The organism is Streptomyces sp. NBC_01092 (assembly GCF_045039535.1).
Classification (GTDB): Bacteria; Actinomycetota; Actinomycetes; order Streptomycetales; family Streptomycetaceae; genus Streptomyces.
Map to the genome: position 1 here is coordinate 7,859,501 of NZ_CP108659.1, position 114,005 is coordinate 7,973,505.

Annotated in this window: 106 protein-coding genes, 2 pseudogenes and 1 riboswitch (2 of these 109 running past the window's edge); of the genes and pseudogenes, 68 read left to right on the forward strand and 40 right to left on the reverse strand. The window is 70.5% G+C overall.

What is annotated here, in order from left to right; all coding sequences use genetic code 11:
- The 4 genes from OG254_RS35705 to OG254_RS35720 form a co-directional block, all read right to left on the reverse strand.
- A protein-coding gene (locus OG254_RS35705) for an ATP-binding protein (protein ID WP_405590142.1) crosses the window boundary here: on the reverse strand, positions 1-306 show its 5' portion. The gene continues 1,371 nt to the left of window position 1, outside the view; only the first 306 of its 1,677 coding nucleotides appear in the window; its start codon is at positions 304-306; its stop codon lies beyond the left edge, outside the window.
- A 127-nt stretch (positions 307-433) separates the two neighbouring features.
- Entirely contained in the window at positions 434-1,378 is a 945-nt protein-coding gene (locus tag OG254_RS35710) for a sucrase ferredoxin (RefSeq protein WP_405590145.1), read from the reverse strand.
- Between the two features lie 232 nt (positions 1,379-1,610).
- Entirely contained in the window at positions 1,611-1,847 is a 237-nt protein-coding gene (locus OG254_RS35715) for a hypothetical protein (RefSeq protein WP_405590148.1), read from the reverse strand.
- Positions 1,848-1,990: 143 nt separating this feature from the next.
- The gene (locus OG254_RS35720) at positions 1,991-2,542 is read right to left on the reverse strand and encodes a DUF6082 family protein (protein WP_405590151.1); all 552 of its coding nucleotides are present in this window, start codon (positions 2,540-2,542) and stop codon (positions 1,991-1,993) included.
- A gap of 323 nt (positions 2,543-2,865) precedes the next feature.
- Here OG254_RS35720 and OG254_RS35725 point away from each other — a divergent pair, with 323 nt between their 5' ends.
- Positions 2,866-3,939 carry a CobW family GTP-binding protein gene (locus tag OG254_RS35725; protein WP_405590154.1) on the forward strand — a complete coding sequence of 358 codons (1,074 nt, stop codon included), beginning with the start codon at positions 2,866-2,868 and terminating at the stop codon, positions 3,937-3,939.
- Here OG254_RS35725 and OG254_RS35730 read toward each other — a convergent pair.
- Complete coding sequence (locus tag OG254_RS35730; protein ID WP_405590156.1) at positions 3,936-6,392, reverse strand: DNA topoisomerase (ATP-hydrolyzing) subunit A; 2,457 nt, start codon at positions 6,390-6,392, stop codon at positions 3,936-3,938. The two genes, OG254_RS35725 and OG254_RS35730, sit on opposite strands and share 4 nt — an antisense overlap.
- Positions 6,393-7,306: 914 nt before the next feature.
- Here OG254_RS35730 and OG254_RS35735 point away from each other — a divergent pair.
- The 4 genes from OG254_RS35735 to OG254_RS35750 all read left to right on the forward strand — a co-directional run bounded on the left by OG254_RS35735 (position 7,307) and on the right by OG254_RS35750 (position 12,124).
- Positions 7,307-8,668, forward strand: a complete 1,362-nt coding sequence (locus tag OG254_RS35735) for a M16 family metallopeptidase (RefSeq protein ID WP_405590159.1) — start codon at positions 7,307-7,309, stop codon at positions 8,666-8,668.
- The gene (locus OG254_RS35740; RefSeq protein WP_351186784.1) at positions 8,665-10,053 is read left to right on the forward strand and encodes a pitrilysin family protein; all 1,389 of its coding nucleotides are present in this window, start codon (positions 8,665-8,667) and stop codon (positions 10,051-10,053) included. The genes OG254_RS35735 and OG254_RS35740 overlap by 4 nt, the downstream gene beginning before the upstream one ends.
- Positions 10,054-10,279: 226 nt before the next feature.
- Positions 10,280-10,441, forward strand: a riboswitch (cyclic di-AMP (ydaO/yuaA leader).
- Positions 10,442-10,454: 13 nt separating this feature from the next.
- Positions 10,455-11,240: a M23 family metallopeptidase gene (locus OG254_RS35745; protein ID WP_405590162.1), complete on the forward strand. Its 786-nt coding sequence runs from the start codon at positions 10,455-10,457 to the stop codon at positions 11,238-11,240.
- 188 nt (positions 11,241-11,428) lie between these two features.
- Complete coding sequence (locus OG254_RS35750; RefSeq protein WP_351186780.1) at positions 11,429-12,124, forward strand: GntR family transcriptional regulator; 696 nt, start codon at positions 11,429-11,431, stop codon at positions 12,122-12,124.
- A gap of 179 nt (positions 12,125-12,303) precedes the next feature.
- On the opposite strand, the gene OG254_RS35755 is transcribed toward OG254_RS35750, so the two are convergent.
- Positions 12,304-12,585, reverse strand: coding sequence for an HPr family phosphocarrier protein (locus OG254_RS35755; protein ID WP_351186778.1), 282 nt, complete (start codon positions 12,583-12,585; stop codon positions 12,304-12,306).
- Between the two features lie 189 nt (positions 12,586-12,774).
- Here OG254_RS35755 and OG254_RS35760 point away from each other — a divergent pair, with 189 nt between their 5' ends.
- The 4 genes from OG254_RS35760 to OG254_RS35775 are packed head-to-tail and all read left to right on the forward strand — an operon-like array spanning position 12,775 to position 18,147.
- Positions 12,775-15,621 carry a GNAT family N-acetyltransferase gene (locus OG254_RS35760; protein WP_405590166.1) on the forward strand — a complete coding sequence of 949 codons (2,847 nt, stop codon included), beginning with the start codon at positions 12,775-12,777 and terminating at the stop codon, positions 15,619-15,621.
- 43 nt (positions 15,622-15,664) lie between these two features.
- Complete coding sequence (locus OG254_RS35765) at positions 15,665-16,261, forward strand: DUF5998 family protein (protein ID WP_405590169.1); 597 nt, start codon at positions 15,665-15,667, stop codon at positions 16,259-16,261.
- Positions 16,261-17,454: an alkaline phosphatase family protein gene (locus OG254_RS35770; RefSeq protein ID WP_405590172.1), complete on the forward strand. Its 1,194-nt coding sequence runs from the start codon at positions 16,261-16,263 to the stop codon at positions 17,452-17,454. The genes OG254_RS35765 and OG254_RS35770 overlap by 1 nt, the downstream gene beginning before the upstream one ends.
- Before the next feature lie 45 nt (positions 17,455-17,499).
- Entirely contained in the window at positions 17,500-18,147 is a 648-nt protein-coding gene (locus OG254_RS35775; RefSeq protein WP_147994201.1) for a thymidine kinase, read from the forward strand.
- Positions 18,148-18,176: 29 nt separating this feature from the next.
- Here OG254_RS35775 and OG254_RS35780 read toward each other — a convergent pair whose 3' ends face one another.
- Entirely contained in the window at positions 18,177-18,980 is an 804-nt protein-coding gene (locus OG254_RS35780) for a VOC family protein (RefSeq protein ID WP_351186770.1), read from the reverse strand.
- 296 nt (positions 18,981-19,276) lie between these two features.
- On the opposite strand from OG254_RS35780, the gene OG254_RS35785 reads away from it, so the two are divergent.
- Entirely contained in the window at positions 19,277-20,125 is an 849-nt protein-coding gene (locus OG254_RS35785) for a sulfurtransferase (protein WP_405590176.1), read from the forward strand.
- Positions 20,126-20,639: 514 nt separating this feature from the next.
- Here OG254_RS35785 and sepH read toward each other — a convergent pair.
- The 3 genes from sepH to OG254_RS35800 all read right to left on the reverse strand — a co-directional run bounded on the left by sepH (position 20,640) and on the right by OG254_RS35800 (position 24,653).
- Positions 20,640-21,674, reverse strand: a complete 1,035-nt coding sequence (gene sepH, locus OG254_RS35790; protein WP_147994204.1) for a septation protein SepH — start codon at positions 21,672-21,674, stop codon at positions 20,640-20,642.
- A 461-nt stretch (positions 21,675-22,135) separates the two neighbouring features.
- Positions 22,136-23,455, reverse strand: a complete 1,320-nt coding sequence (locus OG254_RS35795) for a D-arabinono-1,4-lactone oxidase (protein ID WP_405590178.1) — start codon at positions 23,453-23,455, stop codon at positions 22,136-22,138.
- A complete protein-coding gene (locus OG254_RS35800) occupies positions 23,415-24,653 on the reverse strand; it encodes an MFS transporter (protein ID WP_405590180.1) in 1,239 nt (412 codons plus the stop codon). The genes OG254_RS35795 and OG254_RS35800 overlap by 41 nt, the downstream gene beginning before the upstream one ends.
- 195 nt (positions 24,654-24,848) lie before the next feature.
- Between OG254_RS35800 and OG254_RS35805 the strand changes: the two genes are divergently transcribed.
- Both OG254_RS35805 and OG254_RS35810 read left to right on the forward strand, forming a co-directional pair.
- Positions 24,849-25,976 (forward strand): ferrochelatase, encoded by a 1,128-nt coding sequence (locus tag OG254_RS35805; protein ID WP_405590182.1) that lies wholly within the window; start codon positions 24,849-24,851, stop codon positions 25,974-25,976.
- A gap of 8 nt (positions 25,977-25,984) precedes the next feature.
- The gene (locus tag OG254_RS35810) at positions 25,985-26,800 is read left to right on the forward strand and encodes an inositol monophosphatase family protein (protein ID WP_351186760.1); all 816 of its coding nucleotides are present in this window, start codon (positions 25,985-25,987) and stop codon (positions 26,798-26,800) included.
- A gap of 78 nt (positions 26,801-26,878) precedes the next feature.
- Here OG254_RS35810 and OG254_RS35815 read toward each other — a convergent pair whose 3' ends face one another.
- On the reverse strand, positions 26,879-27,052 hold the full coding sequence (locus OG254_RS35815; RefSeq protein ID WP_351186758.1) for a hypothetical protein: 174 nt from the start codon (positions 27,050-27,052) through the stop codon (positions 26,879-26,881).
- 417 nt (positions 27,053-27,469) lie between these two features.
- Here OG254_RS35815 and OG254_RS35820 point away from each other — a divergent pair, with 417 nt between their 5' ends.
- The 4 genes from OG254_RS35820 (at position 27,470) to OG254_RS35835 (ending at position 31,016) form a co-directional block, all read left to right on the forward strand.
- A complete protein-coding gene (locus OG254_RS35820) occupies positions 27,470-28,123 on the forward strand; it encodes a response regulator transcription factor (RefSeq protein WP_405590185.1) in 654 nt (217 codons plus the stop codon).
- A gap of 6 nt (positions 28,124-28,129) precedes the next feature.
- On the forward strand, positions 28,130-29,377 hold the full coding sequence (locus OG254_RS35825; protein ID WP_405590187.1) for a sensor histidine kinase: 1,248 nt from the start codon (positions 28,130-28,132) through the stop codon (positions 29,375-29,377).
- 405 nt (positions 29,378-29,782) lie between these two features.
- A complete protein-coding gene (locus OG254_RS35830; RefSeq protein ID WP_005481602.1) occupies positions 29,783-30,079 on the forward strand; it encodes a DUF4193 domain-containing protein in 297 nt (98 codons plus the stop codon).
- Between the two features lie 13 nt (positions 30,080-30,092).
- Positions 30,093-31,016: a hypothetical protein gene (locus OG254_RS35835; RefSeq protein ID WP_405590189.1), complete on the forward strand. Its 924-nt coding sequence runs from the start codon at positions 30,093-30,095 to the stop codon at positions 31,014-31,016.
- A 720-nt stretch (positions 31,017-31,736) separates the two neighbouring features.
- On the opposite strand, the gene OG254_RS35840 is transcribed toward OG254_RS35835, so the two are convergent.
- Positions 31,737-32,198, reverse strand: a complete 462-nt coding sequence (locus tag OG254_RS35840) for a DUF3093 domain-containing protein (protein ID WP_351186751.1) — start codon at positions 32,196-32,198, stop codon at positions 31,737-31,739.
- A 95-nt stretch (positions 32,199-32,293) separates the two neighbouring features.
- Here OG254_RS35840 and OG254_RS35845 point away from each other — a divergent pair, with 95 nt between their 5' ends.
- The 8 genes from OG254_RS35845 (at position 32,294) to OG254_RS35880 (ending at position 40,220) form a co-directional block, all read left to right on the forward strand.
- Complete coding sequence (locus tag OG254_RS35845; RefSeq protein WP_351186749.1) at positions 32,294-32,878, forward strand: PaaI family thioesterase; 585 nt, start codon at positions 32,294-32,296, stop codon at positions 32,876-32,878.
- Positions 32,875-33,435, forward strand: coding sequence for a dUTP diphosphatase (dut, locus tag OG254_RS35850; protein ID WP_405590191.1), 561 nt, complete (start codon positions 32,875-32,877; stop codon positions 33,433-33,435). Before OG254_RS35845 ends, dut begins: the two co-directional genes overlap by 4 nt.
- A gap of 1 nt (position 33,436) precedes the next feature.
- A complete protein-coding gene (locus tag OG254_RS35855) occupies positions 33,437-34,195 on the forward strand; it encodes a DUF3710 domain-containing protein (protein ID WP_147994213.1) in 759 nt (252 codons plus the stop codon).
- Between the two features lie 158 nt (positions 34,196-34,353).
- Entirely contained in the window at positions 34,354-35,568 is a 1,215-nt protein-coding gene (locus OG254_RS35860) for an alginate lyase family protein (protein WP_405590195.1), read from the forward strand.
- Positions 35,569-35,704: 136 nt separating this feature from the next.
- A complete protein-coding gene (locus OG254_RS35865) occupies positions 35,705-38,329 on the forward strand; it encodes a DUF4118 domain-containing protein (RefSeq protein WP_405590198.1) in 2,625 nt (874 codons plus the stop codon).
- A complete protein-coding gene (locus tag OG254_RS35870) occupies positions 38,326-39,009 on the forward strand; it encodes a response regulator (protein WP_351186740.1) in 684 nt (227 codons plus the stop codon). The genes OG254_RS35865 and OG254_RS35870 overlap by 4 nt, the downstream gene beginning before the upstream one ends.
- Before the next feature lie 77 nt (positions 39,010-39,086).
- Positions 39,087-39,485 carry an OB-fold nucleic acid binding domain-containing protein gene (locus OG254_RS35875; RefSeq protein WP_147994217.1) on the forward strand — a complete coding sequence of 133 codons (399 nt, stop codon included), beginning with the start codon at positions 39,087-39,089 and terminating at the stop codon, positions 39,483-39,485.
- A gap of 3 nt (positions 39,486-39,488) precedes the next feature.
- On the forward strand, positions 39,489-40,220 hold the full coding sequence (locus tag OG254_RS35880; RefSeq protein WP_351186736.1) for a DUF3159 domain-containing protein: 732 nt from the start codon (positions 39,489-39,491) through the stop codon (positions 40,218-40,220).
- A 110-nt stretch (positions 40,221-40,330) separates the two neighbouring features.
- Here OG254_RS35880 and OG254_RS35885 read toward each other — a convergent pair whose 3' ends face one another.
- Both OG254_RS35885 and OG254_RS35890 read right to left on the reverse strand, forming a co-directional pair.
- Entirely contained in the window at positions 40,331-41,008 is a 678-nt protein-coding gene (locus tag OG254_RS35885) for a TrkA family potassium uptake protein (protein WP_147994219.1), read from the reverse strand.
- Positions 41,008-41,679 carry a potassium channel family protein gene (locus OG254_RS35890; RefSeq protein ID WP_393456678.1) on the reverse strand — a complete coding sequence of 224 codons (672 nt, stop codon included), beginning with the start codon at positions 41,677-41,679 and terminating at the stop codon, positions 41,008-41,010. The genes OG254_RS35885 and OG254_RS35890 overlap by 1 nt, the downstream gene beginning before the upstream one ends.
- A 496-nt stretch (positions 41,680-42,175) precedes the next feature.
- Between OG254_RS35890 and OG254_RS35895 the strand changes: the two genes are divergently transcribed.
- Positions 42,176-44,224 carry an APC family permease gene (locus tag OG254_RS35895; RefSeq protein ID WP_405590204.1) on the forward strand — a complete coding sequence of 683 codons (2,049 nt, stop codon included), beginning with the start codon at positions 42,176-42,178 and terminating at the stop codon, positions 44,222-44,224.
- A 196-nt stretch (positions 44,225-44,420) separates the two neighbouring features.
- A complete protein-coding gene (locus OG254_RS35900) occupies positions 44,421-45,761 on the forward strand; it encodes a class I SAM-dependent RNA methyltransferase (protein ID WP_405590207.1) in 1,341 nt (446 codons plus the stop codon).
- Between the two features lie 231 nt (positions 45,762-45,992).
- Here OG254_RS35900 and OG254_RS35905 read toward each other — a convergent pair whose 3' ends face one another.
- The 3 genes from OG254_RS35905 to OG254_RS35915 are packed head-to-tail and all read right to left on the reverse strand — an operon-like array spanning position 45,993 to position 49,057.
- The gene (locus OG254_RS35905; RefSeq protein ID WP_405590210.1) at positions 45,993-46,886 is read right to left on the reverse strand and encodes an NADP-dependent oxidoreductase; all 894 of its coding nucleotides are present in this window, start codon (positions 46,884-46,886) and stop codon (positions 45,993-45,995) included.
- A 12-nt stretch (positions 46,887-46,898) separates the two neighbouring features.
- Complete coding sequence (locus OG254_RS35910; RefSeq protein WP_405590213.1) at positions 46,899-47,291, reverse strand: putative quinol monooxygenase; 393 nt, start codon at positions 47,289-47,291, stop codon at positions 46,899-46,901.
- Complete coding sequence (locus OG254_RS35915) at positions 47,288-49,057, reverse strand: CocE/NonD family hydrolase (RefSeq protein ID WP_405590216.1); 1,770 nt, start codon at positions 49,055-49,057, stop codon at positions 47,288-47,290. The genes OG254_RS35910 and OG254_RS35915 overlap by 4 nt, the downstream gene beginning before the upstream one ends.
- 103 nt (positions 49,058-49,160) lie before the next feature.
- On the opposite strand from OG254_RS35915, the gene OG254_RS35920 reads away from it, so the two are divergent.
- From OG254_RS35920 to OG254_RS35935, 4 genes are all read left to right on the forward strand, one after another.
- A complete protein-coding gene (locus tag OG254_RS35920) occupies positions 49,161-49,751 on the forward strand; it encodes a TetR/AcrR family transcriptional regulator (RefSeq protein WP_405590219.1) in 591 nt (196 codons plus the stop codon).
- 796 nt (positions 49,752-50,547) lie between these two features.
- Complete coding sequence (locus OG254_RS35925) at positions 50,548-50,979, forward strand: hypothetical protein (protein WP_405590222.1); 432 nt, start codon at positions 50,548-50,550, stop codon at positions 50,977-50,979.
- 143 nt (positions 50,980-51,122) lie between these two features.
- Positions 51,123-52,310 (forward strand): PLP-dependent cysteine synthase family protein, encoded by a 1,188-nt coding sequence (locus tag OG254_RS35930; RefSeq protein WP_405590225.1) that lies wholly within the window; start codon positions 51,123-51,125, stop codon positions 52,308-52,310.
- The gene (locus OG254_RS35935) at positions 52,307-53,605 is read left to right on the forward strand and encodes an MFS transporter (RefSeq protein ID WP_405590227.1); all 1,299 of its coding nucleotides are present in this window, start codon (positions 52,307-52,309) and stop codon (positions 53,603-53,605) included. Before OG254_RS35930 ends, OG254_RS35935 begins: the two co-directional genes overlap by 4 nt.
- Before the next feature lie 70 nt (positions 53,606-53,675).
- On the opposite strand, the gene OG254_RS35940 is transcribed toward OG254_RS35935, so the two are convergent.
- The 5 genes from OG254_RS35940 to OG254_RS35960 form a co-directional block, all read right to left on the reverse strand.
- Entirely contained in the window at positions 53,676-54,845 is a 1,170-nt protein-coding gene (locus OG254_RS35940) for a GTP-binding protein (RefSeq protein WP_405590230.1), read from the reverse strand.
- Positions 54,846-54,850: 5 nt separating this feature from the next.
- Positions 54,851-55,021, reverse strand: coding sequence for a 50S ribosomal protein L32 (gene rpmF, locus OG254_RS35945; RefSeq protein WP_147995515.1), 171 nt, complete (start codon positions 55,019-55,021; stop codon positions 54,851-54,853).
- Positions 55,022-55,112: 91 nt separating this feature from the next.
- Entirely contained in the window at positions 55,113-55,598 is a 486-nt protein-coding gene (locus OG254_RS35950) for a DUF5990 family protein (RefSeq protein WP_405590233.1), read from the reverse strand.
- 39 nt (positions 55,599-55,637) lie between these two features.
- Entirely contained in the window at positions 55,638-56,612 is a 975-nt protein-coding gene (locus OG254_RS35955; protein WP_405590236.1) for an alkylmercury lyase family protein, read from the reverse strand.
- A gap of 14 nt (positions 56,613-56,626) precedes the next feature.
- Positions 56,627-56,998 (reverse strand): ArsR/SmtB family transcription factor, encoded by a 372-nt coding sequence (locus OG254_RS35960; RefSeq protein ID WP_405590239.1) that lies wholly within the window; start codon positions 56,996-56,998, stop codon positions 56,627-56,629.
- A gap of 231 nt (positions 56,999-57,229) precedes the next feature.
- Between OG254_RS35960 and OG254_RS35965 the strand changes: the two genes are divergently transcribed.
- The 3 genes from OG254_RS35965 to OG254_RS35975 are packed head-to-tail and all read left to right on the forward strand — an operon-like array spanning position 57,230 to position 59,449.
- Positions 57,230-58,330: a magnesium and cobalt transport protein CorA gene (locus tag OG254_RS35965; RefSeq protein WP_405590242.1), complete on the forward strand. Its 1,101-nt coding sequence runs from the start codon at positions 57,230-57,232 to the stop codon at positions 58,328-58,330.
- Positions 58,331-58,388: 58 nt separating this feature from the next.
- On the forward strand, positions 58,389-58,724 hold the full coding sequence (locus OG254_RS35970; RefSeq protein WP_405590244.1) for an ArsR/SmtB family transcription factor: 336 nt from the start codon (positions 58,389-58,391) through the stop codon (positions 58,722-58,724).
- A complete protein-coding gene (locus OG254_RS35975) occupies positions 58,724-59,449 on the forward strand; it encodes a cation transporter (protein ID WP_405590247.1) in 726 nt (241 codons plus the stop codon). The genes OG254_RS35970 and OG254_RS35975 overlap by 1 nt, the downstream gene beginning before the upstream one ends.
- Positions 59,450-59,459: 10 nt before the next feature.
- On the opposite strand, the gene OG254_RS35980 is transcribed toward OG254_RS35975, so the two are convergent.
- Together OG254_RS35980 and OG254_RS35985 are read right to left on the reverse strand one after the other, a co-directional pair.
- Positions 59,460-60,311, reverse strand: coding sequence for a KUP/HAK/KT family potassium transporter (locus OG254_RS35980; protein ID WP_405590250.1), 852 nt, complete (start codon positions 60,309-60,311; stop codon positions 59,460-59,462).
- Positions 60,312-60,420: 109 nt separating this feature from the next.
- A pseudogene (locus tag OG254_RS35985) lies at positions 60,421-61,800 on the reverse strand (KUP/HAK/KT family potassium transporter); the annotation flags it as partial.
- 235 nt (positions 61,801-62,035) lie between these two features.
- Here OG254_RS35985 and OG254_RS35990 point away from each other — a divergent pair.
- The gene (locus tag OG254_RS35990) at positions 62,036-63,046 is read left to right on the forward strand and encodes a polyprenyl synthetase family protein (RefSeq protein WP_405590253.1); all 1,011 of its coding nucleotides are present in this window, start codon (positions 62,036-62,038) and stop codon (positions 63,044-63,046) included.
- A 69-nt stretch (positions 63,047-63,115) separates the two neighbouring features.
- Positions 63,116-64,186, forward strand: a complete 1,071-nt coding sequence (locus OG254_RS35995; protein WP_405590256.1) for a polyprenyl synthetase family protein — start codon at positions 63,116-63,118, stop codon at positions 64,184-64,186.
- Here the strand turns inward: OG254_RS35995 and OG254_RS36000 are convergent.
- From OG254_RS36000 to OG254_RS36030, 7 genes are all read right to left on the reverse strand, one after another.
- Entirely contained in the window at positions 64,137-65,519 is a 1,383-nt protein-coding gene (locus tag OG254_RS36000) for a hypothetical protein (protein WP_405590259.1), read from the reverse strand. The genes OG254_RS35995 and OG254_RS36000 overlap by 50 nt on opposite strands.
- 5 nt (positions 65,520-65,524) lie before the next feature.
- On the reverse strand, positions 65,525-66,106 hold the full coding sequence (locus OG254_RS36005) for a hypothetical protein (protein ID WP_405590262.1): 582 nt from the start codon (positions 66,104-66,106) through the stop codon (positions 65,525-65,527).
- Between the two features lie 166 nt (positions 66,107-66,272).
- The gene (locus tag OG254_RS36010; RefSeq protein WP_405590265.1) at positions 66,273-67,106 is read right to left on the reverse strand and encodes an ABC transporter permease; all 834 of its coding nucleotides are present in this window, start codon (positions 67,104-67,106) and stop codon (positions 66,273-66,275) included.
- A complete protein-coding gene (locus OG254_RS36015; RefSeq protein WP_405590268.1) occupies positions 67,103-67,768 on the reverse strand; it encodes an ABC transporter ATP-binding protein in 666 nt (221 codons plus the stop codon). Before OG254_RS36015 ends, OG254_RS36010 begins: the two co-directional genes overlap by 4 nt.
- A gap of 231 nt (positions 67,769-67,999) precedes the next feature.
- Positions 68,000-68,473, reverse strand: coding sequence for a protease inhibitor I42 family protein (locus OG254_RS36020; protein WP_405590271.1), 474 nt, complete (start codon positions 68,471-68,473; stop codon positions 68,000-68,002).
- Positions 68,474-68,482: 9 nt separating this feature from the next.
- Positions 68,483-68,692, reverse strand: coding sequence for a hypothetical protein (locus OG254_RS36025; RefSeq protein ID WP_405590273.1), 210 nt, complete (start codon positions 68,690-68,692; stop codon positions 68,483-68,485).
- Positions 68,693-68,714: 22 nt separating this feature from the next.
- Entirely contained in the window at positions 68,715-70,481 is a 1,767-nt protein-coding gene (locus OG254_RS36030; protein ID WP_405590276.1) for a SpoIIE family protein phosphatase, read from the reverse strand.
- A 380-nt stretch (positions 70,482-70,861) separates the two neighbouring features.
- On the opposite strand from OG254_RS36030, the gene OG254_RS36035 reads away from it, so the two are divergent.
- Together OG254_RS36035 and OG254_RS36040 are read left to right on the forward strand one after the other, a co-directional pair.
- Positions 70,862-71,863, forward strand: coding sequence for an acyl-CoA desaturase (locus OG254_RS36035; RefSeq protein WP_405590278.1), 1,002 nt, complete (start codon positions 70,862-70,864; stop codon positions 71,861-71,863).
- An 84-nt stretch (positions 71,864-71,947) separates the two neighbouring features.
- Positions 71,948-72,346: a DUF5994 family protein gene (locus OG254_RS36040; protein ID WP_351186619.1), complete on the forward strand. Its 399-nt coding sequence runs from the start codon at positions 71,948-71,950 to the stop codon at positions 72,344-72,346.
- A 47-nt stretch (positions 72,347-72,393) separates the two neighbouring features.
- Here OG254_RS36040 and OG254_RS36045 read toward each other — a convergent pair whose 3' ends face one another.
- Positions 72,394-72,951, reverse strand: coding sequence for a DUF5994 family protein (locus OG254_RS36045; protein ID WP_405590281.1), 558 nt, complete (start codon positions 72,949-72,951; stop codon positions 72,394-72,396).
- A gap of 372 nt (positions 72,952-73,323) precedes the next feature.
- Between OG254_RS36045 and OG254_RS36050 the strand changes: the two genes are divergently transcribed.
- The 5 genes from OG254_RS36050 to OG254_RS36070 all read left to right on the forward strand — a co-directional run bounded on the left by OG254_RS36050 (position 73,324) and on the right by OG254_RS36070 (position 75,871).
- The gene (locus OG254_RS36050; protein ID WP_405590283.1) at positions 73,324-73,935 is read left to right on the forward strand and encodes a DUF5994 family protein; all 612 of its coding nucleotides are present in this window, start codon (positions 73,324-73,326) and stop codon (positions 73,933-73,935) included.
- A gap of 5 nt (positions 73,936-73,940) precedes the next feature.
- Positions 73,941-74,180, forward strand: coding sequence for a hypothetical protein (locus tag OG254_RS36055; protein WP_405590286.1), 240 nt, complete (start codon positions 73,941-73,943; stop codon positions 74,178-74,180).
- Between the two features lie 128 nt (positions 74,181-74,308).
- A complete protein-coding gene (locus OG254_RS36060) occupies positions 74,309-74,680 on the forward strand; it encodes an STAS domain-containing protein (protein WP_405590288.1) in 372 nt (123 codons plus the stop codon).
- Complete coding sequence (locus tag OG254_RS36065; RefSeq protein WP_405590291.1) at positions 74,677-75,357, forward strand: hypothetical protein; 681 nt, start codon at positions 74,677-74,679, stop codon at positions 75,355-75,357. The genes OG254_RS36060 and OG254_RS36065 overlap by 4 nt, the downstream gene beginning before the upstream one ends.
- A 136-nt stretch (positions 75,358-75,493) precedes the next feature.
- Positions 75,494-75,871 carry a VOC family protein gene (locus tag OG254_RS36070; protein WP_405590293.1) on the forward strand — a complete coding sequence of 126 codons (378 nt, stop codon included), beginning with the start codon at positions 75,494-75,496 and terminating at the stop codon, positions 75,869-75,871.
- A 43-nt stretch (positions 75,872-75,914) separates the two neighbouring features.
- Here the strand turns inward: OG254_RS36070 and OG254_RS36075 are convergent, their stop codons facing one another.
- The gene (locus OG254_RS36075; protein ID WP_405590295.1) at positions 75,915-76,310 is read right to left on the reverse strand and encodes a winged helix-turn-helix transcriptional regulator; all 396 of its coding nucleotides are present in this window, start codon (positions 76,308-76,310) and stop codon (positions 75,915-75,917) included.
- Positions 76,311-76,457: 147 nt separating this feature from the next.
- Here OG254_RS36075 and OG254_RS36080 point away from each other — a divergent pair, with 147 nt between their 5' ends.
- Together OG254_RS36080 and OG254_RS36085 are read left to right on the forward strand one after the other, a co-directional pair.
- Complete coding sequence (locus tag OG254_RS36080) at positions 76,458-77,411, forward strand: NADP-dependent oxidoreductase (protein WP_405595382.1); 954 nt, start codon at positions 76,458-76,460, stop codon at positions 77,409-77,411.
- A 47-nt stretch (positions 77,412-77,458) separates the two neighbouring features.
- Positions 77,459-77,779: an NIPSNAP family protein gene (locus OG254_RS36085; protein WP_405590298.1), complete on the forward strand. Its 321-nt coding sequence runs from the start codon at positions 77,459-77,461 to the stop codon at positions 77,777-77,779.
- A gap of 126 nt (positions 77,780-77,905) precedes the next feature.
- Here the strand turns inward: OG254_RS36085 and OG254_RS36090 are convergent, their stop codons facing one another.
- Positions 77,906-81,157, reverse strand: a complete 3,252-nt coding sequence (locus OG254_RS36090) for a BTAD domain-containing putative transcriptional regulator (protein WP_405590300.1) — start codon at positions 81,155-81,157, stop codon at positions 77,906-77,908.
- A 238-nt stretch (positions 81,158-81,395) separates the two neighbouring features.
- On the opposite strand from OG254_RS36090, the gene OG254_RS36095 reads away from it, so the two are divergent.
- From OG254_RS36095 to OG254_RS36110, 4 genes are all read left to right on the forward strand, one after another.
- On the forward strand, positions 81,396-82,292 hold the full coding sequence (locus OG254_RS36095) for an NAD(P)-dependent oxidoreductase (RefSeq protein ID WP_405590302.1): 897 nt from the start codon (positions 81,396-81,398) through the stop codon (positions 82,290-82,292).
- A 199-nt stretch (positions 82,293-82,491) separates the two neighbouring features.
- Positions 82,492-83,694 (forward strand): cytochrome P450, encoded by a 1,203-nt coding sequence (locus tag OG254_RS36100; RefSeq protein ID WP_405590304.1) that lies wholly within the window; start codon positions 82,492-82,494, stop codon positions 83,692-83,694.
- Entirely contained in the window at positions 83,691-83,915 is a 225-nt protein-coding gene (locus OG254_RS36105; RefSeq protein ID WP_405590307.1) for a ferredoxin, read from the forward strand. The genes OG254_RS36100 and OG254_RS36105 overlap by 4 nt, the downstream gene beginning before the upstream one ends.
- A gap of 166 nt (positions 83,916-84,081) precedes the next feature.
- The gene (locus tag OG254_RS36110) at positions 84,082-84,780 is read left to right on the forward strand and encodes an SDR family oxidoreductase (protein ID WP_405590309.1); all 699 of its coding nucleotides are present in this window, start codon (positions 84,082-84,084) and stop codon (positions 84,778-84,780) included.
- Positions 84,781-84,919: 139 nt separating this feature from the next.
- On the opposite strand, the gene OG254_RS36115 is transcribed toward OG254_RS36110, so the two are convergent.
- The gene (locus tag OG254_RS36115; protein ID WP_405590311.1) at positions 84,920-85,771 is read right to left on the reverse strand and encodes a LuxR C-terminal-related transcriptional regulator; all 852 of its coding nucleotides are present in this window, start codon (positions 85,769-85,771) and stop codon (positions 84,920-84,922) included.
- A gap of 214 nt (positions 85,772-85,985) precedes the next feature.
- Between OG254_RS36115 and OG254_RS36120 the strand changes: the two genes are divergently transcribed.
- The 12 genes from OG254_RS36120 to OG254_RS36175 all read left to right on the forward strand — a co-directional run bounded on the left by OG254_RS36120 (position 85,986) and on the right by OG254_RS36175 (position 98,458).
- A complete protein-coding gene (locus tag OG254_RS36120) occupies positions 85,986-86,174 on the forward strand; it encodes a hypothetical protein (protein WP_405590313.1) in 189 nt (62 codons plus the stop codon).
- 180 nt (positions 86,175-86,354) lie between these two features.
- Positions 86,355-87,599 carry an ATP-grasp domain-containing protein gene (locus OG254_RS36125; protein WP_405590315.1) on the forward strand — a complete coding sequence of 415 codons (1,245 nt, stop codon included), beginning with the start codon at positions 86,355-86,357 and terminating at the stop codon, positions 87,597-87,599.
- Between the two features lie 19 nt (positions 87,600-87,618).
- Entirely contained in the window at positions 87,619-88,677 is a 1,059-nt protein-coding gene (locus OG254_RS36130; RefSeq protein ID WP_351186582.1) for an LLM class flavin-dependent oxidoreductase, read from the forward strand.
- Entirely contained in the window at positions 88,674-89,897 is a 1,224-nt protein-coding gene (locus tag OG254_RS36135) for an ATP-grasp domain-containing protein (RefSeq protein ID WP_405590319.1), read from the forward strand. The genes OG254_RS36130 and OG254_RS36135 overlap by 4 nt, the downstream gene beginning before the upstream one ends.
- Positions 89,898-89,900: 3 nt before the next feature.
- Positions 89,901-91,145 carry an acetyl-CoA carboxylase biotin carboxylase subunit family protein gene (locus tag OG254_RS36140; RefSeq protein WP_405590322.1) on the forward strand — a complete coding sequence of 415 codons (1,245 nt, stop codon included), beginning with the start codon at positions 89,901-89,903 and terminating at the stop codon, positions 91,143-91,145.
- 52 nt (positions 91,146-91,197) lie between these two features.
- The gene (locus OG254_RS36145; RefSeq protein WP_405590325.1) at positions 91,198-92,442 is read left to right on the forward strand and encodes an MFS transporter; all 1,245 of its coding nucleotides are present in this window, start codon (positions 91,198-91,200) and stop codon (positions 92,440-92,442) included.
- Between the two features lie 12 nt (positions 92,443-92,454).
- On the forward strand, positions 92,455-92,976 hold the full coding sequence (locus OG254_RS36150) for a flavin reductase family protein (RefSeq protein ID WP_405590328.1): 522 nt from the start codon (positions 92,455-92,457) through the stop codon (positions 92,974-92,976).
- A 43-nt stretch (positions 92,977-93,019) separates the two neighbouring features.
- Entirely contained in the window at positions 93,020-94,084 is a 1,065-nt protein-coding gene (gene hppD, locus OG254_RS36155; RefSeq protein ID WP_405590331.1) for a 4-hydroxyphenylpyruvate dioxygenase, read from the forward strand.
- Positions 94,085-94,136: 52 nt separating this feature from the next.
- Complete coding sequence (locus tag OG254_RS36160; protein WP_351186573.1) at positions 94,137-95,054, forward strand: phytanoyl-CoA dioxygenase family protein; 918 nt, start codon at positions 94,137-94,139, stop codon at positions 95,052-95,054.
- Positions 95,054-95,965, forward strand: a complete 912-nt coding sequence (locus OG254_RS36165; protein ID WP_147997737.1) for a prephenate dehydrogenase — start codon at positions 95,054-95,056, stop codon at positions 95,963-95,965. Before OG254_RS36160 ends, OG254_RS36165 begins: the two co-directional genes overlap by 1 nt.
- A 3-nt stretch (positions 95,966-95,968) precedes the next feature.
- Complete coding sequence (locus tag OG254_RS36170; protein ID WP_405590335.1) at positions 95,969-97,294, forward strand: PLP-dependent aminotransferase family protein; 1,326 nt, start codon at positions 95,969-95,971, stop codon at positions 97,292-97,294.
- Positions 97,295-97,366: 72 nt separating this feature from the next.
- Positions 97,367-98,458, forward strand: coding sequence for an alpha-hydroxy acid oxidase (locus OG254_RS36175; protein WP_405590338.1), 1,092 nt, complete (start codon positions 97,367-97,369; stop codon positions 98,456-98,458).
- A gap of 1 nt (position 98,459) precedes the next feature.
- On the opposite strand, the gene OG254_RS36180 is transcribed toward OG254_RS36175, so the two are convergent.
- Positions 98,460-99,443, reverse strand: a complete 984-nt coding sequence (locus tag OG254_RS36180; protein WP_405590341.1) for an amidohydrolase family protein — start codon at positions 99,441-99,443, stop codon at positions 98,460-98,462.
- Between the two features lie 214 nt (positions 99,444-99,657).
- On the opposite strand from OG254_RS36180, the gene OG254_RS36185 reads away from it, so the two are divergent.
- The 5 genes from OG254_RS36185 (at position 99,658) to OG254_RS36205 (ending at position 105,790) form a co-directional block, all read left to right on the forward strand.
- A complete protein-coding gene (locus tag OG254_RS36185) occupies positions 99,658-99,945 on the forward strand; it encodes a hypothetical protein (RefSeq protein ID WP_351186563.1) in 288 nt (95 codons plus the stop codon).
- Between the two features lie 231 nt (positions 99,946-100,176).
- Positions 100,177-102,054: an exo-alpha-sialidase gene (locus OG254_RS36190; RefSeq protein ID WP_405590344.1), complete on the forward strand. Its 1,878-nt coding sequence runs from the start codon at positions 100,177-100,179 to the stop codon at positions 102,052-102,054.
- Between the two features lie 27 nt (positions 102,055-102,081).
- Positions 102,082-102,804: a hypothetical protein gene (locus OG254_RS36195; RefSeq protein ID WP_405590347.1), complete on the forward strand. Its 723-nt coding sequence runs from the start codon at positions 102,082-102,084 to the stop codon at positions 102,802-102,804.
- Between the two features lie 317 nt (positions 102,805-103,121).
- Positions 103,122-104,786 (forward strand): hypothetical protein, encoded by a 1,665-nt coding sequence (locus tag OG254_RS36200; protein ID WP_405590349.1) that lies wholly within the window; start codon positions 103,122-103,124, stop codon positions 104,784-104,786.
- Positions 104,783-105,790: an RNA polymerase sigma factor gene (locus OG254_RS36205; RefSeq protein WP_405590352.1), complete on the forward strand. Its 1,008-nt coding sequence runs from the start codon at positions 104,783-104,785 to the stop codon at positions 105,788-105,790. The genes OG254_RS36200 and OG254_RS36205 overlap by 4 nt, the downstream gene beginning before the upstream one ends.
- Before the next feature lie 18 nt (positions 105,791-105,808).
- Here OG254_RS36205 and OG254_RS36210 read toward each other — a convergent pair whose 3' ends face one another.
- Both OG254_RS36210 and OG254_RS36215 read right to left on the reverse strand, forming a co-directional pair.
- Entirely contained in the window at positions 105,809-106,267 is a 459-nt protein-coding gene (locus tag OG254_RS36210; RefSeq protein WP_405590354.1) for a DUF6174 domain-containing protein, read from the reverse strand.
- A gap of 86 nt (positions 106,268-106,353) precedes the next feature.
- Positions 106,354-106,848, reverse strand: a complete 495-nt coding sequence (locus tag OG254_RS36215; protein ID WP_405590357.1) for a MarR family winged helix-turn-helix transcriptional regulator — start codon at positions 106,846-106,848, stop codon at positions 106,354-106,356.
- A 125-nt stretch (positions 106,849-106,973) separates the two neighbouring features.
- Between OG254_RS36215 and OG254_RS36220 the strand changes: the two genes are divergently transcribed.
- Entirely contained in the window at positions 106,974-107,492 is a 519-nt protein-coding gene (locus tag OG254_RS36220; protein WP_405590360.1) for a YceI family protein, read from the forward strand.
- On the opposite strand, the pseudogene OG254_RS36225 reads toward OG254_RS36220, so the two are convergent.
- Positions 107,470-109,167: pseudogene (locus OG254_RS36225) on the reverse strand (hypothetical protein). The gene OG254_RS36220 and the pseudogene OG254_RS36225 overlap by 23 nt on opposite strands.
- A 19-nt stretch (positions 109,168-109,186) precedes the next feature.
- On the reverse strand, positions 109,187-113,218 hold the full coding sequence (locus tag OG254_RS36230; RefSeq protein WP_405590363.1) for a molybdopterin-dependent oxidoreductase: 4,032 nt from the start codon (positions 113,216-113,218) through the stop codon (positions 109,187-109,189).
- A gap of 255 nt (positions 113,219-113,473) precedes the next feature.
- Between OG254_RS36230 and OG254_RS36235 the strand changes: the two genes are divergently transcribed.
- Together OG254_RS36235 and OG254_RS36240 are read left to right on the forward strand one after the other, a co-directional pair.
- Positions 113,474-113,863, forward strand: coding sequence for a cell division protein SepF (locus OG254_RS36235; RefSeq protein ID WP_187284589.1), 390 nt, complete (start codon positions 113,474-113,476; stop codon positions 113,861-113,863).
- Positions 113,864-113,949: 86 nt separating this feature from the next.
- Positions 113,950-114,005 carry the 5' portion of an AAA family ATPase gene (locus OG254_RS36240; RefSeq protein WP_405590367.1) on the forward strand. It continues 1,189 nt past the right edge of the window, so only the first 56 of its 1,245 coding nucleotides appear in the window; the start codon lies at positions 113,950-113,952; its stop codon lies off the right edge, out of view.

A 114,005-nucleotide genomic window follows, 5' to 3' on the forward strand; every position in this document is an offset into this window, starting at 1 on the left:
GACGATGTACTCGGCCTCGGTCGCCTCACGGATCCGCTCCGCCTCCCGCTGCACCGGGCCGCCGGCCGTCGCGGGCGTGCTCGTCAGGTCCTCGGCGATCTGCGGCTGGGCGGCGGTGGTCTGCGCGATCGACAGCGCGCGGCGCATCGCCTGGTCGTCGAGCTGGTCGCTGAGCGGAGCGAGGAACAGTCCGGTCGCGAGCACCGCGACTCCCGCGGCGATCGCCACCTGCATCAGCAGCACCTGCGCAAACATCCGCCGGGGCAGGCCCAGGCGCAGGCGACGGGTGGGGGGAGTGGGGCTCATACCCATGACGGTACGTGGGGGTACGGGGAGGGCCGTAGAGGGGTGTGGCGGGGATCTCCTGATCGACGCGGGGCATCGGGCGGGCCTCGGGAGTGCCGGTCGGTCGACCGGCGTGTACGTTCCCCGATCAGCTCGCGAGCGCCGTCGTCACCCTGAGTTCGCGTACCGCCACCACGTCCATCCGCGCGGGCGAGCCCAGCGCCGACGCCCCGCAGCTCTCCGGACGGGGCGGCAGGGAGGCGCCCTGGGCCACGCTGACCCGCCACGTGCGCCCGTCCGCGTGCGCGACGGTCACCTCCCACCTCGGGGCCGTGCCGTCCGTCCGTACGACCGTCAGCGCCTCCGCGGCGTCCTCGCCCGTGGCCCGGCGCACGGCCAGCTCCGCCGCCTGGCCCGGCCGCTCCCAGGCCGAGTTCCCGCGGCAGCCGTCGACGACGATCCGGCCCTCCTGGACGCTGTGCAGGACGTCCTTGACGGCATGGGCCTGCGCCCTGCCGTACGCGTAGCCGTACGGCAGCACGAGCAGTGTCGGGGAGAAGCGATGCCCGCCCAGATGGGTGACCTCCCAGACGCCGTCCACGCCGGAGGCCGCCAGCTCGGCCGCGAGCGGGCGGCCCAGGAGTGCGCAGCAGCGGTCCCGCTTGCCGTTGGTGCAGACGAGCGCGAGGGGGTTGCCGGTGTGGGGCCGCCCTTGGAGGACGGCGTCGAAGGTGTGGTGGTCGCCCATACCGAGGGCGGCGAAGTCCAGGTCGAGCAGCTGCTGGGGGTCGCTGATCGTGGCGGTGCGCAGCCAGACGTTTCCGGGCACGGTGTGGGCCACGTAGACCTGGCGTTCGGAGGGCCCGCCGCAGTCGGCGTGCCGGCCCGGGCGGCGGATCAGCGCGATGCGTACGCCCGTGCCCTGCGCGGCCGCCTCCAGGGCACGGCCCAGCGCGGGATCCAGGTGGCTCTGGGTGAGCGCCTTGGCACCCCACGGGCCGGGCTGCTCCAGCAGCAGCCAGGTCGTCGCGGTCGCCGCGGTCCCCGCGATGGGCTCAGCGAGGTCCTGCGAGACGGTTGAGCACGTACTCACAGAGGTGAGCCTAACCTGACTTGAGTCGACGTGGCAGCTGCGCTGCTCAAGCGGCCCCAGACACGCGTGTGGCCTGGTGCCGTTCTGGCGCCAGGCCTCATCGGTGAGGATCGAGCAGTGACGGGGTGCCGGCTGCTCGCGAGGTCGGGTGGCCCGGTTCGCGGGGCGGTTGCTCGCAGCCGGGGAGTGTGACGGTACGGGTCTGGGGTGGACGCGTGCTCGTGCGGTGGCTTCAGGCGTCGGGGATGTCGGCCTTGGCGCGGATCAGAGTCTCCCGGCTGACGATGACGATGCGTTCGTAGTCGGCGCGCGCGGCATCGGCGGGCAGTTCCGGGTCAAGCGCCTGGGTGGCCTCGGTGCCGATGACAGCGAAGTTACCGTCGCTGAGTTCGAACACGTCCGGGCAGGTGGCTCCTGAATTACTGCCACGGGCGCTTGGAGGCACACCGATGCGGCGCACGATCTTCAACAGTGGTCCTTAGGGCTGGGCATAATGGTGGGGAGCAGGTTACTGGTGTTTCTCGACTCACCAGGTCTTGATCGCGAAAACTCACCCAGTCGCGCTCCAGTCGCTGCTCTGTTGACCACCACGGTGTCTCGCGCCGGGCCCGGTCAGTCGGTCGGCGGATCGCCGACGACCCACCACTCGTCGGTATCGGCTTCGTCGAGGTCTCTGACGAGACCGTCGACCATGTGCCCCAGCTGAGCCTCCTCGGACGCCTCGTTCAGGGAGGCACGCATGTGCTGCGACGCCTCCCAGTACTCGCGGAAGATCGGGCTCTGGAAGAACTCACGCAGATGCCGGTACAGCTCCTCACGGTCGAGAATTCCCGCCCGGTGGAGGTGGAACAGGTGGACGTACCAGGCGTTGGCGTAGAAGAACTGGCGGCGCCTCTCCACCGGGATGTTCTTGTCGTAGGTGTCGATCACCGAGGCGAGCGAAGGATCGTCGATCGCCCTGGCCAGCAGTTCCCACTGCATGCGCTGCTGGTGTGCCACGGCCTTGCGGTGGATCGCCAACTCCTCGAGTTCCAACTGCTTCTCGCGCAGACGTGTTTCCTCCGACCGTCGTAGATGTGCGGCCACCGTCGCGGTCGCGGTGGCGACCAGGAGGGCGAGCGCGGCGGAGCGCAGCCTCCCCGCGAGGTGTTTCTGTGTGGTCATGTCAACTACCCCCGATCAGGCGGCCGTCCGCCGGTCGTCGGGATGTGGGTCGACTGGAGGGGACCGGCGAGCGGTGGGCGGCGCTTGCCGTCTCCCAGAGTGCCGAGCGGCTCTGATCGGCGGGGAGGCGGAGAGGAGGCGCACGGAGGGAAGCGAGGGTCGCACACTCCGGCGCCATGCCCAACGTCTGCCCGGCAAGTGCTGCTAACAATCGTTCACTTCGCGGGGATTCTTCCGGCTCGTATCCTGGGGCGGCATTCAAAACCTCGTATGCGCGCCGGGCCGCGAGCCGGTGCACCCGTCGGCGTGAGAAAGGTCGCACGTTGAGCAAGCCGACCCCCGGCCCGCAGCAGATTCCGGTCGTCGTTCTCGCCGGATTCCTCGGTTCCGGCAAGACGACTCTGCTCAATCACCTCCTCCACCGCAGCGGAGGCACCCGCATCGGAGCCATCGTCAACGACTTCGGGTCCATCGAGATCGACGCCATGGCCGTCGCCGGCGCGCTCGGCGACTCGACGGTCTCCCTCGGCAACGGCTGTCTGTGCTGCGCGGTCGACGCCAGTGAGCTGGATGTCTATCTGGAGCGCCTCGCACGGCCGTCCACCGGCATCGACGTCATCGTCATCGAGGCCAGCGGGCTCGCCGAACCCCAGGAACTCGTGCGCATGCTGCTCGCCAGCGAGCACCCGGGCATCGTGTACGGCGGGCTCGTCGAGGTCGTCGACGCCGCCGAGTTCGGCGACACCCGCGCGAAGCACCCCGAGATCGACCGGCACCTCGCCCTCGCCGACCTGGCGGTCGTCAACAAGCTCGACCGGGCCACCGACGGGGAACGCGTCCTCGGGATCGTCCGTCAGCTCGCCGACCGCGCCGCCGTCGTCCCCGCCACCTACGGGTGCATCGACCCCGCGTTCCTCTTCGACTGCCGGCCCAGCGAGGAGCGCATCGGGCAGCTGTCCTTCGACGACCTCCACCAGCACGGCGAGCACCACACCGACCACGCCGACCACAGCGGTCATCTGCACAGCGCCTACGACAGCCTGTCCTTCGTGTCCGACATCCCTGTCGATCCACGGCGGTTGATGGGGTTCCTGGACGGCAGGTCGGAGGGGCTGTACCGGATCAAGGGGTACGTCGACTTCGGGCCGTACGACGCCGCGAACCGCTACGCCGTGCACGCCGTCGGGCGGTTCCTGCGCTTCTACCCGGAACCGTGGCCCGACGCCGAGGCACGCCTCACCCAGCTCGTCCTCATCGGCTCCGGCATCGACACCGCCGCCCTGACCAAGGAACTCGAGGCGTGCAAGAGCGACGCCCCACACGCCGACGAGCAGGGCATGTGGGGCGTTCTGCGCTACGTACAGGACCCGGAGGAAGCGGCCTTCGAGGAGCCTTAGACCGGGCCCGCCACCACCGACACCGTCTTCGGCAGCGAGACACCCGAGCCGTCACGGCGCGGGTCCATCTCCGGGAGCTCGACCGGAGTGCCGTTCTTCTGCGCGGCCCGCGCCGGGACGGCGCCCGCCCAGCCCAGGGACAGGCAGTCCTCACCCTTCAGGAACCGCTGGCAGCGCACGCCACCCGTGGCGCGGCCCTTGCGGGGGTACTGGTCGAACGGGGTCAGCTTGGCCGTCGTCTGGACCGAGTCGTCCAGGGTGCCGCGCGAGCCCGCGACCGTGAACACCACCGCGTCGGCCGCCGGATCCACCGCCGTGAAGGAGATGACCTTCGCGCCCTCGGTGAGCTTGATGCCCGCCATGCCGCCGGCGGCGCGGCCCTGCGGGCGGACCTGCGCGGCCTGGTAGCGCAGCAGCTGGGCGTCGTCCGTGATGAAGACCAGGTCCTCCTCACCGGTGCGCAGCTCGATCGCGCCGACGATCCGGTCGCCGTCCTTCAGGGTGATGACCTCCAACTCGTCCTTGTTGGACGGGTAGTCGGGCACCACGCGCTTCACGACGCCCTGTTCCGTGCCGAGCGCGAGGCCCGGGGAGGACTCGTCGAGGGTCGTCAGGCAGACCACAGTCTCGCCGTCGTCCAGCGAGACGAACTCCGACAGCGGCGCGCCGCCCGCGAGGTTCGGTCTCGACGCCGTCTCCGGCAGCTGCGGCAGATCGATGACGTTGATCCGCAGCAGCCGGCCCGTGGACGTCACCGCGCCCACCTCGCCGCGCGCCGTGGCCGGCACCGCCGAGACGATCACGTCGTGCTTCGAGCGCCTCGCGTCGTCGTCCTCCGCGAACGGGTCGCCGTTCGCCGTACGGGCCAGCAGGTCCGTCGAGGACAGCAGCACCCGGCACGGGTCGTCGGCCACCTGGAGCGGCACGGCGGAGACCTGGGTGCCCGCCGACTCCAGCAGGACCGTACGCCGCTCGGTGCCGAACTTCTTGACCACCGAGGCCAGTTCGGCGGAGACCAGCTTGCGCAGCTCGGCGTCCGAGTCGAGGATCCGGGTCAGCTCGGCGATCTCCGCGCCCAGCCGCTCCTTCTCCGCCTCCAGCTCGATGCGGTCGAACTTGGTGAGGCGGCGCAGCGGCGTGTCGAGGATGTACTGGGTCTGGACCTCGGACAGGGAGAAGCGCTGCATCAGGCGTTCCTTCGCCTGTGCGCTGTTCTCGCTGGACCGGATCAGCCGGATGACCTCGTCGATGTCCACCAGCGCGGTGAGCAGGCCCTCGACCAGGTGCAGGCGGTCGCGGCGCTTGCCGCGGCGGAACTCGCTGCGGCGCCGGACTACCTCGAAACGGTGGTCGAGGTAGACCTCCAGGAGCTCCTTGAGGCCCAGGGTGAGGGGCTGGCCGTCGACCAGTGCGACGTTGTTGATGCCGAAGGACTCCTCCATCGGCGTCAGCTTGTACAGCTGCTCCAGGACCGCCTCCGGCACGAAGCCGTTCTTGATCTCGATGACCAGGCGCAGGCCGTGCTGGCGGTCGGTGAGGTCCTTGACGTCGGCGATGCCCTGGATCTTCTTGGAGCCGACCAGGTCCTTGATCTTGGCGATGACCTTCTCCGGGCCGACCGTGAAGGGCAGCTCGGTGACGACCAGGCCCTTGCGGCGGGCGGTCACGGTCTCGACCTCGACCGTGGCGCGGATCTTGAAGGTGCCGCGGCCCGTCTCGTAGGCGTCCCGGATGCCGGCCAGGCCGACGATCCGGCCGCCCGTGGGCAGGTCGGGGCCCGGGACGTACTTCATCAGGGTTTCCAGATCCGCGTTCGGGTGGCGGATCAGGTGGCGGGCGGCCGCGACGACCTCGCCGAGGTTGTGCGGCGGCATGTTCGTGGCCATACCGACGGCGATGCCGGACGCGCCGTTGACCAGGAGGTTCGGGAAGGCGGCGGGCAGCGCCACCGGCTCCCGTTCCTGGCCGTCGTAGTTGGGGGTGAAGTCGACCGTGTCCTCGTCGATCGACTCGGTCATCAGACTCGTCGCCTGGGCCTGCCGGCACTCGGTGTACCGCATGGCGGCCGGCGGGTCGTCGTTGCCCAGCGAGCCGAAGTTGCCGTGGCCGTCGACCAGCGGGACGCGCATCGAGAAGGGCTGGGCCATGCGCACCAGGGCGTCGTAGATCGACGCGTCGCCGTGCGGGTGCAACTTACCCATGACCTCGCCGATGACGCGGGCGCACTTCACATAGCCGCGGTCGGGGCGCAGGCCCATCTCGTTCATCTGGTACACGATGCGGCGATGCACCGGCTTGAGGCCGTCGCGGGCGTCCGGCAGGGCTCGGGAGTAGATGACCGAGTACGCGTACTCGAGGAAGGAGCCCTGCATCTCGTCGACGACGTCGATGTCGAGGATCCTCTCCTCGTACGAGTCGTCGGGCGGCGGGGTCTTCGTGCTGCGGCGGGCCATCGCTGCCGGCTCCTTGCTGAGGCGTGGACGGATCTGACGCGGACCATTGTGGACCGCGGCACTGACAACCACCGACCAGGACCCGATGTTGGGCTCCAGCCCGGCGCGTGAGAAGTGTCGCCGACGCCGGGCCCCACCTGCGACCCACGGGGCGACAAGGCACCAACGGCACTGGAGCATCGGGGGCTTGCGGGCGGCGGCGCGACGGGTCGGCGGTGGGGTAGGAGGGCCGACCGTAGGCCAATGTGCGAGCCGTAGGCCAATGTCACGGCCGTAGGCCAATGTGCCGGCCGTGGCCAATGTGACGGCCTTGGGGCAATGTGACGGCCTTGGGGCAATGCGCCGGCCGAGCCGAGCTGAGCCGAGCCCCGCCGACTCCCGATGCACCCCCGGACCGAGCGCCGTCCCCCAGCCGCGACCGCCCGGACCAGCCCACACAGCCGCGCCCACAGCCGCGCCCACCACGGCGGCAAGCGCGCGCCGCGAGACCGTTCACTCGCCGGAGTGATCGAAGGCCGGCGGTGGGAGCCCGACGAGCGAGCGCGCGGAGCGGAACGCGGTGTCGTCCGTGCCGCGGGCCAGGACCGATGGCCGCCGCCCGCCGCCCGGCACGCGCGCGTGGGAGGGGCCCCATCGCGCCCCCTGACCGATACCGCAGGCCAGGCAGCGTGCGCGGACCGCTCGCCACGGAAGCCCCCGCAGGGACCGCGCTCCCCGCCCCCGCACACGACCACCCCGATCCGTATGCCGAGGCCCACACTGACGAGCCGTCCCGACTCCCGTCCCACCCGCTCCACACGAACCGTTCTGACCGGGAACTTCGCCGACCCTTCGGACGCTGCATACAGTGGCAGGAACTTAAGCCGAACTGCTCGGCACAACGCAGTGCACGCGACCGGAAGGACACCTTGCCCATGGGTCACACGGCCACACCGGAGGCACAATCCGGCGGCCTCACCGCGACGGAGCACCGCCTGGCCAACGGCCTGCGTGTGGTGCTCTCCGAGGACCACCTCACGCCGGTCGCCGCCGTCTGCCTCTGGTACGACGTCGGCTCCCGCCACGAGGTCAAGGGCCGTACCGGACTCGCCCACCTCTTCGAGCACCTGATGTTCCAGGGCTCGGGAAGCGTCAAGGGCACGGGGCACTTCGAGCTCGTCCAGGGCGCGGGCGGCTCGCCGAACGGCACCACCAGCTTCGAGCGCACCAACTACTTCGAGACCATGCCCGCCCACCAGCTGGAGCTCGCGCTGTGGCTGGAGGCCGACCGCATGGGCAGCCTCCTGGTGGCGCTCGACGAGGAGGGCCTGGAGAACCAGCGGGACGTCGTCAAGAACGAGCGCCGCCAGCGCTACGACAACGTCCCCTACGGCACGGCCTTCGAGAAGCTGACCGCGCTGTCGTACCCCGACGGACACCCGTACCACCACACGCCGATCGGCTCGATGGCCGACCTGGACGCGGCCAGCCTGGAGGACGCCCGCGCGTTCTTCCGCACGTACTACGCGCCCAACAACGCCGTGCTGTCGATCGTCGGCGACATCGACCCGGAGCAGACGCTCGCCTGGGTGGAGAAGTACTTCGGCACCATCCCGGCCCATGACGGCAAGCCCGCGCCGCGCGACGGCTCGCTGCCCGAGGTCATCGGCGAGCAGCTGCGCGAGGTCGTCGAGGAGCACGTCCCCGCGCGCGCGATGATGGCCGCCTACCGCCTCCCGGCGGACGGCACGCGCGAGTGCGACGCGGCCGACCTGGCGCTGACCGTCCTCGGCGGCGGCGAGTCCTCCCGCCTCTTCAACCGGCTCGTGCGGCACGACCGTACGGCCGTGGCGGCCGGCTTCGGCCTGCTGCGTCTGGCCGGTGCGCCCTCCCTGGGCTGGCTGGACGTGAAGACCTCCGGCGACGTCGAGGTGCCGGTCATCGAGTCGGCCGTCGACGAGGAGCTCGCCCGCTTCGCGCAGGAGGGCCCCACCGCGGAGGAGATGGAGCGCGCGCAGGCCCAGCTGGAGCGCGAGTGGCTGGACCGGCTCGGCACCGTCGCGGGCCGCGCCGACGAACTGTGCCGGTACGCCGTGCTGTTCGGCGACCCGCAGCTGGCGTTCACCGCCGTACAGCGCGTCCTCGACGTCACCGCCGAGGAGGTCAAGGCGGTGGCCCAGGCCCGGCTGCGTCCCGACAACCGCGCGGTGCTCGTGTACGAGCCGACCGGCGCCGAGGATCCCGACGCCGCCGCGACCGACGAGACCACCGACGAGAACGAGGAGTCGGCGCAGTGACCGAGCTCGCCAGCATGGAGTTCCACCCGCAGCCCCAGGCCGGCCCGGCCCGGCCCTGGGCGTTCCCGGCGCCCGAGCGCGGCAAGCTGGACAACGGCCTCACCGTCCTGCGCTGCCACCGCCCCGGCCAGCAGGTCGTCGCCGTCGAGGTGCTCCTGGAGTCGCCCCTGGAGGCCGAGCCGAAGGGCCTGGACGGCATCGCCACGATCATGGCGCGCGCCCTGTCCGAGGGCACCGACAAGCACACCGCCGAGGAGTTCGCCGCCGAGCTGGAGCGCTGCGGTGCCACGCTCGACGCCTACGCCGACCACCCCGGCGTCCGCGTCAGCCTGGAAGTGCCCGTCTCCCGCCTGCCGAAGGCGCTCGGCCTGCTCGCCGACGCCCTCAGGGCGCCCGCGTTCGACGACGCCGAGGTGGAGCGCCTGGTGCGCAACCGGCTCGACGAGATCCCGCACGAGCTGGCCAACCCCTCGCGTCGCGCCGCCAAGGAGCTCGCCAAGGAGCTGTTCCCGGCGACCTCGCGCATGTCCCGCCCACGCCAAGGCACCGAGGACACCGTCGCCGGCATCGACTCCGCGTCCGTACGCGCCTTCTACGAGCGGCACGTACGCCCCGCGACCTCCACCGTCGTGGTCGTCGGCGACCTCACCGGCGTCGAGCTCGACGCCCTGCTCGGCGACACCTTGGGCGCCTGGACCGGCTCACTGGCCGAGCCGCGGCCCGTCCCGCCGGTGACCGCGAACGACACCGGGCGCGTCGTCATCGTCGACCGCCCCGGCGCGGTCCAGACGCAGCTGCTGATCGGCCGGGTCGGCCCCGACCGGCACGACCGCGTGTGGCCCGCGCAGGTGCTCGGCACCTACTGCCTCGGCGGCACCCTCACCTCCCGGCTGGACAAGGTCCTGCGCGAGGAGAAGGGCTACACCTACGGTGTGCGGGCCTTCGGCCAGGTCCTGCGCTCCGCCCCGGACGGCACGGGCGCGGCGATGCTCGCCATCAGCGGCTCCGTCGACACCCCGAACACCGGCCCGGCGCTCCAGGACCTGTGGACGGTGCTGCGCGGCGTGGCCGCCGGGGGTCTCACCGACGCCGAGCGGGACTTCGCCGTGCAGAACCTCGTCGGGGTGGCGCCGCTGAAGTACGAGACCGCGGCGTCCGTGGCGAACACGCTGGCCGACCAGGTCGAGCAGCACCTGCCCGACGACTACCAGGCGACGCTGTACCAGCAGCTGGCCGCGACCGGCACGGTCGAGGCCACCGCGGCGGCCGTCAGCGCCTTCCCGGTGGACCGTCTGGTGACGATCCTGGTCGGCGACGCGGCCGAGATCCGGGAGCCCGTCGAGGCCCTCGGCATCGGCGAAGTCACCGTCGTCGCCGCCGAGTAGCCGAGCCGAGTAGAGGACGCACCGGCGCCGGGAGACACCACGCGCGCGTAGGGGCCCTGGTGACGTAAGAGTCACCAGGGCTCCCTTATGCCCGAATTGAGGGGGAGGTTGCCTGTCTGACCTGTGGGATGCACTACAAAAGCCGTGATCCGTTTGGGGATTGAAAGATGTCCCGTTTAGCGTCTTCCGGGCTGTCCGTCAGGCACTGCGCCGCGCCCGCGGCACCGGACAGCCATCGCCGAGTCCCCGTACGGCGCGAGCCAGGGGAGCCGGGGACCCACGAAGTCCCTGGGGTGAATCGGACGCCCGCGCGCAGGCGAGGGGGCCCGTAGGAGACCTTCCTGCTCCGAACCCGTCAGCTAACCCGGTAGGCGAGAAGGAAGGAAAGGACCAGCCACTACATGGCGTTCACCTGCGCCACCGGGAAGAACCGCCCCACCGGCAAGCATCGCCGGCCCAGCCGGTTCGAGCGCACCACCGCCCGCGCGGCCGGCGTCGCCGCGCTCACCGCCACCGGCGTGATCGGCACCCTGGCCGCCCCGGCGCTCGCCGCCGAACCCGCCACGGAGCAGACCGGCCTCATCCCCGTCGTCACCGTCGAGAACTCGATCGCGGACCAGATCGACGCCCAGGCCATCGCCCAGGAGCGGGCGGCCAAGGAGGCCGCCGCCGCGAAGAAGGCCGCCGAGGAGGCCGCGCGCGAGAAGGCGGCCGCGAAGGCCGCCCAGGAGCGCGAGGCCAAGGAGCGCGCCGCCCGCGAGGCCGAGCGCAAGCGCCTGCTGTCCTACGTGTCCCCGATCGCCGGCTCGTACGTCTCCACGGGCTACAAGGCCGGCGGCGCCGTCTGGTCCTCCGGCAGCCACACCGGCATCGACTTCCACGCCTCCAGCGGCACCTCCGTCCACGCGGTCGCCTCCGGCACCGTCGTCGAGGCCGGCTGGGGCGGGGCGTACGGCAACAACATCGTGATCAAGATGAACGACGGCACGTACACCCAGTACGGCCACCTGTCGTCCATCGGCGTCTCGGTGGGCCAGACCGTCACCCCCGGCCAGCAGATAGGCCTGTCCGGCGCCACCGGCAACGTCACCGGGCCGCACCTGCACTTCGAGGCCCGCACGACGTCGGAGTACGGCTCGGACATCGACCCCGTCGCCTACCTGCGCTCGCACGGCGTGAACATCTGACGCCACCACCGCGTCCACCGAAGCCCCGGCTCCCCGAGCCGGGGCTTTCGATGTTTCCCGGCCGGGGTGCCTGACCAAAAAATATCCATGGATTCCGGCCCCCCGTCGGAAATTCCGGCCGGTTGCAATAGAGTCACTGCGAACACGTCATTCTCGACGTTTCACGGGGATTAAAGCGGAGGTCGGTCATGCGTATTCCGGCGCATTCGGTATGCACGGCGATCCGGGACGACATCGTCGCCGGTGTCTACGAGCGTGGCAGCCGGCTCACCGAGGAACTGCTCGCACGCCGCTACGGCGTCTCCCGCGTCCCCGTGCGGGAGGCCCTGCGCACCCTGGAGGCGGAGGGCTTCGTCGTGACCCGGCGGCACGCGGGCGCGTGCGTCGCCGAACCGACCGAGCAGGAGGCCGCCGACCTGCTGGAGATGCGCGGCCTCCTGGAACCCCTGGGCGCCTCCCGGGCCGCCCAGCGGCGCACCGAGGCCCATCTGAAGGTGCTGCGCGGCCTGGTGAGGCTGGGGCAGGAGCGGGCCCGGCGGGGAAACAGCGAGGACCTGCGCTCCCTGGGTGCCTGGTTCCACGAGACGCTGGCCCAGGCCTGCGGCAGCCCCGCCCTCACCTCGATGCTGACCCAGCTGCGCCACAAGATCGCCTGGATGTATGCCGTGGAGGCACCGGCCGAACCGGTGGAGTACTGGACCGAGCACGGCGCGATCGTGGACGCGGTGGCGCGTGGCGACGGTGAACGCGCCCGCGCGATCACGGCCCTGCACACCGAGCGCTCGCTCTCGGCGCACCGCCTTCGGTTCGGCTCCGGCGGCGAGCGCACGGAGCGTGTGAGGAATTCGCAACATCCCGTAAACATGCCGAGCCTGCGGCATTAACACGGGCGCCGTATACAAAGAGGAGATATTCGGCGGCAGGGAATTTCTGCTGCCCTTTTTCGGATATGCCGCCACCGTATCGTGAATTCCATGGACGGCTGCCGGAAAACCGTGAAGCCGCGTCCGCCGGAAAGGCGGACGCGGCTTCACCGTTCGCTACGGATACCCGTTCAGGTCACTCAGACCGTCTCGGGCAGCTCCTCGAGACCCTCGGAGACCAGCTTCGCCAGCCGGTCGAGGGCGGCGTCCGCACCCTCGGCGTCGGAGGCGAGGACGATCTCCTCGCCGCCCTGGGCGCCCAGGCCCAGGACGGCCAGCATGGAGGCCGCGTTGACGGGGTTGCCGTCAGCCTTGGCGATCGTCATCGGGACGCCTGTGGCCGTGGCGGCTCGGACGAAGATGGAGGCGGGGCGGGCGTGGAGGCCCTCGGCCCAGCCGACGTTGACGCGGCGCTCAGCCATGTGATGCTGCCCTTCGGTTTTCAGGGTTGTCTAGACCAGTTTCCCACACCACTGAAGCATGCCGGAACCGGACGAACGTATGACGCACGTCCCTTCCTCGGTGACCGTCGGGTCGCGGCCTCGACCCCACGTGACGTCCTCCACAGACTGCCTCGCGCCGTTGTCGTACGCGAGCCGTAATCTGGGCCCATGCAGAGCGCCTCGGACAGGCACGAGTACCCCGCCCACTGGGAAGCCGACGTGGTGCTGCGCGACGGCGGCACCGCGCGCATCCGCCCCATCACCGTTGATGACGCCGAGCGCCTGGTCAGCTTCTACGAGCAGGTGTCGGACGAGTCGAAGTACTACCGCTTCTTCGCGCCCTACCCGCGACTGTCCGCGAAGGACGTCCACCGCTTCACGCACCACGACTTTGTGGACCGGGTGGGACTCGCGGCCACGGTGGGCGGCGAGTTCATCGCCACCGTACGCTACGACCGGATCGGCGCCGACGGAATGCCCGCGTCGGCCCCCGCCGACGAGGCCGAGGTCGCCTTCCTCGTCCAGGACGCCCACCAGGGGCGCGGCGTCGCCTCCGCCCTCCTCGAACACATCGGCGCGGTCGCCCGCGAGCGCGACATCCGCCGCTTCGCCGCCGAGGTACTGCCCGCCAACAACAAGATGATCAAGGTGTTCACGGACGCCGGGTACACCCAGAAGCGCAGCTTCGAGGACGGCGTCGTCCGCCTGGAGTTCGACCTGGAGCCGACTGACCGCTCGCTCGCTGTGCAGTACGCGCGCGAGCAGCGCGCCGAGGCCCATTCCGTACGGCGGCTGCTGGTGCCCGGCTCCGTCGCCGTCATCGGCGCCGGCCGCAGCCCCGGCGGGGTCGGCCGCGGCGTCCTCGGCAACATCAGGGACGCCGGGTTCACAGGCCGGCTGTACGCCGTGAACAAGGCGTTCCCGCAGGACCTCAAGGAGCTCGACGGGGTTCTCGCGCACCGCTCCGTGCGGGACATCGAGGAGCAGGTCGACCTCGCGGTGGTCGCCGTACCGGCCGACCACGTCCTCGACGTCGTCACCGAGTGCGGCGAGCACGGCGTGCAGGGACTGGTCGTGCTCTCCGCCGGGTACGCCGAGAGCGGCCCCGACGGGCGCGAGCGCCAGCGCGAACTCGTCCGGCACGCGCGCACGTACGGCATGCGCATCATCGGCCCTAACGCCTTCGGGATCATCAACACCGCCGCCGACGTCCGGCTGAACGCCTCACTGGCCCCCGAGATGCCGAGGCCGGGCAGGATCGGGCTCTTCGCACAGTCCGGCGCCATCGGCATCGCCCTGCTGTCCCGGCTGCACCGGCGCGGCGGCGGGGTCACCGGCGACACCGGCGTCTCGACCTTCGTGTCGTCCGGCAACCGGGCCGACGTCTCCGGCAACGACGTCCTGCAGTACTGGTACGACGACCCGGACACCGACGTCGTCCTCATGTACCTGGAGTCCATCGGCAACCCGCGCAAGTTCACCCGCCTCGCCCGGCGTACGGCGGCCGCGAAGCCGCTGGTCGTCGTGCAGGGCGCACGGCACGGGGGAGCGGCGCCGCAGGGCCACACCGTCCGGGTCACGCGGTTGCCGCACACCACGGTGTCCGCGCTGCTGCGGCAGGCCGGGGTGATCCGGGTCGACACCATCACCGAACTGGTGGACACGGGTCTGCTGCTCGCGCGCCAGCCCCTGCCGGCCGGCCCGCGGGTGGCGATCCTGGGGAACTCCGAGTCACTGGGACTGCTGACCTACGACGCCTGCCTGTCCGAGGGACTGCGGCCGTTGCCGCCGCTGGACCTGACGACCGCGGCGTCGGCGGCCGACTTCCACGAGGCGCTGGCGCGCGCGCTCGCCGACGAGACGTGCGACGCGGTCGTCGTCACCGCGATACCGGCGATCGGGGACGCGACGACCGGGGACGCCGAGCTCGCGCAGGCCCTGAGCTCGGCGGCCGAGCGGGTGCCGGGGAAGCCGGTGCTGGTGGTGCACGTGGAGCTCGGCGGTCTCGCGGAGGCCCTGTCGGCCGCCGCGAGCACCGCGCCACAGGCGGACAGGGCGGCGCCCCGCACCGCGGGCCGCGCCCACCCCTTCCGCCCGCTGGACTTCCCGGCCGACCCGCTGCCCGAACCGTCGGACACCGCAGCGGGCACCCCCCGCCTCATCCCCGCCTACCCGGCGGCCGAGCGCGCGGTCCGTGCCCTCGGCGAAGCCGTCAAGTACTCCCAGTGGCGCCGCGAGGCGGCCGAGCCCGGCAAGGTGCCCGAGTACGAGGACATCGACGAGAGGGGCGCCGCCCAGCTGATCGACGGTCTGCTCGCGCGCGGGCAGGGGCTCACGCTCGGCACGGACGAGACCTGCGACCTGCTCGGCAAATACGGCATCCAGGTCCACCGAGCCCTGCACGCCCCCACCCCCGACGCGGCCGCCGAGGCCGCCCGCACCCTCGGCTACCCCGTCGCACTCAAGGCCACCGCCCCGCACCTGCGGCACCGCGCCGACCTCGGCGGCGTCCGGCTGGACCTCGCGGACGAGGAGCAACTGCGGCGGGCGTACACCGAGTTGACCGAGCTGTTCGGCAGACCGGAGGAGCTGCGCCCGGTCGTGCAGAGCATGGCACCGCGCGGCGTCGACACCGTCGTACGGGCCGTGATCGACCCGGCGGCCGGTGCCGTGCTGTCCTTCGGGCTCGCCGGAGCCGCATCACAGCTGCTCGGCGACATGGCACACCGGCTGATCCCGGTCACCGACCGCGAGGCGACCTCGATCGTCCGCTCGATCCGGACGGCACCGCTGCTGTTCGGCTGGCGCGGCTCCGAACCCGTCGACACACCTGCCCTGGAGGAGCTGCTGCTGCGGGTGTCGAGGCTGGTCGACGACCACCCGGAGGTCGTGGCGGTCACCCTGGAGCCGGTCGTCGTCGCCAAACACGGCCTGAGCGTCCTCGGCGCCTCCGTGCGCCTGGCGCTGCCGCCCGCCCGCGACGACCTCGGACCGAGGACCCTGCCGACGTACTGAGACCCCCGCGAGCGGTGCCTCGCAGTCAGTGCACCCCCGTAGGATGGGCGTCATGGCCAAGACCAGTACGACGACCCAGGGGCTGCGAGCGGCGATCGAGCGCAGCGGCTACTACCCGGCCCTCGTGGCCGAGGCGGTGGAGGCCGCCGTGGGCGGCGAGCCCATCCGGTCGTACCTGGTCCATCAGGAGACGACGTTCGACCAGAACGAGGTGCGGCGGCATGTGACCGTCCTCGTCCTCACCGGCAACCGTTTCATCGTCAGCCACACCGACGAGCAGGCCGCGGACACCACCTCCCCGACGCCGTACGCCACGACCTCGACGGAGTCGGTCAAGATCGGCCGGATCTCGTCGGTCGTGCTCAGCCGCGTCGTCGCCAACCCGGAGCAGTACACGGTGGGCACATTGCCCCGCGAGGTCGTCCTCACCATCGGCTGGGGCGCCGTCGCCCGCATCGATCTGGAGCCCGCGGCCTGCGGTGACCCCAACTGCGAGGCGGACCACGGCTACACGGGCAGCTCGACGGCGGACGACCTCAGCCTGCGCGTCAGCGAGGCCGGTGACGGCCCGGAGACGGTGCGCCAGGCGCTCGCCTTCGCGCAGTCGCTCTCCGAGGCGACCGCGGACCTCACGCGCTGATGGCACAGTCCACCGCCTGGGACCCCCATCCGGAACCCCTCGCCGTCACCTCCGCGCCGACCCCCGAGTACGGCCGCGGCTCTCTCGCCGACCTGCTGCCCACCCTGGCCGCCGGTATGGCCGTACCGGGCATGACCGCCACGATCGGCGAGCTGACCCCCGCCGACCGCGCGTGCGTGTTCCTGATCGACGGCCTCGGCTGGGAGCAGCTCAAGGCGCACCCCGAGGAAGCGCCCTTCATGACCGCGCTGCTCGGCAGCTCGCGCGGCGGCACCGGACGCCCGATCACCACCGGCTACCCGGCGACCACCGCGACCTCCCTCGCCTCCGTCGGCACCGGCCTGCCGCCGGGCGCGCACGGCCTGCCCGGCTACACCGTGCGCAACCCCGGCACCGGCGAGCTGATGAACCAGCTGCGCTGGCAGCCGTGGACATCACCGCGCGTCTGGCAGCCGTACCCGACGGTCTTCCAGCTCGCCCACGACGCGGGCGTGCACGCGGCCCAGGTGTCGTCGCCCACCTTCCAGAACACCCCGCTGACCAAGGTCGCGCTCAGTGGCGGTACGTTCCTCGGGCGCCTGACCGGCGAGGAGCGCATGGACCTCGCGGCCGAGCAACTGGCCGCGGGCGACCGCTCCCTCGTCTACACGTACTACGCCGAACTCGACGGCGCCGGCCACCGCTACGGCGTCGACTCCGACACCTGGCGCGGCCAGCTCATGTACGTCGACCGGCTCGTCCAGCGCCTGGCCGAGCAGCTCCCGCCGCGCACCGCGCTCTACGTCACCGCCGACCACGGCATGATCGACGTGCCTTTCGACGAGGAACACCGCATCGACTTCGACGAGGACTGGGAGCTGCGCGCCGGCGTCGCCCTGCTCGGCGGCGAAGGCCGGGCGCGGCACGTGTACGCGGTGCCGGGCGCCGCGAACGACGTCCTGACCTGCTGGCGCGAGGTGCTCGGCGAGCAGTTCTGGGTGGCCTCGCGGGACGAGGCGATCGAGGCGGGCTGGTTCGGGCCGCAGATCGACGAGCGCGTCCACGACCGCATCGGTGACGTGATCGCGGCCGCGCGGGACGACGTCCTGATCATCGCCTCCGAGCGGGAGCCGAAGGAGTCGGCGATGGTCGGCAACCACGGTTCGATGACCCCCGCCGAGCAGCTGGTCCCCCTGCTCGAAGTACGCTCCTGAAACTCCTCCCAGACCGCCGCGTTGCCGAAAGGTGCTCAACTCCACATGTCCGAGCTGGTGTTCTTCTCCGGAACGATGGACTGCGGGAAGTCGACACTGGCTCTCCAGATCGAGCACAACCGTTCGGCGCGTGGCCTCGCGGGCATGATCTTCACGCGTGACGACCGCGAGGGTGAGGGCAAGCTCTCCTCGCGGCTCGGCCTGGTCACCGACGCGGTGGAGGTCGAGGACGGCATGGACCTCTACGGCTACATCGTCGACCACCTCTCCCGGGGCGGCCGCGCGGACTACGTCATCGCCGACGAGGCCCAGTTCCTCGCCCCGGTCCAGATCGACCAACTCGCGCGCGTGGTCGACGACCTGGGGCTCGACGTCTACGCCTTCGGCATCACGACCGACTTCCGCAGCAAGCTGTTCCCCGGCTCGCAGCGCCTGGTGGAACTGGCCGACCGGGTCGAGGTGCTCCAGGTCGAGGCCCTGTGCTGGTGCGGTGCCCGCGCCACGCACAACGCCCGCACGATAGGCGGCGAGATGGTCGTCGAGGGCGCCCAGGTGGTCGTCGGCGACGTCAACCAGGCGGACGCCGTGGGCTACGAGGTGCTGTGCCGCCGCCACCACCGCCGCCGGATGACGGCGGCCAGCGCGCGGGCGGCGGCGCTGTCCCCGGACGTGCTGCCGGTACACCAGGCCTGAGCCGCGGCTCGGCCCCCTCGGGGCAGCCGTCAGCTCGGGTTCTGGATGACGGAGAACCGGGCGCCCTCGGGGTCCGCCACCGTCGCCACGCGGCCATGGTCGCTGTCGTGGGCCGGCCGCAGGACATGACCGCCGAGACCGACGATCCGCTCCAGCGCCTCGTCCGTGTCGGCGACTTCGAAGTACGTCATCCAGTGCGGGCCCCGGTCGCGGGGCAGGGCGTTGCCGACGCCGTGGATGCCGGCGACCGGGCGGCCGTCGATGTGCAGGGTGACGTAGTCGAAGTCGGCGGAGACCACCGCCTCCTCCTCGTAGGCGAACACCGTCTCGTAGAACTTGGCGACGTTCACGGACTCGAGGGTCACCAGCTCGTTCCAGGCCGGGGTGCCGGGCACGCCCGTGATGGCCGTGCCGAGGTGGGCCGCCGTCTGCCAGATGCCGAAGACGGCGCCGGAGGGGTCCGAGCAGATCGCCATCCGGCCGGCCTCGGCGGCGTCCAGCGGTCCCACGCCGACGGTGCCGCCGCACAGCCGTACCGTGTCGGCGGTCAGGTCCACGTCGTTCGAGGCGAGGTAGGGCGTCCAGGCGATGGGGAGGTGACGGTCGGGCGGCAGCTGGCCGATGCCGGCCACCTCACGGCCGTCGAGCAGGGCCCGCACATAGGGGCCGAGCTGCTGGGGGCCGGGGCGGAACTCCCAGCCGAACAGCGCTCCGTAGAACTCCTGGGTCGCGGCCATCCCGTGCACCATCAGGCTCACCCAGCAGGGCGTGCCGGGCGCGTGCCGAGCGTGCGTCGCGCCGTTCGGGCCGGCCGACCCCCGTGCCTCGGTCATCGTCACTCTCTCCTCGGCCCCTCGCGGTGGCCGCGTCTCATCCGCTGTCCCGCCCCCCGTGCCGATGCTCGCACCACCCGTGGTCACGCGCGCTCCGGGCGCGCCGCCGCACGAGGGCCGGTGACCGGAGGATGCCCGGTGTGCGATGTACCGCCCGTTTCCGTGCGATTGCCGACGGATGTCGATCGGCTGCACAGCATGTGCCCGATCCCGTACGCCTCGTGATCGGGCCTGTCCGGCGGGCAGAGTATCCGGAGCCGGACGATGCGGCCACCCCGTGCGCAAGGATGGTGGCCATGAACGTCATCATCTCCGCATCCGAACTCGCGAGCGCGCTGACGGGGCAGAACCCGCCCGTGCTGCTCGACGTCCGCTGGCAGTTGAGCCTGGCCAAGACCCCCGGCGAGCCTCCGTTCGACGGCCGGAAGGAGTACGGGTCCGGCCACGTCCCCGGCGCGGTCTACGTCGATCTGGACCGGGAACTGGCCTCCGCGCCCGGTTCGCGCGGCCGTCATCCGCTGCCCGACTTGGCCGAATTCGGTACGTCGATGCGGCGGGCGGGGGTGTCCTCCGGGACGCCGGTGGTCGTGTACGACGGCGGACAGGGCTGGGCGGCGGCCCGCGCCTGGTGGCTGCTGCGCTGGACGGGGCACCCCGACGTACGGGTCCTCGACGGCGGGTTGCCGGCCTGGCAGGGCCCGCTGGAGACGTCGGTGCCGACGTCGGCGGAGGGCGACTTCGAGCCGGTGCCGGGAGCCGGGCTCCTCGACGCCGACGGCGCTGCGGCACTCGCCCGGTCGGGGGTACTGCTGGACGCACGAGCGGGGGAGCGCTACCGCGGCGAGGTCGAGCCGATCGACCCCGTCGGCGGCCACATCCCCGGCGCCGTCTCCGCCCCCACCAACGAGAACGTCACCCCGGACGGCCGCTTCCTCCCCGCCGAGGAACTCGCGGCCCGCTTCAAGTCCCTGGGCGCGTCCGAGGACACCCGGGTCGGCGTGTACTGCGGCTCGGGCGTCTCCGCCGCCCACGAGGCCCTGGCCCTGGCGGTCGCGGGCATTCCGGCGGACCTGTACGTCGGCTCATGGTCGGAGTGGTCGTCGGACCCGTCCCGGCCGGTGGCCGTGGGGCCGGATCCGCAGTAACGGCAGGAGGCCGGGCGCTCGCCGACCCTGGCGGGCGCTCCCCAGGTCGGTTCGGATGCCGCCCTCTGGCGCCACGGCTCGCGGGCGTCGCAGCTCGCGTCCGGAGCTCGGCCTTCCGAGCGCGATGGCGCGCACGTTGCCCGGCGGGAGGTCTACGTCCCTGCGCCTGCCTGCAGTCCGACTTCGGCGCTCGGCCGTCCAAGCGAGAGGGCGCGCATCAGTACGTCCGGTGGAATGCTCACGTCGCTGCGCCCGAGCCCTGCACGGCCCGAGGCCGCGTCGGTTGCAGCGCGGCCCTCATCCAGGTCGGGTCGGATGCCCTACGGCACGACGCTCTCGGGTACGCATAGGTGCCCCCCAGCCCGCATCCGGCGCTCGGCCGTCCAAGCGAGAGGGCGCGCACCAGTACGCCCAGCGGAACGTCCTGGTACCCGTGCCCGCACAGCCCGAGGGCCGCGTTGCGGTCAACGCGGCCCTCGTCTTCGTACGGCCGCACGGGCGGTCGTACGAACGGCTACTCCTGCTTCTTCCTGCGCGTGCCGAACACGATCTCGTCCCAGCTCGGGACGGCGGCCCGGCGGCCCGGGCGGACGCCGTCCGCCTCGGCCTGACGGTCGGTGGCGCCGATCAGCCGGTCGCGGTGGCTGCCGACGGAGCGGGGCATGAGGACGTCCGCGTAGGCGGAGCCGGCCGAGGCGGCGGGAGCGGGCGGCTCCTCCGCGGCCGGTTCGGCGGGAGGCTCCTCCACTTCCGGCTCCGCGGGCGGGCGCTCCGGGACCACCATGTCACCGCGGAAGCTTGGCACCGCCTCCAGCAGGCTGGTCAGCGAGTCCCGCTCCTCCGTGACCTCCTCGGCCGGCTCCGAGGCCTGCGCGGGCAGGCTCGGCCGGTCGAGAGCGCGGTCCAGCGGGCGGTCGCGCGGCAGCCGTGCGATGCGCGGCACGAACGGGAAGCTGGGCTCGGGTGCGGCGAGGTCCTCGGACTCGCCGATCAGCGAGCGCGCCTCCTCGTCGACGGCCTGGACGAGCCGCCGGGGCGGGTCGTACGTCCAGCTCGCCGAGTGCGGTTCGCCCGCCACCCGGTAGACCAGCAGCACCTCCCACGTGCCGTCGTCGCGACGCCACGAGTCCCACTGCGCCGTGTCCTTCTCGGCACCGCGCAGCAGCAGGCGCTCCGTGACGGCCTCGCCGAGCTGAGGACCCGCCGCGTTCTCACCGGGCCGGCGGACGGGAGTCTTCCGGGCCCGCTCGGCCATGAAGGCGCGCTCGGCGAGCACGGGGCCCTCGAAGCGCCGTACGCGGTCGACGGGGATACCCGCGAGCTGGGCGACCTCTTCCGCGCTCGCACCGGCACGTATACGCGCCTGGATGTCACGGGGGCGGAGATGGCTCTCCACCTCGATCTCGATCTGGCCGAGGCGGGGCCGGTCGCCGCGCACGGCTGCGCGCAGGCGTTCGTCGATGGGAAGGGTGTACTCCGTTGCGTCGGCAGCCTTGAGCACCAGCCGTGTGCCGTCATTCGAGACGGCCACGACACGCAGTTCGGGCATGGGAACCTCCCGGGTGGTGCCTGCCGACGTCACGTGCGTCGCTGCTTCCGCTAGTCGAGTGTGGCCTGCCCGGGTGCAGCCTGCCACAACCTTGCCGAGTTGCCCGGCGTGTCGGGCACGGGCCCTGGATCGCCGTTATGGCACGGTTACCTATCCGCAACGCTAAGTGACCAACTCCGTCACCCTGTGCAAGTATCCCCCTTCCGGCGGTCCTTGAAGGCCACGGATGCCCAGGCGGGAGACCGGACCCAGGGCTCGCCACAGTACTCCATTTGGGCCACGTGCGTGGATTGGCACGCCGCCCAACTTCTGGCAATGAGCGTGACTCGGCCGTGGGTTGGGCAGTTTTCGACCTTGAACGTGGCGTACTTCACGCAAATGTCAGAAACGGAACTAATGCTTTCGTCCGTGCGTGCCCCTGTCGCGCAGTTGGTCGAGCGAGCGGGTCCACGGGCCGGGCGCTACGCCCCCAACACCCGCCGCAGGTAGTCGTTCTGGAACAGCCGGTCGGGGTCGAGCCGGTCCCGCAGCGCGGTGAACTCCTCGAAGCGCGGGTAGACCCCGGCGAAGTGCTCGGCGTCGCGCGTGTGCACCTTGCCCCAGTGCGGGCGCCCCTCGTGCGCCGTGAAGATGCTCTCGGCCGCGGTGAAGTACCGCTGGAACGGGGTGCCCTTGACCATGTGGACGGCGATGTACGCGCTGTCGCGCCCCGAGGCGGTGGACAGGGTGATGTCGTCGGCCGGGGCCGTGCGCACTTCGACCGGGAAGCTGACCCGCAGGCCGGACCGGTCGATCATGGCCTCCAGTTCGCGCAGGGTCTCGACGACCGCCTCGCGCGGGACGGCGTACTCCATCTCCAGGAAGCGCACCCGGCGCGGTGATGTGAAGACCTTGTAGGGGATGTCCGTGTAAGTCCGCGCGGACAGCGCCTTGCTGGAGATCCGGGCGATCGCCGGGATCGTGCCGGGCGCCGCGCGGCCCACCCACTGGGCCACCTGGAAGACGCCGTTGGAGAGCAGTTCGTCCTCGATCCAGCCCGCGATCTGCCCCACCGGCTTCTCCGGGCCCGCGCTGCGGTTGTTGCGCTTGGTGTTGGTGCTGCCGGTGTGTGGGAACCAGTAGAACTCGAAGTGCTCGTTCTCGGTCCACAGTTCGTCGAACTCCGCCAGGACCCGGGCGAACGGCATCGGCTCCTCGCGCGCGCTCAGCAGGAAGATCGGCTCCACGGCGAAGGTGATCGCGGTGACGATGCCCAGGGCGCCCAGGCCGATACGGGCGGCCGCGAAGATCTCCGGGTTCTCCTTCTCGGAGCAGGTGAGCACCGAGCCGTCCGCGGTGACCAGTTCCAGGGCCTTGATCTGCGCGGCGATCGAGGCCGAGTCGCGGCCCGTGCCGTGCGTGCCGGTGCTGGTGGCGCCGGAGACCGTCTGCTCCATGATGTCGCCCATGTTCGCGAGCGACAGACCCTCGCGCGCCAGGGCCATGTTGAGCCGCTTCAGCGGGGTGCCGGCCTCGACCGTGACGGTCCCGGCCTCACGGTCGATGTGGCGGATGCCGGTCAGGAGCTGAGGGCGTATCAGCACGCCGTCGGTGGCGGCTATGGACGTGAAGGAGTGTCCGCTGCCGACCGCCTTCACCTTCAGGCCGTCCTCGGCGGCCCGGCGTATCGCCGCGGCCAGCTCCTGAACGGAGGCCGGAGTGACCTCCCGCGCGGGACGGGCGGTGACGTTGCCGCCCCAGTTACGCCACGTGCCGTTCTTCCCGCTCGCTGTGCTGCTCAACGGTGCCCTCCCGACGCGGAGCCGGCCTGCTGAGCCGGCGATACCCCAGGAAACCGACCGCGACCGCGACGGCCCCGGACACCGCCGGAACCCCGTACCCGGCATCCGCACCGGCCGCGTCGATCACCCAGCCGGCCATGGAGGAGCCGAGCGCGACCCCGACCGCGAGCCCGGTGCTCACCCAGGTCATGCCCTCGGTCAGTTGCGCGCGTGGTACGTGCTCTTCGATCAGGGACATGGTGGTGATCATCGTGGGAGCGACGGCCATGCCCGAGACGAACAGCGCCACGGCCAGAAACGGCAAGTTTCCGACCAGTAGGAGGGGGATCATACTCACGGCCATCGCGCATATGCCCAGCAACCAACGACGTTCCGGCGCCCCCTTGAAGCGCAACAGCCCGAACACGAGGCCCGCCGCGCAGGAACCCGCCGCGTACAGCGCGAGGACCACGCTCGCGGCGGCCTTGTGCCCCTGCTCGTCCGCGAAGGCCACGGTGACCACGTCCACGGCCCCGAAGATCGCTCCGGTCGCCACGAACGTGGCCACCAGGACCTGGAGTCCGGGGGCGCGCAGGGCCGAGTCGCCCCCTTGCTTCTCGCGCGGATGCGGCGCCGGCTCGGTGGAGCGCTGTGCGGTCAGCCAGAAGACACCGGCCGCCAGGAAGCACCCGGCGAGCAGCGGCCCCGCCTCCGGGAACCACGCCGTGGACAGACCGATCGAGATGATCGGCCCGAAGATGAAGCACACCTCGTCGATCACGGACTCGAAGGAGTACGCGGTGTGCAGCTGGGGCGTCCCCCGGTACAGCGCGGCCCAACGGGCGCGGATCATCGCCCCGACGCTGGGCACGCACCCGATGCCGACGCAGGCCACGAACAGCACCCAGTCCGGCCAGCCGTAGTGCGCCGCGAACAGCAGCAGGGCCCCCGCCACGAGCGAGATCAGCGTCGCCGGGCGCAGCACCCGCCGCTGCCCGTGCCGGTCGACCATGCGCGAGACCTGAGGCCCCGCCACGGCCGCGGCCAGCGCGATGGTGGCGGACAGGGCGCCGGCCAGGCCGTACCGCCCGGTCAGCTGCGACACCATGGTGACCACGCCGATGCCCATCATCGACAGCGGCATCCGGCCGAGGAGACCCGCGGCGGAGAAGGCCTTGCTGCCGGGGGCGGCGAACAAGGCGCGGTAGGGGCTGGGCACGGGGGTCTCCGGTCAGGCGGAAGAGGCGTGGACGGGTGAGGCGCGTGAGGCGCGAAACCACTTTCGTAAGGCGTGTCGACAGTCGAGACAGCTTACGAGTTAGGTGACCCTAACGCACCTGTCCGGACGAACGGGGAACCCGGGTGGACACCCCGCCGTTTCCCGGCTGTCAGTACCGGATGACAGGATCGATCCATGCCAGACGCGCGCGATGCCCGCCCCTACGACGCCCTGCTCCTGCTCTCCTTCGGCGGCCCCGAGGGCCCGGACGACGTGATCCCGTTCCTGGAGAACGTCACCCGTGGGCGGGGCATCCCCACCGAGCGCCTCAAGGAAGTCGGCGAGCACTACTTCCTGTTCGGCGGTGTCAGCCCGATCAACGACCAGAACCGCGCCCTGCTGGACGCCCTGCGCAAGGACTTCGCCGAGCACGGTCTGGATCTGCCGATCTACTGGGGCAACCGCAACTGGGCGCCGTACCTGACGGACACGCTGCGCGAGATGGTCGCCGACGGCCGCCGCCGCATCCTGGTCCTCGCCACCAGCGCCTACGCCTCCTACTCGGGCTGCCGCCAGTACCGCGAGAACCTCGCCGACTCGCTGGCCGCCCTAGAGGCCGAGGGCCTGGAGCTGCCGAAGATCGACAAGCTGCGGCACTACTTCAACCACCCCGGCTTCCTGGAACCGATGATCGACGGCGTGGTCGAGGCCCTAGCCGACCTCCCCGAGGACGCCCGCGGCGGCGCCCACATCGCGTTCTCCACCCACTCCATCCCGACCGCGGCCGCCGACAGCTCGGGCCGAGTCGAGGACCACGGCGACGGCGGCGCGTACGTCGAGGAGCACCTGGACGTCGCGCAGCTGATCGCCGACGCCGTCCGTGAGCGCACCGGCGTCGACCACCCCTGGCGGCTCGTCTACCAGTCCCGCTCCGGCGCCCCGCACATCCCCTGGCTGGAGCCCGACATCTGCGACCACCTGGAGGAGCGGCACGCGGCCGGCGTCCCCGCGGTCGTGATCGCCCCCATCGGCTTCGTCTCCGACCACATGGAGGTCCTCTACGACCTCGACACGGAGGCCAAGGCCAAGGCGGAGGAGCTGGGCCTGCCCATGCGCCGTTCGGCCACCGTCGGGGACGACCCGCGCTTCGCCTCCGCCGTACGCGACCTCGTCCTGGAGCGTGCCGCCGTGGAGCGCGCGGAGGAGGTAACGCCCTGCGCCCTCGGCGCGCTCGGCGCGAGCCACAACCTCTGCCCGGTCGGCTGCTGCCCGTCCCGCGCGCCGAGGCCCGCCGCGGCCGGCGCCGACAGCCCCTACGCATGAGGAGCCACGTGACCGACGCCCTGCACACGGACCTGCTCGCCCTGGCCCAGGAGGCTGCCCGTCGCGCCGGCGAACTCCTGCGCGACGGCCGCCCGGCCGACCTGGCGGTCGCGGCGACCAAGTCGAGCCCGATCGACGTGGTCACCGAGATGGACATCGCGGCCGAGAAGCTGATCACGACCCTGATCGCCGAGCAGCGCCCCGACGACGGCTTCCTCGGTGAGGAGGGCGCCTCCGTCGAGGGCACGAGCGGCGTCCGCTGGGTGATCGACCCCCTCGACGGCACGGTCAACTACCTCTACGGACTGCCGACCTGGTCCGTCTCCATCGCCGCCGAGCAGGACGGCGAGAGCGTGGTCGGCGTCGTGGCGGCCCCCATGCGGGGCGAGACGTACCACGCGGTCCGAGGCGAGGGCGCCTGGGCGACCGGCCCCTGGGACGGCGAGCGCAGGCTGTCCTGCCGCCCCACGGCCCCCCTCGACCAGGCGCTGGTCTCGACCGGCTTCAACTACGTCACCGAGGTCCGCACCCACCAGGCCGACGTGGCCCAGCGCCTGATCCCGTTGCTGCGAGACATCCGCCGCGGCGGCTCGGCCGCGATCGACCTGTGCGACCTCGCGGCGGGCCGCCTCGACGGCTACTACGAGCGGGGCCTCAACGCCTGGGACGTCGCAGCGGGCGACCTCATCGCCCGGGAAGCGGGCGCCCTGACCGGCGGCCGCCCGGGAGAACGCCCGTCCCGTGATCTGACGGTGGCGGCGACACCGGGCGTCTTCGAGCCCCTCCAGCAGCTCCTGGAGAACCTCGGCGCCTGGCACGACTGACAGCGACGAGAGGCACAAAAAGGCGGGGCCCCGGTGCTGGATTCACCGGGACCCCGCCGTAGTACTGAAAAGGGCCGATCAGACGCCGGACAAGCCGACTTCCACACCATGCTCGGCGGCGAGGCGGCGCAGGTCGTCGAGCTCGCCCTGCTCCACCTCGACGAGGAAGTCGTCGCCGTCATTACGAGCCCGCGTCAGGTCGGACTCGGTCGTCTTTATGCGCTGCAGAAGTCCTGCGGTGAAAGCGTCCATGCTGCGCCCCCTCGTCCTGGGTCGTGGGTCGGTGGCACGGGGGTGTGCCATTCGGAAGGGGCGATCACGTCTCCGGTAGGTGCCCAGCGCTACCCATGCCGGGCGGCGACGGTGCCGGACACCCACACCCGCTCTGCGGAAAGCGGATCGCTTCGTACCGCATGGTGTAGCGGCACAAGCAGAGCGTGATCGCGGGGTGTACATGCCGTCCTCCCCGCGGCCCCTCCCACGGAAACCTCAACCGGAAGAGAAAATCTCGCATTCCCGGGCCTCATACCGGTCCTGCAGGGGCCGCTCACCCGTCTTACCGCCGACTTATGGCCGAAAAGGGCAGGATGGAGGCCAGGACAGCCCACAAACACCCCTGCCCGCGTGCCTATGAGCGCTACGCGGGTGGACACAGGAAGGACAAGCGACGTGCGCGTACTCGTCGTCGAGGACGAGCAGCTGCTCGCCGATGCGGTGGCCACCGGACTGCGCCGGGAGGCCATGGCCGTCGACGTCGTGTACGACGGCGCGGCCGCCCTGGAGCGCATCGGCGTCAACGACTACGACGTGGTCGTCCTCGACCGCGACCTCCCGCTGGTGCACGGCGACGACGTCTGCCGCAAGATCGTCGAACTGGGCATGCCCACCCGCGTGCTGATGCTCACGGCCTCCGGCGACGTCAGCGACCGCGTCGAGGGCCTGGAGATCGGCGCCGACGACTACCTCCCCAAGCCCTTCGCCTTCAGCGAGCTGACGGCACGCGTGCGTGCCCTCGGCCGCCGTACGAGCGTCCCGCTGCCGCCCGTCCTGGAGCGCGCCGGCATCAAGCTGGACCCCAACCGCCGCGAGGTCGTCCGGGACGGCAAGGAGGTGCAGCTCGCACCGAAGGAGTTCGCGGTGCTTGAGGTGCTGATGCGCAGCGAGGGCGCGGTCGTCTCCGCCGAGCAGCTCCTGGAGAAGGCCTGGGACGAGAACACCGACCCGTTCACGAACGTGGTGCGGGTGACCGTCATGACGCTGCGCCGCAAGCTGGGCGAGCCGCCGGTCATCGTGACCGTCCCCGGTTCCGGCTACCGGATCTGACGCGCCATGGCCGCGACCCCCGCGCCTCCCCAGGCGCCGCCGAAACCCACCTGGGACCCCCGCAGGCAGGAACCGCCCTTCCCGTGGCTGCGCCCGACGATCCGGATAAGGCTCACGCTGCTGTACGGCGGCATGTTCCTGATCGCCGGCATCCTGCTGCTGTCGATCATCTATCTGCTGGCCGCGCAGGCGATCAACACGGGCAACGAACCGCTGTTCAAGATCGTGAACGGCAACCAGCTCCAGGTCACCAGCGACAACTGCCCGGCGATCAAGGACAGCAGCCTCACGATCTCCCAGTTCAACGACGCGATCAGCGCCTGCATCGACGACCAGCGCCGCGTCGCGCTGGACGATCTCCTCAGCCGCTCCCTGCTCGCCCTCCTCGGCCTCGCGATCATCGCCTTCGCCTTCGGGTACGCCATGGCCGGCCGGGTGCTCTCGCCGCTGGGCCGGATCACCCGGACCGCCCGCGCGGTGGCGGGCTCGGACCTGTCCCGCCGTATCGAGCTGGACGGCCCGGACGACGAGCTGAAGGAGCTCGCCGACACCTTCGACGAGATGCTGGAGCGGCTGCAGCGGGCCTTCACCGCCCAGCAGCGCTTCGTCGGCAACGCCTCGCACGAGCTGCGGACGCCGTTGGCGATCAACCGCACGCTGCTCGAGGTGCACCTCTCCGACCCGAACGCGCCGATGGAGCTCCAGCAGCTCGGCAAGACGCTGCTGGCCACCAACGAGCGCAGTGAGCAGCTCGTGGAGGGCCTGCTGCTGCTCGCCCGCAGCGACAACCAGATCGTCGAGCGGGGGCCGGTCGACCTCGCCGAGGTCGCCGAGCAGGCCGTCGACCAGGTGCACGCCGAGGCGGCCGCCAAGGGCGTGCTGATCCGCGGCGAGCAGAAGCCCGCGGTGGTCCAGGGCAACGGCGTCCTGCTGGAGCGCATCGCCCTGAACCTGGTGCAGAACGCCGTCCGGTACAACATTCCGGAGGACGGCTGGGTCGAGGTCACCACCGAGATCCAGCACGGGCAGGCGGTCCTGGTCGTGTCGAACACCGGGCCGGTGGTGCCGGCGTACGAGATCGACAACCTCTTCGAACCGTTCAGACGGCTGCGTACGGAGCGCACGGGAAGTGACAAGGGTGTGGGCCTGGGCCTCTCGATCGTGCGGTCCGTGGTGCGGGCACATGGCGGGCACATTGCGGCGCAGCCGCGTGAGGGCGGCGGGCTGGTGATGCGAGTCACCCTTCCGGTCTGAGACCATGTGCGCCGACACACGCCGCAGCATGAGGGATGTTCGCTTTGCGCGGAATTTTCTGGGCACTCGGCGAGCGGTCTCGTGTGTGATCGATCACAAGGGCGATTTTCTGGCCATCTACTCTCCGTGATCATGTGCCCTGTCGGAAAGCCGGGAAAATCCGGGTTTTCGGGGGTCTTGATCACGGGAAGTACACGGTGAGACGCCTTTGAACTGCGGCATTAGGACCGTGTACGGTCCGCTTCGCCATCCAAGCCGATCACTCTTGAGGAGTTCGGTTGGGTGTCGATTGAGTAACAGACCTTGATGTGAGGCAAAATCTCCGCCTCGGGTCGGGCACAAGTCCGGCCTCTCACGCGTTACGTGCGCTGGAGACACCGCAGACACCCAGAGGGGGAGAGCGACATGGCAACGGATTACGACACCCCACGCAAGACCGACGACGACGTCGACTCGGACAGCCTTGAAGAGCTGAAGGCCAGGCGGAACGACAAGTCGACTTCCGCAGTGGACGTCGACGAGTTCGAGGCTGCCGAAGGCCTGGAGCTGCCCGGCGCGGACCTCTCGAATGAGGAGCTGGCCGTCCGGGTGCTGCCCAAGCAGCAGGACGAGTTCACCTGCATGAGCTGCTTCCTGGTGCACCACCGCAGCCAGCTGGCCCGGGAAAAGAACGGTCAGCCGATCTGCCGCGACTGCGACTGAGGTCGGGTCGGGCATGACTGGCTCGACCCCTCCTCGGAAGCGCCGCTTCCGCAAGCAGGAAGCGGACCAACGGCCGTCCGACGGCCCTTACGGCGCGCGTGACGACGAGCGGGGCTCATCCGACAAGGGAGCCTCGCTCGAACCGACGTCCGGGGCTGACCTCCCGGCGTCGGCCGAGTTTCACGCGCCCGTCGCCCGGCGCAGGGCCGCGGTCATCCGGGAAAAGGCCAGGGAAGGCGTCCGTAGGGGCGGCAGCCGCGCCAGGGCGGCGCTCGGGTACCTGACCGACCGGATCATCGAGATCGCCCCGCGGATCCCCGTACGCGACCTCGAGACACTGCGCCGGCAGTTCCCGGGTCTCGGGCCCGAACAGCTCGCCGACAAGTTGGTGGCGGGCGCCGCCAACGCGAGTTCGACCGTCGGTGCCGGAGTGGGCGCGGCGGCGATGCTGCCGGTGCCGCCGGCGATGCCGACGGAGCTGGCCGCCGAGATCACGGGTGTGGCCGCGATCGAGCTGAAACTGATCGCCGAGCTGCACGAGGTGTACGGCGTACGCCCGCCCGGCACTCTGCGGGAGCGCAGCACCGCGTATCTGTCCTCGTGGTCCGAGGAACGGGGCATCGACCCCGTCAAGCCCTCCACGGTCAACGCCGCGCTCGGCGGGCAGATGAAGCGTGAGCTGCGTCAGCAGATCATGAAGCGCATGGTGCGCAACCTGCCGAACCTCATGCCCTTCCTGGTGGGCGCCGCCGTGGGCGCGGCCATGAACCGGCGGGACACGAAGAGACTCGCCGCGCGGATCCGCGCGGACCTGCGCAAGGTCCAGGTGCCGTGGGAGGAGTTGGCGGAGCTGCCGGCCCTGGAGCGTCCGGCGCGGCCGCTGCCGATGGGCGACACCGAGAAAAGCCACTGGCGCAAGGAACTCGGGGACGGCTGAGCGCGGCGCCCTGGAAGCGCCGGCGCGGCCCCGGAGAGGGCAGGTCGCACAGGTCGATCGCGGGACGGACGAGCCGCCGTGCTGCGGGCCCGTGAAGGCCGTGATCGGGGCGCCTGCGCTGGCCGATCGAGCTGGTTCCGACGGCCGATCGAGAGGCTCCGTAAGGCCGATCGGCCGGGCTTCCGGAGACCGGTCGGCGGGTGTTCCAGGGGCCGGTCGGTGGGGTTCGAGGCGCTGGTCGGTGGGGGTTCGAGGCGCTGGTCGGACGGACCTTTCGCGAGTTGATCGGCTGGGGCTTCCGGAGAGCGGCCGGCGAGGCTTTCCGAGGCTGATCGACGAGGTTCGAGAGGCTGGCCGGGCGGGCCTTTGCGAGTTGATCGGCCGGGGCTTCCGGAGAGCGGCCGGTGGGGCTTTCCGAGGCTGATCGACGGGGTTCGAGAGGCTGGCCGGGCAGGCCCCCGCGAGTTGATCGGCCGGGGCCTCCCGAGAGCGCCCGGCGGGGGCCTCCAGAGGCCGATCGGCGAGGTTCGAGACGCTGGTCGGATGAGCCTTCGGGAGATCGATCCACCGGCTCTTTGGTGGGCGATCAGCCGGCCTCCGAGAGACCGGTCGACGCTGCTTCCGCGAGACCGGTCGGCGCCGCTTCCGTGAGGTGCGGTGAAGTTTTTGCGAGGGGGAGGGCAAGTTTTGACCGGGCCGGTGACGGCCCGCTCTGGTGTGCTAGGCCGCGGCCTTCGCCGCCCTGATCGCCTCCGCCAGCCGCTCCGGCTCACGGGTCGACAGGTAGAGGTACGGGGTCGGGTCATCGGGGTCGACGACCTCCACACGCAGGGCCCTGGGGATGTAGGCACGCAGCAGGAGGAAGGCCCGGGTGTCGGCCTTGTGGGTGCGCCAGGCGCGCGCCTCCTCGGGGTCCAGGACATGCGCCTCGCCCAGCGCCCGCAGCGGAACCTTCGCCTCGCCCGCGATCAGCGAGTCGCCCACGATCCGGATGCGGATGGAGCCGTACGAGCTGGCCATGACCGCCGCGGCGGCGGTGCCGCCGACCAGGCCCGCGAGCATGGGCAGCGTGCCGAACGGCAGAAGGATCAGGGCCATGGAGAGCCCGACCAGGAACGAGATCAGCCACCAGGACTTGGGTGCGGTGAGACGTTCTTCGTACGGGGCGGCGGAAAGCTGCATGGAACAAAGCTTGGCACGGTGTCCGATTGCTGCCGGAGTCAGGGCCGCCGGGCAGGGCGGGGTGGGAGACGGACGGGCGGGTAAGGTCTGCGCCTGTGAGAGGTACTTCAGCAGCCCTTGAGCCGCCGGCCGGCGCCGTGAAACCAGTGCGACATCCGGACGCTCCCGCGCCCGGTGAGCTTCTTGGCGCGCATTACGGAGAGTGTTTCGGCTGTGGCGGCGAGCAGCCCCACGGGCTGCACCTGGAGGCGCGGGCCGGGGACGGCGTGAGCATCACCGCCGAGTTCACCGTGCAGCGCGCCCACCAGGGCGCCCCCGGGCTCGCGCACGGCGGTGTCCTCGCGAGCGCCCTGGACGAGACGCTCGGCTCGCTCAACTGGCTGCTGCGCACCATCGCCGTGACCGGGCGGCTGGAGACCGACTTCGTGCGGCCGGTTCCGGTCGGCACGGTGCTGTATCTGGAGGCCGAGGTGACCGCGGTGGCGGATCGCAAGATCTACTCCACCGCCACGGGTCGGATCGGCGGTCCCGACGGGCCTGTCGCCGTCCGCGCCGACGCACTCTTCATCGAGGTGAAGGTCGACCACTTCATCGACAACGGCCGCCCGGAGGAGATCCGGGCCGCCATGAACGACCCCGACCAGGTGCGGCGTGCCCGCGCCTTCGAGGTGAACCCGTGAGCCGTGACCCGCTGAGCGTGCTGATCCGGCGCGTCGACCCGGACGTACCGCTTCCGTCGTACGCGCACCCCGGCGACGCGGGAGCCGATCTGCGCACCACCGAGAGCCGTGAACTGAAGCCCGGTGAGCGGGCCGTCCTGCCCACCGGGGTGTCGATCGCCCTCCCGGAGGGGTACGCGGCCTTCGTGCACCCGCGTTCCGGTCTCGCCGCCCGTCTCGGTGTCGCCCTGGTGAATGCCCCGGGGACGGTTGATGCCGGGTACCGTGGGGAGATCAAGGTGATCGTGGTGAATCTCGACCCGCACGAGCCCGTGCGGTTCGAGCGCTTCGACCGGATTGCCCAACTGGTCGTCCAGCAGGTCGAGAGGGTTCGCTTCCAGGAGGTCGCGGAGCTTCCCGATTCGGCGCGGGCTGAGGGGGGCTTCGGGTCCACGGGCGGCCATGCCGCGGTGGGCGACACAAGCGGCACAAGCGATACAAGCGGTCAGGCCGCCGATGGCGGCACTACGGGTGGGAATCGATACGCTTCGGTCGTATCCGACCGGGAAGGACAGTGACGTGTTCGGACGTCGCAACAAGAAGGGTGCCGCCGAGGACGCGGCCGGCGAGCCCGAGCAGGTCGTCGACATCGACTCTGAGGCGGACGACGACGGCACGCGTGAGCGCGTACGGCTCGAACCGGAACCGCGGCCCGACGGGCCCTGGGACAGCGCCGAGGTCCGTGACCCCGCCGAGGGCAGGGTGGACCTGGGCGGCCTGTTCGTACCGGGCGTCGACGGCATGGAACTGCGCGTGGAGGTCGCGGGCGACGCGATCGTCGCGGCGACGGTCGTGCTGCGCGACAGCGCCATCCAGCTCCAGGGCTTCGCCGCGCCCAAGCGCGAGGGCATCTGGGGCGAGGTGCGCGAGGAGATCGGCTCGGGCATCACTCAGCAGGGTGGCATCATCGACGAGGTCGAGGGGCCGCTCGGCTGGGAGCTGCGGGCCCAGGTGCCGGTGCAACTGCCGGACGGCACGGGCGGTTTCCAGGTCGTGCGGTTCGTGGGTGTGGACGGTCCCCGCTGGTTCCTGCGCGGTGTGATCTCGGGCCAGGGCGCGGTGCAGCCGCAGGCGGCCGGTCTGCTCGAGCAGATCTTCCGGGACACGGTCGTGGTCCGTGGCGAGGGTCCGATGGCCCCGCGCGACCCGATCGTCCTGCAGCTGCCCAACGACGCCCAGATGGTTCCTGAGGGCGTGCAGCAGGAGGAGGCGGGATCCCGCTTCTCCGGCGGAATGGGCCAGCTCCAGCGCGGGCCGGAGATCACCGAGGTGCGCTGAGCACCATAAGGACACCAGGGCCGTACCCCGTCAGGGGTACGGCCCTTTCTCGTGCGTGAACCCTTGACGGCCCATTGGTCTGTACCTATTGTCTGCGGCCATCGCGAGTGTTCAAAGGGACGCTCATTGTTCACGTACGAGAACGGATGGCCCCCCACATGTCACCTGGTCCCGCACGTCACCGCCGCAGATTCCGTCGCACCGCCCTGTTCGCGGTACTGACCACCGCGCTGGTGTCCACTCTTCTGCTGCGGCCGCAGGCCGACCGTGCCGATGCAGCGCCCGCCGCCTTCGCCCATCCCGGAGTCACCGTCTCCAAGTCCCAGCTGGACTTCGTGCGCACCAAGGTCAACGCCGGCGCCCAGCCGTGGAAGGGCGCGTTCGACCAGATGACGGCGAGCAAGTACGCCGATCTGAACCGCGCCCCCAAGCCGCGTGCCGTCGTCGAGTGCGGCTCATACTCGAACCCGAACTACGGCTGCACCGACGAGCGCGAGGACGCGATAGCCGCCTACACCGACGCCCTCGCCTGGTACATCACCCGCGACGAGCGCTACGCGCGCAAAGCCATCGAGCTGATGGACGCCTGGTCCGGGGTGATCAAGGACCACACCAACAGCAACGCGCCCCTGCAGACGGGCTGGGCCGGCTCCTCCTGGCCGAAGGCCGCCGAGATCATCAAGTACACGTACACCGGGAGCTGGGCGAACTCCGGACGGTTCGCCACCATGCTCCGCGACGTCTATCTGCCCAAGATCATCAACGGCTCGAACTCCAACGGCAACTGGGAGCTGTCGATGATGGAGGCCGCCGTCGGCATCTCCGTCTTCCTGGAGGACAAGGCGTCGTACGACAAGGCCATGGCGAAGTTCCGCACCCGCACCGCCGCCTACGTCTATCTGTCCTCCGACGGCGACCTGCCCAAGACCGTGCCCAGCCAGAACCTCAACACCCGCGAGAAGATCGTCAACTACTGGCAGGGGCAGGGCACCTTCGTCACCGGCCTCACCCAGGAGACCTGCCGCGACTTCACCCACACCGGGTACGGCATCTCCGCGATCTCGCACGTCGCGGAGACCAGCCGGATCCAGGGCCAGGACCTGTACGGCACGGACGTCGGCGAGCGGCTGCGGCAGGCGCTCGGGTTCCAGGCCAAGTACCAGCTGGGTACGGCCGCCCCGAGCTGGCTGTGCGGCGGCTCGCTGAAGCTCGGCCTCGGGCCGATCACCGAGGTCGGCTACAACGCCCTGCACAACCGCCTCGGCATCCCGATGACCAACACCCAGACGCTGACCGAGCAAGGCCGCCCGGCCGGCAGCAACAACCTCTTCGTGGCCTGGGAGACCCTCACCCACGGCGACAACCCCAGCTGAGGCCTGCGACGCGCGGCGGGAGCGTCAGAATTGCGTCAAAGACGCCCCCGCCGCACCGCCCCACCCCAATTGTCGCGATTGTTGGCCGTAAGGTCGACGCTGCGTAAACAGCAGTGGCCGGAACACAATGGGGACCATGGGACGCGGCAAGCTTCGGATCTACCTCGGTGCGGCACCGGGCGTCGGCAAGACGTACGCGATGCTGTCCGAGGCGCACCGGCGCGTCGAGCGGGGCACCGACTGTGTCGTCGCGTTCGTGGAGCACCACGACCGGCCGCGCACCGAGGTGATGCTCCACGGGCTGGAGCAGATACGGCGGGGGGACCTCGAGTACCGGGGGAGCCGCTTCACCGAGATGGACGTGGACGCGGTCCTGGCCCGGCGCCCGAGGGTCGCCCTCGTGGACGAACTCGCCCACACCAACATCCCCGGCTCCCGCAACGCCAAGCGCTGGCAGGACGTCGAGGAACTCCTAGCGGCCGGCATCGACGTCATATCGACCGTCAACATCCAGCACCTGGAGTCCCTCGGGGACGTCGTGGAGTCGATCACCGGCGTACGGCAGCAGGAGACGGTGCCGGACGAGGTGGTGCGCCGGGCCGACCAGATCGAGCTGGTCGACATGTCGCCCCAGGCGCTGCGGCGCCGTATGGCGCACGGCAACATCTACACGTCGGACAAGGTCGACGCGGCCCTGTCCAACTACTTCCGCCCCGGCAACCTGACCGCCCTGCGTGAGCTCGCGCTGCTGTGGGTGGCGGACCGGGTCGACGAGTATCTGAAGCAGTACCGCAGCGATCACCGGGTGTCACGGATCTGGGGCTCGCGGGAGCGGATCGTCGTGGGGCTGACCGGCGGGCCCGAGGGCCGGACGCTGATCCGCCGGGCCGCGCGGCTCGCGGAGAAGGGCGCCGGCGGTGAGGTCCTCGCCGTCTACATCGCCCGCAGCGACGGGCTGACGTCCGCCTCGCCGAAGGAACTCGCCGTCCAGCGCACCCTCGTCGAGGACCTCGGCGGCACCTTCCACCACGTCGTCGGCGACGACATCCCGGCGGCGCTGCTGGCCTTCGCGCGCGGCGTGAACGCCACCCAGATAGTGCTCGGCTCCTCGCGCCGCAAGAGCTGGCAGTACGTCTTCGGACCGGGCGTGGGCGTCACCGTGGCCCGGGAGTCGGGCCCCGACCTCGACGTGCACATCGTCACGCACGAGGAGGTCGCCAAGGGACGCGGACTGCCCGTGGCCCGGGGAGCGCGCCTCGGCCGGCCCCGGATCCTCGCGGGCTGGCTCGTCGGCGTCGGCGGTCCGGCGCTGCTCACGCTGCTGCTGACCCACGTCGACGCCGACCTGGGGCTCGCGAACGACATGCTGTTGTTCCTGACCCTGACGGTGGCGTCGGCCCTGCTCGGCGGGCTCTATCCCGCCCTCGCCTCGGCGGCGGTCTGCTCTCTGCTGCTGAACTGGTTCTTCACACCACCGGTGCACCGCATCACGATCGCCGACCCGAAGAACCTGCTCGCGCTGGTGATCTTCGTCTTCGTGGCGGTGTCGGTGGCCTCCGTGGTCGACCTGGCGGCCCGGCGCACCCACCAGGCGGCCCGGCTGCGCGCCGAGTCGGAGATCCTGTCCTTCCTCGCCGGGAACGTGCTGCGCGGCGAGACCGGCCTGGCGGAGCTCCTGGAGCGGGTCCGCGAGACCTTCGGCATGGAGTCGGCCGCCCTGCTGGAGCGGGACAGCGACGTCGACCCGTGGACCTGCGCCGGCAGCGTGGGTGTGGGCCCGGCACCGGCCCGGCCCGAGGACGCGGACGTCGACGTCCCCGTCGGCGACCACATGGCACTCGCGCTGACCGGCCGGGTGCTGCCCGCCGAGGACCGCCGGGTCCTCGCCGCCTTCGCCGCCCAGGCCGCGGTCGTCCTCGACCGCCAGCGCCTCCAGCGGGAGGCCGACCAGGCCAAGGAGCTGGCCGAGGGCAACCGGATCCGTACGGCGCTGCTGGCTGCCGTCAGCCACGATCTGCGCACGCCCCTCGCGGGCATCAAGGCGGCGGTGTCCTCACTGCGGTCCGACGACGTGGCCTGGTCCGAGGAGGACGAGGCCGAGCTGCTGGAGGGCATCGAGGAGGGCGCCGACCGGCTCGACCACCTGGTCGGGAACCTGCTCGACATGTCCCGGCTCCAGACCGGCACGGTCACGCCGCTGATCCGCGAGATCGACCTCGACGAGGTGGTGCCGATGGCGCTCGGCGGGGTGCCGGAGGGCAGCGTGGAGCTGGACATCCCGGAGACCCTGCCGATGGTCGCCGTGGACCCCGGGCTGCTGGAGCGGTCGGTGGCCAACCTCGTCGAGAACGCCGTCAAGTACAGCCCGGACGACGACAGGGTCCTGGTGGCCGCCAGCGCCATCGCCGACCGGGTGGAGGTCCGGGTGGTCGACTGCGGCCCCGGCGTCCCGGACGAGGCCAAGGAGCGCATCTTCGCGCCCTTCCAGCGCTACGGCGACGCCCCGCGCGGCGCCGGAGTCGGACTCGGCCTGGCCGTCGCCCGCGGCTTCGCCGAGGCCATGGGCGGCACCCTCAACGCCGAGGACACACCCGGCGGCGGCCTCACCATGGTGCTCACCCTGAGGGCCGCGGGGACGCGCTCCGGGGAACCGCCCGGCCCCGCCGAGCCCACCCACGCCCCGGGGCCCGCCCGCTCCGACGAGCCTGTTCACTCCGACCAGCCCGTTCACTCCGTACGACCCGAAAGGCAGACCACATGACCCGGGTTCTGGTGATCGACGACGAGCCGCAGATCGTGCGCGCCCTCGTGATCAACCTCAAGGCCCGCAAGTACGAGGTCGACGCGGCCCACGACGGGGCCACCGCCCTCGAACTCGCCGCCACCCGTCACCCCGACGTGGTCGTCCTCGACCTCGGTCTGCCCGACATGGACGGCGTCGAGGTGATCCGGGGACTGCGCGGCTGGACCCGGGTGCCGATCCTGGTGCTGTCCGCCCGGCACACCTCCGACGAGAAGGTCGAGGCGCTCGACGCGGGAGCCGACGACTACGTCACCAAGCCCTTCGGCATGGACGAGCTGCTGGCCCGGCTGCGGGCCGCCGTCCGCCGCGCCGAGCCCACCGGGGCCGGCGAGGACGACGTGATGGTGGAGACCGAGGAGTTCACCGTCGACCTCGCCGCGAAGAAGGTCAACCGGAGCGGGAACGACGTACGGCTGACGCCCACGGAGTGGCATCTGCTGGAGGTGCTGGTCCGCAACACGGGCCGTCTGGTCAGCCAGAAGCAGCTGCTGCAGGAGGTGTGGGGGCCGTCGTACGGGACGGAGACGAACTACCTGCGGGTGTACATGGCCCAGCTGCGCCGGAAGCTGGAGGCGGACCCGTCGCATCCGAAGCACTTCATCACGGAGCCGGGGATGGGCTACCGGTTCGAGAAATGAGCCGGTCACGGCAGGTCGGTTCGGGCGGTGGTACCAGGGGTACGTAGGTGTCGGTGCACCCCGGTAGGCTTCAAGACATGAGTGCTGTTCCTCGTTCCGAAAAGTCGGTGGGCCGGTTCCGGCGCATGCTCGACCGGCTCTCCTCGTCGCAGGAGGACCTGGAGTCCGAGGAGCTGCGGGAGGACGCCGAGACCACCGGCTGCATCAAGATCGGTGACTGCCATGACCGTCAGATCGTGACGGTTACTGGTACCTTGCGCACGGTCACGCTTCGGCCGCGTGCGGGAGTCCCGGCCCTGGAGGCCGAGCTGTTCGACGGCTCCGCCGCCCTGGACGTGGTGTGGCTCGGCAGACGCTCCATAGTGGGCATAGAGCCCGGGCGCCGGCTGATCGCATCCGGCCGGGTCTCCATGAGCCGGGGCCGCCGTGTGCTTTTCAACCCGAAATACGAACTGAGACCCCTCGGACGGGAGTAGCCGGTGACGTCGCTCGACAAGCCGACCGAAGACACCACCGCAGAAGCCGAGCAGGATGCCCGGGCGGTGACCGAGGCCGCGCTGTTCGAGGCCTTCGGCGGCATGCGCGGCATGGTCGAGACGGTGCTGCCCGGCCTTCTCTTCGTCACCATCTTCACGATCAACAAAGACCTGCACATGTCGGCCATCGCGGCCCTCGCGGTGTCCTTGGTGCTCGTGGTGGTGCGCCTGGCGATGCGGGACACCGTCAAGCACGCGTTCAGCGGTGTCTTCGGTGTCGCCTTCGGTGTCGTGTTCGCGATGATGACGGGCAACGCGAAGGACTTCTATCTGCCCGGCATGCTCTACACGCTGGGGCTGGGCCTCGCCTACATCATCACGACCCTGTGCGGTGTGCCGCTGATCGGCCTGATCCTCGGCCCGGTGTTCAAGGAGAACCTCTCCTGGCGCACGCGCAACCCCGGCCGCAAGAAGGCGTACGCGAAGGCCAGTTGGGCCTGGGGTCTGATCCTTCTCGCCAAGTGCGCGATCCTCTTCCCGCTGTACTGGTGGGCGGACACGACCCAGCTGGGATGGGTGCTCGTCGCCCTGAAGATCCCGCCGTTCCTGCTGGCCGTGTGGCTGACCTGGGTGTTCCTGGCGAAGGCTCCCGCGCCGATCGACGTGTTCGCGGAGATGGAGGCGGCCGAGAAGGCCGAGGAAGAGCGCAAGGCTGCCGCCGGCCAGGCCGAGTAGGTACCGGGTCTGTCGGTAGGAAGCCGAGTAAGTACTGGGCTTGCAGGCAAGGAAGGGCGCCCCGAGTTTTCGGGGCGCCCTTCCTGTCGTAGCAAGCGAAGCGGCCAGCCCTAGCCCGCCGTGTCCTCGCGGCGGACCGAGAGCAGGTCCTCCAGCTGCTCCTCGCGGGCCTGCGCGGCCACGAAGAGGAGCTCGTCGCCCGCCTCCAGGGAGTCCTCGCGGGACGGGGTGAGGACGCGGGTGCCGCGGATGATGGTGACCAGGGACGTGTCCTGCGGCCACTCGACGTCGCCGACCTGGGTGCCGGCCAGGGCCGACTCCTCCGGGAGGGTCAGTTCGACGAGGTTGGCGTCGCCGTGGCTGAAGCGCAGGAGCCGGACCAGGTCGCCGACGCTCACCGCCTCCTCGACCAGGGCCGACATCAGGCGCGGGGTGGAGACGGCCACGTCCACGCCCCAGGACTCGTTGAAGAGCCACTCGTTCTTGGGGTTGTTGACGCGGGCGACGACGCGCGGAACGCCGTACTCCGTCTTCGCGAGCAGGGACACGACCAGGTTCACCTTGTCGTCACCCGTGGCCGCGATCACCACGTTGCAGCGCTGGAGCGCCGCCTCGTCCAGCGACGTGATCTCGCACGCGTCGGCCAGCAGCCACTCCGCCTGCGGGACCCGCTCGACCGAGATGGCGGTCGGCGCCTTGTCGATCAGCAGGATCTCGTGGCCGTTCTCCAGCAGTTCGCCCGCGATGGAGCGGCCCACCGCACCGGCACCGGCAATGGCGACCCTCATCAGTGACCGCCTTCCTCTTCGGGACCCTTGGCGAAGGACGCCTCGACCTTGTCGACCTCGTCGGTGCGCATCATGACGTGCACCAGGTCACCCTCCTGCAACACCGTCTGCGAGGTGGGCAGGATCGCCTCGCCGAGCCGGGTCAGGAACGCCACCCGGACGCCCGTCTCCTCCTGGAGCCGGCTGATCTTGTGGCCCACCCACTCGGTGGACGCGTGCACCTCGGCGAGCTGGACGCCGCCGGTGGGATCCCGCCACAGCGGCTCCGCGCCCGAGGGCAGCAGACGGCGCAGCATCTGGTCGGCCGTCCAGCGGACCGTGGCCACGGTGGGGATGCCCAGACGCTGGTAGACCTCGGCGCGGCGGGGGTCGTAGATACGGGCCGCGACGTTCTCCACGCCGAACATCTCGCGGGCCACCCGGGCGGAGATGATGTTGGAGTTGTCGCCGCTGGAGACCGCCGCGAAGGCGCCCGCCTCCTCGATGCCGGCCTCGCGCAGGGTGTCCTGGTCGAAGCCGACGCCGGTGACACGGCGGCCGCCGAACCCGGGGCCCAGCCGGCGGAACGCGGTGGGGTCCTGGTCGATCACCGCGACCGTGTGCCCTTGTTGCTCCAGGGTCTGGGCCAGAGCGGAGCCCACCCTTCCGCAACCCATGATGACGATGTGCACGGCGCTTACCCCGCACTCCTCGTGAGGCGTCTGACTTGCGTGAACGTGGTGCTCATAACCTTCTCTCGGTTCGCCGGGCAACAGGCGCGGGCCGGTCGCGGACCGCTGGGCAACATCATGCCGGGCCATGGCCGGAATGATCCCTCGCGGTACGGATCGTGGACTCGCGTGTGCCTCGGTCCAACCGTAACCGTCGGCTCTGACACGCCGACCGGGGCGTCCGTCGGTGCCCTCAGCGGCGGTTGAAGCTGCGGAGGCTGGCCAGTGCCAGGACGCCGAGTCCGGCGAGCGAGACGAGGGCGCCGACGAGCTGAGCGGTCGTCTGCGACATGGGGTCTCCCGGATGTGATGAGCGTACCGACGCAGGTCATGGAGGCATGAGGACGCCGTCCGGCCCGGTGCCCGGCGCGGGAGCGGGGCGGAATTCACCCCCGCGCCGTGCGCGATTTCACCCGGATGTGCTCCGTACCAGGCAGGGGGCCTACGATTCTCTGTTGTGTCCAAACTGACCGACGTGCCCAAGCGGATTCTGATCGGGCGCGCACTGCGCAGTGATCGGCTGGCGGAAACGCTCCTGCCGAAGCGCATCGCGCTGCCCGTCTTCGCCTCCGACCCGCTCTCCTCCGTGGCGTACGCGCCCGGAGAAGTGCTGCTGGTCCTCTCCATCGCGGGCGTGTCGGCGTACCACTTCAGCCCCTGGATCGCGGTCGCGGTCGTCGTGCTGATGTTCACCGTGGTCGCCTCCTACCGGCAGAACGTGCACGCCTACCCGAGCGGCGGCGGCGACTACGAGGTGGCGACCACCAACCTCGGCCCCAAGGCGGGCCTGACGGTGGCGAGCGCGCTCCTGGTCGACTACGTCCTGACCGTCGCCGTCTCGATCTCCTCCGGCATCGAGAACCTCGGCTCCGCGATCCCGTTCGTCGTCGAGCACAAGGTCGAGTGCGCGGCCGCGGTGATCCTGTTGCTGACGCTGATGAACCTGCGCGGCGTCAAGGAGTCCGGCAACCTCTTCGCGATCCCGACCTACGTCTTCGTCGCGGGCGTCTTCATCATGATCGCCTGGGGCGCGTTCCGCGGGCTGGTCCTCGACGACACCATGCGGGCACCCACGGCGTCGTACGAGATCAAGGCCGAGCACGAGGGCCTCGCCGGCTTCGCGCTCATCTTCCTGCTGCTGCGCGCCTTCTCCTCCGGCTGCGCCGCGCTCACCGGTGTCGAGGCGATCTCCAACGGCGTCCCGGCCTTCCGCAAGCCCAAGTCGAAGAACGCCGCGACCACGCTCGCGGCGATGGGCCTGCTGGCCGTCACCATGTTCTGCGGCATCATCGGGCTCGCCATGGCGACCAAGGTCCGCATGGCCGAGAACCCGGCCGTGGACCTCCTCAAGGACGGCGTCGCGGTCGGCTCGGGCTACGTCCAGAACCCGGTGATCACCCAGGTCGCCGAGGCCGTCTTCGGCAAGGGCAGCTTCTTCTTCATCGTGCTGGCCGCGGCCACCGCCCTCGTCCTCTTCCTGGCGGCCAACACCGCCTACAACGGCTTCCCGGTGCTCGGCTCGATCCTCGCCCAGGACCGCTACCTCCCGCGCCAGCTGCACACCCGCGGCGACCGGCTCGCCTTCTCCAACGGCATCGTGCTGCTGGCCGGCGCGGCCGCTCTCCTGGTGTGGATCTACGGCGCCGACTCCACGCGCCTGATCCAGCTGTACATCGTCGGCGTGTTCGTGTCCTTCACGCTCAGCCAGATCGGCATGGTCCGGCACTGGAACCGCCTCCTGGCGACGGAGAAGGACCAGGCCAAGCGCCGCCACATGATCCGCTCCCGCGCGATCAACACCTTCGGCGCCTTCTTCACGGGCCTGGTCCTGGTCGTCGTGCTCGTCACCAAGTTCACGCACGGCGCGTGGGTCGCGCTGCTGGGCATGGTGATCTTCTACGTCACGATGACGGCGATCCGCCGCCACTACGACCACGTCTTCGAGGAACTCGCCGCCCCCGAGGGCCCGAGCGACGACAGCGTACGGCCGTCGCGCGTGCACTCCGTCGTCCTGGTCTCCAAGATCCACCGTCCCGCTCTGCGCGCCCTGGCCTACGCCAAGCTGCTGCGCTCGGACACCCTGGAGGCGCTCAGCGTCAACGTCGACCCGGCGGAGACCAAGGCGCTGCGCGAGGAGTGGGAGCGGCGCGGGATCGACGTACCGCTGAAGGTGCTCGACTCGCCCTACCGCGAGATCACGCGGCCGATCATCGAGTACGTGAAGGGGCTGCGCAAGGAGTCGCCGCGCGACGCGGTGTCCGTGATCATCCCCGAGTACGTGGTCGGGCACTGGTACGAGCATCTGCTGCACAACCAGAGCGCGCTGCGGCTGAAGGGCCGGCTGCTGTTCACGCCGGGCATCATGGTCACCTCGGTGCCGTACCAGCTCCAGTCCTCCGAGGTGGCGAAGGTCCGCGCCCGCAAGCGCCAGGACTGGAACGCGCCCGGTGCGGTGCGGCGAGGGCCGGCCCAGGAGCGGACGAAGGAGCCTGAAGCCCGGAAGTGACGGGGTGCTGAGCGCATAGCCGGACGTGACCGGATGTGACGGGGTGTTGAGCGCATAGCCGGAAGTGACGGGGCGCTGAGCACATGGCCGGAAGTGACGGGGGCCGTGAGCACGTAGACTGGTGGGCTGTTGTCAGGCCCTCCCAAGACCGTTGCGCAGGGCCGTACCCCCCGTCTCGATCTGGAGTCCCCCCGCCATGCAGGCAGAACCGAACAAATCGCAGGCGGGGTCGCTCGTGGGGGAGGAGTACGAGGTCGAGATCGGCCCCGTCGCCCACGGCGGGCACTGCATCGCCCGCACCGACGCCGGCCAGGTGCTGTTCGTACGGCACACGCTGCCCGGCGAGCGGGTCGTCGCCCGGGTGACCGAGGGCGAGGAGGGCGACCGCTTCCTGCGCGCGGACGCCGTCGAGATCCTGACGGCCTCCAAGGACCGCATCGAGGCCCCCTGTCCCTTCGCCGGCCCCGGCCGCTGCGGCGGCTGCGACTGGCAGCACGCCAAGCCGGGGGCACAGCGCCGGATGAAGGGCGAGGTCATCGTCGAGCAGCTGCAGCGGCTCGCGGGACTGACGCCGGAGGACGTCGGCTGGGACGGCACGGTGATGCCGGCCGAGGGTGACAAGCTGCCCGCGGGGCAGGTGCCGCAGTGGCGGACGCGCGTGCAGTACGCGGTCGACGCCGAGGGCCACGCCGGTCTGCGCCGGCACCGCTCGCACGACGTGGAGCCCATCGACCACTGCATGATCGCCGCCGAGGGTGTCAGCGAGCTGGGCATCGAGAAGCGGGACTGGACGGGCATGGCGTCGGTCGAGGCGATCGCGGCGACCGGGTCGCAGGACCGGCAGGTGATCCTGACGCCGAGGCCCGGCGCGAGGCTGCCGATCGTGGAGCTGGACCGGCCGGTGTCGGTGATGCGGGTCGGCGAGAAGGACGGCGGCACCCACCGCGTCCACGGCCGCCCCTTCGTCCGCGAGCGCGCGGACGGCCGTACGCACCGGGTCGGCAGCGGCGGCTTCTGGCAGGTCCACCCGAAGGCCGCGGACACCCTGGTGACGGCGGTCATGCAGGGCCTGCTGCCGCGCAAGGGCGAGATGGCGCTGGACCTGTACTGCGGCGTGGGCCTCTTCGCGGGCGCGCTGGCCGACCGGCTCGGCGACAAGGGCGCGGTCCTCGGCATCGAGTCCGGCAAGCGCGCGGTGGAGGACGCCCGGCACAACTTGGCCGACTTCGGACGGGTGCGGATCGAGCAGGGCAAGGTCGAGGCAGTGCTGCCGAAGACGGGTATCACCGAGGTGGACCTGATCGTGCTGGATCCGCCACGGGCGGGGGCGGGGCGTGGGACGGTGGCGCATCTGGCGTCGCTGGGGGCACGGCGGATCGCGTATGTGGCTTGCGATCCGGCTGCGTTGGCTCGGGATTTGGGGTATTTCCGGGATGGGGGGTATCGGGTGCGGATGTTGCGGGCGTTCGATCTGTTTCCGATGACTCATCATGTGGAGTGTGTGGCGATTCTGGAGCCTGCCGCGAAGGGCTCCTGACCTGGGGTTTTGTTCGTGCGCGCTATGTGCGCTGTGGGCGTTACGGGCGATATCTTGACGCATGGGCGATGCATGTGACGCACGTCTGACGCACGTTTGGCACGCCTTCTCATGAGTCGTCAGGCGCAGGAAAGCTGCCCCTGTTTCCCAGGCGGCCTGGGGGCAGGGGCAGCTTTCCTGCGGTCAGCGAGAGCCTCGGCGCTCCGCACCTGGTTGCGGTGGCCTGTCGGCTCACACCACCATGACTCGGCGCCCGCGTGTGTGGCCGGCCTGGCTGTCGGTGTGTGCTGCAGCGGCCTCGGACAGTGGGTACGACTTCTCGACCGGGATGTGGAGCTTCCCCCGTGAGATGAGACGGACGGCCTCGGTGAGTGCTTCCGGCACGCTTCCGGCCACGCCGGAGAACCGGACGCCGATCTCCGGTGCGCCGAGGTCGGCGATGGAGATCACCTTCTGCGGGTCCCTGGTCAGTTCGACGAGCTCTCGGATGACGCCGGAGCCCGCCAGATCGAGGGCCGCGTCGACGTGGCCGAGCTGCCGCACCCGTTCGCCCCAGCCTTCGCCGTACGTCGTGGCCAGGGCGCCCAGGCCGCGCAGGTATTCCTGGTTCGCGGCCCCGGCGGTGCCGATCACCGTGATGTCGCGGTCGCGGGCGATCTGCAGGACCGCCGAGCCGACTCCGCCGGACGCACCGCTGACCAGCAGCGTCTGTCCGGGCAGCACGCCGACCTCGCGGATGACCCGCAGCGCGGTCTCCATCACGGAGGCGTATCCGGCCGCCTCTTCGAAGGCCAGCCCCTCGGGCATCCGGGCCCAGGCCGACAGCACGGCGAACTCGGCGTAGGTGCTGGACCCTTCGCCGAACACGGGGTCGCCGACCTCGACCCCGTCGACGCCCTCACCGACCTCGTCCACCACCCCGGAGGCGTCCAGGCCCACCCCGGCGGGCAACTCGATCGGACGGACCTTCTGGAACTGGCCCTCACGGACCCTCCAGTCGTGGGCGTTCACGCCCGCCGCCCGCACGGCGATGCGTACCTGACCGCGCCCCGCGTGGGGCTCCTCGGCCTCCATGAGCCGCAGGACGTCCGGACCGCCGAACTCGGCGAAGCTCACCTTCTTCATGCCGCCACCCCCTCAGATGCTCAGCCGCGCGGCGTCGGCCGCACCGACGGAGACCGCCAGCGCAGCCGGGCGCAGTTCGACGGTGTCCGGAGCGCCGTCGACCAGGTCGAGCAGCTGGGGCAGGTACGCGGTCAGCACGCCGGTGCCGTGGGCGAGTTGGGCGGCGCGCGACGTGTACTTTTCGACCACGGTCACCCGCAGGGGGTCGGAGTCCGGCTCGACGTAGAACGCGTAGCGCAGTGTGCCGGGCTCGCTGCCCAACACCTGGGGGACCAGCTCGGAGAGCAACTCAAGCAGCGCGTCGCCGCATCCGCGCTTGGCCTGGAGACGGGCTATGACGACGATCTCGGACATCGAGGGCTCCTTGCTATTGCTGCGGTGGCAGGCGTGGTTGTTGTTGCTCATGAGCCGAGCACCGGCAGGCGCAGCGAGGACGGCGTCGTACCACCGTGGTGCACGGTGTGCCGTGCGGCGATCGCCTCGTCGAGGGTGCCGAACTCGGGAACGGTGCGGGTGTGCAGATTGCGGCTGTACCGCGGGAAGCTGAACCCGGCGATCTGCACGCGGATGCGGTGGCCACGGCGGAACCGGTGCGCGACGTCGTGCAGGGCGACCGGCACGCGTCGTGCGTCCTCGGGGTCGAGCCAGTCGCTGTCGCCGCCGTCGCGGTAGCGGGCCCGCTGAGCACCTTCGGAGACATTGAGGGCGAAGCCGTCGGGCTCGACGTCGACCAGGGTGACGCACGCGTCCGCATCCGGCGCGGTACTGGTGAGGAACGAGACCAACTCGGGTTGCCCGGCGATCGTCACGTCCTCGGGTAGCGGAGCGCTCGTGTAGACGAGCAGGTCGCTGCGCCCGTCGACCGCGCGCTGATCCTGAATACCCCCTGGTGCGGCTGCGGGCGCGCCCTCAAGCAGGATCGCCCCGCCGTGCGTGGGGAACGGGTCGTGCGGGTCGGCGGTGAACGTGTCGGAGGCGGCGGAGTCATTTCCGCCATTTCCGCCATTGCTGCCCGTGCGCGTCAGCCGGCCGTCGCCGTCTGCCGTTCGCGCGTTGCCGCCGGACGAGAGCGTCCACTCCTCGACCGTCGCCGCGGGCGGCCACGCGGGTGCGTGGGCCCAGATGCTCGCCCCGCCGACGAAGTAGCTGACCGGCTCGGGTCCGGACAGGTACGGCGCGGCCGCGGGGTAGGCCGAGCCGTCGCCGCCGCGCAGATGACGGTCGAAGAACGCGGCCAGCACCGGGCTCCACAGGGGAACGCCGGCGGCGGCGTTGGGCAGTACTCGCGCACCGGCCTGGCCGAACGCGTCGTAGGTGCCCATGTGGGTCCATGGTCCGGCGATCAGGCCGGCCTGATCGTTGCCGGCCAGTGCCGTGGCGAGCCGGAACTGCGTGGGGCTCGTGAAGTCCCGGTACCCGCTGATCTGTAAGAACGGAATGGTGACCCGCTCGGGCTCGGTGAGCAGGCTGGGCCGGTTCCAGAACGCGTCGTGGGGCGAGCGCAGCCAGTCCGTCCAGAACGGCGCGATCCGGCTGTCGTCGAGCGGGGCGATGCCGGTCAGGGGCAGCCGGCTCATGGTGGCGCGGCGGTCGGCGAACGCCTCGGTCAGCAGCTTGCGCGCGTTCTCCTGCTCGGCTGCGCTCAGCACGGTGTGGTCGAGACCCTCCAGCGCGATGCCGAGGGCGTACGTCGTCAGGAACCCCAGCTCGAACACCCCGCCCGGACGGGCGGTGTGGCGCATGTCGACCGTTGCGACCATCGCGACCGCCGCCTTCAGGTGCGGATTGCGGGCGGCGACGGCCTGCAGCACGGCCATGCCGAGATAGGACGAGCCGTACATCCCGACGTTGCCGTTGCTCCAGGGCTGCTCCGCTGCCCAGTCGATCGCGTCGTAGGAATCGTTGTACTCCTGGGTGATGAAGTCGAGTTCGCCTCCGGACTCGAATCGGCCGCGCGTGTCCTGCACGAGCACCGCGAAGCCCTGCCGGGCGAGCCACAGGGGGTCGGCCACGATCGCCGAGAGCCGGAAGGAATCCCTGCGGTCGTAGGGGGTGCGGTGCAGCAGCACCGGCCAGCGGCCATCGTCGGCCGGGCGGTACAGGTCCGCGGTGAGGGTGACGCCGTCCCGGGTCGTCATCCGGACGCCTGCGTCGATGCGGGGGCGGTACATGCCTGCTCCTTCAAATGCGTCGCCGTAACTCATGCGTTGGACCGTAACCCTAACGGTTAGCATTTAACAGCAGGTTCGCTATTGCACCTGGTAGTCTGAGCGCGTGACTGTGCCGACGACCGGACGCCGTGAGCGCAAGAAGGCCGCGACCCGCCAGAAGATCGCCGACACCGCCATGCGGCTCTTCCTGGAACGCGGGTACGACGCGGTGGGCATCCGCGACGTGGCCGCCGAGGCCGACGTGGCGGTCACCACGGTCTTCTCCCACTTCGCCTCGAAAGAGGCCTTGGTTTTCGAGCAGGACGACACCTTCGAGCAACGCCTCACGCAGGCGGTCGCCGGCCGGGCACCGGACGAGCCGCTCATCCCCGCGCTGCGCCGCGAGATCCACGCCCTGGTGCGCCATTGCACGGCGGACGGCAGCGCCCCGATCTACCGCATGATCGACGGGACGCCCGCCTTGCGGGAGTACGAGGAGTCGATGCGGCTGCGCCACGCGGAGTCGCTGGCAACGGCCCTCGCCGCCGATCCGGGCCTGCGGCAGAGTGCGACAGCCTGCCGGACGATCGCCCGGTTCGTGATCGACGCCTATGCGCTCGCTCGAGAAGCGGCTGATCCGGAGGCGGCGGTGGACGAGATCTTCCAGATGATCGAGGCAGCCTGGGAGGCCGCCCACCCGCCTCGGGGTGCGTGAAGAACCGCACCTCCAGGCGTGTGCTCGCCGAAGCGAATCGGTCATTGCCTGGCGCGTTAACGCGCTGTTGTGCGGGAGTTGGTGGATCAAGGTCGGCGGGCCGCTAGTATCACGGCGTGATTACGGCTTGGTCAGTCCCGCGCATGGTGCGGGCCCGTTTGTCTGCGGGTCCGTCGCTGTGTGTGCTGACCATGGCCGTGCTGCTCGGCGTCGTGTTCACGCACGGACTGGACGTCGAGAGCGTCAAGGGGCATGTGGTGACCAGCGCCGCAGCGCCCGCGCAGGTGGCGCCCGAAGAGGCCCTCGGTGCAACCGAAACGCAGGTTCTGTCCCGGCCCGCCGCGATGGGCGCGCCGCATGGAAGCCACGGCCCGGCGCATCCGAGTGAGCACTGTGTATCCGGCCAGCCGCCGCAGGGACCGGTGGTGACGCCGCCCTGCTCTGCAGCCTCGGTCTGTGAATCGACCGCTGCCCACCGTGCCTCGGTCACACGGGGCTGGGGTGAGCCCGTGCTCGTTGCCGGGTCGCCAACGTCCCTGAGATTGTCCGTGGTTCAGCAGGTCTAGAAGCCGCGTCCTCCCCTCCTGGCTGTTCCAGCCGGCCCGGCTCAACGGGCGATGAGAAGGGTTCGTTGCTCCCGCGCGACCGCGACAGCGACAACCATCGGGTCCCGCCCACGCATGCCGGGGACCCGGCTCTGCCTCGTCGATGCCGTCCTGCCCCCACCCATGCCTGCCGCTTTCCTTTGCCATGGTTGCCGCCGTGGCAGAGGAGACGGCGGGCGCACGGAGGACCTGTGCCGACCCACTTCCGTACACCGACGTATGCCCCGCGGGCCGTGGCCGACCCGCGCCGGCCGCGCCCACTCTCCGCTCTGCTGCACGCTGCCCTGCTGGCGGTCATCGGCCTGTGCGTCGTCGCACACGGGCCGTCCGGAGAGCCGGAGCGACCGACACCCGCCGTCACCGCGGCGTGGGCGCCGCCGGCGGGCGATGCGTTGCCCCACGGACCGCACCGCCACCACGGGGACGCCGAGTGCGCCGTGGACAAGGCCGTCCGTACGGCCACCCAGGCGGTTCAACAGCCGCCTGTCGACGCCGGGGCGGCGGCGCTCGTCGGTGCCCCGGCGGTCCTGGCAGGGCCGTCCGTACGCCACCGTCCGTACCGGTTCCGCAGCAGACGTACGGGCAGGACCGCCCTCGTCCGCACGTCCCGGTGGCGCATCTAGACCTCTCGCCTGCAGCCGGCCCCGCACCGGCTGCCGCGTCACGGCCACGCACGCCCGGACCGATCGTCCGCTGTGCGGCCGTGGCGCGAGATGAGCACGCACCGCGCATTCATCCGCGCATTCATCGAGCGAGAGCGAAAGAGATGCAGTCGCTGCAGTCCCTGACGAACAATTCGCTGGCGAACAACTCACTGACGAACAAGTCACTGACGAACACCGCCGTCACGCCCGACCGTTCCGCCCTGTCGGCGCTGGTGGGCAACACGCCACTGCTGCGGGTGTCGGAGCCGCTGACACCGGCGGACCGTGGCTTCTGGGCGAAGCTGGAGGGCTTCAACCCCGGCGGGATCAAGGACAGGCCCGGTCTGCACATGGTCGAACGGGCCCGCGCCCGGGGCGAGTTGCAGCCCGGCGCCCGGATCATCGAGTCCACCAGCGGCACTCTCGGCCTGGGCCTCGCCCTGGCCGGGATGGTGTACGGCCATCCGGTCACCGTGGTCACCGACCCCGGGTTGGAGATGTCCATGACCCGGCTGCTGACCGCCTATGGAGCCCAGGTCAATGTCGTCTCCGAACCGCACCCCACCGGCGGCTGGCAGCAGGCCCGCCGCGAACGCGTCCAGCAACTGATGGCCCAGCACCCCGGCTCCTGGTGCCCGGACCAGTACAACAACCCCGACAACACCACCGCCTACATCCCGCTCGCCCTGGAACTGGCCACCGAGCTGGGCCATATCGACGTCCTGGTGTGCAGCGTGGGCACCGGCGGGCACTCCGCCGGAGTCTCCCGCGTGCTGCGGCAGCTCTACCCCGGGCTGAAGGTCGTCGGGGTCGACACCATCGGCTCCACGATCTTCGGCCAGCCGACCCGGCCACGGCTGATGCGGGGCCTGGGATCGAGCATCTACCCCCGCAACGTCGCCTACGACAACTTCTCCGAAGTCCACTGGGTGGCCCCGGCCGAGGCGGTATGGACCTGCCGCCAACTGGCCGCCTCGCACTACGCCACCGGCGGGTGGAGCGTCGGTGCCGTCGCCCTGGCCGCGGGATGGCTGGCCCGCAGCCTGCCCGCGGACACCCGGATCGCGGCGATCTTCCCCGACGGCCCGCAGCGCTACCTCGGCACGGTGTTCGACGACGACTACTGCGCCGCCCACGGCCTGCTCGACGCCCCGCCCGCACCCGAGCCGGAGGTCATCGGCCGCGCGGACGAGAAGGAGGTCACCCGCTGGACCCGGTGCACCACCGTGACCGACCCGCTCACGTCGGCCGAGCCGTCGGAGGAGACCGACGCGTCGGAGGAGACCGACGCGACGGAGGAGAGCCGGTGAAGGGCACCCTCGCACAGGTCCGCACCTACGAACGCAGCGTCCAGCTGCTGATGGTCAATCAGTTCACCATCAATCTCGGCTTCTACATGCTGATGCCCTACCTGGCCGCCCACCTGTCCGGCACCCTCGGTCTGGCCGGCTGGGTCGTCGGACTCGTCCTCGGCGTAAGGAACTTCAGCCAACAGGGCATGTTCCTCGTCGGCGGGACGCTCGCCGACCGGTTCGGCTACAAGCCGATGATCGTGGCCGGATGCGTGCTGCGCACGGCCGGCTTCGCGACGCTCGGACTGGTCGACTCGCTGGCCGCGCTGATCGCCGCCTCTGCGGCGACCGGGCTCGCGGGGGCGCTGTTCAATCCGGCGGTCCGGGCGTATCTCGCCGCCGACGCGGGGGAGCGCAGGGTCGAGGCGTTCGCGCTGTTCAACGTCTTCTACCAGGCCGGGATCCTGCTGGGCCCGCTTGTGGGGATGGTGTTGACCGGGGTGGACTTCCGCATCACCTGCCTGGTGGCCGCCGGGATCTTCGCGTTGCTGTCCGTCGTGCAGATCCGCGCTCTGCCTGCCCGCCGAGCCGAGGGCGCCGCGCCGAAGGAGGGCCAAGGCCGGGACGGCGTACTGGCCCAGTGGCGCGGCATTCTCGCCAACCGGCCGTTTCTGCTCTTCTCCGGCGCGATGATCGGCTCGTACGTCCTGTCCTTCCAGGTCTATCTGGCGCTTCCGCTGGAGGTACGACGCCTCGGCGGGGAAGGCGAGTTCGGCACGGCTGCGGTGGCGGCGCTGTTCGCCGTCTCGGGGCTGAGCACGATCGTCGGCCAGACCCGGGTGACCGCCTGGTGCAAGGCCCGCTACGAGCCCGGCCAGGCGCTGACCCGAGGGCTGGTCTGCATGAGCCTGGCCTTCGTGCCCCTACTGCTGGCCACCGCGGTGCCCGTCCCGGAGTCCGGCGCGGGACTGTGGCTGCTTGCGGCGGCACCACCCACGCTCGCCGCGCTGCTGCTGGCGGTCGGCACGATGATCGCGTACCCCTTCGAGATGGACACCATCGTCCGCCTCTCGGGTGACCGCCTCGTCGCCACGCACTACGGCCTGTACAACACCATCTGCGGAATCGGCATCACCCTGGGCAACCTGCTCACCGGCGCCGCACTCGACGCCGCCCGCGAGGCCGGGATGCCCGCACTTCCGTGGATCTCGCTGGTAGCGCTCGGTCTGGCCTGCGCCGCCGCCCTGTACGGCCTGCACCGTACTGGCCGCCTGGCGACCCCGACGCCAGGGCCACAGCCCGTCGCCGCCTGAGCAATCTGCGGGGCAGTGCGTACCGGGTTGGGCAGTGCCGTGGCTGCGACCACTGCCCAACCCGGAGACTTCAGATCTGCGGTACGAGTTCGGGCTGCTCGTGCTCGCAGGCGTCGTCGATGCCGTAGGTGTCCCACGCGGGGAACGGATCGGCGGTCAGGAGGATTTCGCCCTCGTTCATGAGGCAGTCGGCAAGGGCGGCCTGAAGAGCCTCGGTGCGCAGGCCGGTTCCGATGAAGACCAGCTCCTGGCCCCATGGGCTGTCCGCGTCCCGGGCACCGGAGGGTTCGAAGCGGGCGACGGAGCCGGCCTGTGACCACAAGCCGGTCACGCCCGGACGGCTGGCGAGCCAGAAGAACCCCTTGGAGCGCAGGATCTGTCCGAAGCGGCCGCTGTCGAGTTCCTCGGTGACGAACGTCCACAGGCGCCCCGGGTGGAAAGGCACCCGGGAGCGGAAGACCGTGCTGGAGATGCCGTACTCCTCAGTCTCCGGCACGTGATCGCCGTTGAGTTCCATGACCCAGCCCGGGGCCTGCTGGGCCCGCTCCAGGTCGAACAGCCCGGTCCCGAGCACGTCGCCGAGTTCCACGCGAGCGCGGGTCGCGGCCACGATCCGGGCCACCGGGTTGAGGCGGGTCAGTGCTGCGCGCAGCCGGTCGGCGCTCTGCGCATCGACGAGGTCGAGCTTGTTGAGCACGATGACGTCGGCGAACTCGATCTGGTCCATCAGCAGGTCGCTGACGGTGCGTTCGTCGTCCTCGTACTGGTCGAGTCCGCGTTCGGCGAGTCCGTCGCCGCCTTCCAGTTCCGGCAGGAAGCCCGCGGCGTCGACGACCGTGACCATGGTGTCGAGGCGGGCGAGGTCGCCGAGGGTGGCGCCGTCGTCGCGGAGGAAGGCGAAGGTTGCTGCGACGGGCATCGGTTCGGAGATGCCGCTGGACTCGATGAGGAGGTAGTCGAAGCGGTCCTCGCGGGCGAGGCGGGCGACCTCCTCGAGCAGGTCGTCGCGCAGGGTGCAGCAGATGCACCCATTGGTCATCTCGACCAGACGTTCCTCGGTCCGCGACAGGGCGGCCTCGCCGCCGCGCACCAGTGCGGCGTCGATGTTGATCTCGCTCATGTCGTTGACGATGACCGCGACGCGCAGGCCCTCGCGGTTGCTCAGAACATGGTTGAGCAAGGTGGTCTTGCCCGCTCCGAGGAAGCCGGACAGGACGGTGACGGGCAGTCGCTCGGCCATGCCCGTCAGCCTTCGGGGCGCAGCAGACCGCGCTCGTAGGCCTTGGCCAGCCGCTGCGGTACCAGGTGGGCGACGCCGTCGACCGTGATCGGCACGAGCTGCGGCGTGATCGCCTTCCACTGGGCGCGGCGGTGACGGGTGTTGCTGCGGGACATCTTCCGCTTGGGTACAGCCATGGTTCGGGTCCTCTCTGGGCGGCGCGACGCAGACGCTACATGAAAATGGATCCCATTTCTAATGCGGGCCCAGGGTCGCCCCCGACGGCCGCTACGCGCGCCTGTGGGCCGCCCAGTCGATGCGTGGCGGTACGACCCGTGCGCACAGGGGGGTGCCGCAGGCGTCGGTCAGGCCGAGTGTGCCGACCAGTAGGCCGCTTCGTGTGCAGGCGTCGAGTACCTCGGCGGGGACGGCGTCGAGCATGAGTTTGGCTCGCCGGAACATGGTGAAAGCGCCGGCGTCGTCGACCGTGCCCCATGACAGGTAGATGAACCGGCCGCCCAGACGGCCTTGTACGTACGGGCCCTTCACGTCGATGCCGGTCGGTGTGGCGGTCGTGGTGCACTCCAGGGTCCAGGTCGCCGACGGAGCATCACCGGGTTGGGGGTCGAGGAGTTCGGCCGGGCGGTCGCGGCGCTGTACGGCGACGTGGATGTTGCGGTAGGCCGGGACGGAGCCGTCGGCGGGGACTCCGGGAGGGCAGGTCGGACCGGGCAGGTCGACGGCGTCGATGCGGATGCGCAGGGCGGCTGTCATCGTGTGGCCAGGCGGACTCGTAGGGGGTGGTCTGCATGGTCAGGTCTCCTCGCGTCCCGGACGTGGCTGCGTCAACAAGTGCCCGAAGATGGCTCGGCCGAGGGCCGCGGCGTGGGCCTGGTCGACGACCCTGCCGGTGTGGTCGGGGTGCTGTTCGGCCCAAGTGCGGGCGTGGCGGCGGCTGGTGAAGAAGTTCAGGGCGCCGCAGGCGACATCGGCGGCCGGGCCGGTGCAGCAGCGCCGGCCGACATAGACCACGGCGGTGTCAGGCTGCCAGGTCATGTGTCCGTCGGTGGAGGTGATGGAGATGGTCTCGCCACTGATCGGATCGGCGGAGGTGATCACCGCGTCGGTGTCGAGCATGTCCGGGATGCCGAGTGCGTCGATCGCGCACATGGACCAGATCTGGGTGCCGTCGGAGAGGCGGACGCGATGGTGGGTGGGTACCGCCGAGAACGGATAGGCCGCACGGACCTGGCCCTCGTCGTCGAGGGTGAGGAAGTCCTCGACCGCGAGCTCGGCGAGTACCTCCGGCGCGCTGCGGCCGTGCGCCGCGGCCACCGCCGCCAGGTCCGGCGTCGCGGGCGCCTGCCCGGTTGCCGCGAAGTGACGGAGTACCGCCTGCTGCATGCCGCGCAGGCCGCCGGTGACCGGGGCGAGTCTGCCGCGTCCCGCCCGGCCCGCCACGTCGAGGGCGAGCCCGTCTTCGGCCGCGACGGCACTGATCAGCGCATGGCGAAGGTCAGCGACACTCGGCGCTCCGTCCGTCGTCCCGTCCGGTCTCCGGTACAGGCGGCACGAGACGGAGGCCGGAGCGTCCGCCGTGGCGAACGGGTCCACGCCGTCCACCAGGACGGTGGGTGAGCCGGTCATGCCGAGGCGTGCGGCCTGTGCGTCGTCGGTGACCTCGATCCACTCGATCACGGCTTCCAGGTCGCCCAGTGCGGCGTCCAGCCGGTCTCCGACGACCGGGGCGTTGGGGCAGTCGGGCACGGTCAGCACGGTGATCCGCATGATCGGCTCCTTGCTCAGGCATCGGCGGCCGACGGGATCCGGGGGCAGCAGTCCAGCGCCGTCGCGTTGTCCGCGGCCAGGGAGCGGGCGAGCAGGACGAGGTCCGCGACGCGTGGGTCGCCCACGGTGTAGCGCAGCTTCCTGCCGTCGCGGCGGGCGGTGACGTAACCGCAGTCGACGAGGCAGGACAGGTGGATGGAGACACGTGGCTGGGAGATCCCGGCGTGCGCGACACAGTCGGCTGCGGTGCGCTCGCCGCGCAGGATGAACTCCAGCAGCTTGAGCCGGGTCGGGTCGGACAGCGCGCGGAAGAAGCGGGCCGTGGTGTCCAGGTGAGTGCAGGCGGTTGCCTCGGGTGCTGTGGGCGGTGCGGCGGTGGACTTCATCGGCGGGGCCTTTCCCTGTACGCCTATTCGCCTACGCGAATAGTATGGCCGGGTACTTCTATTCGGAAACCCGAATAGGAAGCGAATAGGAGGCGGGTGTGAGGACCTCGGGCTGGGCAGCTGGGCCGTAGCGGGTGATCGAGCACCCGAAGAAGCCATGGCTCTGACGTCCGCCTTATCGCCCTTTGACACACTGTCCGGATCCGAACGGCCGGTGAAGGAGAACCCCGCATGTCGATGGTCGGCAACCTGCGCAAAGTCGCGAACCTGGCGCGGCGCACCCGCCGTCGCCGCGTGGACCTCAGCCACCCGGCCCGCTCCCCGCTCGGCTCGACGGTGGTCAACTGTGTCGTCTACCACGACGGCGTCCGCCGGCCCGCGCGGGACTCCGTGGAGGAGTCCGTCCGCCAGGCCCGCAAGCGCCGGGGTGGCTTCGTCTGGCTGGGCCTGCACGAGCCGAGCGAGGAGGAGTTCGCCGGGGTCGCGGAACTGTTCGGCCTACACCCGCTCGCCGTCGAGGACGCCGTCCACGCCCACCAGCGCCCCAAGGTCGAGCAGTACGACGAGGTCCTGTTCTCCGTCTTCAAGACCGTCACCTACGTCGAACACGCCGAGCTGACCGCGACCAGTGAGGTGGTGCACACCGGCGAGATCATGGTCTTCACCGGCCCCGACTTCGTCGTCACCGTCCGCCACGGCCGGCACGGCTCCCTCGGTCCCCTGCGCGAAGACCTCGAAGCCCACCCGGAGTTGCTGGCCAAGGGCCCCTCCGCCGTCCTGCACGCCATCGCCGACCACGTCGTCGACGACTACGTCACGGTCGCCGGCGCCGTCCAGAACGACATCGACCAGGTCGAGACCGACGTCTTCTCCCCGCACAGCCCCCGCAACGCCGACGCCGGACGCATCTACCAGCTCAAGCGAGAACTCCTGGAGCTGAAGCGGGCAGTGGTGCCGCTCGCACGCCCCCTCGACCGGCTCGCCACCGAACCCCGAGCCTGCGTGGACAAGGAGATACAGACGTACTTCCGGCACGTCGCCGACCACCTCACCCGCGTCACCGAGCAGATCCACGCCTTCGACGCCCTGCTCGACTCCATCCTCCAGGCCCACCTCGCGCAGGTCACCGTCGCCCAGAACGAGGACATGCGCAAGATCACCGCATGGGCCGCGATCATCGCCGTACCGACCATGGTGTGCGGTGTCTACGGCATGAACTTCGACCACATGCCGGAACTGCGCTGGACCTTCGGCTACCCCCTCGTCCTCGGCGTCATCGTCACCGCCTGCTTCGTCCTGCACCGCAACTTCAAGCGCAACGGCTGGTTGTGACACGGACAGCCTGAATTCAGAGTTTCCTGAATTCAGGAATCTGTGTACTGTCGGGTGGGTGCTGACTGCTGCCCCCGACATCGACGTCCTGGTCCGGTTCGGACGCGCGCTCGCCGATCCGATCCGCTGCCGCATCCTGCTGGCTCTGCGCGAGGCCCCTGCGTACCCCGCCGAGCTCGCCGAAGCGCTCGGTGTCTCGCGCACCCGGCTCTCCAACCACCTGGCCTGTCTGCGTGACTGCGGCCTGGTCGTCACCGTGCCCGACGGTCGCCGCACCCGCTACGAACTCGCCGACGAACGCCTCGGCCACGCCCTCGACGACCTGCGCACCGCCGTGGTGGCCGTCGAGACCGACCGTACGTGCCCCGACGCCGACGACAAGGGGTGCTGCTGATGACCGCGATATCCCTCGGCCCCTCCCCGGCACGCCGTGACGTGCTCGCCCGCCGGATACGCCTGCTGGTCGCCGCGACCATCACCTACAACGTCATCGAGGCGGCCGTCGCCCTCACCGCCGGCACCCTCGCTTCCTCCACCGCCCTGATCGGCTTCGGCCTGGACTCCGTCATCGAGGTCTCTTCCGCCGCCGCGGTCGCCTGGCAGTTCTCCGCCCGCGACCATGCCGTACGCGATGCCCGTGAGCGGACCACGCTGCGGATCATCGCCGTCTCCTTCTTCGCGCTCGCCGCGTACGTCACCGCCGACGCGGTGCGTGCTCTGACGGGTACGGGCGAGGCCGAGCGTTCCGTCCCCGGCATCGTCATCGCGGCGCTCTCGCTTGCGGTCATGCCGTTCCTGTCCGCGGCCCAGCGTCGCGCGGGCCGGGAACTGGGGTCCGCGAGTGCCGTGGCCGACTCCAAGCAGACACTCCTGTGCACGTACCTCTCGGCCGTGCTCCTGGTCGGCCTGGTCCTCAACGCCACCCTCGGCTGGGCGTGGGCCGACCCGATCGCCGCCCTCGTCATCGCGGCCATCGCCGTCAAGGAAGGCCGCGACGCCTGGCAGGGCAAGGGCTGCTGTGCGCCCGCGGCCGCCGAGGTGCCTGCTGCCGACGCCGACGCCGAGGCGGGCGACGGGTGCGGCTGCGGCCCCCGCTCCCCCTGTGCCTGCTGCGGGTGACCGCCGTTGCCTACACCTCGATGTGCGCGCCCATGATGACCGTGCGGTCGCGGGGCAGGCTGAAGTGCTCGGCGGCGTCGGCCGTGATGTAGGAGGTGGCGATGAACAGCCGCTTGCGCCAGGGCGCCATCGTCGGGGCCTCGCCGCGCCGGAGTTCGATCTTCGACAGGAAGTAGGACGCCTGGTCGAGCTGCAACGGCCCTTCCGTGTCGGCCGGGTCGAGCAGGGCCAGGCTGCCGGGCACGTCCTGTGGCTCCATGTAGCCGAACCGGGCGGTGACGTGGATGATCCCGTCGTCGCCGTAGCCCAGGTCGTCCACGACGACCCGCTGCTCGGCCGGGACACGGGGCACCGGCTCGGTCTTGATGGAGAGGATCACGACCTGCTCGTGCCGCACGTGGTTGTGCTCGACGTTGGCCCGCATGGCGAGGGGCGCGGTCTCCTTGTCCCGGTTCAGGAACACGGCCGTGCCGGGGACCTGACGGGCGCCGGCCTCGCCACTGCGGAGGTCGTCGACGAACTCGGGCAGTGACCCTTCGGCGCGCGCTCGTTGTTCGGTGACCAGTTCCCGGCCCCGCTGCCAGGTCGTCATGACGGTGAACGCGGTGAGTCCGATCAGCAGCGGCAGCCACGCGCCGTGGACGAGCTTGGTCATGTTGGCCGCCACGAACAGCAGGTCCACGACGAGGAGCGCGCCCCCGCCGACGGCGAGCAGCCACTTGGGCGTACCCCACTTGGCTCGGGCGACGTAGAGGAACAGCAGGGTGGTGATGGTGATGGTGCCGGTGACCGCCATGCCGAAGGCGTAGGCCAGCTCCGCGGAGCTGCGGAAGGCGAAGACCAGGGTGAGGACCGAGACCATCAGCAGCCAGTTGATCCAGGGGACGTAGATCTGACCGATCGTCGACTCGGAGGGTGTGCGCGATGCGCAGCCGCGGCAGGTAGCCGAGCTGGGCCGCCTGGGAGGCGACCGAGTACGCGCCGGTGATCACCGCCTGGGAGGCGATCACGGTCGCCGCCGTCGCCAGCAACACCATCGGCCAGCGTGCCCACTCGGGCACGAGCAGGAAGAACGGGCTGCTGATGTTGTCCGGGTCGTCGAGGATCAGCGCGCCCTGGCCCATGTAGCTGAGGACACAGGCGGGCAGGACGAGGAACAGCCAGCCCCGGGTGATCGCCCGGCGGCCGAAGTGCCCCATGTCCGCATACAGAGCCTCGGCACCGGTGACCGCGAGCACGATCGCGGCCAGGGCGAAGAAGGCGGTGCCCCAATGGCCGAACAGGAAGCCCAGCGCGTACGTCGGCGACAGCGACTTGAGGATGTCCGGGTGGTCGGTGATGCCGACGACCCCGCAGGCACCGATGGCCACGAACCAGAGGATCATGACCGGCCCGAACACCCGGCCCACCGCCGCGGTTCCCCGGCGCTGCACCAGGAACAGCATCACGATGATCACCGCGGTGATGGGTACGACCGCGTCCTCCAGGGACGGCTCGACGACCTTGAGCCCTTCGACCGCGGACAGCACCGAGATCGCCGGGGTGATCATGCTGTCGCCGAAGAACAGTGACGCGCCGAAGATGCCGAGCGCGGCCAGAACGACGGCGGCTCTGCGTCCGCGCTGCGCGTTCCACCGTCGCAGCAGGGTGATGAGCGCCATGATGCCGCCCTCGCCGTCGTTGTCGGCGCGCATCGCCAGCAACACGTAGGTGACCGTGACGATGATCATCACCGACCAGAACACCAACGACACCACCCCGAACACGTTGTCCGTCGTCACCGGGACGGGGTGCGGGTCGCTCGGGTTGAACACGGTCTGGAGCGTGTAGATCGGGCTGGTGCCGATGTCGCCGAAGACCACGCCGAGAGCGCCGATGACCACCGCCAGGCGCACCGTGTCGCGAGCGCTTGGCCGATGGGTCGTCAATCCCTGCGACGCGGCTCCGTCATCCGACTCGGTTCCCTGCCGGTGATCGGCCATGACGCTCCTCCTCGTACGAGCCGCTGAGCTGCGGACCCGGGGCATCGGAGCGGACGATACCGATCCCATGGCGCAGCCGTCGGTAGGGGCGCTGCTTCGGCCAAGGGACCGCTGGAGTGCCGGCGCCGCCGAGCTGTGTACGCACCTGCCAGGGCATCGGCGCCGAGGGCAAGGCCGACGCCGAGCACCTGCTCGAAGTCGGCGGGCCCTGTGCCGCCTCCGACGGTCCGCCTCGACAGCGGCCAGTCGATGGTGATTTGTTGCGCGGCGAGGGTGGCCCCTGGTGGGGATCTCGATGGACGGCACATCCGCGGTCAGCCGGTAAGCGTCGTCGAGGCGCCTGTTCGGCATCACAGAGAAGACCGCCATGTACTACGTCGGCACCGCCCATCCCGAGCGCACTGCGAAGCTGCCCAGGTGATCGGCTCTCGGGAGTGTCCGAAGGCGACGCCGAGTCCCCGCGCAAGTACGTCACGCGTGTTCTTCAACGGTCCGGGTCGTTGGACGGATCATGCAGACCATGTGGGTGACAGGGCCGGCCGGCGGCCCCGGCCCCGACGCACAAGCGATTGACCTGGGCGTGGTGCAACGCCAGGTTGATGCGGTGCTTGAGGACTTTCTGGCCGAGAAGGCCCGGGCGGCGGCCGGCCGGGGGCATCCGGCGGAGGTGGTGCAGACCGTACGCGATTTCCTGGCGGCCGGCGGGAAGCGCATCAGGGCTCTGCTGTGTGTGATGGGCTGGCATGCCGCCGGTGGGCACGGGGATGCGACGTCGGCGGTGCGGGTGGCGGCGTCGCTGGAGCTGTTCGTGGCCTTCGCCCTCATCCACGACGACATCATGGACGACTCCGCCAGCCGCCGCGGCCGGCCCGCGGTCCACCGCGTGATGCGCGCCCGGCTCGGGGAGGGGGCGAGGGCTGAGCGGCTGGGCGCGGGCGGCGCGCTGCTGGTGGGCAACCTCGCGTTGATGTGGGCGCAGGAACTGTTGCATTCCGCCCGCCTGGAGTCCGGACGACAGCGGCTGGTCCACGGGTTGTACGACGCGATGCTGGAGGAGGTGATGTACGGGCAGTACCTGGACGTCATGGGTACCGGCCGTGGCGCCGACGACATCGAGACAGCCCTGCGGATCATCCGCTACAAGACCGCCACCGCGACGATCGAGCGGCCCCTGCAGCTGGGGGCCGCCGTCGCCGGGGCCGGTGAGGCCGTGATGGACACCTTCACCAGACTGGGTCTGCCGCTGGGAGAGGCGTTCCAGCTGAGGGATGACCTGCTGGACGTCTTCGGCAGCCCCGACGGCGCGTGTGCGCCGGGCCTGAGCGACCTGCGAGAGGGCAAGCGGACCGTTCTGCTGGCCCTGGGACTGCGATTGGCCGACCCGGTCCAGCGGGAACGGCTTGGCCACCTGGTGGGCCGCGCCGACCTGGAGGAACGTGAAGCGGCGGAGGCCCGGGACATTCTGCGGACGACCGGGGCACGGGAGCAGACCGAGCGGATGATCGCGTCCCGCTACGAACACGCGCTGCGCGTCCTGGACCGGGCGGGCTTCCCGCAGGACGCAGATCGCGCGCTGCGCGGCCTGGCCACCCGGGCCACCCAGTACACCTCCTGACACCTCGTGACACCGTCACTGCCGTAGGGCAACGACTGTGCCGTCCGACCTGAACAGAGGGAAGTCTTGATGACCGAGCAGGTCATGCAACGCGTCGCCGCATATGAGCGGCGCTTCAACGTGCTCTTCGAGGAGTACTTCGACACGTTGAGCGCCCGGCTGGACATCCCGTCGTTCAGCCGTTTCACCCCGGACTGCGTTGAGTTGCTGCGGGACGTCTCCTTGCGCGGCGGGAAGCGCTTCAGGGTCGTGGTCCTGAACGAGGCAGCTCGCCTGGTGACCGACGAACCGGTGGAAGGGCTGGACGCTGCGGCACTGAGCATCGAGCTGCTGCACATTTCCGGCCTGGTCCATGACGACATCATCGATGACGGTCCTGTCCGCCGGGGAGGTCCGTCCACCTACTACGCCTACCGTGAGCGGTTCCCCGAACACCCGCGGACAGCCATCGGTCTCACCGTGCTCGCGGGTGACCTCGCACTGGCGATGTCCCTGCAGGTGCTGCTGGAGGCGAAGGCGCCCGTGGCGGTGCGGCAGGCCATGGTCGAGGTCCAGACCCGGGCCGCGGCCGACACCTTCATGGGGCAGATCATCGACGTCGAGCGGGACTTCATGACCGCCCCGGACGAGGACGTTCTGCACCGCGTGGCCGACTACAAGTCCGCCCGCTACTCGATTCTCGCGCCCCTGCAGCTGGGACTGCTGGCCGCAGGGGAGCAGTCTTTCCTCTTCGAGAAGGACCTGCGTGACTACGCTCGTCTGTTCGGGATCAGCGAAACGATGCGCGACGACTACCTGGACCTGTTCGGGGAGGCCGCCAGTCTGGGCAAGCAGACGGGCACCGACATCCGCGACGGCAAGCACAGCTACACCGTCAACGCCCTGCTGGCGGCCGTCGATGGCCTGGAGCGTCGCACGGTCGAAGCCGCCCTCGGCGACTCGTCCTGCACGCCGGAAACCATCGCCGCCATCAGGGAGATCGGCGAACGCCACGGTGTGGCGGACCGAATGCGAACCGACATGCGCCACTACGCGCAGCAGGCGTCGGCGGTGGCAGCAGGCTGGCGGCCACGGTGGAGGGAGGAGGCGGTCACCTTCTTCGAGCAGCTGCCCCTGTGGAGCGTTGAGCGAGCCAGGTGACCAGTGACCGCACCACCGGTGTGACGCGCCCGGCCGGAGCGCGGCTCGCGGATGCGGGAGTGTCACCGGAGACGGGCGGAGCTGTGGCGTTCAGGTCCGCCAGGGCCCGGCGCCAGCGTTCGGGAAGGCCGTCGGCGCCGGGGAGAGCGGTGTCGATGCGGAAGCACACGCTGGTCGTGTCGCCGTAGGTCATTGCCACGACAGCGAGGGGCACGCCGGGCGGGCAGAACATGACGGGGTCGATCCGGTGCACTGCCGCTTCGCCGTAGTGCAGGCGCTGACGCATCACCAGGTTGGAGGCGCAGACGGTGAGTCGGCCCGGGACTGTGCTGACGTCGACGAGGCTTTGGAGCAGCCGCCGTGGAAGGCGGGTGATTGCGGCTCGCAGCACCGTCTTGTGTCCGGCGGACTTCAGCACAGGGGTGAGGGCTCGTGTACGTGCCAGTCGCCGGGCCACCGTCATGGGTCCGCCGGGCAGGTCGATCCGCATCAGGAACAGCCGATTGCCGGGTGCCGCCACTTCGTCGGGCGTGCGCAGGTTGACGGGCACCATCACAGGCAAGCCCGCGCGGGCGGCGCGGGGCCAGGCATCCCTGGCCCACTGGCTGATCGCATGGGTCAGCGCGCTGAGGTAGACGTCGTTGGTGCCGGCTGCGCCGGCGCGCGCTGCGGTGCGCAGGCTGTCGGAGGGCGCCTGGACCCACAGCAGGTGGCGGCGGCTGGACAGCGGATGTGCGGCGGACTGCCACAGGCCGTGCCGGCGTGCGTGCCGCAGCAGGTTCACGGTGCTGCGCGCGACCTGGCGCAGGCTGGGCCGGGCAGTCGAAGGAACGTCCCGGGTGAGCACGGAGAACTCCTCCCGCCGCAGCTGCGGCCCGAACAGTGTTTCCATGACCGTGACGATGTTGGCGCCGTCCTGGACGGCGTGGTGGGCGAGATACAGCAGGGCGAACTCGTCGGGCACGTGGCCGTGCAGCAGGACCATGCGCCAGGTGGGGGCGTCCTGAGGCCACGGTTCTCGCAGCCGGAGGCGCACCGCCTCCTCGAGAGCCGCCGGACCTTCGCTGATGTGCTGGGCGAGAACGTGCCGGCCCATGTCCGGGACGGCAGGCGTCCACCGTGCAGAGGGCCCGTCACCGGTCAGCATGTGCGTCAGACAGGGCAGGGCGTCAAGGCGGGCGGTGAGGTGCTCGCGCAGCCCGGCGAGATCGGGCACGGCGCCGCTCAGGTGCAGCACCATCCCGATCGTCGCGTTGGCGTCCGGGTGCTCCGCCAGCTGTTCCACCTTGACCATGGCAAGGTCGACAGGACTGGGGTCCAGAAACCGGCTCATCTTCCTCATCCCAGGTACGTGTAGAGGGGGGTGCTGACGGCCGCGCCGATCAGCACCCCGACGGCAACCTGGCCGACGGTGTGGCAGCGCAGCCGGACGCGGGACCAGCCGATCAGCACCACCAAGGGGGCCAGCACGAACGTCCAGGGGCCGAAGACCGTGGCCAGGACGGCCAGGGCGCCGGAGGCGACAGCGGAGTGCACCGACACCTTCCAGAAGAACGTGATCACCAGCAGGGCAAGCAGGACTGCGACCATCGCCGTCACCAAGGCCACCACCGCCACAGGAGCATCCAGCGCATACAGCAGTGCGGTGCCGGTGAGGACCGAGGCCAGCACGCCGGGGGCGGCCACGATGCGGTCCTGCCTGCGCCGCACATGCCGGTCGCCCCAGTACCGGCGGCGCTCACCGAGGTGAAGGATCAGCGTGGGCAGCACCGCGGTGAACAACGCGGCGAGGGCTCCCCAGCGAAGGCCGGCCCAGCCGTTGGCATGCCAGCCCAGCAGTGGGGCCAGGATGAGCATCCAATTCCGGGGCTCGCCGCCGTCACTGAGCAGCCATGCCCAGCGCGCTTCACCGCGTGGCACCGGCTCATCCGCAGCCGCCTGGGCAGGGCCGACACCAGGAGGGGCTGATACGTCCGGTGGAGCGGCCGAAGCCTGGTTGCCTCGCGACACTCGATACGTCCCCCCTCCGCAAGGTGTTGCCGCCGTGTCGGCGTCCCTCGTCCAAACGAGGCGCTCACCAGGCCGGTCACGGCACCGGCGCGGTCTGCTCGACGCCCGTCGATGCTGTTCGGGTCGCCGCACGCGGCCGGCGGCTGCGGGTCCGGGTCCGGGTCCGGGTCCGGGTAGTGAACGCGGCCATGCCCAGGGCGGCCAGGCCCACCGCCCAGCCTCCGCCCAGCAGCAGGCAGCTGACCGGCACCACCTCCAGACCGGCCGCGGCCACCGAGGTCTGAACCGCTGCGTAGGCCGGAAGGAAACGCACCACGAGACTGTCCGCGTCCGGATTGATCAGCGGGTTCTGCAGCACCTGATCGATGGAACTGATCATGATGGCGAGGAACATGCCGGCCAGCTCACTGCGCACCACGGCCGCCAGCACGATCCCGATGCTGCCGTAGACCAGGGCGCCGGTGAACATGCCCGCGGCGAGCACCAGGGGCTGCTCGGGCTGCCAGAACGGACGCATCCACGCGGTGGTGTAGGCGGCGACCACGGCCGCGACCAACAGGAGCGCGGTGCACTTGGCGAGCGCCAGACACGAGCGGGGATATCCGGCGCGCACCAGACGCTGGTCGAAGAGCGCGGAGCGGGCTGTGGCGACGAACATCATGAACGCCATGACCAACGAAAGGGCCTGCAGCGCACCGTTGATCTGGAGCAGGATATTGCCGTCCATGACCACCGTGCGGCCGACCGGCCGGATATGGAACCGCAAGGGGGCTGACGCCACCACGGTGAAGGCCAGCGTGGTCCACAGCGGCACGAACAGGACCACGATGAGCAGCGCCAGCCGGTTACGGGCCTGCTCGATCAGCGCGAAACGCAAGGCCGTACGGAAGCAGGACCACCACCGCGTCATACCGCCCCCTTCCCCGGTTCGGTCTGCTCCGCCTGCCGCAGTACGCCTGCCTCAAGGCGGTACAGAATGTCCAGGCGCGAAGCGTCGTAGGCGAGATGGGAAACCACGAGCACCGCGCAGCCCCTGTCGCGCAGGGCCGCGGCCAGGTCCCAGAACCGGAGATAGGTCTCCCAGTCGAAGCCCTGGTACGGCTCGTCCAGAAGGAGCACCTGGGGATCGTGCATCAAAGCGAGGACCAGGTTGAGCTTCTGGCGTGTGCCGCCGCTGAGGACGGCCACCCGCTCGTGCCGGTAGTCGCGGAAGGTCAGCTCCTGCAACAGCTCGTAGGCTCGGGTCAGATCGCTGATGCCATAGGCCGCTTGGAAGAACTGCAGGTGCTGCTCGACGGTGAACGCCTGGTGGAGCACGGTCTCCTGCGGGCAGCAGCCCAGCCGGCCCGCCCGCTCCACGGTGCCGCTGTCTGCAGCGAGGTCTCCGGCCAGGATGCGCAGCAGGGTGCTCTTGCCGGCCCCGTTCTCGCCGACGATGCCCACCAGTTGGCCCGGATAGAGATCCAGCGACACCCCGCGCAGGACAGGACGCTGCCGGTAGGCCTTGCATACATCCCGCACGCCCAGTACCGGACCAACGGTATTCACCGCTCCATCCACCCCCACCCCCATCGCCTCCCCGCGCCTGACCGAGGGGCGGGAACCCGTGGTGCCCCGCACGGACCCCGGCCCAGTCGTGCAACGACAACGGCCGTTCACGGGACACGACCGATGGGGGCAGTCAGCGACCCGGACCAGGCACGCCGGGTGATCGCCCTGCGGACGAACTCGCCCAGGTGCTCATGTCCGACTGCGCCAGCTCGTCGTCGGTCCGGCCGGGAGGCGAGGTCTGCGGCGCGGAGGTCATGGCTTCCCCACGGTGACGGTGTACGTGTGGATGGTGGCCCGGTAGTTCTCGTCGGGGGTGGGGCTGCCGCTCGGGACAGGAGACGCGGTGACGGGACCGCCGGCATCGCCGCCGCCGGCGCAGGCACCGTGCGGGCACTGGATGAGCCGGATCTTCGTCGTGCCCGGACCGACGGCCTTGAAGTCGAAGAAGTCCGTTCCGCTCCCGCTGCCGACGGCGTCGTCGTCGGCCTCGATCTCCTCCCGCTCGTCCGTCTTCCGGACGACATCAGGGTCGGGCTCCGGCGACGTCAGGTACCACCATTCCCCCATCGCGGTCTCGACCGGAACGGACAGCGTGTACTCCTCGCCCTCATCCACCTGTATGTGCTTCTCACCCAGCTCGTAGGTGTCCGGCCCGGTGAGGCCGCAGCCCGCGAGCACGGTCATCAGCAGGGCGGGAAGGGCGAGTCGGCGCAGGGCGCTGGTCATGACACTCACTCATCGGTCGGCGGGCAGGTGGACGGCGTACGCGTCGGGCATGCGGGAGTCGGATGCCTTGTCCATGCGGTCGTCCGGTTTGCCCTCGGCAACTGAATTCTCGATGTGGAGACGGTCGCGGAAGGCGTGGGGGTCGTTCGCCTGTCCGGACGGTCCGCCGGTCAACTCCAGGGCGTAGACGGGAGTGCCCAGGGCCCCCAGCGCACTCACCGCTCGCTCATCGCGTCCTCTGTCACAGCGCCGGCAGACGCAGGGCGAGCAGGGCCACGTCGTCGGTGCTGCCGGGCGGCATGCGGGCCAGCAGCTGGTCGCACAGCGTGTCCAGCGGGGCGTGGGCGAGCGCGAGGGCGTGGCTGCGCAGCCGGTCCAGGCCGGTGTCGAGGTGGCTGCCGGGGACTTCGATCAGGCCGTCGGTGTAGAGCAGCAGGGTGGAACCCGGCGGCAGGGGGTGCGTGGCGTCCGGCCGGCCCACGCCGGTGTCCACGGGGGCGCCGAGGATGAGTCCTTGTCCGGCTTCGAGGTACTGCGCGTGTCCGCCGGGGGTCAGGAGGAGAGGCGGCGGATGTCCGGCGCTGGTCCACCGCAGTGTCCATGGGCCGGTGTCCGGGTGGCCCTCGACCTGCGCGAAGACCAGGGTGGCCATGGGGACGGTGGTGATGGCGGGCAGGGCGTCGTCGAGGCGGTCGACGACGGCGCCGGGCGGTCCGGTGTGGTCCCAGGCCAAGGACCGCAGGATGCCGTGCAGTTGGGCCATCCCGGCGGCCGCGGTCAGGTCGTGGCCCACGACGTCGCCGATGACCAGCGCGAGCGTGCCGTCCTTCAGCTCGAACGCGTCGTACCAGTCGCCGCCGACCTGGGAGCCGGCGGGGGCGGGCTGGTAGCGGGCGGCCAGCCGCAGACGGCCGGGCTGGGGCAGCGGGGCGAGCAGGTTGCGCTGCATGGCCTCGGCGACCGCGCGCTGGCGACCGAACCGCCGTGCGTTGTCGATGACCAGACCGACCCGGCGGCCGATGTCGCTCACCACCTCCAGGTCGGCGGCGTCGAAGGGGTGCACCGGATCGGTGCGCACCACCGTCAGGGCGCCGGTGATCTGCTGACTGGAGCCCAGCGGGACCGTGATGGCGGACGTCGCGCCCACCGTCCGCAGGAAGTCGCTGTGGGCGGCGGCCAGGGGAGAGCCGGGCGGTGCGGTCGTCTCCGCCTCGTTCTGCGCGTCCTGTGCGCCCTGCACACTCTGCTCGTTCTGCAGCACGGGATCACCTCCGTGCAGCACCTGGACAAGAGCTGAGCGGTCCGCCCCCGCGGTCTCGGGAAGGCGCTCCCGCCCGCCCTCCAGCCCTGCGTCCCGGCCCGCGGGGCCGGTCACCGCCACCCGGTGGACCTGCCCGGAACCGGTCCGGAGGTCCACCGCCGCCCAGTCGGCGAGGCGAGGAACCAGCAGGCGGCCCAGCCGGGCGAGGGCATCGTCGGTCTCCAGGGTCTGACCCAGAACGTCGGTGATCTCCGCGACCAGCGTCAGCCGCTCGTTGAGGTCCTCCAGAGCACTCGTATAGGCCGCACGCTCCCGGCGCGCGCTGCGGTCGCCCGTGATGTCGGTGAACAGCACGGCCATGCCCTTGAACGAGCCGCCGTCCGTCAGGGGAGAAGCGGACCACGAGATCGTGACCAGGCGACCGTCACCGCGCACGTAGCTGTCGCCCTCCCCGCGCGCGGCGGCCCCCTCGGCCATCGCCCGGAGCAGCGGGCACTGCTCGCGCAGGAGCGTGCCGCCGTCCGTGTCCCGGTGCAGCAGCTCGTGCGCGTCCTTCCCGCGGATCGCGCGGGTGTCCCGGCCCAGCAGCCGTTCGGCGGCCGAGTTGACGGCGACGATCCGGCCGGCCGGATCCACCACCATCAGGGCTGTGCTCAGCTGCTCGACGACCTGCCGCCAGAAGTCCGGCTCGGCCGCCGGCCACGACCGCCCCTCACCTCCCGCACGGGGGAGCGCATCCTCCACCACGCCGCCCTCCTGCCATGGCAGCCTCCCACCGAAGACTGCGGGCACATCAGGGGAACCGACACGTCAGTACCGATGGTCCTCTGACGGGAACCCGCTCGCACGGCCGACACGAGATCCTGCCCACGACCAGTGGGTTTCATCGGGGGCTCTGTCCGTGTGAACGCGATGCCGCTTCTGAAACAGACGTGGCTGTCGCACGGGCGGGAGTACGGTGGACGGCACGAAGACTTTTCGTATGCCGGAATTTCCGACCGGTCCCGGACCGTCGTCCCGTGTTCCGGAGTTCTCCGGACCATGTGCCTTCTCCAGCACGTCACCGTCCTCATATGGGCAGCCCGTGACCCCGGCCGCGCATCCGCATCCAGGCCGAGGAGCCAGGTATGCCATTCAGTCCGAGCACGTCCACGACGGTCAAACCGTCGGATCCCGCCCCGCCGCCCCAGGGCTACGACGGGACGTCCCCCTTCCCGCCGGACGGCCCGGCGCCCGCGCGCGACGGCGGTGAGCGGCTGTACGTCACGGTGACGGCGGTGATCGTCATCCTGCCGTTCGTGGCGATCGGTCTCGCCGGCTGGCTGCTGTGGGGGAGTCTCATCCGTCCCGCCGACATCGTGCTCGCCGTCGTCCTCTACACGATCACGGGCCTCGGCGTCACGGTCGGCTTCCACCGCGGCCTCACCCACGGCGGCTACCGGGCCGTCCGTCCCGTGCGGATCGCGCTCGCGGTGGCCGGATCGATGAGTTTCCAGGGCGACGTCATCGGCTGGGTCGCCACCCACCGCCGCCACCACGCGTTCACCGACCGGCCCGGCGACCCGCACTCCCCGTACCGCTACGGCACGCATCTGCGCGGCCAGTTGCGCGGTCTGCTGCACGCCCACGTCGGCTGGCTGTTCCGCAACGACCGTACGCCGCCGGACCGTTACGCCCCTGACCTCCTCGCCGACCGCGACATCCGCGCGATCGCCCGCGCCTTCCCGGCGCTGTGTGTCCTCACGCTCGCCCTGCCGTTCGCGGTGGGCTGGGCCATCGGCGGTACATGGGTGTACGGCGTAACCGCCCTGCTGTGGGCGGGACTTGTGCGCATCGCGCTGCTCCACCACGTCACGTGGAGCGTGAACTCCCTCTGCCACATGATCGGTGAGCGCCCGTTCCGCACCCGGCGCCACGACCGGGCCACCAACCTGTGGCCCCTCGCCCTGCTCTCGTTCGGCGAGAGCTGGCACAACCTCCACCACGCCGACCCCACCAGCGCCCGCCACGGCGTCGACCGTGGCCAGATCGACCCCTCCGCCGCCGTCATCCGGCTCCTCGAACGCCTCGGCTGGGTGCACGACGTGCGCTGGCCCACCGCGGACCGGGTCGCCGCCCGCCGCGCCTGACACCGGTCACACGCCTTCCCGTCTCCCTCTCTCCCCCTCTCCTCCTCTCCCACCTCCGCGGCACGGCGCTCGACAGGAGCCTTCATGACCACCGCACTGCAGCCCCCGCTTCCCTCCCACCCCCTCCTGCGCATGCGCCTGGCCCCGCACGGCGGCATGCCCCGGCCCATCGACGGAGCGTGGTGGCCCCGTTCGTACGACTTGCTGGTCGAACTCCCCCGGCTGCTGGCCGGGTTGCCGCGCGCGTGGGGTCACATCACCAGCGTCACCGTCAACGGGGCGACGTGGTCCGCGATGCCCGGCCGGATGCTCGTCGTCAACGAGGTCGTGCGACTGCGCAGGACCGTGGCGGCATCCGCCCCGCACACGATCGTCCTGCTCGCCCCCGGCCGGGGACGCTGGGACCTGCTGGTCGTGCCTCCGGATACGACCGAGGAGGCCGCGGAACCGCTCATGGCAGCCGCCGCCGGCGATCCCGTGTGACGCCACCCGCCCCTGCGCTGCCCGGCCGCGGCGCGTCGCGCGTGCAGTCACAGCCCGACAGTGCGTTGTTGATTCCGGCCGTGTGACGGGAAGGCAGCGCCGCTCCGGTCCTTCCCGGCCCGCGCCCTGCTTCCGTGGCGGGCCCGTTCCGCCGTCATGAGCGCGGTCGCGGTCGCGGTCTTCGGCGGACCGGTGTCCGCACTCGCGGCGGACATCAGCCGGGCGGCCGAGGAGGCTCCGGTCTCCGGGGGGATCACCAGGAGGTCCCATCGGCCCGCGGTGTAGGACAGCAGAGTGATCCCGTGCGGATCCAGCTCAGAGGTGAACCAACCGACCTTCACCACATGGCCGTTGACGAAGATCCGGGGCGGGAGGATCGGCCAGTGGCGGGAGTTCACCGCGATACGGGTGATCCGCCCCCACAGCGGATCCAGCACGTCCGCCAAGGCGGAGAGCTCGCTCGGCAGGTCACGTGAACGGGGCCACCAGGCGCCGTCCAACTCGGCGGGCCCCGCGGAAGAGCTCTCGGATCTCAACGCGAGGCGCGCGGTCGGGGCACGGAAGGGAACGGCTCGTAGCGGGGAGTGAGAGGTGGTCGCGGACATCGCGCGAACCTGTCTCCGGACTCCTGCGCGAGAGCAGCTGCCCGGTGTCGTCGCTCACCGGGAACGGCACCGGCATCGGAGCCGATGTGCGGAGTGCTCCCGACGACTTCACGCTACTCCCCGAAGGAGCCGGGCGGACCGGACGACGTCGGCGAGTGCAACGGGATGGTCGGACTGTTGCCCCTGGGGCGTAGGCCCCGTGCAGGGACGCATGGGACCGTTTCTCCGTTGGCCATACCATCCGTTGAGCCCGTCCGAGGAGTAGGCTGCAATTACCGAGGATATTTCGCGCACAAGCTTCCAAGCTGGTGTCGTTTTCGGCGATTGAATACGCCGGGCCGGTCATGACCGGCCCGGGGCAGGGTTCGCGTCATGACTGCGACCATTTCCCTCCCGCCGACAGCCGAAGCCCAAGCCGAAGCCGATGACCGTGCGTCCTCCTCGTCCGCTCTCCGCCTGTCGCTCGCTCCCACCGGCCCCGCACCGTCTCTGCTGGACGGCGCCTGGTGGCCCCGCTCCCGCGATCTCGAGTCCGAACTCCCCTCCCTGACGGCCGTACTGGATCCGTTGTGGGGGCGGATCACCCGGGTCACGGTGAATCCCACCCACTGGCCGGTCGTTCCACGCAAGGTGTCCGTCGCCGGGCACGTGGTGAAGGTGGGCTGGTTCCTGGCCGAGCAGGACCCGCACGAACTGCTGTTGCTCTCGTACCGCATGGGCCGCTGGAACCTCCTGGTGGTCCCGCCGCAGACGACTCCCGTCTCCGCCGCCTGGCTGATGGCCGCCGCGAGCGACCCACTGGGCACATCGACCGCGAGCCGGTTGATGGAGGAGGCGGCACGCTTGCGGACGGTGTCCGAGACGGACCGGGCCGTGGAAGCCGTCTGGGACTCCGAAGGTGGCCATGAGGCCCGCGATCCGGCCGCACGTCCCCGGATCCCGACCGTGACCGCCGCGTTGCCGCATCAGCCGATCGGGAGGTGAGGACCATGCAGACATTCGTGGTCGTGGTCGTGACTCTCGCGATGATCGCCTTCGGGGCGCTCCTCATCCACTTGCTCAACTTGCAGCACAGTGGCCGCATCGCCGCCTTCCACTACGGCCGTTCCGGGATGCCGATCCCAGGACCGGACCCGTTGGCTCCGCGGAAGGCCCACGGCCGGGCGGGAGCGAGCGGCACCGCACGCCGCCGCGCCTCTCGTGAGGACGGCCCGAGCCGACCGAACTGACAGCACCGACCGAACTGACAGCACCGCCCGCAGCCCAAGACCCCGGCCGCCGCACCGCACATGACAGGCCGGGGTCTTCCCGTGTCCTGTGCCTCCGACGGGTACTTCGCACGTCGAACCGAGGAGCCATGCCTCACCCACAACTGAGCGTCCACCGGCACGACCGCGCCACTCGCGCGCTGATCACCCTCGCAGGAGAGATCGACCTGGCCACCGCCCCGCTCGTGCGCGCCGCACTGGCCGCATGCATGCGCGACGGCATCCGCACCGCCGACGTCGATCTCACGGCGGTCACCTTCTGTGACGGCAGCGGACTCAACGCCTTCCTCACGGCATCCCAGCTCGCCACGGATGCAGGAATGACCGTCCAACTGCACTATCCGCCACCTACCTTGGCCCGCATCATCGAGATCACCGGCTCCGGCTTCCTGCTCCATGAGCTCCACGCAGTTCGACGGCCGTCACGCCGGGTTCCGGCTGCCGTGGGCGGTGCACCGTGACGGCGCCGCTCCGCCGGGAGCGGCCAGCGGTAGGGGGAAGCACATCGACTCCCGCCCACGCGGTACGTCTGCGCCGACTGAACCGCTGGCAGGCCGAGACCCTGAGGGAGGACCTGGCCGACCTGTACGTGGAGTCCTCGCGCGCGCAGGCAGGCCAGGAATACCGAGGCCGGGAGGCGTTTCTGCGGCGGCTCACGCGCGACATCCGGCGGGCCGGATTCGCCCTGCTGATCGCGGAGGACACGGCCTTCGCCGGGTGTGCCTACGGATTCCCCGTACCGCGTGAGGGGACCTGGTGGAGGGGGTTCGACGGGCCCCTTCCGCAGAGCGTCGAACAGCTCACCGCGTCCGGCCACGTCTTCGCGATCACCGAGATCGTGGTGCATCCCCATACGGACGACCAGGGCCTCGCCCGCAGGCTCCAGGAACGGCTGCTCGCCGACCACCACGCCTCGCTCGGGGCGACACTGGTCGACCAAGCCGACGCTGCGGCCTTCGGCGCCTTCCTGTCGTGGGGATGGCGCGACATCGGGGCGATCCGTCGGCCGTCGGATCCCCTGGTCCTGCGGCCGTCGGCCCCTGTGCTGCTGCGGGCTCTGGTCCTTCCCCTCGGCTCACGCACGTCTGCCCGCCCGGACGGCCTGGCTCACGAAAACCGCACCCAACGGCCCGAGTGACGACCAGCGTGTGGGCGAGGGGCTTGACGGCCGGGGAGAGGTTTTCGACGCTGCCGTCCACCGGATCGCCGACGACCGTGATCAGATCGGGCTGCGTTACGTTGAGGGTGTCCCGCACGCCACAGGAGGTCATGCCGTGACAACGCCCGACCAGTACGCCAGCGTCCGGTACATCGTCGATGACGTCCAGGCGGCCGTCGACTTCTACACCACCCATCTGGGCTTCACCCTCCGCAGCAACCCGGCCCCGGCCTTCGCCGACGTCGTGCGCGGGCCGCTGCGGCTGCTGCTGTCCGGCCCGGCCAGCTCCGGCGCCCGCGCGACTCCCAACGGCACCGGCCCCGGCCGTAACCGGATCCATCTGATCGTCGACGACCTCGACATCGAGGTCGACCGGCTCCGCGGTGCCGGCCTTGCCTTCCACGGCGATGTGGTCTCCGGCCCCGGCGGCCGTCAGATCCTGCTCGCCGATCCCGCGGGCAACCTCATCGAGTTGTTCGAGTCGGCCCGCTAGCCCAGGGCGTCCGCACCAGCACGGAACCGGATGGTCGCGGCCTCTACGTGCACACCGTCTTGTCCGGCGTCCCGTCCGTCCCGTGCGTCGTGTTGTCGAGGTTGTCCTCCACCCAGGTCCGCAGGAGGCGTAGCGGTACGGCTGCGCTGTGGCCGAGGGTGGTCAGGTCGTACTCGACGTGCAGGGGCACCGCGGGGTAGACGGTGCGGTCGACGAGGCCGGCGCCCTCCAGGCGGCGCAGGGTCTGGGTGAGCACCTTGGGGCTGACTCCTTGAAGGAGTCGCTGCAGGGCGCCGAAGCGTTGGGGGCCGTCTTCCAGGGCTCCGATGGCCAGGGCCGACCACTTGTTGGCCAGCAGGTCCAGCATGGCGCGGCAGGGGCACTGGGCCGCGTACACGTCGTGGTCGGTGTGTTGCCCGGTCAGGCACTGGGTGGTCACGGAGACGCTCCTCAGCTGCATGCTTCCCATCGGGAAGTAGATTCCCTTGATGGTAACCACCTACCTCGGCATACGGTCAACACCGCTGAACCGTAAGGCCGATACGCGGCCTTACGGACGATTTCAGGGAGTTGACGTATGTCTACGATGCGCGCGGTGGTGCAGCACGCCTTCGGCGGCCCGGAGGTCCTGCAGGTGCAGGAAGTGCCGCGGCCCGTGCCGCTGCCGACCGAGGTTCTGGTGCGGGTGCACGCCGCCGGGATCAACCCGGTCGACTGGAAGACCCGGGCCGGCGGAGGCATGGCCGGCGTGCTCGGCGAGCCGCCGTTCACCCTGGGCTGGGACGTCTCCGGCGTCGTGGAGGAGATCGGCTTCGGCGTGACCGCCCTCAAGCCGGGCGACGAGGTGTACGGGATGCCCTGGTTCCCCCGAGCCGCGGGCGGCTACGCCGAGTACGTCACCGCCCCGGCCCGCCAGTTCGCCCGTAAGCCCGCGAACATCAGCCACGAGCAGGCCGCCGCCGTACCGCTCGCGGCCCTCACCGCCTGGCAGGCCCTGGTGGACACCGCCGGCATCCGGCCCGGCCTGCGCGTGCTGATCCACGCCGCCGCCGGAGGCGTCGGACACTTCGCCGTCCAGTTCGCCAAGCACCTGGGCGCCCAGGTCACCGGCACCGCCAGCCGCCCGCGCCACGACTGGCTCACCGAGCTCGGCGCCGACGAACTCATCGACTACACCGCGGTCCGCTTCGAGGAATCCGCCAAGGACATCGACGTCGTCATCGACCTCGTCGGCGACGCGCACGACAACACCAGCACTCGCTCCCTCGACGTGCTGCGCCCCGGCGGACTGATCGTCGCGATCCCCGCGGGAGTCTCGCCCGAACTCCTCGAGGCGGCGCAGTCCAGGGGGCTGCGCACCAGCCCGTTCCTGGTCGAACCCGACGGCCCGGCCCTGACCCGCATCGCCCACCTCATCGACTCCGGCGAGGTGAGCGTGGAGGTCGAGGAGGTCTTCCCGCTGGAGCAGGCGGCCCAGGCCCATACTCGCGGCGAGAGCGACCGCACCCGGGGCAAGCTCGTGCTGCGCGTCTCCTCCTGACCGCCGCCGAACCGCCCCACTGATTCCACGACTTGGAGGAGTTCGCCGTGTTCTACGAGCTTCGGCGCTACCGGACCCGACCCGGACGCCGGGACGAATGGGTCCGCTACATGGAAGACGTCGTCATCCCGTTCCAGACGTCGAAGGGGATGACGGTCACCGCGTCCTTCATCGACGAGGAGGACCAGGACGGCTACGTCTGGATCCGCCGGTTCGACGACGAGGCGCAGCGCGAGGAACTGTACGCAGCCGTCTACCAGAGCGAACGCTGGCAGGGCGAGATCGGCCCGGCCGTCGAGGACCTGTTGATCCTGGACGAGATCGCGGTCACTCGCGTGGCCCCCACACCGCGCTCCGCGCTGCGCTGACGTCGGCACCCGTCCATGAAAGCGTCCCCATGGACGGCCTCGTACCGCATCGTCGGCCACGGCTGGCTCTGGGGCCATGCGGCATGTGGCGGCCGCGCGCGGGCAGTTGGGCATCCGGACGACCGGTCACCGTGACCCTGGCCGCCCCGCCTCCGCCCTCGCCTGAACCTCGTGGTCCTGTCGGGTGCCGAGGGTGAACTCGTGGGTGTAGGTGGGCTCGTCGATCGTGCCGCGCAGGCGGGTGGCGATGCGTTTCACGTCGCCCTGCTCCGCCGGGGGGTGCGGGGCGCCGGCCCGTTCTCTCGTCGCAGCCGCCGTGCCGAGCAGGCGGATCGCCCGCTTCGGGGACCCGGCCAGGGAGTACGCGCCCGCCAGGCCTTCGAGGGCCAGGGCCACCGAGCGGGGGTCCTTGGTCGTCACGGCGGCCGTGAGGCCGTCCCGGTGGTGTGCGAGCGCGCGGGCGGTGTCGCCGCGCTGCTCGGCGATGAAGCCCAGTTCGGCCAAGACCAGCGCGAGGCCCGGGCCGTCGCCGCGCCGGCGGTTCCAGTCGAGCCAAGGCCGCAACCACTCCTCGGCGGCGACGAGCCGGCCCCGGCGTCGGGCGCTCAGCGCGAGACCCAGTGCGGCGAACTGTTCGGCGGGCCGGTTGCCCTGTTCGGCCGCGAGCCGCAAGGCGCGCGTGTGCAGGTCGTCGGCCTCGTCGTAGCGCCGGGTGAGCAGGGCGATCCTGCCGAGGCCCGACAGCTTCGTCGACATCTCGGGCCATGTCTCCAGGGCCTGGGTGATCCGCAGGCTCTCCCGGTGCAACTGGGCCGCCCGGTCGTAGTCGCCGTTGATCTCGGCGAGCCTGCCGAGCAGGTCCGCCGTCTGCAACCGGCCCCACAGGTCGCCCAGTTCCGCGAAGTGGGCGCGGGCGTCCTCGGCGTTGTCGCGCAGCCCCTCCAGGTCGCCGCGCGCCAGGGCGAAGCACGCGCGCGTGGTCAGCGCGGCAGCCATGCCCCACGCGTCGCGCAGGGTGCGCAAGCGGACCAGGACGTGCTCGACCCGCTGCTCGCCCTCGGCCAGCGCCCCCACCGTCCACTGCGCGTGCGCCAGGAACCACTGTGCCCTGGTCGACTCCAGGGCGGACTCGGGCGGGTACTCCTCCAGCCTGTCGCTCTCCCGCTCGTGCTCGCCGAGCAGCAGGCGGACGCCGGTGTACCAGAAGACCGCCTCCACGCGCTCCTCGGGCGCGGCGTCGCCGGGTATGTCCAGGGCCGTTGCCAGCGCCCGGCGGGCCTCGCCGAGCCGGCCGCGGACGTACCAGTGCCAGGTCAGCGAGTTGACCAGGCGCAGCGCCTCCTGCGCGGCCCCGGCCCGGGCCGCCTCGGCCAGCGCGCGCTGCACATTGGCCGCCTCCGGATCGAGGTACTGGAACCACAGGGCCTGCTCCCGCTCGTGCAGATGCGGCCGGGCGCGCTCGGCGAGGCGGACGTAGTGGCGCAGATGCCGGGCGGCGGTCCCGGCGTACTCGCCGGACTCGGCGAGCTTGTCGCGCGCGTAGACCGCGACGGACTCCAACAACCGGTAGCGCGGACCGCGCGGTCCCTCGCCGCGCACGGCCAAAGAGCGCTCCACGAGCAGGCTCAGCGCGTCGAGGACGTCGGCGGGAGACATGCCGCCGCCCGAGCACACGTCCTCGGCGGCCTCAAGGCCGCATCCCTCGCTGAACACCGACAGCCTGCGCAGCACGGTCCGCTCGCGGGCGTCGAGCAGGCCCCAGCTCCAGTCGAGCGTGGCCTGCAGCGTCCGGTGCCGTGAAGGGGCGTCCCGGTAGCCGCTGTTGAGGACCCTGAAGCGGTCGTCGAGACGGTCGTGCAGCTCCCGGATACCCAGCGAGCGCACGCGGGTGGCGGCCAGTTCCAGCGCGAGCGGGATGCCGTCCAGGCGCCGGCACACGGCCGCGACGAGGGGCGCGGTGGTGGCATCCAGCACGAACTCTGGGTCCGTCGCGGTGGTCCGGTCCACGAAGAGGCGTACGGCGCCCGCACTCGCCAGGGCGTCGAAGTCCGGCCCGTTTACTGGGGGCAGCGACAGCGGTGCCACCGGATACACCGTCTCGTCCCGGGTGCGCAGCGGTTCCTGGCTGGTCGTCAGGATGTGCAGGTGCGGTGCCCGGCCCAGCAGCAGCCCGGCCAGCTGGGCGGCGGCCTCCACGACGTGTTCGCAGTTGTCCAGCACGAGCAGCAGTCGCCGGCCGGCCAGCGCGTTCGCGAGGCGGTCCGTCGGGCCCTTGCAGTCGTCGTCCGAGGCGTTCTCCCGGATCCCCAGCGTCGCCATGACCTGCTCGGCCAGCGACTCCACACCGGCGAACCGCCCCAGGCCCCCGGCGTCCGCGAGCTCCACCAGCCAGGTGCCCTCGGCGAACGCGCCCGCCAGGCTCTGCGCCGTAGCCTGGGCGAGGCGGGTCTTGCCGACCCCTCCCGGGCCGGTGAGCGTCACCAGGCGGCGCCGGGAGAGCAGCGTCCGGATCGCCCGGAGGTCCTGGTCGCGGCCCACCAGGGGCGAGCCCGAACCGGTCGGTCCCGGCCCCAGCGGCACTGCCGTGGCTGGCTGTGCGGCCGGCTGTGCGGGTGGCTCCGGCCGGGTCAGGACCGGGTCGTGCCGCAGGATGGCCTGTTGCAGTGCCTCCAGGGGCGGGCCGGGCGTGAGCCCCAGCTCCTCGTCGAGCCGGCGCCGCAGGTCGTTGAAGTGGTCGAGCGCGTCGGAGGAGCGACCCGCCCGGTACAGCGCCCACATCAGCGCGCCCCGCAGCCCCTCGCGTAACGGGTGCCGCGCCACCAGCTCGGTCAGCTCCCCGACGAGCAGGCTGTGCTCGCCCAACTCCAGCCGCACCCCCGCGTGTTCCTCGACCGCGGTGAGGCGCTCCTCCTCCAGGCTCGCCGCCGTCGGCCGTACCCACGGCTGATCGGCGAACTCGGCGAAGGCGGGGCCGCGCCACAGCGCCAGCGCCTCGGCGTACAGCGCGGAGCGCGCCAGGGGATCCTCGACGGCCCTGGCCCGGGCCACCAGTTCGCGGAACCGCCCGGCGTCCAGCGCGTCGGCGGGGATGACCAGGACGTATCCGGGCGGCTGGTGCGCGAGCAGTTCGCGGCCGCCCGCCTCCGCGTCCTCCAGGGCGCGCCGCAGCTGGGACACCTTGGCCTGGAGCGACGCCGTGGGCCGCGCCGTGAACGTCGAGCCGCCCCACAGATCCTCGATGAGCCGGCCCGCCGGGACGACCTGCCCGTGGTGGGCGAGCAGGTCCGCGAGGAGCATGCGGACCTTGACTTCGGGTACCCGCACGACGCGTCTGGCGTCCGTGCGCACCTCCAGCGGCCCGAGCACCCCGAATTCCATGATCTCAGCGTAACCGGCCGTCACACGGGGCGACTTGCGAGGAGAAGGGCTCGGTCAGCGGCCAGAAGTGCGCCTTCGCAGCGATTGCGAATTCGTCCGAAGTGAATCCGAATTCGTCCGAAGTGAATCCGAAGGGGCACATGCCAGCCTTCCCGGAGGAATGCGGTTCGGCGGCGGAATGGCTCGCCCCGCGTGCCGGACCGTTCTGCACACCACTTCGTACTGGAGGAACTGATTCATGGGTGACAACCACACCTCGGTGTCGGTGCTCGGCCTCGGCCTGATGGGGCAGGCCCTGGCCGCCGCCTTCCTGAAGGCGGGTCACACCACCACCGTGTGGAACCGTTCGGCGGACAAGGCCGACGGCCTCGTCGCGGACGGCGCGGTGCTCGCCGCGAACCCCGCCGACGCGGTCGCCGCGAGCGACCTCGTGGTCGTGTGCGTGTCGACGTACGACGTGGTCCACGACGTCATCGGCTCGCTGGGCGACGCCCTGCTCGGCAAGACCCTGGTCAACCTGACCACGGGCTCCTCCGAGCAGGCCCGGCGGACCGCCGAGTGGGCGCGGAAGAACGGCGTCGAGTACCTCGACGGCGCCATCATGATCACCCCGCCCGGCATCGGCGCCGAGACCTCTGTCCTCTTCTACGCCGGTGACCGCGCCGTCTTCGACGCCCACGAGCCCGTCCTGATACTCCTCGGCGGCGGCACCACCTACCTCGGCACCGACCACGGCAAGCCCGCCCTGTTCGACGTGTCGCTGCTCGGCCTGATGTGGGGCGCCCTCAACAGCTTCCTGCACGGCGTCGCCATCGTGGAGACCGGCGGCGTGAAGGCGCAGGACTTCCTGCCGTGGGCGCACCTGTGGCTCGACGCGATCAAGATGTTCACAGCCGACTACGCCGCGCAGATCGACGCAGGCGACGAGAAGTTCCCGGCCAACGACGCCACCCTGGAGACGCACCTGGGCGCGCTCAAGCACCTCGTCGAGGAGAGCGAGGCGCTCGGCGTCGACAGTGAATTGCCCAAGTACTCCGAGGCGTTGATGGAGGGCATCATCGTCCAGGGCCACGGCGGGAACAGCTACGCCAGCGTCGTCAAGGCGTACCGCCGGCCGAACCGGCCGAACCAGTGACCGGTTCCGGTGAGAAGCCCCCAGCATTGCCTTCGCCGCCGTTCATTGCAACGCATCGTTGCATTCGAGGGCAGCGTCATTGCATCGAATTGGCGCCCACTACCTGGGACTTCAACTCCTGTCTGATTGACGTGATTCTGAATGCAACGTAGCTTTCGGAATGTTGAAAACACGTCGTATCGCGAGATGAGGATTGGTCATGAGCGAGTCCCTCCACACCGTCGCGACGCTGCCGACGGAGCGTCCGCCCGGCTGCCCCTTCGACCCGCCCGCAGAGCTGCTCGACGCCCGCCGGCACGGACCCATCAGCCGCTACACGCACATCGGCGGAAAACCCGGCTGGCTGATCACCGGATACGACCTGGTCAGGTCCGTCCTGGCAGACCCGCGGTTCAGCTCACGCAAAGAGCTCCTGAACGTGGGCGACTTCGAGGTTCCTCCGGCGCCGCCCGGCGAGTTCCTCCTCATGGACGAGCCGCAGCACGGGCGCTATCGCAAGCCGCTGGTGGGCAAGTTCACCGTACGCAGGATGCGACTTCTCACCGAGCGGATCGAGCAGATCACCGCCGACTGCCTGGACGCCATGGAGGAGGCAGGGCCGCCGACGGACCTGGTGACCGCGTTCGCCAAGCCCATCCCCACCATCGTCATCTGCGAGCTGCTGGGGGTGCCGTACCAGGACCGGGGCTCCTTCCAGGAGCAGATCGACACGTTCATGGGAGGGGAGACGAGCGACGAGGAGCTGATAGCGGCCTACACGGCGACCCAGGAGTACCTCGCGGAGCTGGTGACCGCCAAGCGCGCGAACCCCACCGACGACGTGCTCAGCGAACTCACCGACAGCGATCTGAGTGACGAGGAGCTGAAGGGGATCAGCCTGATTCTGCTGGCGGCCGGATTCGACACCACCGCGAACATGCTGTCCCTCGGCACCTTCGCGCTGCTGCAGAACCCGGCGCAACTGGCCGCGCTGCGCGCCGATCCCGCGCTCACCGACACGGCCGTGGAGGAGCTGCTGCGGTATCTGAGCGTCGCCAAGACGTTCATGAGGACGGCCCTTGAGGACGTCGAGCTGGACGGCCGGACCATCGAGGCCGGCACGACGGTCGTTCTGTCGTACAACACCGCCAACCGCGACCCCGAGCGCTTCGCCGACCCCCATGCGCTCGACCTGCGCAGGCAGGACGTGAGCGGGCACCTGGCCTTCAGCCACGGCATCCACCAGTGCCTGGGCCAGCAGCTGGCCCGGGTCGAGATGCGGGTCGCGTTCCGCGCGCTGATCGACCGGTTCCCCACGCTGCGCCTGGCCGTACCGGCCGAGGAAGTCGGCCTGCGCCCGGAGACCGCGGACATCTACGGGGTGAAGAGCCTCCCGGTCACCTGGGACAAGGCGCAGTCATGAGGCCGCCTCTCCACCTGCGCGTCGACCGTGAGCTCTGCATCGGCGCCGGCATGTGCGCCCTGACCGCCCCCGAGGTCTTCGACCAGGATCCCGACGACGGCCGCGTGCTCCTGCTGCACACCGAGCCGCCCACCGCCCATCGCACGGCCGCGCGGATGGCCGTCGGCGTCTGCCCCTCCGGGGCGATCACCCTCCACGAGGCGGAATCCGGCGGCTGCTGAGCCGCTTGCGGCTCTTCAACTACCCTTACGGCGGCCGTTCGTCCGTGACCGCGTCCCGGGATCGGCAGCGGCCCTGAGCCGGCCGACGTCATGTGCCGACCCGCGTTCATCGACACCTGGAACCCGGCGGGCCGCCGATGTCCGCCCTCAACGAGGAGGCCGTCCCTTGGAACCCGTCACGCTGATCACTGGCGGTTCGACCGGAATCGGTGCCGCCACCGCCAGCGCTCTGCTCAAGCAGGGCCACCGCGTGGCCGTCACCGGCCGCGACGCCGATCGGCTGGCCGCCTTCGCCGCTTCCGCAGGCGCGGGGGAGCGGCTGATCACGCTCGCCGGTGACGCGAGCGACGAGGACCACCTCGCCTCCGCCGTGCGTCAGATCGTGGGCTCCTGGGGCCGGTTGGACACCGTCATCGCCAACGCCGGGTTCTCCCTGCCCGGCACCCTGGAGAACCACGACCCCGAGGCGATGCGCGCCATGGTCCTCACGAACGTCCTCGGCCCGGCTCTGCTGGTACGGGAGACGCTGCCCCACCTCAGGGAGTCCAAGGGCCGGATCGTGATCGTCGGCTCGGTCGCCGGCGTCCGGAACACGCCCGGCAACCTGTACTCGGTCACCAAGTGGGCCGTGCACGCCCTGGCCGAGAACACCCGGCTGCTGGTCTCCAAGGACGGAGTCGGCGTCACCCTCGTCGCCCCCGGCGTCGTGGACACCCCGTTCTGGGACAAGCGCGGCGGGACCCCTCAGGCGGCACCGGTGATGACGGCCGAGCAGATCGCGGACGTGATCGTCTTCGCCATCAACCAGCCCGAGGGCGTGGACATCAACCACCTCACCATGCGCCCGGCCGGCCAGGTCGGCTGACGCTTTCGCCACCGACACCGCCCGCGTGTCGATCGCCCGGCAGGCCGCAACGGCCCGCCGGGCAAACCGCCACCGATTCAACGTCGAAGCGCGAAGTCACAGCACGAAGTCACGGCACACGGAGTCACAGCACACGAAGTCACAGCACGAACGTCGTACCGTTCCTGCCCAGCAGATAACCCATCTGTAAGCGGTTGCGCGCGCCCAGTTCCTGCTTCATGGACGCGATATGCGTCTGCAGCGACCGCTCGCTGATACCGAGTCGCCGGGCTATCTGCTTGTCCGGATAACCCTCGACCAGCAGGCGCTTGATGGACGTGCGGATTGCGGGAATGACCTCGTCCGCCGCTTTCGCCGCGTGGTGCGGCACGAACGGGAAGGGCTGGGCCCGGTCCCACGACCGGTTGAAGGTGTCGCGCAGGAACCGCACGACGGCCGGCTCCCGCACCGCAGCCGCGGACGTGCGCTCCTCGTTCGTGGCGATGAATGCCACGTCGTCCACGATGACGAGCCGGTCGAAGAACTCGTCGAGTGTACGAACCGAAGCCCCGAGCCTTGTCACCTCTCGCACGTATTCCTTGGTCGCCTCATCGAAACGCGTGCTGTGCTGATAAAGTGTCCGCATTGCGGCACCCGCAGAGATATGACGCCGTACGCTTTCCAGCGCGTCTTTGAGGACTCCACTCGGGCGGGAACCGTCCGGCTGTGCGGTGAGAATTTCCCGCGTAGCGCCCGAAAGAGCTTCGCCGATTGCCTCAGCGATATCGGACAGGCCGTGGATGTAGCGGATGTCCGATCGCCGGCCGCTGTCTTCCGGCAACGCGTTGTTCAACCGGCGGACGTGTTCATGTGTGAGTCGGCTCAGATCTGCGAGATGTTCGACCATTCCGCGGAAGAACTTTTCCGGCTCCGTCGAGCTGCCCGACGGTGCGGTGAGATGGTGGTCGTTTTGTGTCTTTTCTTCACCTTCTGAGTCGTTTGCGACCTTCACTCGGCCCCCTGGTTATGCCCGTTTTGCATGATTATGGACCATGCGGTTTCCGGTACTGCGGAAACCCGAACCATCTTAGTGCTTTTCCTGCCGGGTGGGGCCGCGAAATATTGGAGGCACCGAAAGGTCTCTGGGGGGAGAGATCCGGTCCAACCTCCCTGCCAGTTGAGCAAACTGAATGAGGAGCTTGGATTTCATGTTGAAGGATCTGCGAGTGTCCACTCGCGCCGCCCGTCCCGTGTTCCGCGGCAACGTCGCCGGCGCGGCCTTCGCGTTAACCCTCGGTCTCGGCCTGTGGTCGGTGGCCTCGGTCGGAGTTCCGACGGCGGAGGGCACCGGCTCGGCCTCGGTGTACGCCGGAGACGTCGGCTGGAACGGGGCAAAGCCCGGCGTTGCCGCCTGACCCCGAATCGCGCCACGGATGAACCGGCGTCACGTATGGGCGGCACCTGTGTAGCTGCTCGGAAACAGGACCGGTAGGTCGGGCGGAATATCGACCCGTCAACCTCCCCGGATTACCGAGGATTTGCGCGACATTTCGCGGCCCGATGTCATTCACCGAGCTAGATTTCGAGGAACTACTGTGTCTTATCGTGTCCTGGTGGTGCAGCCGGCGTTCTCCGCGAACGCCTATGTCGTGCATGCCCGTTCCCTTGGCTGGGACGTCGTGGTGGCCTCCTATGAGAACGAGGGCCGCAAAGTCGCCGACGCCGTGCGATCTCTGGCGACCGAGATACTCACGGTGGACACCAACGACAACGCTGCCCTGGAGGCAGCCGTCGAGCGTGCCCACCAGCGCAACCCGATCCATGCCGTTGTCGCCGGCGGCGAGTACTACGTGCCGGCCGCCGCGCTGTTGTCCGCCCGGCTCGGACTGAGGGGTCTGGACCTCGCAGCCGTCGACAACGTCCGGCACAAGGCGCGGATGCGCGAGGCGGTGGCCGCGGCCGGCCTGGAAGTTCCGAAGTTCACCGTGGTCCGCGAGCTGACGGAGATCGACGAGGCCTGCGCGTACGTGGGCTTCCCCGCCGTCATCAAGCCGGTCGACTCCGGCGGCAGCGTCCACGTCTCGCGCGTCGACAGCGTGGAAGAGGCCCGCGCGGCGATGGCCGCGATGCACGCCGAGGAAGGGCTCGAGTTCGACCGGGCGCTCACCACCGACGCGATCCTCGAACAGTACGTGCCCGGTACGGAATACAGCGCGGACGGCTATGTGCGCGACGGCGAAGTCGTCGTCGTGGCCGTCACGCGGAAGCTGCTCGGCCCCGAGCCGCGCTTCCTGGAGCTCGGACACCTCACGCCGGCTCCGCTCGACACTCCCACCCGCGACGAGATCGCCTCGTACGCGACGAGCGTCGTCGAGGCCGTGGGGATCACGACGGGGCCGTTCCACTGCGAGCTGCGTCTCGACGACGGCCGCCCGGTCCTCATGGAGGTGGCCGCACGCCTGCCCGGTGACAAGATCACCGAGCTCATGGAGATGGCCACCGGCCTGGCGCTGCCGGGACGGGTCCTCGCCGACCTCACCGGCGCCGATCCGGTGAGCGCGCAGGCGCACCGGGAGCCGGTCGCCAAGGCGGCCGGAATTCGCTTTCTCACAGCGGGCGGAGCGGGTTCGTACACGCGGCTCGACGGCTGGGAGGAACTGACCACCGAGCCGTGGGTCGTGGCCAGTCCTGTCCTCATCGCACCGGGCGCCGGCATCAAGACGGATGAAGCGGACTACAGCTGCCGGATCGCCGCCGTCGTGTTCACCGCGGATTCCCCCGAAGAGGCCCACGAACGCTGGTCCGAGATCGGTGACCGTGTGCGCGTTCTCGGCGCCTGAAATGGAAGGGAAAACCAACATGGACGCTCTGCGCTTTCACTGGTGTTCGCCCCCCGACACGGGGCAGGCGACGCCGACCGACACGTACAAGATCGGCAAGCTCGACATGGGCGAGGTCATCGACTTCGTCCAGGAGGCCGAGGAACTCGGCGTCGACAGCCTGCTGTTCGGCATCTCCAACTACCTGCCCGACCCGCTCCCGGTGCTCGGAGCTCTCTCGCAGGTGACGGACCGCGTCAAGTTCATGCTCGCCTACCGTCCCGGCCTGATGTCGCCGACCCTCTTCGCGCAGGTCGTCAACACCCTGTCCTGGATGTCGGACGGGCGTATCTCCCTCAACATCGTCTCCGGCATCTCACCGGCGGAGCAGGCCGGTTACGGCGACTTCCTCAGCCATGACGAGCGGTACGCGCGCTGCAACGAGTTCCTGGAGATCATCCGGGGCCTCTGGGAAGGCGAGTCGCCGCTGAGCTTCGACGGCCACCACTACTCCATCAAGGACGCGGCGCTGGGCCTCGGCCACAAGGGCGGCGGACGGCCCGAGATCTACATCAGCGGGGCATCCGGCGTCGCACAGCAGACGGCGCTGGCCTCCGGCGACTGCTGGCTGCGGTACGGAGACACCCCCGAGGGCATCGCGGAGGCGACCCGGCCGGTCCTCGACGGCGGACGCCGGGTGGGCACCCGCATGCACGTGCTGGCCCGGCCCACGCGCGAGGAAGCGGTGGCGGAACTCGCCCGCCTCATGCGCAATCCGGACGAGGACCACGCGGCGTGGATCCGCCAGTGGGTCGACACGACCGACTCCGAGGCGGTGAAGTCCTCCTACAAGCTGGCGGACGAAGCGACCGACGAGTGGCTGTCGCCCTTCATCTGGACCGGCGCCGTGGCCTACCGCGGCGGTCCGGCGCTGTGCATCGTCGGCAGCTACGAAGAAGTGGCCACCTACATTCACAGCTACAAGGCCGCGGGCATCAGCGAGTTCATCTTCTCGGGCTGGCCGACCCGGGACGAGATGCGCACCTTCTTCACCCATGTGCTCCCGCTGATCCGGCGCCTCGAAGAGCAGTCGTCATGAGCGAACACGGTGACCGGGAGCTTCTGCTCGTCGGCGTCGGCATGATGGGCCGGCCGTACGTCGCGGCCGCCCGGCGACTGGGCCTGCGGGTACGCGCCATCGAGGCGCAGGACTGGGCCGGCGCGATCGAGGACCTGGTCGACGCCGTCGAGCCGAGCCAGGGCAAGTACGGCTCGCTGGACGAGCTGTGGGCCGAGACCGTCCACGCCGCCGTGCAGGCGAACCGGCCGGACGGAGTCCTCGCGTTCACCGAATCGCACGTCCTGGGAGCGGCCATGGCCCAGGATCGCCTCGGACTGCCCGGACCGTCGCTCCAGGCCGCCGTCGTCTCGCGGAACAAGGCACTGCAACGCGGACGCTTTCGCGCCCACGGGATCGGCCAGCCCGAGTACCTCCTCACGGACGACCTGCGGGGTTCGGCCCAGTGGGCCGGCGCCCGCCTCCCCGTGGTGGTGAAACCGCTGTCCTCGGCCGGCAGCGAAGGCGTCGAACTCGTCGCCGACGCGGCCGCCTTCGACCGTGCCGCGCTGCGACGGGCCGCGCAGCGGCCGCTCCTGGTGGAGAGCGCGCTCGACGGACCCGAGTACAGCTGGGAGGCCCTGGTCCGGGACGGGGAGATCTGGTTCTCGAACCTGACCGCCAAGACCACGACGGGCCCGCCCCACTTCATCGAGCTCGCGCATCGGGTCGCCGCGCCCCTGCCGCCGGCGGACGCCGAACAGGTCGCCGGACTCGGCCGATCCATCCTCGCGGCCATCGGGATGCGCACCGGAATCGTCCATCTGGAGTTCCGGATGACGAGTGCGGGGCCCGCGGTGATGGAGGTGGCGGTCCGCACACCCGGCGACTACATCATGGAGCTCTGCTCCCTGGCGTACGGCGTCGACTGGCACGAGATGGTGGTGCGACTCGCCGTCGGTGCCGAACTGCCACCGCCGCCGCGGGGCCCGGTACGGCACGCTGCCAGCCTCTTCGTGGTCTCCGACCCCGGCGAGGTCATCGCCCTCGACGGGCTGGACGCGGTCCGCGATCACCCGGCCGTCGTGGACGCCGCGTTCAGGGTGGCCGTCGGTGACACCGTCGCACCGGCCTCCTCCTCCCTGCAGCGGACCGCGTACGCGGTGCTCGCCGCGGATTCGCCCGAGGAACTGGAAGAAGCAATCGAGTTCACCCGGCGAACCCTGTCGATCAAGACGGTTCCCGTGGCGACGGAGGAGTGAGACGTGCACATTGTTGTCGTCAATCGCTGGCCCAGGTTCCCCGACGGACAGCGCTGGGACTTTTCGCTCGGCCGCTTCGAAGAGCTCATCGACCATGAGCGGCATCGTGTCAGCTACGTGGTCGACCCGACGGGAGCGACCGGCGTACTCGCGGATCCCGCACGGATCGCGGCACTCGTCGAGATCGACGATGTCAACGACTTCGAGGCGCTGTGCTCAGCGGTCCGCAAGGTCACGGACCAGGTGGGCCCGGTCGACCGGCTCATCGCCGTGTCCGAGTTCACGCTCGGCATAGCGGCCGAGGTCCGCGAGGCACTGGGCATTCCCGGGCCGCGCACCGAGGACGTGGCGGTCTACCGCAACAAACTGCGGATGAAGGAGCTGGTCGCCGAGGCCGGCATTCGTGTGCCTCGATTCGCTTCCTGCGACACCGCCGAATCCGCGGTGACGTTCGCCAGGACGACCGGGTTCCCGCTGATCCTCAAGCCGGTGTCCGGCGCGGCCAGCATGGGAGTTCACCGCGTCGACGACGAAGAAACGCTCATTACGCTGCTGGACCAGATCGACACCGGCGACTACGAACTCGAGGAGTTCATCGACGGGACGATCCACCACGTGGACGGATTCGCGGGCGAGGACGCGCAGATCCCGTTCATGGCGGTCTCCCGCTACATCAACGACTGTCTGGCCTTCGAGGCCGGCGGGCAACCGCTCGGTTCAGTGGTCGTGCAGGCGTCGCCGTTGCGCAGCCGCATAGAGGAATTCGCGCGGCGGTGCATCGCGGGTCTCGGCATGACCTCCATGCCCTTCCATCTCGAACTCTTCGTCACCCCGGACGAAGACCTGGTCTTCCTGGAGATCGCAGGCCGTATCGGCGGAGCCGAGGTGCCGTATCTCACCGAAAAGCTCTTCGGGGTCAACCTCTTCCAGGTCTGGCTGGACGCACTCTGCGAGGAGAAGGTGGCGCTCCCGCCGATGTCGGGCGACCCGTCGGGCGGCTGGCTGATCATCCCGAAACCGGACGGTCTTCCGGCACGGGTCGTCACATCGACTCCCATGCGCGAGGAATTCGCCACGATCTGGCGCGAGTTGGTGCCCAGCCCCGGTGAAGTACTGCAGCCCGGCGGCAGCTACGACGCGGTGCACAGCGGGCGGTTCATCCTGACCGGCGACGAGGCGACCGTCGAAGAGGACATTCGGAAGATCATCGCTGGATTCCACATCGAAGTCGTTCCGGTATCGGAGTGACGAGTCTCCCGCCGGGCTGCGGCCGGCGGAGCAAAAGGGAGCGACCAATCTGATGACCACGGGATCAGCGCTGCACCAAAGGCTTTTCGCCTGCGGTGTACTTCTCGGAATCGTCGCGGAGCAGATGGTGTTGTTCGCCGTCCCTCTGCTCATCTTCCAGGACACCGAAGAGGTATCCGCTCTCGGATTCGCCTACGCCATCGAGTGGCTTCCGGCCCTGCTGGCGTATCCGTTCGCGGGACTCCTCGCCGACCGGGACGGCGGCTCACGGCTGTTCTCGATCGTCACCGCCGGCCGGGGCGTCGTCCTCACCGGCGCCCTCGTCGGCTGTCTGACCGCCCCGTCCCTGCTGACGCCGATCCTTATGACGTCCGGGGCGCTGCTCTCGCTCCTGATGGCGCCGGTACGGATGTCCGTCGAGAAGGTCGTGCCGCAACTCGCCAAGGGCACCGAACTGGCGAAGATCCAGGGCCTGGTCCAGAGCATGGAGGTCTCGGCCATGGCCGTCGGCCCCGCCCTGGCCATGCTCGGTGTGGCCTTCCTCGACAAGGTCTGGCTCCTCGGCGGCGCCGCGGCGATCTTCTTCTTCGCCGCGGTCTGCTGGCTGCCGCTGCCTCGCGGGCTGCGAACGCCCAGCAGCGGCGGAGCGCGCGAGACGCTGGCCGAACTGCGCCTGGGCTGGTCGCTGCTGGTCCGCAGCAGGCCACTCGTCCTGCTGGCCTCCCTCAACTTCTCGATCAACCTGGTCTTCGCCACGGTGCTCGCCGCGAACGCCGCACTCGTCACGGGCGTGTTCCACGCCCCCGAATCGTCGTTCGCCCTGCTCAACATCTGCATCGGTGTACTCGGAATCGTCAATCTCCTGGTGATTCCGTTCCTGCTCAGATACGTCGACATCCGGATGCTCGGAGTCTTCGGCCTCGCGCTTCTGTGCGCCTGCCTGCTGCTCATCGGATTCGCCTCCTCCATGCTGCTGTACGCCCCGGCGTTCGTCGCGGCGATGGTCGGCGTGACGTACTTCAACGTCTTCAACCGGACGCAGCGGATCAAGGTCCTTCCGGAGGAACACCTCGGAAAGGTGATGGGGCCGTTCTATCTGCTCAACATGCTGGCCCTGCCCATCGCCGGCCTTCTCGTGGCCGGCTCCGGAGACGACGTGAGCCCGCAACGGCTCGTTCTCGTACTCGCGATCGCTCTCACCGGATTCGGGGCGATCATGCTGCCTCTGACGGTACGTGCTTTCGGCCTCGCAATAGCCGCGCGGGAGGAAACTCTCGTGGGCGCCACCGCAGAATAACCGGGGTATTTCATGGACGTAGGTTCTGCACGGTTCAGCGAACTCTTCGGCTCGTTCCCCACCCCGATTGCGATCGTCACCGCAACGGATGGAGATGGAGAGCCGTTCGGATTCACCAGTAACGCGGTGTGCGCGGTGTCGGCAGCAAATCCGTCACTGCTCATCTCCGTGGGCAAGGGCTCCCGGACGCTGCCGGCGATCATGTCGTCGCAGGCGTTCGCGGTGAACTTCCTCGCTGCGTCCGGCCAGGTCGCCTCGCAGGTCTTTGCGAGCAAGGCCACGGATAAGTTCGCGAACCTGGAATGGCGGCCGTCGGCCATCGCCAAGGGCGCGCCGCTGCTCATCGACATCGCCCTCAGCTATGCGGAATGCAAAGTCGAGAACGCGATCGAGGTAGGCGATCACTGGCTCTTCATAGCCCGGGTGGAAGGCACTGCGGTCTTCCCTCGTGAACCACTGCTCTACCGTCGGGGCGGCTACGGATTCTGGTCGCCACAGGATATCGATGCAGCAGAATTGTCGGCCGTTCGATAAGGCGCCGGCAGTACCTGTAGATGATTCAAAAGAAAGGCATGGCATGGACATCGGAGCCGTAGACCACGTCGAGTTCTACGTCGGGGACGCCCAGCAGTCCGCATTTTATCTCTGCACCGCGTTCGGATTCCGAATATGCGGGCAGTCCGGGCCCGAGACCGGGCAGCCGCATCACCGCTCGCTGCTGCTGCGGCAGGGCGGCATCGAGATCGTCCTCACCTCCGCGCTGAGCCCCGCCCATCCGGCGGCGGCGTACGTGGCGCAGCACGGCGACGGCGTCGCCAACATCGCCTTCGAGGTCACCGACGCCGCCAAGGCGTTCGAGCTGGCGGTGGAGCGGGGCGCCACCCCGGTCAAGCCGCCCGCCGTCCACAGCAAGGACGGCACCGAGGTGGTCACCGCGTCGGTCCTGGGCTTCGGCGACGTGGCCCACCGCTTCGTCCAGCGCTCGGGCGACCGCGAGCAGTTCCTGCCCGGCGTGATGGACATCATCGCCCCCGACCCCGACGAGGGCGAGCACCTGCTGAGCACCGTCGACCACGCCGCGATCTGCCTGCCCGCGGGCCGGCTCCGGCCGACGGTCGCCTTCTACGAGAAGGTCTTCGGCTTCTCGCAGATCTTCGAGGAGTTCATCGAGGTCGGCACCCAGGCCATGGACTCCAAGGTGGTGCAGAGCCCGTCCGGCAAGGTCACCTTCACCCTGATCGAGCCGGTCACCGACCGCGAGCCCGGCCAGATCGACACCTTCCTGGCCCGCCACGGCGGCGCCGGCGTGCAGCACCTGGCGCTGCTGTGCGACGACATCGTCGGCGCCGTGGAGACCCTCGGGAACCGGGGCGTCAAGTTCCTTCAGACCCCGGGCTCCTACTACGACCAGCTCCAGGAGCGCTTCGCGCGCCCCAACCTCCAGGTCGAGGACCTGCGCCGGACCAACGTCCTGATCGACGAGGACCACTGGGGCCAGGTGTTCCAGATCTTCAGCCAGTCCCAGCACGTACGGAAGACCTTCTTCTGGGAGGTCATCGACCGGCACGGCGCCCGCACCTTCGGCAGCGGCAACATCAAGGCCCTCTACGAGGCCGTGGCCCGCGAGAAGGCCGCTTCCTGACCCGCGTACCCCGCGCATCCGTTCATCGACCCACGTACGCGTAAGGAAGACCATGACTGTGCAGGACTCCCGGAACTTCACCCTGACCGACGAGGAACTCGGTCTCCTCCCGACCGACGAGGACGTCGCCTTCTACGCGGAGCACGGCTGGTACCTGTCGAAGAAGCTGTTCACCGACGACGAGGTCGAGCAGCTGGAGGCCGCCAGCGAGCGCTTCTACGCCGGCCACCGTGACCGCACGCTGCCGGCCCGCCCGCCGAAGCTGGCGTACTGGGAGCCCGAGCACGGCCCCGTCCAGCGGCACAACGACTACATCCACTACGAGGACGACACCATCGGCCGCATCCTGCGCAAGCCGCTGCTGGGCGCCGTGGCCGCACGGCTCGCCGAGTCCGAGCAGATCCGGGTGTTCCAGTCGACCCTCATCTACAAGCCGCCGGTGGCGCAGGAGCAGTCGAACATCGTGCCCTGGCACTTCGACCGGCACTACTGGTCCACCTCCACCTCCGAGCGCATGCTGACGGCGTTCATCCCCTTCCACGACTGCGGTGAGGAGATGGGCACCATCACGATGGTCGACGGCAGCCACGTGTGGAAGGAGACGGCCGACAACGACGCCACCTCGCTCCACTTCGCCGAGCGCGACCGCTCCGAGCTGGACGAGATGCTGGAGGAGAACGCCGCCTACAACGGCGTCGAAGTCCACAAGATCCCGGTCTTCATCCCCAAGGGACACGTGAACTTCCACCACTGCCGCACCTATCACGGCAGCGGTGCCAACGTCAGCGACCGTCCGCGCCGGGCCATCTCGTTCCACCTGCAGGACGGCGAGAACCGCTACCGCGACTTCCTCCGCTCGGACGGCACCAAGGTCTCCTACAACCACGACGTGCTCGTCCGACGCACCGCCGAGGGCACCCCGGACTACACCGACCCCGAGTTTCTCCCTCTTTTGTGGAGCAATCACTGATGCGTAGTGCCGCAGTGGTCGGAACCGGCCTGATCGGTACCTCGATCGCCCTGGCCCTTCGGGGCCGGGGCGTGACCACGTATCTGATCGACACGAACCCGGAGGCGGCCCGCATGGCCGCCGACGTCGGGGCCGGTATCGCGGGAAGACCCCGTGAACCGGTCGATCTGGCCGTCCTCGCGGTGCCACCGCAGCACGTGGCGGCGGCGCTGAAGGAACATCAGTCGCAGGAGCTCGCGCATGACTTCACCGATGCCGCGAGCGTCAAGGAGCTGCCCCAGCGGCAGGCCGCCCGGGCCGGCTGCGACCTGACCCGCTTCGTCGGCGGGCATCCCATGGGCGGCCGGGAGCAGTCCGGGCCGCTCGCGGCGAAGGACGACCTGTTCCACGGACGGCCCTGGGTGCTCACCCCCTCCCCGGAGACACGCGTGGAGACCGTCGAACGCGCCCGGAGGCTGGCCGAGTTGTGCGGCGCCCGGCCTGTCGTGATGGCCCACGCGGAGCACGACCGGGCGGTCGCGCTCACCTCCCACGCCCCCCATCTGGTGTCGAGCCTGCTCGCGGCCCGTCTGCTGCACGGCGACCCGTCCCAGCTGGGACTCGCCGGCCAGGGACTCCAGGACGTGACCCGCCTCGCCGGCGGCAGCGCCGAACTGTGGACCGACATCCTCGGCTCGAACGCCGCGCCCGTCGCCGACGTCCTCGCCGAGTTCGCCCACGACCTGCACCTGGTGGTCGACGCCCTGCGGGGGCTGGGCACCGCCCGTGAGCCGGAGCAGCGCCGCGCGCACACGGACCGGCTCTCCACGGCCCTGGTCCGCGGCATCCAGGGCCGGGCCCGGATCCCCGCCCGCAGCACAGCCGGACCGAGCCTGAGTACGGCCTACGCGACCGCGCCGAGAGGGGTCTGAGCCGTGACACAAGCAGCCCCGCCGCTCCCGCGGGCCCTGCCGCTCGCCGAGCTGCACGGATCGCTCAGCGACCCCGTCCTCGACGCGATGAACTTCCTCAACGAGGTCGTCGGCCGCTTCCCCGACGCCATCTCCTTCGCCCCCGGCCGGCCGACCGAGGGCGACTTCGAACCGGAGGACCTCGCACGCCATCTGCTGACATACACCACGTACCTGGAGAAGGAGCTCGGCCGGTCGCACGACCAGGTCCGGACCCAGCTGTTCCAGTACGGCCGCACCAACGGGATCATCCACGAACTGATCGCCAGGACCGTCGCGAACGACGAAGGGATTCACGTCCCGCCGGAAGCGGTCGTGGTGACGACCGGTTGCCAGGAGGCCATGCTCCTCACCCTGCGGGCGCTCTTCGCCGGGCACGAGGACACCCTGCTGGTCAGCTCGCCGTGCTACGTGGGCATCACGGGGGTGGCCCGGCTCCTGGGCATCCGGGTGCGCCCCGTGCCCGAAGGCCCCGCCGGACCCGACCCGGAGGCGGTGCGGGCGGCAGTGCGGGCCTGCAAGGAGGCCGGTGAACGCCCGCGGGCCTTCTACGCGGTCCCGGACTTCGCCAATCCGTCAGGCGCGAGCATGCCCGTCGCGGCCCGGGAGCGTCTGCTTGAGGTGGCCGAGGACGAGGACCTGCTCATCCTGGAGGACGACCCGTACGGGTTCTTCGTGCGGACCGGGTCGGCCCGCCCCACGCTGAAGGCACTCGACCGCGGCCGACGCGTGGTGCATCTGGGGTCCTTCGCCAAGACGGCGCTGCCCGGAGCCCGGGTGGGCTACGTCATCGCCGACCAGGAGGTCATCGGTCCGGCCGGCCGGCGCTCCCTGCTCGCGGACGAGCTCTCGAAGATCAAGAGCATGACCACGGTCAACACCTCGGCCGTCAGCCAGGCCGTCATCGGCGGACTGCTCATCGAGAGCGACTGCCGACTGCGCGAGGCGAACTCCCGGGCCATCGCCTACTACCGCACGAACATGGGCACGCTGCTCGACGCACTGGAGCGGCACTTCCCCGCACCACGCCGGGCCGAGCTCGGCATCTCCTGGAATCGTCCGGACGGCGGCTTCTTCGTCGTCGTCGACGTCCCCTTCGCCGCCGACCACCAGGCCCTGGAACTCTCCGCACGCGCCTTCGGCGTGCTGTGGACCCCGATGTGCGACTTCCACCTGGACGGTGCCGGCACCCGGCAGCTGCGTCTGTCGTGCAGTGCCCAGAGCCCGGAAATGATCATCGAGGGCATCGCGAGGCTGGCCGCCTTCATCACCGCGCAGATCACGGCGTAGCTCATCGATGAGCCGCCTGGCGGCGGTGCGTGACCGACATCTATTCACCGTACGGAGAACGGAGAGAACAAGGTGCTGACGCTGCGCACATACGAGGCAGCGGCCAAGGAGCGGTTGCCGGGACCGGTCTGGGACTTCCTTGCAGGCGGCAGCGGCACCGAGTCGATGCTGACAGCGGGGCGAGAAGCTCTGGACCGCATCCAGTTGCGGCCCCGCTGTCTGGTCGACGTCTCCCGCTGCGACCCCCGCACCGAACTGCTGGGCGCGCAGCTGGCGGCTCCGCTCGGCATCGCCCCCATGGCCTACCACCAACTCGCCCACCCGGAGGGCGAGGTGGCCACGGCACGGGCCGCGGGCGAGGCCGGCGCACTGCTCACCGTCAGCATGTTCGCGAGCCGGACCCTGGAGGACATCGCGGCGGCGGCGAGCGGCCCCCTGTGGCTTCAGCTGTACTGGCTCAAGCGCCGTGACCTGATGACGGACCTGATCCGACGGGCCGAGTCCGCCGGCTTCCGGGCGCTGGTCCTCACCGTCGATGCGCCCAGGGTCGCGTATCGCCCACGGGATGCCGCCAACGGATTCGCGGTTCCCCCCGGCATCCGGGCGGTCAACCTGTCCTCGGAGGTCATGGCCGCATCCCACGGCAGCCGGGACGGGGAATCGGCCATCGCACGGCACTCGATGGAACAGTTCGATTCCTCCATCACCTGGGACGACCTCGCCTGGCTGCACGAAGTGACGTCCTTGCCGGTGGTGTTGAAGGGAGTACTGACGGGGGAGGACGCCGAGCTGGCCGTCAAGCACGGCGTTTCAGGGCTGATCGTCTCCAACCACGGTGGTCGGCAGCTCGATTTCGCCAGGAGCGCTCCGGAGTGCCTCCCGGAGATCGTGGCTGCCGTGGACGGGCGCTGCCAGGTCATTCTCGACGGGGCGATCCGGCACGGCGCCGACATCGCCAAGGCCCTGTGCATGGGCGCGGACGCGGTGTTGACGGGACGGCCCGCGCTATGGGGCCTCTCGCATTCCGGCGCGGAGGGCGTCGAAGGGGTCCTGCGCCTGCTCATCGACGGCTTCGAGGAGGTCATGGCCTTGATGGGCGCGCCGACAGTCGCCGACTTCGGACCGTCCGGAGTCGCACATCCCGTGTGCGGCTCCGGGCGCTGATCTACGTCACTCGTGCCTGGGCGAGGCGCGGGATGAGGAGTTCGGCATTGCCGCGGTTCACGGCGTGCAGTCGGCCCGGCTCCCAGTGCGGGTAGTCGCCCAGCGCGGTGTCGAAGTCGGTGCCCCAGTCCTCGGGAAGCATGGGGAAGTCGCTGCCGTACAGGATGTGGTCGGGCGCGGCGAACGCGAGCAGCGAGGGCAGGGCCGACGGCCCGCTCGAGAGGGCCGTGTCGAAGTAGAAGCGCCGCAGGTCGGCGAGGAAGTCCTCGGGCGTCGTGGCGCCCCCGTCGACGGCCGCGTCCGTGCGCAGCCGCGCGGCGAGGGCGAACCGGTGGGCGGCGTACGGCAGGAAGCCGCCGGCGTGGGGGAGGATCATCCGCATCCGGGGGTAGCGGCGTGGCACGCCCCGCATGGTCATGTGCAGGGCGGCGCGGGTCGTGTCGTAGGGGAAGTCGGCCAGTGGAGGCGGCACGTCGGGGAGCGGGGCACCCGGGGGAGCGGTCGGATGGACCAGGACCAGGGCGCAGCGGGCGGCGAGTTCGGCCCACAAGGGCTCGAACTCGGGGTCGCCCGGGTAGCGGCCGTGGGCGTTGGACAGGATCATGACGCCGTCCGCGTCCAGTTCGTCCAGGGCATGGGCCGCCTCGGCGAGCGCGCCGTCCACGTCGGGCAGGGGCAGGGCGGCGAAGTGACCGAAGCGGTCGGGCCGGTTCTTGACCAGCTCGGCCGTGTACTCGTTGACGCTGCGGGCCACCTCGCGTGCGGTGGCGGGGTCGTCGGGGGCGGCGAGCGGTGCGGCGTACGACAGCACTCCGGTGGCGATCGAGCGCCGGTCCATCATGGCGATCGCGCTGCTCTCGTCCCACGTGGGCGCGGGCCAGCCGACTGCCGCGGCACGGCCGGCCATCGCCTGGCGGCGGGCGGGCGGGATGACGTGCTGGTGGACGTCGATGCGTCCCGGGTTCATATGTTCGGGAACTGACATGCCCGTTCGAGCCTCCTCGATGCCGTACTACCGGGACGACGCCACAAAAGGATCCTATCGGGGCATTTATGTTCCTTCCATCGGAAGGAAGAGGGAGAGATCGCGAACCCCGGCGCGTCAAAGGATGATTTGGGTCATTTCTCACTAATGTCCCTTATCGGTAAGGAGTCGATCCTTCACGTACCGCGTCCACCTCGCTTCACCGGAGATGAGCATGCACAAGCTTCGTAAGGCCGCCGTCCTGGTCGCCGCCCTCGGCAGCATCACGGCCCTGACCGCCGGTTCCGCCCACGCCGTGGGCATGGACGGCGACGGCCGCGGCAACAGCTACAAGGTCACGCAGAGCACCCAGTGCAAGTCCCACGACCTGAACCTCGACATCCTCGGTGTCGTCGGCATCCTCAACGGCGTGCTGGGCAACGGCCTCAACGGCGAGGGCAACCCGGCCAGCCAGAGCACCCACCTCGGCTCGACGATGGGCTGCAGCAACACCGCCTTCTGAGACGCGACCTACGTCGCCACAGAGGGCTACAGGCGGTCAGCGCACGGCGCTGGCCGCCTGTCTGTTGTGTGCAGACCCCAACTCCGGGCCCCCGCCCAGGCGTTCGCCTTGCTGCAGGTGGTACCGCCGCTCGAAGGTGCCTCCGGGCGTGTCACTACCGTCAAATGCGATCAATCATTAATAAATTGGACGTGGGATGTTCAGACAAAAGCCACAAATGAAGGGCCCTCTATGCCGTCGAGGCTTCGCACACGTCTGAGAGTCGACCTCGCCGCGGGCGTCGTCATGGCGACCACGGCGGCCCTCGCGGGCCCAGCCCACGCCCAACCGGTCAAGGCCGTACCGCTGTTCGAGCAGCGGGTCATCTTCAGGCCGTCCCAGGACCCCGGTTACGCGTGTTTCCGGATCCCGGCGGTCGTGCAGACCGTCCAGGGCACACTCCTCGCGTTCGCCGAGGGCCGTCACCGCACCTGCGGTGACGCGGAAGACATCGACATCGTGCTGAAACGCTCGACCGACGGTGGCCGCACATGGGGACCGCTCCAGGTCGTCACCGACGGCGGCGGCGAGACCCACGGGAACCCGGCCCCGGTCGTGGACCGCACAACCGGCCGCATCCTGCTCCCGCAGACCCACAACCCGGCCAGTGCGAACGGCGCCAGCTGTGACACCCCTTGCGAACGCAGCCCCTATCTGCAGTACAGCGACAACGACGGCCGCACCTGGTCCCAGCCACGCGACCTGAGCGCGCAGATCATGCCCCCGAGCTGGAACTCCTGGTACGCCACCGGCCCCGTCCACGGGATCCAGCTCACCCGCGGCAACCACCCCGGCCGACTCGTCTTCGGCGTCAACGCCGAGACCTGGAACGGCAGCCGGGTCTCCGCCAACCACGCGGCCCTCATGGTCAGCGACGACGGCGGCAACACCTGGCGAAGGCGCGCCACCGACTCCTGGCCCATCGCCACCGACGGCACCTTCCGCCAGAAGCCCTCCGAAGTCACCCTCACCGAGCGCACCGACGGCATCATCCTGGTCAGCGGCCGCGAGCAGGACGGCACCGATCTGGGCCACCGCACCCAGACCTTCAGCCAGGACGGCGGCGACACCTTCACCAACCGATTCCGCACCGTCCCGGACCTCTACACTCCGCAGGTCCAGGGGTCGACGCTGCAACTGGGCAGCCGCCTCCTGCTGTCCTGCCCCGGTGACCCGGACCGCCGCCGGACCATGATGATCCGCTCCTCCTACGACGGCGGCAACACCTGGGAGAGCGTGGACCGCGGCACCGTCGTGTCCCAGGACTGGGCTGGCTACTCCGACTTGGTGCACATCGGCGGCGACGTGGTGGGCCTGATGTACGAGGGCGGCACCGTCGACGCCCGCGACGAGATCCGCTTCGCTCGCTTCAACGAGGAATGGCTCAAGCCGCGCCGCGGTCCCGACCCGACCACGGCCGACCGAGCCCCGTCCGCCCAGCGCGCGAGCGTACTCGGCGGGGCCTCGCCCACGGCGGGCGTGTTCGGCGGCGCCCTGGCTTTCGACGGCGCCAACGACGCGGTGCGCCTGCCGTTCCGCCCCCAACTGGAGCTCGGCACCGGGAACTTCACGGCCTCCCTGTGGTTCCGCTACACCCGTACTACGGGTGAGCAACCCCTGCTGTGGATGGGCGGCATCGGCGGCGCCCAGCCCCAGTTCTGGCTGCGTGGCGAACCGGCGAGCAACCGGGTGCGCGGTCTGATGACGGTGCGCAGCGGCGCGACGACCGTGCGGTCGGCATCCGTCAGCACCACCTCCGCCCACAACGACGGCCGTTGGCACCACCTCGCCCTGCGCCGCGGTGGCGGGCGGCTCACCCTGTTCATCGACGGCAGGCCGATCAGCACGCCGGACGTGTCCGGATCCCTCAGCCGCAACTCGCCCTTCGGTGTGCACATCGGCCAGCGCATGGACAGCAGGGCCTTCTTCACCGGCGGCATCGACGAGGTCCGCGTCTGGAACCGGTCCCTCACCGACGCCGAGCTCACCCGCGTACGCCAGACGAACATCGGCCCGTCCACGAACACCACGCTGTGGCTGCCGCTGGACCAGGTGACCGCGGGCGGCTGACGTCCTGGGTGTGGTGAGGTGGGGATCATGACGACGAGTGACGCGATCGTGGTGCCGGAGCTGTACATCGGCTATCCCAAGGTGGCTTTCGGCGGCTACGTCGCCGGCCTGCTGGCGGAGAAGTCCGGGGCGCGGACCGTACGGGTGGACTTCCGTGGGCCGGTGCCGGTCGAGGTGCCCGTGCGGATCGCCGGAACGGAGAACGGGGGAGTGGAGCTGGGCGAGGCCGAGCGGCCCCTGGCCGCCGCGCGCCCCGCCGAGTTGTCGCTCGACGCGCCGGCCGCTCCCTCCTGGGACGAGGCGGACGCCGCGGCCGAGAGGTTCCGGGCGGCGCCGCCGACGGGTGTGGTCGACTGCTTCGGCTGCGGCCTGCGCGCCCCCGACCGCGGTCTGCGCGTGCACGGCACCCCGGTCCCGGATCTCGGCCTCGTGGCTTCCGCCTGGACCCCGTCCCACACCTTCGCCGACCCGGACGGCCTGCTCCCGCAGCGGCTGGTCTGGGGCGCCCTGGACTGCCCGGGACACTGGGCGGGCCGCTTCCTCGGCACCCTGCGCCCGGGTGCGGTCACCGCGGCCCTCACCGGCACGATTCTGCGGCCGGTCACCACGGGTGAGCCGCACATCTCCTACGCGTGGCTGCTGTCGGAATCCGGCCGCAAACACCTGATGGGCGCGGCGCTCGCCACGGCCGACGGCGAACTGTGCGCGGTGTCCGAGGCACTCTGGATCGACCCCAGGCCCACCCCCTGAAACGCTCGAATACGGCGCGCACGAATACGGGAAGATTTTTTCCCGATTTCATTGCCCACACCACCGAAAGACCTGTCAAGCGCGACGTTCGTCACAGCGAAAAGTGGCTCCCGGGCGGCCCTCCACGGGCGTTTCGCGGTGGTAGCCTCGAATGAGTGAGGAATCGACTCGTCGTCAAGGGTGCCCGGCAGCACAATCTCCGTGATGTGTCCGTGGAATTTCCCAGGGACTCACTGATCGTATTCACCGGCGTTTCCGGGTCGGGCAAGTCGAGCCTCGCGTTCGACACCATTTTCGCGGAAGGGCAGCGACGCTATGTGGAATCGCTGTCCGCGTATGCGCGGCAATTCCTCGGACAGCTCGACAAGCCCGATGTCGACGCCATCGAAGGACTCTCCCCGGCGATAGCCATCGACCAGAAGACGACCGGACGGAGCCCTCGCTCCACGGTCGGCACCATCACCGAGGTCTACGACCACCTGCGTCTGCTGTACGCCCGCATCGGCCGCCCGCACTGCCCCGAGTGCGGCGAGCCGGTCAGCCGGCAGACCCCGCAGCGCATCGTCGACCACCTGCTGGAGCACCCGGAGGGCACCCGCTTCCAGCTGCTGGCCCCTGTCGTGCGCGACCGCAAGGGCGAACACAGCGAGGTCTTCCGGCAGTTGAGCGCGGACGGCTTCAGCCGCGTCCGGGTCGACGGCACGGTCCTGTCGCTCACCGCACCGCCCGCGCTGGACCCGCGCAAACGGCACACCATCGACGTGGTGGTGGACCGGCTCGCGGTCAGGCCGGGCCTGCGGCAGCGGCTGACCGAGTCCGTCGAGACCGCGCTGGGGCCGGCCGGCGGGGTCGTAGTGGTGGAGTTCGTCGATCGTGAACCCGGCGACGACGGGCGGGAGTCGACCTTCTCCGAGGCCCTGGCCTGCCCGCGCTCCCACGACATCGCGGTGCAGTCGCTCGAACCCCGGCTCTTCTCCTTCAACGCCCCCTGGGGTGCCTGCCCGGCCTGCACCGGACTCGGCTTCCGCACGGAGGTCGACCCGTCGCTCGTCGTCCCGAACGACACCAAGTCCCTGGCCGACGGAGCCATCGCGCCCTGGACGAACACCAGCGGCGCCGACTACTTCACCCGGCTGCTCGAAGCCCTGGCTGCCGAGGCAGGCTTCAGCACCACCACCGCCTGGCGCGAACTCTCCGCCGAGGCCAGGCAGGCGGTGCTGCACGGCACCGAGGTCCGGCTCCATCTGTCGTACCGCAACCGCTTCGGCCGTGAGCGCTCGCACCTCAGCCGCTTCGAGGGCGTGATCCCGCACATCGAGCGCCGGCACGGCGAGGCCACCGAGACCGGCACCTCCCAGAGCCGGTTCGCCGGATACCTGCGCGAGGTGCCCTGCGCGGCCTGCGCGGGCGCCCGCCTCACCCCCGGGGTCCTCGCCGTCACCGTGGGCGGCCGGAACATCGCCGAGGTCGCCGCCCTGCCGCTCGACGAACTCGCCGCGTTCACCGGCGCGTTGGAGCTGACGCCCAGCGAGCGGCGGATCGCCGACGCGGTCCTTGCCGAGATCGGGGAGCGCCTGCGCTTCCTGCTCGACGTGGGACTCGACTACCTCTCCCTGGACCGCCCCGCCGCCTCCCTCTCCGACGGCGAGGCCCAGCGGGTCAAGCTCGCCGCCGAACTGCAGCGCCGTACCCGCGGCCGCACCCTCTACCTCCTCGACGAGCCCACCACCGGCCTGCACGCCGCCGACGTGGCACGGCTGCTGACGGCGCTCCAGCGGCTGGTCGAGGGCGGCGACACGGTCGTGGTCGTCGAGCACAACCTCGACGTCGTCAAGGCGGCCGACTGGCTGATCGACATGGGCCCCGAGGGCGGCCATCGAGGCGGCCGGGTGATCGCCGAGGGCACTCCGGAACAGCTCGCGGCCCACCCCGGATCGCACACGGGCCGGTACCTGAAGGCGCTGCGGACGGAGGCCACATGAGCGTGCTGGAGAAGGAGGCCACGGCAGGGACCGCGCCGCCGTCGCCGTACGACGACGAGACCGACGGTCCGCCGCCGCAGCTCACGGCACAGGGCGCCAGCACCGACCCGGTCAAGGACTACCTGCGCGTCATAGCCCGGGTCCGGCTGCTCACGGCGGAGCAGGAGGTGGACCTCGCCCGCCGCATCGAGGCGGGACTGTACGCCGAGCGGCTGCTGGCGGAGGGGCGGAGCGGGCACCCCGGGGCGGAGCTGGCCGCACTCGTCGAGGACGGCCGGCGGGCCAAGGCGCACCTGACCGAGGCCAACCTCCGCCTGGTCGTCTCCGTGGCCAAGCGCTACACCGGCCGCGGGCTGGACTTCCTGGACCTGGTCCAGGAGGGCAACGCCGGTCTCATCCGGGCGGTGGAGAAGTTCGACTACGCCAGGGGCTTCAAGTTCTCCACCTACGCGACCTGGTGGATCAAACAGGCCGTGACCCGGGCCCTCGCCGACCAGAGCCGCACCATCCGGATCCCCGTCCACACCGTGGAGGCGATCAACCGGGTGGCCCGCGCGCGCCGGGAGCTGATGCAGGACACGGGCACCGTGCCGACCCCCGAGGAACTCGCCGCGAAGGCCGACATCCCGGTGGCACGGCTCGTCGAACTCGACGCCTACACCAAGGAACCCGTCTCTCTGCACGCCGCCCTGGGCGAGCACGGCGACGGCGAGTTCGGCGACCTCATCGAGGACACCGACCTGCCCGGCCCCTGGGAGTCCGTCACCCACCACCTTCTGCAGGACGCCGTCCGGGGCCTGCTGACCGGCATGACCGCCCGCGAGGCCGGCATCATCTCCCTGCGCTACGGACTCACCGACGGCCGCCCCCGCACCCTGGAGGAGATCGGCCACGTCTACGGCGTGACCCGCGAACGCATCCGCCAGATCGAGGCCAGGACGATGAGCAAGCTCCGCCACCCGTCCCGCTCCCAAATGCTGCGGGACTACCTCGACGACCTCTGAGACGACGCCGGACGGGCCCTAGCCGTCGGCCGGTGCGTAGTCGCTGATGGCGTAGAGCGCTTCGTCGTCGATCGCGTTCTCCATCCAGTCCAGGGTGATCCGCTCCGGGTGCCCGTCGGCCGCGTACTCGGCCTCGGCCGTGTCCGCGTGGTCCCGCCGGGCCTGTTCCAGCTCGTCCAGGAGTTCCCCGATGGTGGGCACCGCGTCGGGGTCGTCCTCGACGACGCGCCGGCCGCTGTCGTCCAGGCCCACCGCCTTGACCACGCCGCCGTCGCGGACGGTGATCCGGAAGGAGCCGATCAGGCTCCGTTCCCCTTCGCTCGACCGGAGCGTGTAGGCGTACGAGTCGGGCTCCCGCCAGGAGACGGGGGTCTCGGCGGTCTCGGTCCCGGTCGCGCAGCCGGCGACCGCGCCGACCAGCCCCGCGACCAGTACGGCACGGGACACGACGCGGGCGGCAACGGGTACGGCGGTCATGGCGGCACTCCCCTCGAAGACCAGTACCGCTATGACGCCGCTCGGGCGGGGAACGTTCGACGGCGCCTCGGCTCGCTTGCCGCGGACTACTCCGGTGCCGGCGCCGGCACCGGCTCCGCGACGAAGTCGGGCATCAGCGCGCACATCGCCTGGCGCTGCGAGGGGCCCATGAACCGCGTCAGCGCCTCCTTGACCGTCTCGGCGAGGGCCGCGGACGCCTCCTTGAGCAGGGTCCGGGCCTTCTCGGTGAGGGCGACCTCGACGCCGCGCTTGTCGCCGCAGACCGACTTGCGGGTGACCAGGCCGGCGTGCTGGAGGCAGGCGATCTGGTAGGTGAGGCGGGTCTTCGGGCGACCCAGCAGCTCGGCGATCCGGGTCATGCGCAGGGCCTCGCCGGGGTCCGCGGCGAGCAGGCACAGGACCAGGAACTCGTCGTGCGAGACGTCCAGCCGTTCCTTGACGACACCGCGCAGCTCCTGCTCGACGGCTCCTGTCGCCGCCAGCATCAGCATCCAGGCGTGCAGCTCGACGGGCAGGAGTCCGTCGCCGGAGGCGGAGGGGCAGTCGGAGTGGTCGGCCATGAATTCGAGTGTATCTGTTGTTCAAATTTGGAGTATCGGCTAGCGTGCAGAGTGTCGTCCAAATTTGGACTACAGATCCCCGGCAGACCCCCTGTGATGCCCCCGATGCTCTGGAGTGAAAGATCATGACCGTCGCCGTCGAAACCGGAACCTGGCAGCTCGACAGCACCGCCTCCACCGTCGCCCTGCGGCACAAGACCATGTGGGGCCTGGTCACCGTGAAGGGCGCCTTCGCCGCCGTCGCCGGCAACGGCGAGGTGCGGCCCGACGGCTCCGCCGTCGGCACGATCACCCTGGACGCCGCCTCCCTGGACACCCGCAGCGCCAAGCGCGACGAGCACCTGCGCTCCGCCGACTTCTTCGACGCCGCCAACCACCCCGAGATCACCTTCTCGGTCCGCAGCGCCGAGCTGCGCGACGGCGACGAGGTGCACGTCGTCGGTCAGCTCACCGTGCGCGGCATCAGCCGGCCCACGTCCGTCACCGCCCGCCTCGTCGGCACCGACGACCGCTCGCTCACCCTGGAGGCCGAGTTCACCGTGGACCGTGAGCAGTTCGGCATGAGCTGGAACCAGCTCGGCATGATGCGCGGCCTCACCACGGTCACCGGCACGCTCCGCTTCACGCGGACGGCCGCAGCCTGACGTCGGCGCTCGACAGCGTCTGCGGTACGGCCGTGAAGGCCCGCAGCCGGATCCGTACGCCCGGACGCGGCAGGACGAACCTCCCCGCGGGCGGCCGGAGCTCATAGCGCGCCGTCGCATGGGCGGGCAGCTCGGCCGGGCCCCGTACGACCGTCCAGTACCGGCCCAGGCCCTGGCCCGTGGTGAGCGTGAAGTGGGGTGCGAGGGCGACGGCGCCCGTGTTGGTGACCTCCACAGCGAGGCGGGACACGGCCGTCGGCGTCGCCCGGCGCACCGACGCCACCCGCATGCCCAGCACAGGCGTCCCCGCCGCCGCCCAGAGCGCGCTCCCCAGGGCCGGCGCGAGCAGGAGCGCGACCGCCGCGATCCGTGCTGGGCGCCGGTACGGCACTCGCGGGCGCGGCTGCCAGGCGGCGGCGAACTCCGGCGCCGGCGCGGTGACCGTCGCCGCCGGCCACAGCGGCGTCATCATCAGGTAGTAGCCGTCCTGGGAACGCGCCGCCAGGAAGAACGCGCACCACGGCAGGACGGTCGCCGCGGGCCCCAGCCGCCGTACGAAGAGCACGAACACCGCGAGCAGCCCCGCCGCCGGCAGCATGCTCGCGTGCGCGTACCAGTCGAGCCGGTCACTGCCGTCGGTGAGGTACAGCGAAATGCCCACCACGCCCTGCCCGTGGATCACCGCACCCTGCGTCAGCGGCAGCGCGATGCCCTGCACCCAGGTGCCCGGCTCGCTCACGATGAAGTACGTGTTGACCAGCAGCCACACCACCCCGGCGGCACCGGCGATCCGCCCCACCACCAGCGCCGCCGCCCGCGCCCCCAGCTCCCCGCGCCGCACGGCGTAGATCCCGGCCAGCAGGAACGGCGCGAGGAACCACGGCAGTTGCTGCGCCGCACACGCGGCCCCCAGACACGCCACCCGCGCCGGCCCGCCGGCCCCGAGCCGCCCGCCCCGCCCGATCCGCGGCCACCGCACCACCACCGGCACCAGCAGGGCCGGCGCCACGATCGCCGGATAGCCGAGGCGGCCGTAGGAGGGCAGGAACCCGAAACCGAGGCACACCATGGTCGCCGCCGACCGCCACGGCGTGGGCAGCATCCGCCACAGTGCGACGGTGCCGGCCAGCAGGGCCGCCGTACTCACCACCGTCGCGGGCAGGGCGCCGTGCCCCAGCCACAGCAGCGGCGCGGTCAGCAGCGGGGCCAGCGGCGGATAGCCGTACGTGAGGTCGTAGCCGCCCGTCACCGTCGGGGTGAGGGCGACGCCGTGGCCGAACAGCCAGGGCCACGGCTGCCCGTAGACGGGGTGCCCGGCGACCAGCTCGCGGGCGGCCTGGGTCGTGAGCATCGCCTCGTCGCTGCCGCCGTGGTTCATCGCCCACGCGCACAGCGTCAGCGTCACGGCGGTCGACAGCACGCAGAGGTCCACGCGGGCCAGCGACCGCGCCCGCCGCACGACGGGCGCCAGCACGCCGCACACCAGGATCGAGGCGTAGCAGACGGAGATGATCGCGGCCACGACCAGACGGTGGCTCGCCGCCTGCGTTCAGACGGCGCGCGTGCCGACGAAGAGAGCGATGTCCGCGAGGAGGGTCAGGACGCGATGCCACGGGGCGGGCGGCTCCGGGACCGCGTCCGTCGCCGACGACTGCGTCCGCCGGACCGGAGTCACCGGGATCGCGGAAGCGGGGTCAGTAGACGTCCCGCACGTACCGCTTCGCCGCCGCCAGCTGCTTCACGTACGCCGACGCCTCGGCCTCCTCCAGCCCGCCGTGCGCGACCGCGATGTCCCTGAGCGCCCGGTCCACGTCCTTCGCCATGCGCGAGGCGTCCCCGCAGACGTAGAAGTGGGCGCCGTCCTGCAGCCACCGCCACAGCTCGGGGCCGTGCTCGCGCATCCGGTCCTGGACGTAGACCTTGTTGCGCTGGTCGCGGGAGAAGGCCGTGTCGAGACGGGCGAGGCCGCCCTCGTCGAGCAGCGCGGTCAGCTCGTCCTCGTAGTAGAAGTCGCCGGCCCGGTGCTGCTCTCCGAAGAACAGCCAGTTGGGCGCCCGGTGCCCCAGCGCCTGCCGCTCCTGGAGGAAGCCGACGAAGGGCGCGACACCCGTACCCGGCCCGACCATCACCATCGGCGTGGAGGCGTCCGCGGGCGGCCGGAAGTGCGGGGAGGGCTGCACGAACACCGGCACTTCCGTGTCCGGCCCGGCGTCGGCGAGGAAGGGTGAGCAGACCCCGGCGCGCTCTCGCCCGTGCAGGTTCTCGTACCGCACCACGGAGACCGTCAGCGAGACGCTGTGCGGGTCGACGAGCGGGCTGGACGATATGGAGTACAGGCGCGGCTGGAGCTTCTTCAGCACCCCGGCCCATTCCCCGGCGCCCGCCCGCACCGGGTGCTCGGCGACCACGTCCACGGCCTGCCGGCCCCAGCTCCACCGCGCCAGCCCGTCCTTGTTGTCGGGCCGCAGCAGCCTGCGCAACTCCCGGTCGTCGCGGACGCGTTCGGCGACGAAGCGGAGCAGGTCCGGGGTGATCCTCGTGATGTCGAGGTGCCGGTGCAGGGCCTCGGCGAAGGAGGTCGCGCCGACGCCGTCCACCTCCACCGCCGCCGAGCCGTCGACGCCGGTCACCGCCAGCCACTCCTCCACGAGCGCGGGCGAGTTGACCGGCCGTATGCCGAGCGCGTCGCCCGCCTCGTACGTCAGCGAGGTCCCGCTCGTGTCGAAGGTGAACCGGCGCACCTCCTTGCCCGCGCCGGCCCGGCTGAGCAGCCGGTTGCCGGCCAGGCGGGCCGTGGTGGGGGCGGGCTTCGGCCGGGACCTCGGCCGCTCGACGGCGGGCGCCGGCGCGGCGCCGCCCAGCGCCGTGAGGACCTGGTCCAGCCAGACCCCCGCGGACGGCTCGTAGTCCGGCTCGCAGTCCGTACGCGGAGCCAGGCGCACCCCGCCCAGTTCGTCGAGCCGTGCGTCGAGGCGGCGTCCGTGCCCGCAGAAGTCGTCGTACGACGAGTCGCCGAAGGCCAGCACGGCGTACCGCACCCCGTCCAGCCGTGGAGCTCCCTCGTCGGTCAGCGTGTCCCAGAGGCCGGAGCCGTTGTCGGGCGCGTCGCCGTCGCCGAAGGTGCTGGTGATGAAGAGCAGGTCGGCGGTGCGGGCGAGGGTGCCGACATCGGCCTCGTCCATGCCGACCAGGGTGGCCCGGTGCCCCGCCGCGCCGAGCCGCTCGGTGGTGGCGGAGGCGAACTCCTCCGCGTTGCCGGTCTGCGAGGCCCACAGCACGACCACCTCGCGGCCGGGCCGGTCCATCGCGGCGGGGGCGCTCGCCGACCGTGAGTACAGGCCGGCGAGGACGCCGTTGACCCACGTCGCGTGCTCGGGGCTGAAGGGCGCGTCCGGCGGCAGGACAGGGATGCCGGGCGCGCCGGTCTCGATGCCGGCGAGGAAGCCGGTCAGATACAGGCGTTCCTGCGCGGTCAGGACGGGCGGCGGCGCGGGTTCCAGACCGAAGGCACCGGCCGGGCCGGGCGTGACGGCCGTCGGCGTCAGCGCCTCCACCGGCCCCTGCGACACGGGAGCCGCCGGAGCAGCCACCCGCGTCAGGGACACCGCGCACACCTTGAACTCCGGCTGGAAGGAGATCGGGTCCACCGCGTCGCTGGTCACCGCGTTGACGCTCAGATACTCCCCGAACAGGTCGTTCCAGTGGAACGGCGCGAAGCAGCCCCCCGGCCGCACCCGATCCGTCACGACGGCCGGCAGCACCGCCCGCCCCCGCCGCGAGGCGACCTCCACCCGGTCCCCGTCGCCGATCCCCAACTCCCGCGCGTCCTGCGGATGCACCTCCACGAACGGCCCCGGGTTCAGCTTGTTCAGCTTCGCGACCTTCCCGGTCTTCGTCAGCGTGTGCCACTGGTGCTGCACCCGCCCGGTGTTCAGCACGAAGGGATAGTCGTCGTCCGGCATCTCGGCGGCCGGCATGTACGGCCGCGCGTGAAAGACGGCGCGCCCGCTCGGGGTCGGGAACCGCGGCCCGCCGTCCGCCTCGACATACCGGATCGGATTGCGCTCGGGCCCGTCCACGTCGGCCGCCGGCCACTGCACGGGCGTCGCCCGCAGCCGCTCGTAGGTCACCCCGCGCAGATCCCAGCCCGTCACCGGGTTCCAGGCCCGCCGTATCTCCTCGAAGACGTCCTCGGCACTGTCGTACGAGAACCCCTTCTCGTACCCCATCGCACACGCGACGGCCGCGATGATCCGCCAGTCGGCCATCGCCTCGCCCGGCGGGTCCGCCACCGGCCGGGTCAGCGTGAGACCGCGCTCGCTGTTGACGAAGACGCCCTCGCCCTCGGTCCACATCGCGCCGGGCAGCACGACATCGGCGTACGCGTTGGTCTCGGTCTCGCCGAAGACGTCCTGGGTGACGACGAACTCGGCGGCCTCAAGACCCTCGATGACCGTACGGCGGTTCGCGACCGAGGCGACCGGGTTGGTGCAGATGATCCAGCAGGCCTTGATCTCGCCGTCGGCCATCTTCCGGAACATCTCCACGGTCCCCTTGCCGACCCCGTCGGCGCGCAGGGTGCCCGGCGACAGGTCCCACAGCTCCTCGACGAAGTCCCGCTCGGCCTCGACCAGGACGGAGCGCTGCCCGGGCAGCCCCGGCCCCATGTAGCCCATCTCACGGCCGCCCATGGCGTTGGGCTGCCCGGTCAGGGAGAACGGCCCGGAGCCCGGGCGGCAGATGGCGCCGGTGGCCAGATGCAGGTTGACCAGGGCGTTCGTGTTCCAGGTGCCGTGCGTGGACTGGTTGAGCCCCATCGTCCAGCAGCTCATCCACTCGCCCGCCTCGCCGATCAACCGGGCGGCCGCGCGGATGTCGTCCTCGGCGAGACCGGTGACCTCCGCGACGGCGCCGGGCCCGTAGTCGGCGAGGAAGGCGGACATCGCCTCCCAGCCCTCGGTGCGGTCGGCGATGAAGCCGGGGTCGGTGTGGCCGTTCTCGACGAGCAGCCGCAGCAGACCGTTCAGCAGAGCGAGGTCCGTGCCCGGCTCGATCTGGAGGAAGAGGTCGGCCTTGGCGGCGGTGGCGGTGCGCCGCGGATCGACGACGATCAGCTTCGCGCCCGCCTTGACCCGCTCCATCATCCGCAGGAAGAGGATGGGGTGGCAGTCGGCCATGTTCGAGCCGATGACGAGGAAGACGTCCGCGTGGTCGAAGTCCTCGTACGAGCCGGGCGGCCCGTCGGCGCCGAGCGACAGCTTGTAACCGGCCCCCGCGCTCGCCATGCACAGCCGGGAGTTCGACTCGATCTGGTTGGTGCGCACGAACCCTTTGGCCAGCTTGTTCGCCAGGTACTGGGCCTCCAGGCTCATCTGCCCGGAGACATAGAAGGCGACCGCGTCCGGCCCGTGCTCGTCGATGATCGCGCGCAGCCGGCCCGCGGTCCGGGCGATCGCGTCGGCCATCGGCGACGCCGCGGGCTCCTCACCCCGGTCGCCCCTGACCAGCGCGGTCGTCAGCCGCCCGGGAGCGGCGAGCATCTCGGCGGTCGTCGCGCCCTTCGTGCACAGCCGGCCCGCGTTCGCCGGGTGCGCCTTGTCGCCGGACGCCTTCAGGACCGTACGCCGCCCGTCGGGCCCCATCCCGACGTCCAGCAGGATTCCGCAGCCGACCCCGCAGTACGCGCAGACCGTCCGGATCTGGGACGTGGAGCTGGTCGAGGTCACGCGCTGCCCTTCTCCGGCGGTCGGGGTCGTGTCTGGAGCGTACGAATTGCCCGTTACGTCGATGTCACATCCCTTGATCATGAGGAGTTACGTAGGACACACAGCAGCCCGTCTTGCGATGTGAGGGCCTTGCGGGGGCGCGATGTGCGGCGTGTGGGGCGGTCGCGCATCGTGTCGCTGTTGGGCCGAACGGGTGACTTGGCGTAAGAATTGTCCGGTGCAGGAATTGAAGGCGAGTCAAGGCGGGGGGAGCCGGTGAACAGCCACGACGTCACCGATGAACAGTGGGAAGGGCTCGCCCAGGTCGTGCCGCTGCGCGGCCGTGACGCCTGGCCGTCCGCGGTGGACCATCGCGCGATGCCCGAGGCGGCGACCGAACCCCGCCGGCGTTTCGTCGTCCTGCGGGTCAACGTCTTCGGGGACGCCCGCGACGTCGCCGAGACGCTGATGGCGGGGATCCCGGTGCTCCTGGACCTGACCGGGGCGGAGAACGAGGTCGCCAAGCGCGTCCTCGACTTCAGCACCGGTGTCGTCTTCGGGCTGGGCAGCGGGATGCACCGGGTGGACCGGAACGTGTTCCTGCTGACGCCGCCCGGCACCGAGGTGAGCGGCTTGATGGAAGGTGCCGGGGTCCCCGGCACCTGAGACGCCGGGCGGGGCGGTCGCCCGATCGTAGGAAGGGCCCGCGGGCGGAACGGTTCGCCCGCCGGCCGGGGGCCTACGGTCCGGACATGGGCGTGTCGTTTGTGTCTGCTGCCGATGCCGTGACCGTGCCGTTCCAGGGACG

Bases quoted from the DNA above. Each gene is read 5' to 3' on its own strand.
- OG254_RS36000 (WP_405590259.1), bottom strand. From the start codon at position 65,519: ATGAGCCGGTTTCTGGACCCCAGTCCTGTCGACCTTGCCATGGTCAAG.
- sepH (WP_147994204.1), bottom strand. From the start codon at position 21,674: ATGCCCGAACTGCGTGTCGTGGCCGTCTCGAATGACGGCACACGGCTG.
- OG254_RS35750 (WP_351186780.1), top strand. From the start codon at position 11,429: ATGCGTATTCCGGCGCATTCGGTATGCACGGCGATCCGGGACGACATC.
- OG254_RS36185 (WP_351186563.1), top strand. From the start codon at position 99,658: ATGCACAAGCTTCGTAAGGCCGCCGTCCTGGTCGCCGCCCTCGGCAGC.
- OG254_RS35955 (WP_405590236.1), bottom strand. From the start codon at position 56,612: ATGCGGATCACCGTGCTGACCGTGCCCGACTGCCCCAACGCCCCGGTC.
- OG254_RS36180 (WP_405590341.1), bottom strand. From the start codon at position 99,443: ATGTCAGTTCCCGAACATATGAACCCGGGACGCATCGACGTCCACCAG.
- OG254_RS35770 (WP_405590172.1), top strand. From the start codon at position 16,261: ATGGCACAGTCCACCGCCTGGGACCCCCATCCGGAACCCCTCGCCGTC.
- OG254_RS36010 (WP_405590265.1), bottom strand. From the start codon at position 67,106: ATGACGCGGTGGTGGTCCTGCTTCCGTACGGCCTTGCGTTTCGCGCTG.
- OG254_RS35870 (WP_351186740.1), top strand. From the start codon at position 38,326: ATGACCCGGGTTCTGGTGATCGACGACGAGCCGCAGATCGTGCGCGCC.
- OG254_RS35975 (WP_405590247.1), top strand. From the start codon at position 58,724: ATGACCGCGATATCCCTCGGCCCCTCCCCGGCACGCCGTGACGTGCTC.
- OG254_RS35815 (WP_351186758.1), bottom strand. From the start codon at position 27,052: ATGGACGCTTTCACCGCAGGACTTCTGCAGCGCATAAAGACGACCGAG.
- OG254_RS36020 (WP_405590271.1), bottom strand. From the start codon at position 68,473: ATGACCAGCGCCCTGCGCCGACTCGCCCTTCCCGCCCTGCTGATGACC.
- OG254_RS35905 (WP_405590210.1), bottom strand. From the start codon at position 46,886: ATGAAGAAGGTGAGCTTCGCCGAGTTCGGCGGTCCGGACGTCCTGCGG.
- OG254_RS36100 (WP_405590304.1), top strand. From the start codon at position 82,492: ATGAGCGAGTCCCTCCACACCGTCGCGACGCTGCCGACGGAGCGTCCG.
- OG254_RS36215 (WP_405590357.1), bottom strand. From the start codon at position 106,848: ATGGCCGACCACTCCGACTGCCCCTCCGCCTCCGGCGACGGACTCCTG.
- OG254_RS35960 (WP_405590239.1), bottom strand. From the start codon at position 56,998: ATGAAGTCCACCGCCGCACCGCCCACAGCACCCGAGGCAACCGCCTGC.
- OG254_RS36055 (WP_405590286.1), top strand. From the start codon at position 73,941: ATGCAGACATTCGTGGTCGTGGTCGTGACTCTCGCGATGATCGCCTTC.
- OG254_RS35730 (WP_405590156.1), bottom strand. From the start codon at position 6,392: ATGGCCCGCCGCAGCACGAAGACCCCGCCGCCCGACGACTCGTACGAG.
- OG254_RS35915 (WP_405590216.1), bottom strand. From the start codon at position 49,057: ATGTACCGCCCCCGCATCGACGCAGGCGTCCGGATGACGACCCGGGAC.
- OG254_RS36095 (WP_405590302.1), top strand. From the start codon at position 81,396: ATGGGTGACAACCACACCTCGGTGTCGGTGCTCGGCCTCGGCCTGATG.
- OG254_RS35805 (WP_405590182.1), top strand. From the start codon at position 24,849: ATGCCAGACGCGCGCGATGCCCGCCCCTACGACGCCCTGCTCCTGCTC.
- OG254_RS35875 (WP_147994217.1), top strand. From the start codon at position 39,087: ATGAGTGCTGTTCCTCGTTCCGAAAAGTCGGTGGGCCGGTTCCGGCGC.
- OG254_RS35755 (WP_351186778.1), bottom strand. From the start codon at position 12,585: ATGGCTGAGCGCCGCGTCAACGTCGGCTGGGCCGAGGGCCTCCACGCC.
- OG254_RS35865 (WP_405590198.1), top strand. From the start codon at position 35,705: ATGGGACGCGGCAAGCTTCGGATCTACCTCGGTGCGGCACCGGGCGTC.
- OG254_RS35760 (WP_405590166.1), top strand. From the start codon at position 12,775: ATGCAGAGCGCCTCGGACAGGCACGAGTACCCCGCCCACTGGGAAGCC.
- OG254_RS36035 (WP_405590278.1), top strand. From the start codon at position 70,862: ATGCCATTCAGTCCGAGCACGTCCACGACGGTCAAACCGTCGGATCCC.
- OG254_RS35995 (WP_405590256.1), top strand. From the start codon at position 63,116: ATGACCGAGCAGGTCATGCAACGCGTCGCCGCATATGAGCGGCGCTTC.
- OG254_RS35785 (WP_405590176.1), top strand. From the start codon at position 19,277: ATGAACGTCATCATCTCCGCATCCGAACTCGCGAGCGCGCTGACGGGG.
- OG254_RS36105 (WP_405590307.1), top strand. From the start codon at position 83,691: ATGAGGCCGCCTCTCCACCTGCGCGTCGACCGTGAGCTCTGCATCGGC.
- OG254_RS35825 (WP_405590187.1), top strand. From the start codon at position 28,130: ATGGCCGCGACCCCCGCGCCTCCCCAGGCGCCGCCGAAACCCACCTGG.
- OG254_RS36210 (WP_405590354.1), bottom strand. From the start codon at position 106,267: ATGACCGCCGTACCCGTTGCCGCCCGCGTCGTGTCCCGTGCCGTACTG.
- OG254_RS35830 (WP_005481602.1), top strand. From the start codon at position 29,783: ATGGCAACGGATTACGACACCCCACGCAAGACCGACGACGACGTCGAC.
- rpmF (WP_147995515.1), bottom strand. From the start codon at position 55,021: ATGGCTGTACCCAAGCGGAAGATGTCCCGCAGCAACACCCGTCACCGC.
- OG254_RS36045 (WP_405590281.1), bottom strand. From the start codon at position 72,951: ATGTCCGCGACCACCTCTCACTCCCCGCTACGAGCCGTTCCCTTCCGT.
- OG254_RS36015 (WP_405590268.1), bottom strand. From the start codon at position 67,768: ATGGGGGTGGGGGTGGATGGAGCGGTGAATACCGTTGGTCCGGTACTG.
- OG254_RS36050 (WP_405590283.1), top strand. From the start codon at position 73,324: ATGACTGCGACCATTTCCCTCCCGCCGACAGCCGAAGCCCAAGCCGAA.
- OG254_RS35885 (WP_147994219.1), bottom strand. From the start codon at position 41,008: ATGAGGGTCGCCATTGCCGGTGCCGGTGCGGTGGGCCGCTCCATCGCG.
- OG254_RS35735 (WP_405590159.1), top strand. From the start codon at position 7,307: ATGGGTCACACGGCCACACCGGAGGCACAATCCGGCGGCCTCACCGCG.
- OG254_RS36145 (WP_405590325.1), top strand. From the start codon at position 91,198: ATGACCACGGGATCAGCGCTGCACCAAAGGCTTTTCGCCTGCGGTGTA.
- OG254_RS36205 (WP_405590352.1), top strand. From the start codon at position 104,783: ATGAGCGTGCTGGAGAAGGAGGCCACGGCAGGGACCGCGCCGCCGTCG.
- OG254_RS35765 (WP_405590169.1), top strand. From the start codon at position 15,665: ATGGGCGTCATGGCCAAGACCAGTACGACGACCCAGGGGCTGCGAGCG.
- OG254_RS35940 (WP_405590230.1), bottom strand. From the start codon at position 54,845: ATGGCCGAGCGACTGCCCGTCACCGTCCTGTCCGGCTTCCTCGGAGCG.
- OG254_RS35980 (WP_405590250.1), bottom strand. From the start codon at position 60,311: ATGGTCTCGGTCCTCACCCTGGTCTTCGCCTTCCGCAGCTCCGCGGAG.
- OG254_RS35950 (WP_405590233.1), bottom strand. From the start codon at position 55,598: ATGACAGCCGCCCTGCGCATCCGCATCGACGCCGTCGACCTGCCCGGT.
- OG254_RS35775 (WP_147994201.1), top strand. From the start codon at position 17,500: ATGTCCGAGCTGGTGTTCTTCTCCGGAACGATGGACTGCGGGAAGTCG.
- OG254_RS35900 (WP_405590207.1), top strand. From the start codon at position 44,421: ATGCAGGCAGAACCGAACAAATCGCAGGCGGGGTCGCTCGTGGGGGAG.
- OG254_RS35840 (WP_351186751.1), bottom strand. From the start codon at position 32,198: ATGCAGCTTTCCGCCGCCCCGTACGAAGAACGTCTCACCGCACCCAAG.
- OG254_RS36040 (WP_351186619.1), top strand. From the start codon at position 71,948: ATGACCACCGCACTGCAGCCCCCGCTTCCCTCCCACCCCCTCCTGCGC.
- OG254_RS35780 (WP_351186770.1), bottom strand. From the start codon at position 18,980: ATGACCGAGGCACGGGGGTCGGCCGGCCCGAACGGCGCGACGCACGCT.
- hppD (WP_405590331.1), top strand. From the start codon at position 93,020: ATGGACATCGGAGCCGTAGACCACGTCGAGTTCTACGTCGGGGACGCC.
- OG254_RS35860 (WP_405590195.1), top strand. From the start codon at position 34,354: ATGTCACCTGGTCCCGCACGTCACCGCCGCAGATTCCGTCGCACCGCC.
- OG254_RS36165 (WP_147997737.1), top strand. From the start codon at position 95,054: ATGCGTAGTGCCGCAGTGGTCGGAACCGGCCTGATCGGTACCTCGATC.
- OG254_RS35930 (WP_405590225.1), top strand. From the start codon at position 51,123: ATGCAGTCGCTGCAGTCCCTGACGAACAATTCGCTGGCGAACAACTCA.
- OG254_RS35720 (WP_405590151.1), bottom strand. From the start codon at position 2,542: ATGACCACACAGAAACACCTCGCGGGGAGGCTGCGCTCCGCCGCGCTC.
- OG254_RS35965 (WP_405590242.1), top strand. From the start codon at position 57,230: ATGTCGATGGTCGGCAACCTGCGCAAAGTCGCGAACCTGGCGCGGCGC.
- OG254_RS35745 (WP_405590162.1), top strand. From the start codon at position 10,455: ATGGCGTTCACCTGCGCCACCGGGAAGAACCGCCCCACCGGCAAGCAT.
- OG254_RS36160 (WP_351186573.1), top strand. From the start codon at position 94,137: ATGACTGTGCAGGACTCCCGGAACTTCACCCTGACCGACGAGGAACTC.
- OG254_RS36135 (WP_405590319.1), top strand. From the start codon at position 88,674: ATGAGCGAACACGGTGACCGGGAGCTTCTGCTCGTCGGCGTCGGCATG.
- OG254_RS36080 (WP_405595382.1), top strand. From the start codon at position 76,458: ATGCGCGCGGTGGTGCAGCACGCCTTCGGCGGCCCGGAGGTCCTGCAG.
- OG254_RS36130 (WP_351186582.1), top strand. From the start codon at position 87,619: ATGGACGCTCTGCGCTTTCACTGGTGTTCGCCCCCCGACACGGGGCAG.
- OG254_RS36190 (WP_405590344.1), top strand. From the start codon at position 100,177: ATGCCGTCGAGGCTTCGCACACGTCTGAGAGTCGACCTCGCCGCGGGC.
- OG254_RS36090 (WP_405590300.1), bottom strand. From the start codon at position 81,157: ATGGAATTCGGGGTGCTCGGGCCGCTGGAGGTGCGCACGGACGCCAGA.
- OG254_RS35835 (WP_405590189.1), top strand. From the start codon at position 30,093: ATGACTGGCTCGACCCCTCCTCGGAAGCGCCGCTTCCGCAAGCAGGAA.
- OG254_RS36150 (WP_405590328.1), top strand. From the start codon at position 92,455: ATGGACGTAGGTTCTGCACGGTTCAGCGAACTCTTCGGCTCGTTCCCC.
- OG254_RS36220 (WP_405590360.1), top strand. From the start codon at position 106,974: ATGACCGTCGCCGTCGAAACCGGAACCTGGCAGCTCGACAGCACCGCC.
- OG254_RS35910 (WP_405590213.1), bottom strand. From the start codon at position 47,291: ATGAGCAACAACAACCACGCCTGCCACCGCAGCAATAGCAAGGAGCCC.
- OG254_RS36195 (WP_405590347.1), top strand. From the start codon at position 102,082: ATGACGACGAGTGACGCGATCGTGGTGCCGGAGCTGTACATCGGCTAT.
- OG254_RS36060 (WP_405590288.1), top strand. From the start codon at position 74,309: ATGCCTCACCCACAACTGAGCGTCCACCGGCACGACCGCGCCACTCGC.